The organism is Arthrobacter sp. AG1021 (assembly GCF_003633665.1).
Taxonomy (GTDB): Bacteria; Actinomycetota; Actinomycetes; order Actinomycetales; family Micrococcaceae; genus Glutamicibacter; species Glutamicibacter soli.
Map to the genome: position 1 here is coordinate 168867 of NZ_RBLB01000010.1, position 114801 is coordinate 283667.

The window sequence follows — 114801 nt, forward strand, 5'->3', positions numbered from 1 at the left end:
GGTCCATTCCCAGAGCCAGAATGAACCAACTTTTTAGGTACCAGAAACGTCCGGGGCGGGAATCGACTCGAGATAGATCCTGGGCACCCGAGTTCCGATGCGGGTCAGGATTTCGTACGGGATCGTGTCCGCGGCCTGGGCCCACTGGTCCAGGTGCGGCTCCCCGTCGGTTCCCGGCCCGAAAAGCAGGGCCTGCTGGCCCGGCACCACGGCGTCCGAACCGACCTGGACCATGAACTGGTCCATGCATACGCGCCCGATCACCCGGTACCTCCCGGCGCCGATCTGCACCGGTCCCTTGCTGCTGGCGCTGCGCATCACCCCGTCGGCGTACCCGAGGGGGATGATGGCCAGCTGGGTGGCGGCCGCCGCGCGTTCAGTTCCCCCGTAGCTCACCGCGGCGCCGGCGGGGGCGGCTTTCACATGCGCGACGGCCGCGCGCAGGGTCATGGCCGGGCGCAGGTCCATCCGGGAGGTGCGGTATTCGGGCGGCAGCGGGTTGATGCCGTAGACGGAGATCCCGGGCCGCACCAGGTCGAAGTGGGCTTCCGGGTTGCTGAGCGTGGCCGCCGAGTTGGCGATGTGGCGCAGTCTCGGGGTGATTCCGAGGTCCCGGGCCACGGCGAGCGCGGCGCGGAATGCCGCCAGCTGCATCGAGGTCGACGGGTTCTCCGGTTCGTCGGCCGCGGCCAGGTGCGACCAGATGCCGGTGGCCTCGATCAGCCCGGCGTCCAGGGCGCGCCGCGCCGCGCCGCACAGCCGGGGCCAGTCCTGGGCGCTTGCCCCGCCCCGCCACATGCCGGTGTCGATCTTCAGGTGGACGCGCGCGGGCCGCCCGGCCTGCCGGGCCGCCTGGCAGATCTCCTCGAGCTGGGCGCAGTCGTAGGCTGCCAGATCGATATCTTCCTCGATGGCCCGGAGGTAGTTGCTCCCGGGCGCATTGAGCCAAGTGAAGATCGGGGCATCGACTCCTGCGGCGCGCAAGGCGAAGGCCTCCTCCAGGACGGCGGTGCCCAGGTAGTCCGCGCCCCCGCGCAGGGCCGCGCGGGCTGCCGGGACCAGCCCGTGGCCGTAGCCGTCGGCCTTGAGCACCGCCATCAGCTTCGCGGTGCCCGCAATCCCGCGCAGCGTTTCAACATTGCCGCTGATGGCTCCGAGGTCGATCAGCGCGCTGCGCTGCGGGTTCGCGGTGTCGATCCGGGCCGCCGGGTCGAGGAAAATCGTGGGACTGGGCATTGTCGGGCCTTTCTCCTGGTAGCGATTGATTGTCCCAACTGTCACCCATTAACCGCACGGCACCCAGACCCAGTTCGCCCCGATTTTCCTAAGACCAGCGCCGCGGGCTCACGCCTGCCGGCCGAGCAGGGTCTTGATCGTGTCGGCCAGGATCCGCACCCCCGGCTCGATGGATTCCACGTCGATCGCCGCGAACCCGAGGCGGAAGTGGTTCCGGTGCAGCTCCGGGCTGTCGAAGAAGATGTCCCCGCGCTCGATCACCACTCCGCGTTCCAGGCACCGCGCGCCCAGCTCACGGCAGTCGAGGTCCGGCGGCCCCTGGATCCAGATGCTCACCCCGCCCGGGGGCGTATTCAGCTCCCAGGGCAGATGCTCGTGCAGGGCGTCGGTCAGGCTGACCCACTTGCGCTGCAGCTGGGTCCTGCGGCGGGAAATGGTGCGCTGGTATTGGCCCGAATCGATCATGAGCGCCATCGCCCGTTGCGGATGCCCTGCGATATGCCTGACCCGGTACCGGCGCTGTGTGCGCAATTCAGCGATCAGCGCCGCGTCGCCGACCAGGTAGCCCATGCGCAGGCCGGGGGCCAGGAACTTGGTGAAGGATCCCAGGTACACCACATGGCCTGAATTCTTCAGCGCCTTCAGGGCAGGCGTCGGCTTGCCCCGATAGCGGAATTCGCTGTCGTAGTCGTCTTCGATGACCAGCGTGCCGCTGCGCGCGGTGGCGTCGAGGATTGCGCGGCGGCGGGTCACGCTCAGGGTCGCGTTGGTCGGGCTGTGGTGGCTCGGGGTCAGGTACACCGTGTCGATCCGCTCGAACGAGTCGGGCAGCACCATCCCGTGGGAATCCACCTCCAGCGGCAGCAGCTGCGCGCCGGTGCGGGCGAAGGTGTGGCGGGCGTCCACGTAGCCGGGGTTCTCCACTGCCACGGTGGTGCGCGAGTCCATGGTCGTCTGCGCCAGCAGGTCCAGCCCCTGCTGCGACCCGGCGGTAATCAGGATGTTTTCCGGGTGTGCGATGATTCCGCGCGCCGGGAGCACCCGCTGGCAGAGCATGTCCACCAGATACGGGTCGTCTTCGTCCACCGAGTCGCGCAGCGAATAGTGCAGATGCGGCGGGTCCAGCGATTCGCGAAGCGCCCGAGCCCACGCCAGACGGGGAAAGTCCCGTTCATCCACCTGGCCGGCGACGAATGGGTAGGGGTAGTCCCGCCAATTGCCGATCTTGGTGATCTCGGGGCGCCCGGCCCCGACGCGGGACTTGATGTGCCGCTGCACGTCGATGGGCGAAGCGCCCGGGTTCCCCGGTCCGCGCTGCACGTTCCTCGAGGAGAGCATTTGGGTGTTCACGAAGTATCCGCGGCGCGCCCTGGACTCGATCAGCCCGGAGGCGAGAAGCTCCTGCAGCGCGGCATTCACGGTGTTGCGCGAGAGCCCGAGTTCACGGGAGAGCTCGCGGGAGCTGGGCAGGGCCAAGCCTGGCACGATGCTTCCCGTATGGATCTGGTGCTCCAGGGCCAGGCGGAGCTGCCGGTACAGCGGCTCGGCTGAATCCTCCCCGATGGAAATCGGGGCCAAGGCCTGCGTTTCGACTGTCCGGGCGCCCTCCTCCTGCACGGTCACCGCCTACAGCCTGGCTGCGGGTTCGGAGCCGGCGGCAATGTGGTACCTCGGCACCACCACCATGGGCACCGGCAGGGCGCGCAGCATCTTGTTCGCGGTGGCCCCCATGAAGATCTTGCTGCGCTCGGCCAAACGGCTTGAGCCGATCAGCACCAGCTCTTCCTCGTCCCAGTCCAGGGTGTTGATCGCGGCCTCGATGGACCGCCCCTGGGCCACCTCGGCTGTCACCACGGTCCGGTGGGCGACGGCGCTGACCGCTTCGTCGAGCACGCGGCTGGAATGCGCCTGGGTGCGCTGGCCGAGGTTGCTGATGCCCTGGGCCTGGCTGAGATCCAGCGCAACCAGAGACACCAGGCGCAGCGGGACGTGGCGCGCCGCGGCGGCTTCGACAGCCGACTGCAGCACCGCTTCGGACCCCGACCTGGTGCCCAGGGCGCAGGTGATGCGCGTCAGCAGCCGGGGCGGGCGGTACCCCGAGGGGGCCAGCGCCACGGGTACCGGGGAGGAATGCAGCAGCGCGTTGGCGACGCTGCCTACCGTGAAGCGCCGCAGCGGGCCGTGGCTCGCCGCGCCGATCACCACCAGGTCCGCGTTGAAGGCCGCGGCGGCTTCAAGCATGCCGCCGGCCATGGAATCCGCGAACCGAATGTGGATTTGCGCGTCGAGCGCCGACGGGACCAGGTCCAGGCAGCGCTGCATCCAGCCCATGGCGGTATCGTATTGAAACTGCTGGAAGGTCTTCTCGCTCTGCGTGGCCGTGTTCTCCGGCGCCTCGCCCCTGATGATGTGCACCAGTTCCAGGCTGACGGTCGACGGGTCGGCCAATGAGCGCGCCAGCGTCAGTGCAAGCGAGATCGCCTCACGGCCGCGTTCATCCGCGGTGCATCCAATCACGTACTTCACGTTTTACCGCCCTTCCGGCGTCAATGGGTTAAGCCTGTTCCTCCAGGAACTTGTAGACCTCGGTCTCGTCCACGCCGGGGAAGGCCCCGGTGGGCATGGCCGCCAGCAGGTGCGTATTCGCTCGCGTGGCCGGCCACGCATTGCCGAACCAGGTGGATGACAGATCCGCCGGAGGGCGGCGGCAGCAGTTCTCATCCGGGCACTTGGACTGGCAGCGTTCCTTGGTGTCGCGCCCGCGGAACCACTTCACGTGCTCGAAGGGCACGCCGATGGACAGCGAATACAGCCCCGACGAGTGCCGCTCGGTGCGGGCGGTGCACCAGTAGGTGCCGTTGACGGTGTCGGTGAACTGCTCGAAGGCGCGGAACTTGTCCGCCACGTCGAAGACCACCCGGCTGGTCCAGTAGCGGCAGATGGTCTGGCCCTCGATGGCTCCGGTGTGGTCGGCCGGGAAGTTCACCCCGTCGTTCTCATAAGCCTTATGCAGGATGCCCGACTCGTGCACCTTCTGGAAGTGGCAGGTGATGCCCAGGTGTTCGGTGGCCAGGTTCGTGAAGCGGTGCGCGGCCGACTCGTAGGACACCGCGAAGGCGTCGCGGATGTCCTCCACGGCCAGCGCGCGTTCCTTTTTCGCCTGATGCAGGAAGTCGGTGGTTTCCTTCTCCGGCATCATCAGCGCCGCGGCGAAATAGTTCGTTGCCACGCGCTGGGACAGGAAATCGGCGTAGTTCACCGGGGTCTGGTGCCCCAGCACATAGTGGCCCAGCGCCTGCAGCAGCACCGAACGCGGGTCGTGATCCGCGCGGGTGGACTGGGTGAGGTAGATCCGGTGGTTCTTCAGGTCGGTGACCGAGCGGGTGGAGTGCGGGAGGTTCCCGACGTAGCGCAGGCTGAAGCCCAGGTATTCGGCGATGTCGGCCGAGCGATGGTGGGACAGCGGCCCGCCGGTGTGCCCGGCGGCCTTCAGGATGCGCCCGGCTTCCTGCTCGATCTCCTGGTAGTAGTTGTTGCGCTGGCGCATTTCCTCGCGCAGCTTGGTATTGGCCCTGCGGGCTTCCTCCGGGGTGGCCGCCTGCTCGTCGAGCCGGTGCTCCAGCTCGCGCTGCAGCCCGACCAGGGATTCGAGCACGTCCATGGGCAGCCGGCTGGAGATCCTCACCTTCGGCAGGCCCAGCGAGTCGTAGAGCGGACCGCGCTGCGCGCGTTCGAGCTCGATTTCCAGCGCGGCGCGCCGCGAGGGAGGCTCGGCCCCCAGCAGGTCGTCCACGCTGACGCCGAGCGCCGCGGCCAGCGACTTGAGCAGCGAGAGCTTCGGCTCGCGCTTGCCGTTCTCCACCAGCGACAGGTGGCTTGGCGCGGTTTCAACCAGCGCACAGATGTCGTCAAGGGTCATGCCCTTTTCCTTGCGCAGGTAGCGGATGCGCCGCCCCAAGGCGATCACGTCGAGCTCTTCCTCGACTCCGGCGCCGGCGGCCGGTCCCTCGGGACGGGCATCTCGATTCCATGTGGTAGCAGTCACACGACCAGCGTAAGGGAAGAAGTTGCAAAGTTTCCAGTAGAATCCGGCATATTTCCCATGGTTACCCGCAATTCACCGGCATCGGCGCGAATTATGGTGGAAATTTTCACACTCTCCCTTAGGAGGTTCCATCCGCCGGCGAGGCCTGCAGCTCCGGAAGCGCGGCGGCGATCTGGGCCAGCACGTCCTCGGCGCGCTCGCCGGCGGCGATCAGCACCAGCTGCGGTTCCTGTGCACCGGACCAGGCCCCGCAGTCTTCGAGCTCCAGGCCGGAGCCGCTGTACTGCACCAGCGTGCGGCGCTGCGGGCTGTCCTGGAGCCGGAGGAACCCCTTGGCGCGCTGCAGGACCTGCGGGCACCCGGCCAGCGCGCGCTCCAGCCGCTCCCGGTCGACCGGCCGCGTCCCGCGCAGGGCCAGGCTGGCAAAGGGGTGGTTCCCGCCGTGCTCCGGCGTCGGCTCCGGTTCCAGTTCCCGCGCCCCGGCTTGGTCCGGCAGCGCCCCGAGCCAGCGTTCAAGACCGGCGATGCGGTCCGCGCCATGCGGCGAGGCGAGCACCGCGGCCTGCGGGGCGGCCTGGCTCACTAGTTGCGCGGCCTGTTTTGCCCGGTCTTCGGGAAGCAGATCCGTTTTGGACAGCAGCACCAGTTCGGCCGCCCGCAGCTGGGCCAGCACGGTGTCGCCGATGAACCCGTCGCGCAGCTGCCTGCCGATCGCCCCGGCGTCGGCGCAGACCACCAGTCCCCCGGGCGCGAACCCGGGAAAACCCTGCCAGGGCGCGAGCTTTGCCGGGTTGCCCACCCCTGAAACTTCCACCACGACCCGGTCGAAGTCCCCGCGGCCGGCCAGCGGCTGCAGGGTTTCGGCCACGCTGTCGCGCAGCGAACAGCACAGGCACCCGTTGGCCAGCTCGACGGAATCGGAGCGGGCGGTGCGGATGAGTTTCGCGTCGATGTTCACCGCGCCGAAGTCGTTGACCAGCACCGCGATGCGCTGCGCCGACTGTTCCAGCAGGTCGTTGACCAGCGTGGTCTTGCCCGCCCCGAGGTAGCCGCCGAGCAGCGTCAGCGGGACGGCGCTGCTCATCGCCGTCCCTGCAGCGCCGCGCCGTGTCGGGCCTGCTGGGGCACCCCGCCCAGCAGCGTGCCGTGCACCTGGATGCCGCCCAGCGCTTCGGGCTCGACCTCGAACGGGTCTTCGTCCAGGATGGCCAGGTCGGCCCGCTTTCCGGCCTCGATGGAGCCGACCTCGTGGTCCATCTTGAGCATGTAGGCTGCGCCCAGCGTCACCGCGTGCAGCGCCTGCTCGACGCTGATCCGCTCGTGGTCGCCCAGCACCCTGCCCGACGGAGTCAACCGGGTGACCGCATGCTTCATGGTCTGCAGCGGATTCAGCTCGGTGACCGGGGCATCGCAGTGCAGCGAGATCGGCACCCCGGCACGCAGCGCGGAGCGCGCGGCATTCATCCGCGAGGCCCTGTCGATCCCGAGGATCTTGTCCGCATGCTGGTCTCCCCAGAACCACAGGTGGTTGGAGAAGATGTTCGCGCAGGCGCCCAGCGCGGCGGCGCGGCGGTACTGCGCCTGGGTGGTCAGCTGCGAGTGGGTCATGGTGTGCCGGTGGTCCGGCCGCGGGTGCTTGATCAGCACCTTTTCCAGCGTGTCGAGGAACAGCTCGCTGGCCTGGTCGCCGTTGCAGTGCACGTGGATGAGCAGCCCCGCCTGGTGGAAGGCGCTGAAGGCCGCCTCGAATTCCTCGGGGGACGTGTTCCAGATGCCGTTCTCGCGCGTGCCCAGGTAGCCCGGTTCCTGCAGGCGCGCGGTGAATCCCTGGATGGACCCGTCGAGCATCAGCTTCACATGCCCGAAGCGCAGCTTCTCGTGCCCCAGCGTTCTGATCTCAGCCAGCTGCCGCGCGGTCTGCTCGGCCAGCGGCCCGGTGCCCAGCCCCATTCCGAACTGGAAGACGTTCAGCCGGACCGGGAAGTGCTCGTCCACGGTGTCCGAGTAGTCGCGCCGGCCTTCCTCGCTCAGCGGGCGCATGCTGCCCAGATCGGTGATGGTGGTGACCCCGTGGTTGACCGCGTCCTGCGCGAAGTTGCGCAGGCTTTTCTCCGAGAGCTCCAGCAGCCCGCCGCCGAACAGCTCATGCACCAGTCCCAGTGCGGCGAACTCGCGCAGTTCGCCGGTGGGGGTGCCGTCGGGGTATTTCTCCACGCCCTGAACCTGCGTGGAGCCGTCGATGCCTGCGGCGCGCAGCGTCGCGCTGTTCACTACCGCGACATGGCCATTGGCGTGGGTGATCTGCACCAGCCGGTCCTCGGCGACCGAATCAAGCTCCCGGGCCAGGATCCGGGTGTCCGGGAAGTAGATGTTATCCAGCCCCCAGGCCTTCAGCGGGGCGCCCGGCTCCAGCTGTTCCAGCGCCTCGCGCAGCCGGCGAAGGATCGCCTGCGCATCCCTGCAGCCGGGCCACACTGTCCCTTGGGGGTCAGTCCGGTCGAAGTAGCCCACGTAGACCTGTCCGTCCCACATCCCGCCGGATCCTGCATGGGCGTGCGCCTCAACGAAGCCCGGGACGATCACCTTGTGGCGGTAGCGCTCGTCCACCACGCAGTCCGGGTAGCCCAGCAGCTCGTCGAGGCTGCCCACGGCGCGGATGCGCCCCTCGCGCACCGCCACCGCTTGGGCGGCGGGACGGGACGGATCCATGGTGTGGACCGCGCGGGCGGGATAGATGATGGTCTGCGATGTCATGGGTTCTCCGGTCTTCTTGGGTACGGTAGTGCAGCGCGGCGGCGAAGCCTACCGCGCCAGGTCGGTTTCCAGCGCCTGCTTCGCGACTTGCGGGGCCTTGTCGTTGCGCATGAACAGCAGCGAAATGACGCACAGCGCCAGCGCGGCGATGCAGATGATCCACACCAGGCGGTAGGAGTCTATCGAGGCGCCCTGGGCCGGTCCCACGGTGGAGGCCAGGATGACGCCGAACACCGCACCGCCCACTGCCCCGCCCAGGGTCTTGACCGAGTTGTAGATGCCAGTGGCTATGCCGGTCTGGTCAGCCGGGGAGATCTCGGCGACCAGCGCCGGCATGGCCCCCATCAGCATGCCGAAGCCCAGTCCGGCCAGACACTGGTAGGCGATGACCATGGCGAACACGTCATGGAAGAAGACCAGCAGCAGCAGTCCGGCCGCGCCCAGGCACACCCCGAGCAGCAGCACCCCCCGCATGCCGATCACCCTAGCCACGTAGGCGAAGATCGCCGCGGCGCTGCAGCTGAGCAGCGTCAGCCCGGCGCTGAGCAGCGAAATGAGCCCGGGGGCCAGGGCGAAGCCGAAACCGACTTCCTCCGGCTTGGCCGCCAGGAACGTCGTGCCGATGGTCTGGGTGCCGAGCATGACGGTGCCGTAGAGGAACGCGGAGAGGTAGGGCGGCCACATCAGCCGCGAGCAGACCAGCTTCAGGTCGATCGCCGGGCAACTGGTTTTAGACTCCCAGAATACCCAAGCCACCGTGATGACCACGCAGGCGAAGAGCGTGAGCAGCACCTGCGGAGAGGAAATGCCGAATTTCTGGATGCCGCTCAGGCCCAGCAGCAGGGTCACCATGGAGGCGCCCAGGCCGAGGAAACCCAGGTAGTCGACGGTGGACTTCGAACGCACGGTGGATTCGGGCACCAGGAACAGCACAACAATCATGCACAGCCCGGTCACGATGGCCGGCACCAGCAGCACCGTGGTGAAGTTCCAGCCCAGCCCGGCGATGACACCGGAGGCAAGCATGCCGGCAATCACCCCGATGGTCAGGAAGGAAATGAGCAACCCGACCGAACGCCGCGCGCGGTCCCCGGAAATCCGGTCGTGCACCATCGCGATTTCCAGCGGGAGCCAGACCGAAAGGGGTCCGGTGAGGATGCGCCCGATGAGCACCAGCGCGTAGTTCTCGGAAAATGCCACGAAGCAGACGCCCACCAGCACCGCCAAGACCGCCACCCGCAGCATCCTGCGATGCCCGAAGATGTCTCCCAGCTTGGCCAGCACCGGGATGCAGACCGCGGAGGACAGGGTCCAGAGGGTGACGAACCAGGTGATGTCCGCATCGGAGATGCCAAGCCGCTGGCTCAGCGCTCCGTACAGCGGCAGGTAGTAGCCCTGCACGAATCCGCTGGTGAATTCCACGAAGATCAAGAATCCCACGACCGCGCTCAGCTTGAGCGGGATCCCGGGTGCAATACTCAGGCCCGAACCCTTGGTACTCGACACGTTTGTCTCCCTTGCATCTTTTCGACCGTGCTGCCCTTGTTCATCCGAAGGCAGGTTGAAATGCCCCAGAAATCGTCGTGGCTGGCTGTGCGCTCGTGTAGCTGCCGCGCTGTCCGCAGCGTGCAGTCCGCCCTTTCGCAACCGAAACGCCATGGCTAGAACTATATTCTTGTTTCATCTTTTCTGTGGCTCAAGTCACTATGTCAAACGCTTGCTCGACCCCAAAGGGCCAGTTGGACCACATTTTTCTAGGACCAGGCGTGCCTGCGGCGCTTCCAGAACCCCGTGTCGCGGAAATTGCGCCCGAATCCCCGGCGATCGCGAAATACAGCATTTTGAAAGAATGTCATTTCTTCGACCGGCCACACGCGGATATATCCCCTCCACTTTTCGCGCGACAGTGAGGTAGCGCACAGCATGCGGCATATGGGAAGCGCGCAATTCGCCAGCCCCCGAATCCGCATCGAGCCCTCGAAAAGTTTCCCGGATACAGCCTCGAAGCACGCCCCTCACCTGCTATGTCAACTTCATGTCGCAGTTCCCGCAACGAAGGAGGCACCCCACTCACCGACATTCAGACAAGGAATTCCGTGATTTCTTGACACCGATTTCGACCCAAAATCGCGACTTTCTGTCTCTTTGATCACAATCAGCATCAAGAAGCGCAAAACTTCCAGAGAAACGAAGAACGGCGAATCTTAATCTGAAATTCCCCTGTTGGCGGGGTTGCAGGCAGGGAATAGTTGTTGTCACGAAGAAGTTCACCGGATCGAAACCGCCAGATTCACCGGTCCGAACGAACACCGAGCTTGTGCGAAGGAGCCAGCAACATGACTACCAACGAGAATTCGATCGAGAACCGCGTCGCAGCCCTCGAGAACGACTGGGCAACCAACCCCCGCTGGGAAGGCGTCACCCGCGATTACTCCGCTGCAGACGTCGTGAAGCTCCAGGGTCGGGTCCAGGAAGAGCACACCCTGGCCAAGCGCGGTTCCCAGAAGCTCTGGAAGCAGCTCACCGAGGAAACCCCGACCGGTGGCTACACCAACGCACTGGGCGCACTGACCGGCAACCAGGCAGTCCAGCAGGTCAAGGCCGGCCTGCGAGCCATCTACCTTTCCGGCTGGCAGGTTGCAGCCGACGCAAACCTCTCGGGCCAGACCTACCCGGACCAGTCGCTGTACCCGGCTAACTCGGTTCCGCAGGTTGTCCGCCGCATCAACAACGCGCTGCAGCGTGCAGACCAGATCGAGTTCTCCGAAGGCATTCAGACCGTCGAGGACTGGATGGTCCCGATCGTCGCAGACGCCGAGGCCGGCTTCGGCGGCCCGCTGAACGCCTACGAGCTGATGAAGTCCATGATCACCGCCGGCGCTTCGGGCGTCCACTGGGAAGACCAGCTGGCTTCGGAAAAGAAGTGCGGCCACCTGGGCGGCAAGGTCCTGATCCCGACCCAGCAGCACATCCGCACCCTGAACGCAGCCCGTCTGGCAGCTGACGTCGCCGGCACCCCGTCCGTCGTCATCGCCCGCACCGACGCCGAGGCAGCAACCCTGATCACCTCCGACGTCGACGAGCGCGACCAGGAATTCATCACCGGCGAGCGCACCGCGGAAGGCTTCTACAAGGTCCGCAACGGCATCGAGCCATGCATCGCCCGTGCCAAGGCCTACGCCCCGTACTCGGACCTGATCTGGATGGAGACCGGCACCCCGGACCTGGAACTTGCCCGCAAGTTCGCCGAGGCAGTCAAGAAGGACTTCCCGGACCAGATGCTTTCGTACAACTGCTCCCCTTCCTTCAACTGGAAGAAGCACCTGGACGACGCAACCATCGCAAAGTTCCAGCGCGAACTCGGCGCCATGGGCTTCAGCTTCCAGTTCATCACCCTGGCCGGCTTCCACGCACTGAACCACTCGATGTTCGATCTGGCCAAGGGCTACGCGAAGGACGGCATGAGCGCCTACGTCGAACTGCAGGAGCGCGAATTCGCTGCCGAGGCTGACGGCTACACCGCCACGAAGCACCAGCGCGAAGTCGGCACCGGCTACTTCGATGCCATCTCCACCACGCTGAACCCGAACGCCTCCACCCTGGCGCTGGTTGGTTCCACCGAAGAAGGCCAATTCCATTAGACCCTGACGGGTCGATGGTGCCGGCTGACAATGACGTCAGCCGGCACCACCACCATTTTTAAGCTTTTAAGGACGCTGTCATGAACACCCCGATCACCCTGAACAACATCACCATCACCGCTACCGAAGTGCGCTACCAGGAACAGATCCTCACCAGCGAGGCACTGGACTTCCTCTCCGCACTGCACCAGGGTTTCGAACACCGCCGCAACGAGCTGATGCAGAGCCGCCAGCTCAACCGGGCCCGCATCGCCAACGGCCGCGACCCGAAGTTCCTGGAGGAAACCCGGAACATCCGCGAGGACGCTTCATGGCAGGTCGCCCCGATCGCACCGGGTCTGGAAGACCGCCGCGTGGAGATCACCGGCCCGATCGAGCGCAAGGCTGCAATCAACGCCCTGAACTCCGGCGCCAACGTTTGGCTGGCCGACATGGAGGACGCCTGCTCCCCGACCTGGCAGAACGTGATCAAGAACCAGGTGAACCTGATCCGCGTGCTGGACAACGAGCTGGACTTCACCGCTCCCGACGGCCGCGAGTACAAGCTGAACACCTCGGATCTGCAGCAGCTGCCGACCATCGTGGTCCGCCCCCGCGCACTGCACCAGCCGGAGAAGCACCTGCGGGTGAACGGCGCACCGATGTCGGCCTCGCTGGTTGACTTCGGACTGCACTTCTTCCACAACGCCAAGCGCCTGATGGCAGCCGGCCGCGGCCCGTACTACTACCTGCCGAAGCTGGAGAACCACCTGGAGGCACGCCTGTGGAACGACGTGTTCAACATGGCGCAGGACATGCTGGGCATCGACCGCGGAACCATCCGCGCCACCGTGCACATCGAGTGCATCACCGCGGCCTTCGAGATGGAGGAGATCCTCTACGAGCTGCGTGAGCACTCCTCGGGCCTGAACGCCGGCCGCTGGGACTACATCTTCTCGATCATCAAGAACTTCCGCTCCCGCGGACCGCGCTTCGTGTTCCCGGACCGCGATTCGGTGACCATGACCGCACCGTTCATGCGGGCCTACACCGAGCAGCTGGTGCGTGCGTGCCACCGCCGCGGCGCCACCGCCATTGGCGGCATGAGCACCTTCGTGCCAAGCCGCAAGGACGCCTCGATCAACGAGCTCAATCTGGCCAAGGTGCGCGAGGACAAGGCCCGCGAGGCAGCCGACGGCTTCGACGGCTCGTGGGTGGCCCACCCGGACCTGGTGGCAGTGGCCCGCGAGGTGTACACCGAGGTGCTGGGCGAGAACCCGAACCAGATCGGCCGCACCCGCGAAGACGTTCAGGTTTCCGCCACTGCGCTGCTGGACGTGGCCGGCCTGGAAGGCAAGATCACCGAGCAGGGCATCCGCGACAACATCGAGATCGGCATCCGCTACATCGAGTCGTGGCTGCGCGGCAACGGCGCGGTGGTGCTGCGCAACCTGATGGAGGATTCGGCCACCGCCGAGATCTCCCGCTCGCAGCTGTGGCAGTGGATCCACCAGTCGGCCATCACCGACGAGGGCGAAATCGTCACCCGCCGCTGGGTGCAGGAGCTGGCCGAGGAGACCATGGACCGCATGGAGCGCTTCGAGGGAGACCGCTTCGAATCCGCCATGGAGATCTTCGAGGCCTGCGCACTGCGCGACGACTTCCCGACCTTCATGACCCGCAACGCCTACCTGCGCTACCTGGACATGCCAGTTCCAGTACTGGAAATGGCAGGCTAGCCCCGCAGGCAGGCAGCACCTAGAGACCCGGCCGATTCGTTTCCAAGTCGTCCTCGTAGAATCGGCCACGAATTGCGGCATTCATCCGTTGGTAACCAGTCCCGCGGGTGGATGCCGTTTTTCGCGCCCTGCGACCCTGCGGTGTTGGGTAGGCTGAACACATGGCGTTCCAGTTCAAAAACCCGGCCGAGCAGCTGTGGGAGCCCGACCTGTTGGGCGAGGGCTTCTCCCGGCGCACGCTGCCGATGCTCGATGGCTCCACCGCCACGCTGGTCCGCCACCGCCGGCCGTCCCGCGTCCCGCGGCTGGCCCCGCCGCTGCGCGGGCTGTCGATCCTCTACGTGCACGGCTGGTCGGACTACTTCTTCCAAAGCGAGCTGGCGCGGTTCCTCACCGATGCCGGGGCCGACTTCTACGCCCTGGACCTGCGCCACTACGGGCGCAACCTCCCGCTGGACGCCGAGCGCGACCCGGCCGGCCAGACCCCGCCGGGATTCACCAACAACCTGGAGCAGTACTTCGAAGAGTTCGACGCGGCGCTGCGCATCATCACCAGCGCCCACCCCGGCACCCGGGTGGTGCTGCTGGGGCATTCGACCGGCGGGCTGAGCGCGTCGCTGTACGCGGCGGCGAACCCGCACAAGATCGAGGCGCTCGCGCTGAACAGCCCGTGGCTGGAATTCCAGGCCAGCGAGCTGGGGCGCACCGCGCTGTCCAGGCTGTTCCAGGCCTCCAGCGCGCGCAACCCGCACCGCTTCCTGCCCAGCATCGACCCCGGTTTCTACACCCGCACGGTCTCCAGCCAGTTCGAGGGCGAATGGGACTACGATCTGGCCTGGCGCCCGGTCAACGGCTTCAAGATCACCACCGGGTTCATCTCCGCGGTCTTCGACGCGCAGGCGAAGGTCAAGAAGGGCCTGGACCTGCAGATGCCGGTGCTGGTGATGCTCTCGGCCAAGGACTACCTGCTGCCGCGCTGGCAGGACGCGGCCTCCAAGTCTGATGTCGCGCTGAACGTGCAGCAGATCGCCGAGCGCAGCCTGGACCTGGGCCGCGAGCTGCACCTGGTGCGGCTGGCCGACGCCCTGCACGACGTCTTCCTCTCCGCGCCGCCGGTGCGCACCCGGGCCTACCTGGATCTGGGATCGTGGCTGGCCGTGATCAAGAACCGGCAGCACGACTCGCAGCTGACCGCCAGCGTGCGGCGCGTGGTTCCGGGCGCCTAACCCTGCCCTCGGGCGCTACAGCGCGGCGGGCACGTGGTCGTTGACCAGTTCCAGGCGCAGCCGGCCGCGCTCGTCCTGCCCGAGCACCGCCACCGAGCCGTTGCGGATGGTATCCAGCGTGTAGCCGGCGAAATCCGACAGCGTATACCGGATGATCGTGCCGTGGCAGATGACCGCGACGTTTTTCCCGGGGAAGTCCTCCATGATCTGCCCGATGGCGCGCAGCCCGCGGTCCACCACCGATTCCAGCGGCTCGATGCCGCCGCCGAGCTTCCCGGGCCAGCGGCGCAGCGCCTCGGCCTCGATCATGCCCTCGCCCTGCGCGTAGTCGCGCTCGACCAGCAGCTCGTAGCTCGGGCCCAGCTCAAGGCCCAGCCCGTCGGCGATGATCTGCGCGGTCTGCCGCGCGCGGTCCAGCGGGGAGGAGACGACCACGTCCCAGTTCCCGCCGGCGAGCACCTGTACCGCCGCGGCGGCCTGGGCGCGCCCGGTGTCGTTCAGCGGGATGTTGCTGCTTCCCTGCAGGCGGCCTTCGAGGTTCCATTGCGTCTGTCCATGGCGGACGAATCCCAGCTTCATGCGTACCATTCTTCCACCGCGACGGGTCCGCGCCCGGCGGGTGTGGGCAATCCCACGGGTTTGCCCAGACACATTTTTACCCCATCTGCTTGCCGACCCACGTACGATTTGGTATGTTCCGCCCGCCCAGCGCGGCGCAGGGACACGCGCACCCCATCCCCCATATGAGGATCCAAGTAGTTCATCGTGACCGAAATCAAGGCATCCCTCGCCCGCGGGCTCACCGCCCGCCACATCCGCTTCATGGCCCTGGGCTCGGCCATCGGAACCGGCCTGTTCTACGGCTCGTCCGCCGCCATCCAGGCCGCCGGCCCGGCCGTGCTGTTCGCCTACATGATCGGCGGCGCCGCCGTCTTCATCGTCATGCGCGCCATGGGCGAGATGGCGGTGAAGCATCCGGTCTCCGGGTCGTTCGCGCACTACGCCTCCCGCTACCTGGGCCGCTTCGCCGGATTCATCACCGGGTGGACCTTCACCTTCGAGATGGCGATCGTGGCGATCGCCGACGTGACAGCCTTCGGTGTCTACATGGGCTTCTGGTTCCCCGACGTCGCCACCTGGATCTGGGTGCTGGCGGTGGTGCTGCTGATCGCGGCGATCAACCTGATGAAGGTCAAGGTGTTCGGCGAGACCGAGTTCTGGCTGGCGATCGTCAAGGTCAGCGCCATCATCGCGATGATCGGCGGCGGCATCGCGCTGATCATCTTCGGCTTCAACGCCCCCGACGCGCAGACCGCGACCGGCATCGACACCCTGATGGCCGCCGGAACGCTGTTCCCCAACGGCTTCATCGGGCTGCTGCTGTCCTTCGCCGTGGTGATGTTCGCCTTCGGCGGCATCGAGACCATCGGCATCACCGCCGGCGAGGCGGACGACCCCTCGCGGTCGGTGCCTGCGGCGATCAACACCGTGCCGTGGCGCATCCTGCTGTTCTACGTGGCCTCGCTGGCAGTGATCATGATGCTCTTCGACTGGCGCCAGATCGACGGCAGCGCCAGCCCGTTCGTGCAGATCTTCGACGCGCTGGGCATCCCGGCCGCCGCCCACGTGCTCAACGCCGTGGTGATCACCGCCGCCGTGTCCGCGATCAACGCCGACACCTTCGGCGCCGGGCGCATGCTCTTCGCGATGTCGGCCGAGGGCCACGCCCCGAAGTCCTTCGCGAAGGTCTCCTCCAACGGCGTGCCGTGGATGACCGTTCTCATCATGACCATTGTGCTGCTGGTCGGCGTGGTGCTCAACGCGCTGCTGCCCGAAAAGCTGTTCACCATCATCGCCTCGATCGCCACCTTCGCGACAGTATGGGTCTGGATCATGATCCTCGCCTCCTACTTGGCCATGCGCCGGGCGGAGAAGAAGGAGGCCGCGGCGGCCTCGCAGGGCCCGCGCGAGTACGCGGTTCCCGGCGGTTCGGCCACCGCCTGGATCGCCATGGCGTTCATGGTCTTCATCGTGGTGCTGCTGGCGCTGAGCGCCGAAACCCGCGTGGCCCTGTACACCGGCGTCGCGTGGCTGGCCATCCTGGCCGTGGTCTACCGCTTCGCGGTGCGCAGCACCTCCGGCGATCCTTCGGCGGACGGCCGCGAGCGCGATTCGGAAGCTGTCTCCACCGGCCGCTAGACGGTCCGGCTCCCAGCTAATGGATCTCGCGGCGCGCCGGGGCGGGGGCTTGGACCTCCGGCCTGGTGCACCGTTCCGCCGCCAGCGCCAGCGTGGCCCACAGCAGCATGCCTCCGGCCGCGATCCACAGGCTGGACAGGCCCAGATGCAGGTAGGAGAATACCCCGGCCAGCGAGCCGAGGGTGATCATCGCCCACAGCACCGCGTAGCGGACCCAGAGCAGCCGCCCTACCCCGCGGTCCGAGCCGGTCAGCAGCCCCAGGATCGCGCCGCCCAGGTGTTGGCCGAGCTTGACCAGCGTGCCGGTCATGTAGGTCAGGCCCAGCGACACCTCCCCCGAACGCGTGTAGGAGACGTTGACCGCGCCCATCGAGGCCGCCAGCAGGCAGGCCCCGCCGAATCCCAGCTCGCCCAGCGAACCGAGCAGCGCCGCAGTGACCAGCAGCGCACCGCTGAGATACATCACGATCGGACGGCGGTAGCGCGCGGCCCGCGCGGTGAGCACGGTCGCCAGCACCACTCCGCCCACGAAACTGCCAACGAACCCCATGGCCATGGACCAGCCGCCGGCGTCGCCGGTGAGCAGGGCGGTCGAGGAACGCGTCGAGTTGCCGGACATGAAGGACAGGAAGTAGCCGCCGAGGTGGATGAAGCCCACGCCGTCGACGAATCCCGCCATCGCGGTGATCGTCCCCGCGAAGAAAATTCCGCGCCATCCCAGATTCCTGGCCACCGAACGCCGTCCCGTCCTTTTCCGTTTCCGACTGCGGTTTTCCACCTGCTGCCATGATCCAGTGCAGCAGACACAACCTGGCCAAGTGGTTTTCTTCGCTGCGTTGCAGGAGAATTTCTGGTTCTCGGGCTCGATAACAACGCACTTGATACCCAAATGATGACATACCACAGACCCCCGTCAAGGGCGCTTCGCGTCACTGCGTGATGCGGCTACGCCACACCCTGGACGGAGGTCCGTGGTGTGCAGGGCTGCATTTATCGGGGGGAGGGGGAAGAACGGTCCGAACCGTCAAGCGGTGCCCCATCGGGCACCCGCGCAGGCAGGACCCCATCAACAATCGAGGTGAACGCTGCGCGCTCCTCCTCGACACGGGCCAGCGCCCTCGACACGGACGACGACCCGACACCCAGCACCTTCGCGATGTGCGCAATGCTCTGCCCCTCGGCGCGCATCGCCACCGCCGCTTCGGTCCGCTCCACCGTCATCACCGACGGCCGACCGCCGACACGTCCCTGGGCTCGCGCGTGAGCCAAGCCGCGCCGGGTGTTCTCCCGAATCGTCGAGATGCGAAGCTGGGCCAGCACGGCCATGAGGCCCACGATGGCCTCACCCATGGGCGTGGACGTATCAACATCCAGGAACGGCTCGGTAAGGCTCTTGATGCGCACGCCGCGGCGGCCCAAGTCCCGGATGATCTCGATCGCCATCAACTCACTGCCTGCGATGCGATCCAGGGCGCGGATCACGAGGGTATCGCCCTCCATGAGATGGTCCAGGCAGGCGATCCACTGCGGCCGGGCCTCGAACCGGCTGGACTCCCCATGATCCACATAAACTCGCGCCGCCCCGGCCGCCCGCAGCTCGGCCTCCTGGGCCTCGGGGTTCTGTTCCCGGGTGCTCACCCGGGCGTATCCAATCACGTGGCTCATCGTCCTACTCCTGGTCCGTTGGTGCCATAGCCGCGACCGGGCCTAGCAGTACCACGCGCCGGGGACTGCTGCCCCGTAGCAGCACCCCGGCCAGAATCCTTCGAGGAATCTGGAGCCTTGGGATAACTGGCGCTCAAGGGTGAACGGGCCAGCGCCGCCGGGTCGACACCTGGCGTTGTCGTCGAGGTCCGCTCGACTGCGATGTGCCGGAACACCGGCACCAGCGAATCCGGCACCACCTCATACCGGCCACGATCCGGAACGCTGAATTCCGAGGACTGGTTCCACACCTGCGGACTCACCCGCGCATAATCCAACGTGAATCGGGACCGCTGGGCCACATGTTCCATGAACACATTCGAGGAGCGCCCGTTGCCTTCGCGGAATGGATGCGCCTGGTTCACATGAGCGAAAACATTGGCTGCCGCGGCACCGAACTGGTCACGGTCCAACCGGCCCCACTCGGTCTGCTGCACCAGACGCTGAGCATCAGCCAGATAACGGTCGATCTCGCCCGTAGTCACATCGGCAAAACCACGCATCGCGTTACCCTTGCTCATATTCTGGGTGCGATACTCCCCCGCCCACTCGTAGACGTCCTGGAACAAGTACCGATGGATCGCGCGCAGGTGCTCGGCATCGTACGTGTGGGCAATCAGGGAGGGGTCAGCGTTGAGCTGGCGCTGTCTTAGCGCGGTAGCGCTGTACTCGAATGAATGCAACGCGTTGGGGTCGCGGATATCCTCCACGTTCCGCATCGTTGCGTCATCCGGCGGAGGATAGAAATACGATTCCCAAGTACCGAACCGGGTCATTCGCTAGCCCGCTAGGGTAGCCGACGATGCACGACGGGCGGCCTCGCGGGCCCGGCGCAGGTACTCGGCCTCGTCGATTGCGCCGCGGGCCTCGTCGGTCAGGTTCTCGACGTCCTCGCGGTTCGGGACCCACCCCTCATGCCAGGCCGCGGCCAGCGACTGCCGAACGGCATTGCGCTGGGTGTCGTCGAGCTGCGCAAACAGTTCTGGCCAGCGTTCCTCGATATCAAACTTCTCGGCCATGGCCTGGCTCCTTCCAAGAAAATCGTCCTACTCCATTCTACCTAATCACCCGAAAACGGCCTATAGATAGTTTCGGTTGGTTTTGGTTTCGGGCATAAGTTTCGGGCCGCCTTACCGCGGCGTGTCACTGGAAATAGCGAGTGCCAGGCAAGACGGCCCGAAAACGATCGTTTTTGACCTTGCCAACTTGTGCTGAGGAAGTGAAGCAATAATATTTTGAACATCCTGATTGGGACATGCAGCTGAAGTTCTGGGAAGCATAGTCGATATTTCTCAAAATTCTCGGCAGACGATTCAGGAATAAAACGAAGCAAACGTAACACTTCTTTGACTTCGCTATTTTTTGTGCAATCGGCAACTACGATTGAAGTTCGTATATTTCATCTAGTCAAAGGAAAAATCTTGAGTCAAAATCGATTGACTTCGAAGCGATGGATTTCATCGATTGCCCTCGGTGGCCTTCTTCTTTCGGCGCTGGCTGTAGGTCCAGCTAGCGCTACGACCACGATTGCTGAAACAGGCATGGTTTCTGTCACGGAGCCAGTAAGTGATGCCGACCTCATCGCACCTGATGCCGAGCCCGGACTAGCAACCTCCGAGGAAGCCCTCGACGCCCCATTTGTCGATGAAGAGGGAAACCTCCTTCCCGTCGATGATGAACCGGAAATGAACGCACGTGCTGTGGTCTGCACACCAGTGTCTGGCGCAGATAATCCTCACATTTCTACAACTTCCAAACCAAAAATTGCCGTGCAGGGGCATGGCTGGTGGAAGAAGGGTAATTGCAGTTCAGCCACTGCCCACGTGACCTCATGCTTGTACGAGTACTACACCAATAACAAGGGCTCAGGATATTGGGAACGCAAAAACTGCTCCAAGAAGACAAAGCTAAATCCAGGCGGTGGGTCTGGCAACCGAGTAACCTCTCATAACGATTGCAACGATACAAAGCGGGTTTCGTGGAGGAACCATGTTGATGTAGATGCTGATGGTCAGATCGATACCACTGAGGTCATGCGCAGGCAGGCTGATGTGAACTGCCGTGTTCTCTAGCTAAATCGTTACATTCTATTCACATCCCCGAGGTGCAAATTTGTTCTCATCAAATTACTCAGAGCCAATGTTCATTGGCGTTTGGGAAGCCACCATGAGCACTCCGACTGATAGATCGCTCATCGACCCGGTTAGTTTCCTCAATGACTACTCAGAGCTGCTTTGGGGCCCTGAAAGTTCTTCAGCAGACCGAGCATGGGTGGTCAATGATGCAGGCCGTGGAGAAGATTTCCACTATTCAGAGAATGCACCAGATGTTTGGTTCCAGGTAGGCATCCAACCTGCTTCGGCTAACTCACCTCTCCCATGCTACGCATTGGCTGTTATGACAGATACTTTTCGATGCGAAACTTCTAAGCCTTTAGTACAAGTTGATTTTGCTGTTCCACTGCAACAGCTCAAGAACCTGGACTCTGGCGTGCTTCCATCCGAAGGGTTAAGTGGGGTCGTTGCTCTTGAGTCAAGTGATGAGAGACGGCGTGACATTTCGGTCGAGTTTCAGTCTGGGCAGAAAGATGCTTTCTCTGACGAGGTTCTTAACACTCTTGTCTCACGGATCGCTACTGTCCTGATGCTCGAAGTTACCGCCAACCGTATCGGCTCAACGAAATCTCTACCGATTTCTGATGGTCTTTGGGGTGGGCCGGGAGCTTCTTCCGCCCTAGTCTCCTTTTCATCTGGCCTACATTCATTAACTTCTGTTGGCTGGCTGACAGGTTTATTAGCTGAAATCCTTGCTTCTAACGGAGTTGATCGTCCGGTCCATATATCGTGGAAATTTTCCGATCAAACCGACGACTGACTGAGGCTTTTTCATGGGGTGTAAACGGGGTTACTACTGTTAGTACTGAGTTAGGTTCCTGACTTTTCCTAACACGCGACACTCCGAACGTTTCGAGAAGTAAAAATAGAGTGAGCGGCCTATCCCGCCGTACGTTGCGCCCGACCGGAATATTTTCCGGTCGGGCGCTTCGCTAGTTAGAATTTCGCCAAGGCAGCTCATCGCCCAGACATACGTGGAGGATTGCTGCTCCTAGAACTAATTTCATAGGTGGATCTATATACGTTTAGATCACCAACGATCATTCCTAAATAGGTACCTTAGAGGGCCACGCTAAGAAGAATCCAAACGTTCAACACGGCAACTCCCCAGGACAGCAACGCCACGCCTTCGGGCAGCGTGAGGAACTGGGCGCTCCTGCTGTGTTCAGGGATGCCGCACCGTCGTAGGCCGTAGCAAGCTCGGGCGCAGCGCCCTTCCGCGGTTCCGTTCCATGCGGTGCAGGTGCGCGTCAGCCAAACTCCCAAGCCGACGGGAAGCAACACAAGCAAGACGGCGAACAGAATTGTCCCGGTGCTGATGGCGTCGGGGTTGCCGTCCCAGACCGCGGCCAGAATGAATACTGCCAGGACGTCGAGGCCGTCGATTCCCGTTGATACCGCGGCTGTCCGATACCGCCGCTTCCGTGCCGTGGCCCCTGAGGCATGGCCAGATCTTCCGGGGGAAGGAGTGGCCGTGCGGTACGGGGTAGGCATGAGATAGTTTCGGTCGAGCCGCGTCGAACCGGCATACGGGCATACGGTTCCGGGCCGATGCTGGCCGACCTTGCATCGGTCGCTGTACTGGCACATGGTTACTCCCTACGTCGATATTGCGTACACATAGACACATGCGTAGACGTCTACGATTCGGGTGATTCTCCGAAGTGTGCCCGCACTGCTTCGGCAATCAAGGCCCCGCGGCCTTTGCCTGTAGCGATGGCCAAACGATCCAGATACTCGGCTGTTTCCGGTGGGATTGGCGTTTTGGTCCAGGGTGGGTCGATGGGGTCGCGGCCTTCGTCCTGGGCTGGAATAATCTCTACGCCTCGGTTCGCCATTAGATGGCGTCCTGCGCGCGGGCGGTGTAGGGCAGACCGGCCCGGCGCAGCGAGTCGGCCGGTGTGCCCTCGGTCCAGTCCGGGGCTTCTCCGGTCATCGGCAAGGGCGTGTTTTTTCGTGCGAGCTCGTGCAGCTCGTCGGTGAATGGCTCCCAGGTGAGGGCGTCGGCGGGCTCGTCGATGGCTTCCACCTCGATGGTGAGCCCGCGCCTGGTCAGTTCTTGGCGGATCGAAGCCAGGTAGGCCTCGCGGTAGGCTGCCTGGTCCTGTTCCCAGAGCCGGTCGATTTGCGCGGCGATGGCATCGGCGCGGGCAGCTTGTTCCTCGGTGAGGCTGTCGTCCTGCTCGTGCTTGATGGCCTGTCCGGATTCCTCGTCCCATAGTTGTTCCAGACCGAAGTCGTAGAACACGCCCTCAACATCGAGGTGCAGGCGCACCGGCTCGGTCCGCCAGGTCAACAGCTCTTCCTCGGGGGTGGTGCTGTGGACGATCTGCCGCACGTAGTCGGCTTCCCAGGAGCCGGGACGACCTGCCAGCAGCGTGTCAACGTCGCCGAGGTTTGCCGCCACGCTCGTGATGACGTGACAGGCGATCTCTCCAAAGTCGGCCGGTTCGGTGTGCTCATTGTCGGTTCCCGCACCGATGGTGCGTGTCGTGCGTGCTGCCGCCGTGAGGGCGGCGATGGCCTGGGCGATGTAGTCGGCCCTGGTATCGGGCTGCGCTGGGTCTGTGCGGGGTTGGTGGAGCTCATGGGGTTTCCGCTCGGATGGTCACGACGGTTCCGGCGTCGATGCCCGCGAGGGCACCGGCCCGGACTTCTAACAGTGCGTCGACGTCGTGAGGAGACGTCCAGCGCGGACAGCGATCTTGGTCGACCTCGACGCAGGGTTCCAGGGTTTGCACAGCGATCACGCGGTGATCCGCGATCCAGGCGACGTCGATCGGGAATTTCATTCCGTCCATCCACATTTGGCGTTCTGATTGGCTGGCGAATGAAAACAGCATGCCCTGGCCCTCCGACAGCTTGGACCGGCCAGCGAGGCCCGCGCACTGCTCAGGAATGACTGCGGGCCGCGGCGCGTTATACGGGCATGAGTGAAACCACTGCTTCCCAAAATCCAGCCGAGGCCAAGCGCCTGCGCGTGGATATCTTCTCCGACATCGCCTGCCCGTGGTGCTTCATCGGCAAGCGCCGCTTCGAATCCGGTCTGGAATCCTCCGGCCTGGCCCAGGACGTCGATGTCTACTGGCACGCCTACCAGTTGGATCCGACCCTGCCCGAGCACTACGACGGCAGCGAGCTGGACTACTTGGCCAAGGCCAAGGGCATGGATCCGGCCCAGGTCGAGGGCATGCTGGAGCACGTCACCGCCCAGGCCGCCGAGGAAGGCCTGTCCTACGATTTCGGGAAGCTGGTGGTCGCCAACTCGTTCACCGCGCTGCGTGTGCTGGAACATGCCAAGCAGCAGGGGCTGGGCGGCGAAATGAAGGAAGCGCTGCTCTCCGCGCACTTCGAGAAGGGCCTGGACACCGGCAACGTGGACACCCTGCTGCAGCTGGCCGCCGAGGTCGGGCTTGACGCCGCCGCGCTGCACACCGCGCTGGAGGCAGGCAGCTACGCCGAAGAGGTCAACGCGGACATCGCCCAAGCGCGCCAGATCGGCGTCACCGGGGTGCCGTTCTTCATCCTCGACGGCAAGTACGGCATCTCCGGCGCGCAGCCGGCCGAGGTCTTCGCCAACGCGCTGACCCAGGTCCACGCCGAAACCGTCGGCGCCAACTAGCGGCTGCCGGGCCGGTTCCCCGCTACTGCTGCGCGATGCACTCCAGCGTGCCCGGGGCAGTGTTCAGCTTGCGGTCCTTGACCAGGTTCTCGAATCCGGTGCCCAGTGCCAGGTCCACCTCGGTGCCGTACATCATCTCGTCGTAAACGAACTCGGAGCCGGGCACCTGACGCTGGATGGTCAGCGCCTGCGCGTACCCCTTGGGGCCGGCCAGCACCACGGCGACCTTGTCCTCATACCTGTCCAGCCCCGAGGTGGTGGCCGAAATCTGGAAGCCTCGCTCCTTCAGCGCCTCCGCGGTCCTGCCGGCCAGTCCCGAAATGGTGGTCGTGTTCAGCACGCGCACCTTGAAGCTTGCGGGGTCCTGGTAGCTGAAGCTGGTCGTGGGGCAGGCCGGGTTGGCAATCTGCTCCGCGGGCTGGTCGTCGGCCTGCACCGCCGTCGGCGCGCCGCCGATCTTCAGCACCCCGGTGAAGGCCAGCGTGGCGGCGATGAACGCCACGAGCACCATGATTGCCATGATCGAGAATATGACGTTCTGCCGCTTGCGCGCGTCGCGCTTTGCCTGGGCGTTGGACACGAAACTCAGCTCTCGCTCGCCAACGATGTGAGCCCCGCGCAACGTCGCAGGGTCCTCGCGTTCGTGCATCATCGCACCCACTTTCAGGCAGCTCCCCTTTGTGGCGAAAGCATACCTAATCCGCGTCGAGATCCAAGACCCTGGCGTGGATCACCGAACGGTGGTGCAGCGCCGAGCGCAGCGCCCGGTGCAGCCCGTCCTCCAGATACAGCACGTTCCGGTAGCGCACGACGTGCGGGAACAAGTCGCCGAAGAACGTCGAATCCTCGGAGAGCAGCGTTTCCAGATCAAGCGTTGACTTGGTGGTTACCAGTTGGTCGAGCTTGACCTGCGAGGGCGGAATGGCGCTCCAGTCGCGGGTGCTGGTCAACTCGTGCTCGGGGTACGGACGCGAATCGCCCACTGCTCTGAAAATCACCCTTCAAGCATAGGCACCCGCGTAACAAATTACCCGAGGAAGCGACCAGATCACCGGGCCGGGCGCTGAATCGGGCATTATGCACGTCGAACGGACCACCGCCGAATCGCGAACCTCAAACATCCGCTTCGCAGATAAATCCGGTCCCGAACCCCTGCGAGCGCAAATTATGCGCCCAGGTTCAGGGCTTGGCAAGGATTGTTACAACGGCTGAAACGTGGCGGAACGGTGCGTCATTTTAGATAGTAACAATCCATCAGTCGGGTGCACCCTAGGGTTATGAACAACGTAGTAACCGAGATCCCAGTCCTTGATATCTCCACTTCCCGGAATGCCGATGGCACGTTCAATCCCGAGTTCGTTGCCGCACTGCTCGACGCTGCCCACCGCGTCGGCTTCTTCCAGATCGTCGGGTACGCCTCGCGCGCCAACCAGGATCAGGAACTGCTGGACACGGTTGCCGAGTTCTTCGCGAAGCCCGTCGAGGAGAAGATCGGGCTCGACAACCGCAACAGCGCCCAGTTCCGCGGCTACACCCGCCTGGGCACCGAGATCACCCGAGGCCGCGCCGACTCGCGCGAACAGATCGACTACGGGCCGGACCGTGAGCCGCTGGCCGTCGTGCCGGCCGACAAGCCGTACCTGAACCTACAGGGCCGCAACCAGTTCCCCGAGGACTTCCCGCAACTGCGCGAACGCGCCATGGAATGGGCCGAGCTGATGAACCGCACCGGGCATGAACTGCTCTCGGCAATCTCCGTCGGCCTAGGCCTGGGCGAGGACTACTTCGACGAACCGTTCTCCGGAACTCCCGCATGGATGGGCAAGCTGGTGCACTACGTGGGCGGCGGCATCGTGCCGGAGGCCGGCAACCAGGGCGTCGGTCTGCATGCGGATTACGGTTTCGTCACCCTGCTGCTGCAGGACCAGGTCGGCGGGCTGCAGGTCCAGCCCTACGGCCAGGATTCGTGGATCGAGGTTCCGCCGACTCCAGGGGCACTCGTGGTGAACCTGGGAGAAATGCTCGAGGTCGCCACCGACGGCTACCTGATGGCCACCATCCACCGCGTAATCGCCCCGCCGCCCAATGTCGACCGCTATTCGGTGCCGTTCTTCTACTCCCCGCGCCTGGACGCTGTCATCGACAAGGTTGAGCTTCCGGCCGAGCTGGCCGCCGACGCGCGCGGCGTCTCAGACGACCCGCACAACCCGATGCTGGCCTCATACGGGGCCAACGTGCTCAAGGGCTGGCTGCGCGCCCATCCGCAGACCGCTGCGATCCACTACCCGCAGCTGATCCAGAATCGGGCTACCGCCTGACCCCAACAGCTCAATGAGCGACCGGGTTCCGGACAGAACAAACGTGAAGACTTCGACGGGGTATTGCGCCACCGCATCGAAGTCTTCACGTTTTTCGCGAGCTTGCTGTCTTACCCGACGCCTCCCCCAAGGCGATTTGGCCATTCCCCCAAAAACCAGCCATCGTTCAGTTTCGTAGTTCTCGCTAGACCTTTCGGCCATGGGACTCATTGTGCAAGACCACACTTAAGCTGTGTTATCAATTAGCTCAAGATTGCATCAAGCCTCCGAAAATCCAATAGTTTTCTTTAAAAAGCTTCAGGTATCACTAGTATGAACCGGGATCATTTACCAATCTGTATCCAACGCCCCTCACGGTCTCAATCCACTGCGAAGAACGCGCAGAGTCACCTAACTTGCGCCGGAGGTTTGCTATGTGAACCTCAATGCTTCGAACGTCCGAGTCGGAAACATAGCCATGCTCAAGATCGTCGCTTTCAAGGCTGACCCTCCGAGCAAGCTCTTTCTTGCTGCGCACCCTGCCCGGAACTTGCATTAGCACATGAAGGAGGGTGAATTCGGTAGCCGTCAGGACGATGGGCATGCCATCCAGATGAACTTCCCACGTTGAAGAGTCCAAGCGCAACGCGCCATGACTCAGCACCTCGACGGCGGAGCCCTGCCTGTCGCTCAACATCTGGTTGATGCGGGCTTGACGTCGCGAGAACGAATCGATCCTGGCCCGGAATTCACGTTCACGCAGCGGCTTCGGAGAATACCCGTCTGCTCCTGCATCGAAGGCCAAAACCACTTCAATCTCTTCGCTGACGTCCATCACCGCCAAGATGTACGCGTCAAGATGGGCGCTTAAGCGGCGAATCGTTTCGATGCCATCGATATCGGGCAGGCCAAAGCCCACGACAATGAGATCCGGCTTTGCCCTATGGGCCAGCGCAACTCCCCTTTGCCCGCTGGACTCCTCTTGTATGGCAAACCCGATCTGCCGAAGCAGAGTTGTCATTTTTCCACGCACGGCTTCGTCGTACTCAATGACGACAGCCTTTGCTATTTCCCCAACCACGTTTTTCCCCAATCCCCTGTTAAGGCGATCGCGGCGGCCTAACGTTACAGACCGCTGCGTGGACTAAATGCTACCGGAGAGCACGCAGAACTCGTTACCTTCCGGGTCATAAAGAACAACCCAGTCTTCGTCGTCGCGTTGCCCGACGTCCGCGTACTGCGCCCCCAGCGCCAGCACACGGTCGACTTCGTCCTGTTGCGAACTACCCTGCGGCCGAAGGTCAAGATGCATCCGGTTCTTGATGCTCTTCTCCTCTGGCACCTGCGCGAAACAGATCACTGCTTCATTTGACCCATCTCCGCGCCGCCCAATGGTCACCAAGCCTGCGGCTTCTTCTCGAACTTCATAGCCCAATACTTCGCACCAAAACTTGGCAACAAGCATTGGATTCTTGCAATCAATGGCAATCTCACTGATGACTACGGACATGGCCCACAACTTCCCGCTCCACTGGCAGCACTTGGATGACCGCCTTCGCCTCGGATGATACGCCTATCTCCCTTTAACGCGACCAAACTGGAAGTTGCCAGCGAATCAGCAAAAAAGCGCCTCGCTGAACTTCGCCCAAGACCAGATCCTAGGGGAACCGCGTATCACTTTGAGGCGTCCAATTGCTGTCTAGGGCTCGAAACTACAAGTTGTCTTTGGAGGTAACGGCGAATCAGCTGGCAATCCGACATCTTGCAAGAACACTTCAAGATCGCGCGGACGGCGGGGATCCCGTTCCAGTGAAATTAAACGAAAAAACCCCCGATTTCTCGGGGGTTTTCCATTGGCGGAGGATAGGGGATTTGAACCCCTGAGGGCGTTAACCCAACACGCGTTCCAGGCGTGCGCCATAGGCCGCTAGGCGAATCCTCCTCAGTCTGCTCCGTGGAGCAGAATCAAGCATATCTAAATTTCCACACAATCACGAATCGAAGACCACGCGCTGGCAAATCGCTTTCAGAGCGACTCCGCGATCCCCTAGATTTAGCCGATTTTCCGCGCTTTCCCCACGCTGCAACAGGCCCCACCAAACTGTCCGTAGTGCGGAGGATACTCAAAACATGAGCAAAAGAGAGGTATTTCACAGCGACGATGATGCCCATCGTCTACCGATGTATCCTCCTGGTCTTCGAAAGAATTTCGGCTCAGGAGGAGTGTGGGACGCGGAACTTGACCAGCACAAGTTCTTCAATAAATTCGCGTCCACCGCCTTGGATCTATACAACCTTCCGCCTGTGGATACACCAGCTGACGGGTTCAGGCGTCTTGAAGCCATCGGCCGGCTTCGAAGCATGCTGGACGCAGCCGAAGCGTCACTCATGGCGGACACCTTGGAAATGTGTGCCCGCGAATCTGCCAACAGGGGCGTCCAAGATTCCTTGCTCGATCAGGAGGACGATCAGGCCCGAGAGCTGTCGGCTAAGTACTATGGCGTCAATTTGGCTGACGAGATCACGGTCAGGTCGTCTTTCATCGCCGAAGCGGCAGTCGCCATGCGAGATTCGGAAACTCACATTCAAGGCAAGCTGTTCACCGCGGAAGGTCTGCGCAACTTGTGCGTAGATACCTTGTCAGCTCTGGCCAATGGCGATATCACTACGAAAGCGGCCAAAGAAATAGTCAAGCAATCTCAGGATCTGGATCCTGAAGACATCAAACAGATGGAACACGTATTGCTTCCCCTGGCCAAGACAGCTACAGACTCAGCGATCTCGCAAAGAGCCCGCCGAATGAGAGAGCGGCTTCATCCGAAGCCCCTTAACGAACGACATAAAGAGGCACGTGAAGGTCGCTCCATTACGTGGTGGGCGGATGAAAATGGCATGGCCACGATTCAGGTCTATCTTCCCGCGGAGGATATTTTCAGCATGATCAACACAGTCAACTGGTTCGCCGTGACGAATGTTGATGAGGATGATGAGCGCACCGAGCGGCAGCGCCGAGCTGACATTTTCCGCGATGCAATGATTGATGGCTGGCCTGACACGAATGGCACTCCTTTGAAAGCGCGCGTAGCCGTAACTATCCCTGCCTTGGAAATGTTGGCCGACCCCAAAAAGTCCCTCGCCGAGCTGGAAGGCTACGGTCCGATTCCTATTGGTACAGCACTGAATATTGCAAGGGATGCACCATCGTTCATCAAGGTGCTAACAGACCCGTGGACGGGTGCCGCGATTGATGTTGCCCGGGAAAAGTATCGCCCAAGCAAGGCGCTAAAGGATCTTCTGCGTTTCCGCGACGTTCAGTGCCGTTTTCCCGGTTGCAATCGGCTGGCCGAGCAGTCAGAGGCCGACCATATTGATGGCTGGGCGCAGGGAGGCCACACATCACGCACTAATACCGAACTCCTATGCAAAAGGCACCAGCTGTTCAAACACGCGTTGGGTTGGGAAGTAACCTATCGCCCTGATGGATCTGTCAACTGGCGCACACCTAATGGGATTGTTTGTCTTGAGGTTCCGGGGAGCGTGAAATCAGTACAGAACTTCGACTTCGAGAGAAACCAGACGCCGGTCCTTCCCGAGGTTGAGATGACTGATCGCGTTCGCAGGGTACTTGGCTGGTACGACCCTCCAGAAGCCGCTGCAGGATAGCCTCCGCAACAGATCACCAGTTGAAGAGATGCTGATCCATTTTTTGATCAGAAATCCAGCCCTAAAGTTCTTTCGACAGCCGCACGACATTCAAAGTATTCTTCCCGTACGTCGTGGACCCGTCCAGAAGGGCTCACATCGCCATGTCGTTCTGGTCCAAATGGCCGTATTCTCCGGTCAAGATATGCAACAGCCCTCGCTCATCATGCGTAGGGCTGCAGCCGCGAGCACAAGTTGGAGACCTCGACGAATTCTGATCAAATTTTTCGTTCAGTTCGCCGAGACCTTCAGCGCAGGCCGCCGCCTCCGGCGCTTGGCGACTTAGTTGTCTTCCTGATCAAATTTTTTGATCAGAATTCTGGGCAATGCCGTCACAACGAGTGCATCTGACGCAAGCTCACTAGCCCACGCAGTGGCACTAAAAGATCTTGACAAGATTTTTAACTCTGTAAACCGCAAGCGCAAGGGATTACAAATCTCAGCCGCCTACGCCCGATCTTCGCCTGAACAAATTTCTTGATCAAAATTTTGCGTCAACTCCGGCCTTAGTCGCCGACAAGCAATTGACTGGCCACCCAGAAACAAGCCGCGTGAGAAATCTGATCAAATTTTTGGTTAACTTTCACTTGCGGGCACCCGGTGAGAGCAAGCGCACGCCCTTCGATTTTTATCCACACCCCTTCCTCGGGTAGTATTTTTGGTGACCCCTCGTGTGGTGTCATCCTGTTGAACTCCCCCAGGACCGGAAGGTAGCAAGGGTAGATGGGCTCTGACAGGTGCATGAGGGGTCTTTACTTTTTACGCAAGCCGAATGGAGTCCACGTGGGCGCTGGCCGTTTCGCCCCTAGCCCGTCAGGGCGCCTCCACATCGGCAACCTGCGCACCGCTGTCCTGGCTTGGCTTTTCGCGCGCTCCACTGGCCGCGATTATCTTTTGCGCGTCGAAGACCTGGATCGCGTTCGTGCCGGATCCGAAGACGAGCAGCTTGCCGAGCTCAAAGCGCTGGGTCTAAGTTTCGACGGAACAATGGTGCGCCAGTCCGATCGGTTGCCTGTATACCGCGCCATTGTGGATGATCTCAAAGCGCAGGGGCTGGTCTACGAATGCTTCTGTTCCCGCAAGGACATTGCCGAGGCCGGCAGCGCTCCGCATGCCGCTCCGGGCTCCTATCCCGGAACTTGCCGGAACCTCACCGCGGAAGAGCGTGCCGAAAAGGCCCGGCACAGGCCAGCGGCGCTGCGTCTGCGCGCCGAAGTAAATGTATTTACTGTTCAGGACGAGCTCGCCGGCAGCTACACGGGGACGGTGGATGATTTCGTCCTGGTGCGTAACGACGGTGCACCGGCGTACAACTTGGCGGTCGTCGTCGACGATGCGGCCAGCGGAATCGACCAAGTAGTCCGCGGCGATGACTTGCTCTCGTCGGCACCACGCCAGGCGTATCTCGCGCAGCTGCTCGGCTATACCGTTCCGACGTACGCGCACGTACCGCTGGCGCTGAACGAGAAGGGCCAGCGGCTGGCCAAGCGCGATGGCGCTGTAACGCTCGAAGAGATCACCGAACAAGGTGTGCATCCAGCCGAAATACGTGCATTTTTGCTAGAGTCATTGGGCTTGCCGGGTCAGGATTTGCAGGCAGCCTTGGAGGCATTCGACCCAGCCGCGCTTCCGCGCGAACCGTGGATCGTGAGGCCTGAAAACATTGTCCAACAGCTGATGCCCCCGGCATCGCGCAACCGATAGGGAACCGGTGTGACTACAGCGCTTTACCGCAGATATCGTCCCGATACCTTCGCCGACGTCATCGGACAGGAGCACGTTACCGCTCCGCTGATGACCGCTCTGGAGAAGAACCGGGTCAATCACGCATACCTGTTCTCCGGACCGCGCGGTTGCGGCAAGACCACTTCGGCCCGCATCCTCGCGCGCTGCCTGAACTGCGAGCAGGGTCCCACTCCGATCCCTTGCGGCACCTGCCCGAGCTGCGTCGAGCTGGCCAACGGCGGCCCCGGTTCCCTGGACGTCATCGAAATCGACGCCGCCAGCCACGGTGGCGTGGAAGATGCCCGCGACTTGCGCGAGCGTGCGACGTTCGCCCCTGCCCGCGACCGCTACAAGATCTTCATCATCGATGAGGCCCATATGGTCACCTCGGCAGGCTTCAACGCGCTGCTGAAGATCGTCGAAGAGCCGCCGGCGCACATCAAGTTCATCTTCGCGACAACCGAGCCGGACAAGGTCATCGGCACCATCCGTTCGCGCACCCACCACTACCCGTTCCGCCTGGTGCCGCCCGAGGCGCTGCTGGAATACCTCAAGGTCCTCTGCGACCGCGAAAACGTCGCGGTGGCCGATGGCGTGCTGCCGCTGGTCATTCGCGCCGGAGCAGGCTCGGTCCGCGATACCCTGTCGGTGCTCGACCAGCTCATGGCCGGCGCCCGCGAAGGGATCCTGGACTACGAAACCGCCATCTCGCTGCTGGGCTACACCCACTCCACGCTGCTGGACGAGGTCGTCCTCTCCCTGCACGAATCAGACGGCGCCGGATTGTTCAGCGCGATCGACCGCATCATCCAGACCGGACTTGATCCGCGTCGCTTCGTCGAGGACCTGCTGGAGCGCTTCCGCGACCTGGTGATCGCCAAGGCGATGCCGGAGGGCCTGGAGAAGATCCTGCGCGGAGTTCCCGCCGACCAGCTCGAAGCCCTGCACCTGCAGGCCGGGCTGGCCGGAGCCGGCGAGCTGTCCCGCTGGGCCGATGTCACCAATCAGGCGCTGACCGACATGACCGGCGCAACCTCCCCGCGCCTGCACCTTGAGCTGCTGGCCGCGCGCCTGCTGCTTCCCGGTTCGCAGAGCTCGGACAGTTCCTTCGCCGCCCGGCTGGACCGCTTGGAGCGCCATGCCATGACCGGCGGGGCGCTGCCCGCGCTGGATGGCGAGGGATCCGAGGACGTTGCCGTCTCCATGGGCTCGGCGCCGAATCCTGGCGCAGCGCGCCAGGGCGCCGCCGCCGTACGCCAGGCTCTGGCCGCGGCCAAGGCCCGCCGCGACGGAGAGCCGATTCCCGAAGCGCCTGCAGAAGCTCCGGCCGAAACCCAGCCTGCACCGGTTCAGCAGGCTCCCCTGCGGCAAGCTCCGGCGCAGCCCGCACCGGCCCCGCAGGATCAGCACACCCAGCCAGCCCAGCGGCACCAGGAATCCCAGCTTCCGCACGCTTCCCAGGCGCCTGCCCAGCCGCAGCCAGACGCACAGCAGCAGACCGCCGCCCAGGCTCAGCCCGCGGACGATCTCAACGCTCCGCTGGATCCGGGAGCGGCAGCCTCGCTGAACACCGGCGCAGACGCCGATTGGGGCGCCACTTGGGGACCGAAGGAAGACCGCAACCCGGTCACCACCGAGATCCAGCCCGGCCCGAGCGTTCCGGCCGAGCGCCCCGACGGCGTCGCGCCGTTCAGCCTGGTGCCGGATCCAGCCAGCGGCGAAGACCTGTCCTTCGGGACCGGTGTCTCCATCGACGACGTCAAGCAGAACCCTGCCATGGCTGAATTCGCCCGCCGCGCGGCAGAAACCCGCGCCCAGCAGCAGTCGCAGCAGCAAGCCCAGGCCGCTGCCCGGCAAAACCAGGCCCCGCAACAGCAGCAGGCAGCCCCGGTCCCGCCAATCCAGCCGGACTCCGAAGCACAGCAGCGCGCCGCCTACGAACAGGCACAGCACTTGCAGAACCCGGCTCAGCAGAGCCAGGCACCGCAGCAACACCAGCAGCAGCATGTCGCCCAGGTCCCGCCAATCCAGCCGGACTCCGAAGCACAGCAGCGCGCCGCCTATGAACAAGCTCAGCGTGAGCAGGCCCAACGTGAAGCCGCCCAACGCCAGCAGGCCGAACATGAAGCAGCCCAGCGTGCAGCCCAGGAACAGGCGCAGCGTGAAGCCGCCCAGCGCCAGCAGGCCGAGCACGAAGCAGCCCAACGCGCAGCCCAGGAACAGGCCGCCCGAGAGCAGGCACAGCGCGAACAAGCCCAACGCGAAGCGGCGCAGCGCCAGCAGGCGCAGTCCGCCCAGCAGCAGAACCAGTACCAGCAGCAGCACCCTCAGCAGGGAAACCAGCCAACGGCTGCTCCAGCCGGAGCTTCTCCGGTCGCCAAGTTCCAGCAGGCCTGGCCACAGATTCTGGAACAGCTGCAGTCCAACTCGCGCGTGCTGCACTCCATGGTGTCGAACTACGGATCGGTCGCCGGATTCGACGGCCGCACGCTGACGCTTGCCTTCAGCAATTCCGGTCCGATCGTCAATCTGAGAAACCGGCCGGACATGATGCAGACGCTCACCGGAGTGTTTTCGCAGGTGGCTGGCGGGCCGATCGAGGTCGTCATCACCGAAGGCGGCTCGAACCCTGCAGGCGGTGGTTCCCCAAAAGGTGAGCGCCGGCCGATCCCGGCGCCAACCCCAGCACCAACCAAGTTCATCAAGGCTGATTCCGCTGGGGTAGCTTCGCGCCCCTCGAAGCCTGCATCGGCCCGGACCGCGGCCGCTCCGGCGATACGCAAGTCCCCGGCACCCGCTGCGCCGGCTGCCGCCGCGCCCGCGCGAGACAACGGCTACGTGTCCAGCTACGACGACGTGCCTCCGCCGTACGACGAGCCGTACATGGACGAGCCTCCGTTCCCTGACGACGGCGCCTTCGGCGACCCCTACGCGGCGACGAAACCTCAGGCTCCGTCGCCTGCTCCGGCTCAGCCAGCGGCTCCCGCCGCGCCACCGGTCCAGCAGGTCCAGCCGATCCAGCCTGAAGCACCTGCTTTCCAGGCTCCGGTGGCTCCGGCCCCGCAGCGCAGCAGCGCCCCGCGTTCCTTCGACGGCCCGCCGGTGGCTCCGCGCCCGCGCATGACCGCCGGGATGAACGCCCGCCAGGCCGAACGCCCCGGCTTCTCGATCGACCGCCCGGTGTCCGCGACGCCGCTGCGCCCGGGCAGCACCACCGGCTCCTTCGAGCCGGCGGCCAGCGCCCGCGAGCCCGAGCCGCAGGCCCCTGAACCGATCCAGACGCAGTCCCAGGCCCCCGCGCAGCAAGCTCCGTCCCAGCAGGCAGCTTCGGCACCCGTTGCCCCGGCGCCGCACGGCGCTCCGCAGCAGTTCCGGCCCGCGCAGCCGCCGCAGGCCCCTGCCCGGGAAACCGCTCCGTCTTGGGGCGCCCCGGATCCGGCCGCGCAGCCCGCGAGCACCCCGGCGGACCCGCGTCCGAGCGCAGGCTCCGGGCGCATGAGCCGCTACCAGCAGCTGATGAACCAGGCAAAGGACGCTGCTCCGGCCGCCGCGCCGGTGCAGTCCGCCAGCGGCTGGGGTGGCGCGCCGCTGCCGCCCGAACCTGCGATGGAGGATCCCTACGAGTTCGTCCCGAGCGACGACGACATCGAGGTGGAGGACTCCGCCCTGATCGGCGTTCCTGCGGTCGAGCGGCTGCTCGGCGGCATGGTCATCGAGCAGCGCGACGTGAACGGCAACATCGTGGAAATCAAGCGCAGCCTGTGACCGATCCGGCAGCCATACCAACTGTCGGAGTGAGACACTAGTGTGTACGTTGGCGGGGTGCGTTGGCCTCCCCGCAACCGGCCCGCGGGCCGCTCAAGACCTATCCCTGCAAGCGACGAAAGAAGGCGCACGTGTACGAAGGTGCTGTACAGGAACTGATCGATGAGCTCGGTCGGCTGCCTGGGATCGGCCCGAAATCGGCGCAGCGCATCGCTTTCCACATTCTCGATGCCGACGCCGAGGACATGACCCGCCTGGCCGCCTCGATCCAGCTGGTCAAGGAGAAGGTGAAGTTCTGCGAAATCTGCTTCAACATCTCCGAGCAGGACACCTGCGCGATCTGCCGCGATGAGCGCCGCGACGGCACGACGATCTGCATTGTCGAGGAGTCCAAGGACGTGCTGGCGATCGAGCGCACCCGGGCCTTCGCCGGCCGCTACCACGTGCTGGGCGGCTCCATCAATCCGCTGGCCGGGGTGGGACCCGAGCAGCTGCACATCCGCGAGCTGGTCACCCGCCTGGCCGACGACTCGATCACCGAGCTGATCCTGGCCACCGACCCGAACCTCGAGGGCGAAGCCACCGCGGTGTACCTGGTGCGCGCACTGGCCCCGCTGGGCATCAAGATCACCCGATTAGCCTCCGGCCTCCCGGTGGGCGGCGACCTGGAGTACGCCGACGAGGTCACGCTGGCGCGCGCCTTCGAGGGCCGCCGGGTTGCCGGGCGCGCCGCCGCCCCGCAGGTTGCGCCGCAGCTGCCGGATCCCGAGCCGCAGCCGCGCAAGGACACCCCTGCGCCGGACCAGCCCGCCGAGCAAAGCCCGGAGCCGGCTTCCGAGGCCGGTGCGGAAACGCAGCCGCGCTTCGTCGTTCCGGAGATGGACGACCATCGCAGCGCGACCCGCTGACCACCCGCTCTCCGCAGGATCCACCTCGCCGCCCGCGCTTAACGCGCCGTCGGCGGGGTGTTTTTATTCCCGCTGCGGCACTTTTGTGGAGCACCCCACACATGGTTGATGATTGTCAACTAATCATTTATAGTTGACGAGAATCAACCTTTCTTCTCTTCTTCTTTGGAGCGCTTATGACCGCAACCGCACCGGTCGCCCAGCCCAAGATGAGCCACCGCGAAATCATGCAGTCCCTGACGGGCCTGCTGATGGGTATGTTTGTCTCCATCCTGGCCGGCACCGTCGTTTCCAGTTCACTTCCAGTGATCGTTTCCGATCTGGACGGCGGCCAGACCGCCTTCACCTGGGTCGTCACCGCCACGCTGCTGGCGACCACCATCTCCACCCCGATCTGGGGAAAGCTCGCCGACCTCGGCAACCGCAAGCTGCTGCTGCAGCTGGCGCTGGCCATGTTCGTACTGGCTTCGGCCGCCGCGGGCTTCGCGCAGAACACCGAATTCCTGATCGCCATGCGCGTCATCCAGGGCCTGGCCGGCGGCGGCATGGGTGCCCTGAGCCAGATCGTCATGGCCGACATCCTCTCCCCGCGTGAACGCGGCAAGTACATGGGCCTGTTCGGCGCCGTCATGGCCGTGGGCACCGTGGGCGGACCGTTGATCGGCGGCTTCATCACCGACACCATCAACTGGCGCTGGAACTTCTTCGTGGCGCTGCCGTTCGCCGTGGTCGCGATCCTGCTGATCCAGCGCACCCTGCATCTTCCGGCCTTCGCCAAGCGCAAGGTCAAGATCGACTACCTGGGCATCATGCTGCTGTCCTCGGGCGTAGCCCTGCTGCTGATCTGGATGTCCATGGGCGGCTCGCAGTTCGACTGGAACTCCACCACCAGCTACCTGATGGCCGGCGGCTCCGTGGTTCTGCTGGCACTGTTCGTGCTCACGGAATTCAAGGCGGCCGAACCGCTGCTGAACCTAAATCTGTTCAAGAACCGCACCTTCACCTTTGCAGTCATCGCCTCGCTGGCCATCGGCGTCTCGATGTTCGGCACCTCGGTGTTCCTCAGCCAGTACATGATCATGGCCCGCGGCGCGACCGCCACCCAGGCCGGTCTGATGACCTTCCCGATGATGGCCGGCCTGCTGGTCATCTCCACCATCGCCGGCGCGCTGATCACCCGCTTCGGCAAGTGGAAGGCCTTCGTGGTCACCGGCTCGATCCTTCAGGTCGTCGGCCTGTTCCTGCTGGGCACCATCCACTACGACACCAACTTCGTCCTGGTGGGCGTGTACATGTTCATCCTGGGCGCCGGCGTCGGCCTGGTCATGCAGAACATGGTCCTGGTGGTGCAGAATGCCGTTCCGGTCAATGAACTCGGCGTGGCTTCCTCGGCCGTGAACTTCTTCCGCACCCTGGGCGGCACCGCCGGCACCGCAGGGCTCGGCGCCCTGCTGGCAATCAACATTCCGAACATGATCGCCGACCGCCAGTCCGATCTGGCCAAGGCGATGGCCACGCTGGGCGACAAGGCCGCCGAGGTCTCCGCGCAGCTGGCTTCCGGCAGCCTGCCGAGCATCTCCACGCTGCCCGAGCCGGTGCGAGTGATCTTCGAATCCGTGTACGGCGACGGTGTCGCGGCGCTGTTCGCAGTGGCCGCCCCGATCTCCCTGATCACCGTCGTGGCCGTGTGCCTGCTGCCGAACCAGAAGCTGCGCACGCAGACCGCGGTTGAACGCCATCAGGAAGGCGAAGGCCAGGCCCCTGCCGTTGACGGCGCTAAGGGCTTGGAGGCGCAGCGCGCCGAAGGCACCCTGCTCACCGAAGCCCCTGCCACCGCTGACGGCGACAACGAGAAGAAGCCCGGCTCCCCCGCCGGGGCGTAGGAAGGCCCATGGATACCGTGAACGGCCGCGTCGCCAGCACCAGCGCTGAGCGCGCCGAACTCTACGAGGCCGCCGAGCAGCAGTTGCTGGACTTCATCGCGGTCATCGCCCGCACCAAGCGGGAAGTCGCCGCACGCATGGAGCACCGGCTGACGACGGCGGCGCTGCCGGTGCTCGGGCTGGTCGTTCGCTCCAAGGGCATCTCACAGTCCGAGATCTGCGACCGCCTGCTGATCGACAAGGCGGCGCTCTCTCGCATGGTCACCAAGCTCGAGGAACTCGGCCTGGTCACCCGCGAAGTGGATCCGGACGACCGTCGGGTCTCGCTGCTGCTGCCCACCGAGCTGGCGGTGACCCGGCGGCGCGAATGGCTGCACAACTGGCGGCTGGACCTCAGGGCCCGCATGGAGCAATGGAGCGATGACGACCTCGGCGCGCTGACCACGCTGATCGGCCGCTTGAACCTGGACTTCGACTCCGCCTAGATTCCGGACGCCGCCGGAATAGCCGCGAACTTCGACACATATCGAAGTCCGCGGCTCCTTTCGTTTATGGATCCGGACAAGAAAATCGAAGCTGCGCCGAAATGTCCCGGAGAACGAACGCCTGGCGCTGGCGCGTTCCATCGTGTGCGCCTATTGCAGGCAATAGCACGTCCCCAACTGGAGGGTGCGGCGCATTCACGCTAGATTTCAAGCATGGCAACACGAAGCAGCAACACCGACGCAATCGCCGCGCCACCGGACGGCCGTGGAGCCAATGGTCGAAGGCCCTGCATGAGGCTTCGGCGACCGAGCTGGTCCATCAGCAGATTGCCCAGCTGGCCGCCACGCTGATGCCGAAGGACCTGAAGAACCCTGAATGGTGGGCCCAGAGTGTCGCGGTGGCCTTCGAACAGGAAATCGGCCGCCGAGTTCCCGGCCAGGCCCAGGATGGAAGCTTCCAGGGATCGACCACCGCGACGCTCCCGACGACGCTGGACGGCGCGCTGGAACGCTGGCTGCAGGCGGTTTCCGGCTTGGCCGAATTCAATGGGCAGACGCTGGCCGAGGACCCTGCGCTCAGCTCCAGCGAACGTTGGCGCTACTGGCGGGCGAGTTTCAGCGACGGCACCAAGACCCAAGTAGACATTGGGCTCAAGGGCGAAAAAGCAAGCATTGCCGTAAACGTTACTAAGGCTGGGAACCCCGAGATGGTGTCGGAGTGGAAGTCCTTTTGGCGACAAATTTTGGCTCGCACCAAGGGATAGGGAGCGATTTAAGGCACATTCCCCGGCGCTCTCTAGGCAATATGACCAACCGTTAACGTCACAAGTAGGTCATGATCGAGCGAAGCTGTCACAATATTTATCTGGTAGATGTCTCGCGCGGCATTTTCCTGCGCCCGCCACCCGCGGTGTCGGCGGTGCTTCGGACAAGCGCGCGAGCCACAGCTTTCAACAGGTGGAGTGAGTGCCCATGGGCCTAATTGTGCAAAAGTTCGGCGGTTCGTCCGTATCGGATGCCGAAGGCATCAAACGCGTCGCGCGCCGAATTATTGACACCAAGAACCAGGGCCACGAAGTGGTCGTGGTGGTTTCCGCAATGGGCGACACCACCGACGACCTGCTGGACCTTGCCGGCCAGCTGACCGACGAGGCGCCCGCCCGCGAAATGGATATGCTCCTATCCGCCGGCGAACGCATCTCCATGTCCCTGCTGGCCATGGCGATCGACCAGTTCGGCGAACGCGCGGCCTCCTTCACCGGTTCCCAGGCCGGCCTGATCACCGACTCGACCCACGGCAAGGCCCGCATCATGGAGGTCTCGCCGCAGCGCGTGCGCCGCGCCATCGACCGCGGATTCATCGCCATCGTCGCCGGGTTCCAGGGCATGAGCAAGGAATCGAAGAACATCACCACGATGGGCCGCGGCGGCTCCGACACCACCGCGGTGGCGCTGGCCGCAGCGCTCGGCGCCAACGTCTGCGAGATCTACACCGATGTGGACGGCGTCTACACCGCCGACCCCCGAGTGGTTCCTTCCGCAACCAAGATCGAGCAGATCACCAGCGAAGAAATGCTGGAGATGGCGGCCAGCGGCTCCAAAATCCTGCACCTGCGCTGCGTGGAATACGCCCGCCGCTTCGGAGTGCCGCTGCATGTGCGCTCCTCCTTCAGCACCAACGAGGGCACCTGGGTGCTCCCGGACCCCAACGACAAGATCAAGATTCAAGAGGGAGAACCCTTGGAACAGCCAATCATCTCCGGTGTTGCCCACGACCATTCCGAGGCGAAGGTCACCGTCATCGGTGTCCCCGACATCCCGGGCAAGGCCGCGCAGATCTTCGGCGTGATCGCCGCGGCCCAGGCCAACATCGACATGATAGTGCAGAACATCTCGACCCGCGGCTCGGGCAAGACCGACATCTCCTTCACCCTGCCGATGACCGAGACCAAGCATGTGCTGGACGCGCTGAACACCGCCAAGGGCGAGATCGGCTTCGAGGACATCGAGCACAACGACGAGGTCGGCAAGCTGTCGCTGATCGGCGCCGGCATGCGCTCGAACCCGGGCGTCTCCTTCACCTTCTTCGAGGCACTGCACCAGGCCGGAGTGAACGTGGACATGATCTCCACCTCCGAGATCCGCATTTCCGTGGTGACCGACGCCGACAAGCTCAACGACGCGGTGCGCGCCATCCACACCGCGTTCAACCTGGACACCGAGGTGGAAGCCACCGTGTACGGCGGCACCGGCCGCTAGGCTCGCCATCCGCTGGATCCGCAGGCGGCCAGGCACTTCGGTGCCCGGCCGCCTGCGGCGTTAACGCGCCGGCGGGCTTTGCGGGGCCGGACGCGGCGCTGTCATGCTGGGTGCATGAGCAAACCCCTTTTCCTCGCCGCCGCTCCGCCGGAGAATCTTCCCGTGCCGCCCCGCGTGCTCCAGGCTGCCAGGGGCGAGGCGGTCCACGGGGTCTGGCTCAACGCGCTGGGCGGGGTGACCTACCGCCTCGGCGAAGGACCGGCGCAGCGTTTCGCGAAGTGGTCCCCGTACACGGCCTCTGCCAACGGGGCGGGCCGCGGCGCGGCCGATGAGCTCGACCTGCGACTCGAGGCCGAGCGCCTGCGCTGGGCCGCGGACTACCTGGCCGTGCCGCGGGTGCTGTCGCTGGAGGAGTTCGACGACGGCCAGCTCATGGTCACCGCCGCGCTGCCCGGCCAGAACCTGGTGTCCGATGTCGGCAAGGCCGAACCGAAGCTGGCGGCCCGCGCACTGGGCCGCGGGCTGCGCCGGCTGCACGAGGCGCTGCCGGTCGAGCGCTGCCCGTTCCGCTGGGACGTGGCCACCCGCGCGGGCTGGCTCGCAGGCGAGCTGCGCGAGCGTTTCCTCACCGAGGCGCCCGAGGAGGACCTGGTGGTCTGCCACGGGGATGCCTGCGCGCCGAACACCTTGGTCGGCCCCGGGTACGAGGTCACCGGGCACGTGGACTTCGGCGAGCTGGGCGTGGGCGACCGCTGGGCCGATCTGGCGGTGGCCGCATGGAGCACCGAATGGAACTTCGGGGCAGGGGTCCAGTCCGAGGTGTACGCCGGCTACGGCATCGAGCCCGATGAACGGAAGATCGACTTCTACCGCCGTCTCTGGGACGCCACCTAACGCGAGATATAGCGGTGCTCGGGGCGGCCGCGCGTCCCGTAGCCCAGCTGCAGCTCCAGCGCCTCGTTGGCGACCAGCGCCGCGAGGTAGCGCTGCGCGGTGGCCCGCGCGACGCCCACCGCCTCAGCCACTTCGGCGACGCTCATCGGCTGCGCCGACTGCTTCACGCAGGCCAGCACCGCCTGCTCGGTGGGCGCGGCGCTCGCGCCCGCGGCGGCCGCGTCGTCCACCCCCTGCAGCGTCTTGTAGAGCCGGTCGATGCCCTGCTGGTCCAGCTGCCCGGCGCCTTCCAGCTGCCGGCGGTAGCGGGCCCAGCCCTTGAGCTTGGAGGACAGCGTCTTGGCGCCGAAGGGCTTGATGATGAAGGACAGCGCCCCGCGCGAGATCGCCTGGGAGATGTTCTCCGGCTCGGTCGCCGCAGAGATCATGATCGCGTCCACGCCCAGGGCTGGCAGCAGTTCCAGCCCGCTGACATGCGGCAGGTACAGGTCCAGCAGGACCAGGTCCGGCTTCTGCGCGGCGACGACCTTGGGCACCACCCGCGGATCCTGCACCGGTTCCAGCGCCTGGAATCCGGGCAGCGCGTTGACCATCTCCGCGTGCAGCGCGCCGACGCGGAAGTCGTCGTCGACGATCAGCACTCGGTAGTTTCCCGTGGTTTTGCCGCTCATGGGCGCTGTCCTTCCGTTGGGGTTTCGGTGGGGGTTCGGGGTTCGGCGAGCGCCGCGGGCAGCCGGGCAGCCAGGACCGCCCCGCCGTCGGCGCCTCCGGGGTCTGCCACCCAGACGTCCCCGCTGCGCGACTGGGCCAGCCGGCGGATCAGCGGCAGCCCCACCCCGGCGCCGTGCTCGCCGCCCAGGGCGGAGCCGGTGGAGACCTCGGGCGAGAAGATGTCCAGGCCGGTGGTGATGCCCGGCCCGGAGTCCGCCACGGCCAGGTGCAAGGTGGTTCCCTCGGAGAGCAGGTCCACCTCCACCCAGGGTTCCCCGGCGCCGCGCAGCGCGGCGGTGAAGGCGTTGTCCAGCAGGTTGCCGAGCACCGCGGTGGCGTCCTGCGCGTCATGGGCGGAGGCGATCTGCCCGAAGAGCATCGACTGCGGCGAGACGCGCAGCTCGATGCCCTGCTCGTGGGCGCGCACCGCCTTGGCGGAGATGAATGCCGACAGGTAGGCGTCCTGCACTGCCTGAAGCCCGGGGACCTGGGCGATCTTCGGCCCGGTCTCCATGACTTCCTGCAGATACTGCTCGGCCTGCTCGATCTTGCCCAGGTTGATCAGCCCCAGCACTGCATGCATGCGGTTGGCGAATTCGTGGCGCTGGGCGCGCAGCGCATCGGCCATGTCCTGCACCGCGTCAAGCTTGGTGCCCAGCGCCTCGACGGTGGTCACGTCGTGGAACAGCACCACCTGCCCGAGATCCACGCCGTCGCGGTTCACGTCCGTGACGCGGGCGATCAGCGAATTCCCGTTCGCGTTCAACCGCAGCGGCGCCTTGTCGTGCTCGCGGATGGCGCGCACCAGGGCCGCATCAAGCCCGGCCGACGCGTAGTGGCGCCCCACGACGTCCTGCAGCTCCGTGCGGTGCGGCAGGCCCAGCAGCTGTCGGGCCGCCTTGTTGCGCACCGTGATCCGGTTGTCCACGCCGATGCCCATGACGCCTTCGGTCACGCCGTAGAGCACCGCCTGCTGGTCGCGGACCAGCTGCGCGATCTCCGAGGGTTCCAGGCCCAGGGTCTGCCGCTTGAGCTTGCGCACCGTGTAGCGTCCGGCGAGCACCGCCAGCGCGGCGGCCAGCAGGGCGAACAGCGCGATCCAGCTGAAGGACTGCGCCAGCGCCCCGGTCAGCGAATCGGTGGTCACGCCAACCGATACCTCGCCTATGACCATGCCGGAAGAGGAATATATCGGGACCTTGGCGCGCACCGACTCGCCCAGGGTGCCGTGCTCGCGCGAAACGTCCTCGATACCAGCCAAGGCCACCGGCTCGGTGGAGACCTTCAGCCCCAGTTCAGCGGGGTTCGGATGGCTCAGGCGCAGGCCGCGGTCCTCGGTGATCACGACGAAGTATGCATCTCCGCGGTTCACGATCGCCTGGGCCGTCTCCTGCAGCGGGCCGGTCCTCAGCGCTTGGACATCGAGCCGGTCCTGGGCCGCGTAGCGCTCGACCTCCTGGACCACCGAGGGCATGACTGCCACCGAACGCGCGATGGTCAGCGAGCGGTCCTCGGCCCGGTTGAACACCTGGTTGTAGCTGGCGTAGAGCGTTCCCGCCGTGACCAGCACGATCAGGAAGCCGACCACGATGAACTGCAGCCGCATGATGCGCGAGGCGAAGTGCCGGGTTCCGGGTCGGGAGGAATGCATGGCACCAAGCATATCCACCGGAGTGCGCCCGAGTGAGTTTTATGAGCAAAAAGATTCCAATGACCTAAAGGGGGCAGTAATCAGCACAAGCCCCGCAACGTGAGCGCCGACACGTAGCGTGGAAGGGATTCCTCATTCCACCGGATGCCACGCCGATGTGGCACCACAGATCCAAGGAGGTCGGGGCAATGCTCGTTGCACTCGGATTCCTCATGGTCATCACCTTCATGGTCCTGATCATGACCAAACGCATGACCCCGCTGCTGGCGCTGATCATCGTCCCGACCGCGTTCGGCCTGTTCGCCGGCGCCGGCTTCGGCCTGGGCGACATGATCATGGACGCCATCAAGTCGATGTCCGGCACCGCGGCGCTGCTGATGTTCGCCATCATGTACTTCGGCCTGATGATCGACGTCGGGCTCTTCGACCGGCTGGTCGCCGGCATCCAGAAGCTGGTCGGCAACGACCCGGCCAAGGTCGTCGTGGGCACCGCCCTGCTGACCGCGGTGATCTCGCTGGACGGCGACGGCTCCACCACCTTCATCGTGGTGACCGCGGCCTTGTTGCCGATCTACCAGCGCCTGGGCCTGAGCCCTGTTGTGCTGACCTGCGTGGCTGGCCTGACCAACGGCACGCTGAACATCGTCCCGTGGGGCGGTCCGACCGCCCGCGCCGCCGCGGCGCTGGGGGTCGAGGCCTCCGACGTGTTCGTCCCGATGCTCCCGTCGCTGGGCATCGCCCTGGTGGTCATCGGCATCTTCGCCTGGCAGATGGGCATCGCCGAGCGCCGCCGCATGCAGCGCGAGCATCCCGAGCTGTGGGGCACCTCGTTCGGCGGCGGCAACCTCACCGGCGGCCAGGGCGGTTCCGGCAAGGGCGGCAAGACCCCGGGCGGCGTGTCCGGTTCCCCGATCGCCGTGCTGGAAGCCGTAGCCACCAAGGGCGACGGCACCGAAACCGCGACCATGGACGGCACCGTGCTGGATCCGAACCGCGAAACCCTGCGCCCGAAGCTGTTCTTCTTCAACCTCGCGCTGACCGTTGCCATCATGGTGCTGCTGGTCGTGGACGTGCTGCCGCTGTCCTACCTGTTCATGATCGGCACCGCCATCGCACTGGTGGTCAACTTCCCGAAGGTCTCCGACCAGGTCAAGATGATCGCCTCGCACTCCAGCGAGATTATCGCGGTAGTCTCCATGGTGCTCGGGGCCGCGGTGCTCACCGGCGTGCTGTCCGGCACCGGCATGGTCGACGCGATGAGCCAGTGGCTGGTGACGATCATCCCTGATTCGCTGGGCCAGTACATGGCGGTGATCACCGGCCTGATCTCCATCCCGGCAACCTTCTTCATGAGCAACGACGCCTTCTACTTCGGCATCCTGCCGGTGCTCACCGAGGCCGGCGCGCACTTCGGAGTTCCGGCGGTGGACATGGCCCGCGCCTCCATCACCGGCCAGCCGGTGCACATGCAGTCCCCGCTCGTCCCGGCAATCCTCCTGCTGGTCTCCCTGGCCCGCGTGGACTTGGGCGACCACCACAAGAAGGTGTTGTGGCGTGCACTGGTGGTCAGCCTGGTCATGCTCGCCTCCGGCGTGCTGTTCGGCGCGATCGCCATGGGCTAGGCGCCTGGCGGATCTGCCCCCGGCATCCGCCGCCACCTGCGGCCCGCCCCTCCACCCGATCGGTGGCGGTGCGGGCCGCAGCTTTTTGCCGTCAGCTGCGCGGATACCACGGCGGCAGGTAGTCCCAGGGCGGGTCCTCGCCGACGCGGCCGTCCAGCGCCTCGCGCAGCAGGTCCGCATGGCCGGCATGCCTGCCGTATTCCTCGATCACGTCGCACACCAGCCGACGGATGCTGGGGTGTTCGCCGCCGAAATCCAGCGCGCTGGGCTTCTCCAGCGCCCCGGGTTCCAGCAGTTCGAGCTGGATCTCCCGGCTGGCGGCCACGGCGCGGTCGTAGATCCGGTAGACCGCAGCGGGATCCTCGCCAACGACCTGGAACTGGTCGGTCCCGTCCGCGGTCAGCGCCAGCAGCGTTTCGGGCTTGCGCCGGGCGATCAGCCAGATGAACTTCTCGTCCTCCACGGCGGCCAGGTGCTGCAGCAGCCCGCCCAGGCTCAGCGCGCTGGACGCAAGCCTGAAGCGCAGCTGCTCGATGCCCAGCCCGTCGGCCTTGTAGCGGAAGGTCGCGCGCAGCCGGTCAAGCATGCCGGACAGGTGCTGCGCTTCCGTGCCGGCCAGCGGCGGCTCCCATAATGGTTCCTTCATCGTGCGGCCTCCTGGGTTTTTGGTGTTCCTGCCTTGCAGTATGCGCAGCCGCGGCGCCGTCCGCCAGCCTCCCCCGGCGTTTGGGGGAGGTGTGAACTGGCGTACCAAAGGTGGAGTTGCCGCGCGCGAGACCGGATAATTGAGCCATGCCCCAAACCCTTGACGTCCTTGCTCCCGCCGACTGGCTGTCCCGGGCGGCCGCGCACGAGCAGCGCGCCCGCGCCTTCGGCGAGCCCTTCGTGGCCCGCAGGATGAAGGGGCACAAGCACCCCATCGAGGACTTCCTGTTCACCTACTACACGCAGAAGCCCGGCCAGCTCTACCGCTGGCATCCCGGGATGGATGTGGTGCTTTCCGGGCCCGAGGCCGCGCAGCGCGAGAGCTGGAAGTTCTATCGGCCGGTGGACACCGCCGCCGGACCCGGCTGGGCTTTGGATGCCGAGGCCTTCGGCCAGGCCCGCACCGAGGCCATCCGGTTCGCCCGCATCATCCTCGCCGGTACCGCGCAGCGTCCGGGCAATTTCGCCTGCTTCGGCCTGCACGAGTGGGCCATGGCCTACAAGTCCGAGGTCAACGGCATCCGCCACGAGTACCTGCCCTTGCGGCTGGGCGCCGCCGGCACGGACGAGGTGGTCGAATCGCACCGGATCCGCTGCACGCATTTCGACGCGTTCCGCTTCTACACCCCGCAGGCCGCGCCGCTCAACGAGCTGCAGCCGACCCGTGATACCCAGCGCGACCTGGAGCAGCCCGGCTGCCTGCACGCGAACATGGACCTGTACAAGTGGGCGTACAAGCTCACGCCCGCGGTGCCCAGCGACCTGGTAATGGACTGCTTCGAGCTGGCGTGGGACATCCGCACCATGGACATGCAGGCCTCCCCCTACGACCTGGGCGACTGGGGCCATGAGCCGATCCGCATCGAAACCCCGGAGGGCAAGGCCGAGTACGTGCGCCTGCAGAAGGACTTCGCGCAGCGGGCCGAGGTGCTGCGCGCCCGGCTGCTGGAGGTGGCCAATGCCCTGGTGCTGCCCGAATAAACGGACCGATCGGCCCTGCGGCCACGACCTCTGGCAATGTGCGCAGCTGGCGTGCAGAATGAGCCCATGGATGATGCGCAGACGCTGAAACGCCAGCCTCCGCTGGCCTCCGGGTTGTTGATTGCGGCCGCGGCGCTCGCCGCCGGAATTGCGCTGGCCAGCTGTTCCGCGGCAGAACCCCAGGCTTCCCCGACGGACCTGGAGATCGTGGTCCGCAATGACGGCGCGACGGTATCCGGCGAATACCGGCTGCGGTGCCAGGGCGAGCAGGTCGGCGCGGGCAGCACCCTGCCCACCGCCGAGGCGGCCTGCGCGCTGCTCGCTTCCAACCCCGCCGTGCTCTCCCCCGCGGCCAACCAGAACCGGATCTGCACCGAGATCTACGGAGGCCCCGACACCGCGCAGATCACCGGGACGCTGGCCGGGCGCAGCGTGAGCGTCTCCTTCGACCGGCACAACGGCTGCGCCATCGACGACTGGGCTGCCGCGGCCCCGCTGCTGGGCGACGGCGCGTTAAACAGCAACTAAAATCCCTGATCCTGCGGGGCTGAGAACTAGAATAGGAAGACTATGGAGTTTTTCCTGCTGGTCATTGCACTGTTGTTCGCCACGATCCTGATCGTGGGTATTGGCGAGCGGATCAAGCTCCCCTATCCCATCCTGATGCTGATCTTCGCGACGCTGGCGGGCTTTTTGCCCTTCATGCCGGAGATGCACATCGATCCGGAGCTGATCCTGCCGATCTTCCTGCCGCCGTTGCTCTTCGCCACGGCGCAGCGCAGCAGCTGGTCGGTGTTCCGGTTCCGCTGGAAGGCGCTGATCCGCCTTGCCGTGATCCTCATCGTGGTCACCGCCGGGCTGGTCGCCGCTGCGGCCTGGGCCTTCGCCCCCATCGCCTCGATTCCGCTGGCGCTGGCGCTTGGCGCCGTGGTCGCCCCGCCCGACCCGGTGGCGGTGGACGCGATTGCCACCAAGGTGAAGATGCCGCGGCGGCTGACCTCGCTGCTGGAAACCGAGGGCCTGTTCAACGACGCGATGGCCATCGTGATCTTCCAGCTCGCGGTGCAGGCCACCGAGAACCAGTCCGAGGTCGGGCTGGAAATCATCCCGCAGTTCCTGCTCGGCGCGGCCGGCGCGGTGGTCCTGGGTCTGGCCATGGGCTGGCTGATTGGCGCGCTGAACCGCTTCGTGCCGAACCTCGCGGCCCGTTGCGCCGCGACCCTGGTGGCCCCCTACGCGGTCTACATGCTGGCCGAGGAGGTGCACGTCTCGGGTGTCATCGCCGTGGTGGTGACCGCGCTGGAAATGGTGCGCCGCGACCGCCCGCAGGATTCGCAGGAGCGGCTGACCCGCCACGCCTTCTGGGAGGTGCTGGAGATGCTGGCCACCGGCCTGGCCTTCGGCCTGATGGGCATCGAGATGAACTCGGTGATCCAGGAGGAGGGCAGCAACCTGCTGGGCTTCATCCCGGGCATTATCGCGATCTGCGTGGTCGTGATCGGCGTGCGCGCCGTGTGGATGTTCGCCACCTACTACCTGCCCAACCGCAAGAACCCCAAGATCTCCGCCGCCAAGGACACGCTGGTGCTCACCTGGTGCGGCATGCGCGGGCTGGCCACGCTTGCCCTGGCGCTGGCGCTGCCCAAGGTCACCGCCGACGGCGCGCCGATCGAGGGACGCAACTTCGTGGTGGTCGCCGCGTGCTCGGTGCTGCTGATGACCCTGGTGATCCCTGGGCTGACGCTGCCGGCGCTGATGCGTGTGCTGAAGCTGCGCGGCAATGAGCAGGACACCAAGCGGGCGCGCCGCGCGCTGGCCCGCCGGGCCGAGGCAGTGGCCATTGCGACGCTGAAGAAGAACGTGGAGCTGCAGGATTTGCCGGAGAACTACCAGCAGGCGGTGCGCCGGCGCATGAATTCGCTGCACACCATCCTGGCCACCGACCCGGACCCGCACGATGCGATCACCGACGAGAAGTACACGCAGATCCGCGCGGTGATCGCCAAGGCCGACGCCATCCAGGGCATCGCGCTGCAGGCTGCACGTGCCGAGCTGCTCAAGGCGCGGCGCGAGCCGAATGTCGATCCGCATCTGGTCGATGAGATCATGGGCCGATTGGACCGGCGCACCGCGACGCTGGACCGCTAGCGGGACTTCAGGCCGCGCTGCGCTGCAGCTTGACGATGACCTCGTAGTGCTCGGTCTGCGGGAACATGTCCATGACGCGGGCCAGCTGCGGGGTGAACTTGTCCAGGCGCTTGAGGTCGCGGGCCAGCGATTCGGCGTTGCAGCTGGAATAGACCAGGTGCTCGACGTCCGAATCGTTCAGCCAGGCGGCCAGCTCGGCGGAGATGCCGCGGCGCGGAGGATTCACGATGACCGCGTCAGGGGCCCATCCCGCGCCCAGCGCGTACTCGGTGGCGTCGCCGGCGATGAATTCCACGCCCTCCAGGCCCAGGTTGCGGGCACTGGTGGCGGCGGCTTCGACTGCCTCGGTGCTGGTCTCGATGCCGTGCACGGTGCGGCCTTCGCCGGCGCAGTGCAGGGCGAAGCCGCCCACGCCGCTGTACAGGTCCCAGATGCTTTCCGGATCCACGTCGTTGATCCACTGGCGGGCCTGGCGGTAGAGCGCCGCCGCGATGTGGGTGTTGGTCTGGAAGAAGCCCTGCGGGCGCAGGTGCATGGGGATGCCGTTGAGCTCGAATTGCAGTGTGGTGCGGCGCGTGAGGATGATCTCCTCCTGCCCTTCGAGCACCGCCTTGTGCTCGGGCAGGAAATTCACCGACACCACCGAGCCCGGGGGCATCTTCTCCACGAACTGCGGCAGCGAGTTGCGCAGGGCCACGAAGTGCTTTTTGGTGCGCAGCACCCAGCGGACCATGATCGCCCCGGTATCCGAGAGGGTCAGGATCACGTGCTTCAATTCGCCCTTGCGCTTGGGAACGTCATAGGGGATCAGCTTCAGCTCGTGGATGAAGCGTTCGATGACCGGGAACATGGCCCGCAGGGCGGGATCGATGACACCGCAGTTTCTCAGGTCAACACCGTGGCCATCGGCGTCGAGGATGCCGATGGTGGGGTTGTCCGTGGTGCCGGAGATGACCATCTTGGCCTTGTTCCTGAAACCCTGCTCGGGGCTCGCCTGGGCAGGCAGGAAGGTCAGCTGCCCGAAATCCGAGAGCAGCTCCTGGCAGCGGTCCACCTTCGACTGCAGCTGTCGGTCGTAGGGCACCGTCATCAGGGTGCAGGAGCGGCAGCGGTCGGCGGAGAAATAAAGGCATTCCATGGTGCCTACGATTTTAGCGAAGAACCCGGGGGCGGAACGCCAAGAGTTCTCGACGCGGATTGCCCGCAAATTTTCAGCTTCGAGCGCTAAGCTCAATTGCAGATCACGTAAGTTACCGAGCAGTGTTCAACGCCGCGTTGCGGCTGCGAACGAGGTTTGCGGACCGCGAAAGGAACGATGGCACCTCGTACCGGATTCACCACGACCCGTCGCGGTGTTGCGTTGCTGGCTCTTCCGCTGGCCGCCGTCATCGGCGCCTGCACCGCGTGCGGGCCAGCGGCGCCGCAGGCCGAAAGCGTCCAGTCCAGCCCGTCGCCCTCCGCTGAAAAACCTGCTTCCCCGGCGTCCTCCGCGCCCCCGGCTCCGGCCACGACGCAGGCGAAAGCCGAAGCGAAGAAGTCCGCCGCCGGCGCCGAATCGGTGGAACCCACGGCAGCCCCGAAAACCACTGCCCCGGTTGCCCCTGCTGCGCCCACGGCGAGCGTTGCGCCGCTGTCCTCCGGCGCGGTGGCGGGGGCGACGCTCAGCGCGCTGCCGACTGCGGCCGCCAGCCTCTCAAAGCAGACCTCGGCGCTGTACCGCGCGATCGAGGACGGCAAGCCGGATGCGGTGCGCAAGGCAGTCAAGGCCGGAGCGGATCTGCACGCCAAGGATTCCTCCGGGCGCACGCCGCTGATGCGCGCGGTGATCGTGGGAAATGCAGCCATTTGCAAGCACCTGCTGGATGCGGGCTCGGACCCGAACGCCAAGGACGATTACCAGGAGTCGCCATTCCTGCGGGCCAGCGCCTCGGGCATGGTCAGCACGCTGAGCGCATTCCTGGACAAGGGCGCCGACACCCGCTCGACCAACCGCGTGGGCGGCACCGCGTTGTCGGTGGCCGCCGAGAACGGTCAGGTCGGTTCCGTGCGGGCGCTGCTGAAGACCGACATTCCCGTCGACCACGTCAACGACCTGGGCTGGACGGCGCTGCACGAAACCATCGTGCTGGGCCAGGGAACCACGAATTCCATCACCATCGCCCGCTTGCTGGTGACCCACGGAGCGAATCCGACGCTGAAGGACCAGACCGGATCGGATGCCTTCACGCTGGCCAAGGAACGCCAGCAGACGCAGATGCTGAACATGCTCGTCGCGGCCAGCAGCTAGTAGAGCGCGTCGAGGTAGAACCAGGCCCCGTTCTCGCGCACGAACGTGCTCACCTCATGCTGGCTTCCGCGCTGCCCGTCCTGGGAATAGTGCGCGGTGAACTCCACGACCCCGCGGGACGCCTGGGCCCCACCGGAGCGGGTCTTCACGATGTCGAGCCCTTCCCAGTGCAGGTCCTCGTCCAGCAGCAGCTCTGCCGGCCGGGTGGTTTCATGCCAGGACTGCAGCAGGTAATCGGCCAGGCCCAGCACGAAGGCGCTGTAGCGCGAGCGCATCAGCTGCTCGGCGGTCGCCGGCAGCACCTGCCCCGAGGCCCGGTGCTCGTGGAACGGCTGGCAGCATTGCGCATAGCTGGCCTGGTCCGCGTCGCTGGCCTGGTCCGCGTCGAGCGCTCGGCAGGGGCAGGGGTTGTCGGCTGTGATTTCCATCCGTCCAGCTTACGCGCGGCACCCGGAAATCGGTTCATGAGCCTAAAATCACATGGCGAATAACTAGGAGAAACAGTTCTAGGCCTGCACTGGCCGGTTTTACCCGTCACATTCCCGCTAGACTGGGTAGGCAAGCTCGCGGAGCGCCAAATCCCCTTGGTGTGAGACGGCACGTCTCCGTGTGGCATTTAACCCCTTCGCGCACAGGAGATACGCCGGATGCCCCGCATCGTTGTAGATGTCATGCTCAAGCCAGAAATCCTTGACCCCCAGGGTAAGGCCATTGCGGGAGCACTGCCCCGCCTGGGATTCAACTCCTTCGAGGCCGTCCGTCAGGGCAAGCGCTTTGAACTCACCGTAGACGGCGAGGTGACCGACGCAATCCTGGCCCAGGCCCGCGAGGCCGCCGAGACCCTGCTGTCCAACCCGGTCATCGAAGATGTTGTCAACGTCGAGGTCGTTGCGGACTAATGAGCACCGAACTTCCCCTGATTGGCGACTACTCGACGCCAACCGCTGAACTGTCGGGCGCCCGCATCGGCGTGGTGACCTTCCCGGGCACCCTCGACGACCGCGACGCAGCACGTGCAGTGCGCGCCGCCGGCGCCCAGGCAGTGTCCCTGTGGCACGCCGACACCGACCTGCAGGACGTCGACGCCGTGGTGATCCCCGGCGGCTTCTCCTACGGCGACTACCTGCGCGCAGGCGCCATCTCCCGCTTCGCCCCGATGATGGGCAAGATCGTGGACGCCGCGAACTCGGACGCCAAGCTGCCCGTGCTGGGCATCTGCAACGGCTTCCAGATCCTCACCGAGGCGCACCTGCTGCCCGGCTCGATGATCAAGAACGACCACCTGAAGTTCATCTGCCGCGACCAGGTGCTGCGCGTGGAGAACAACCAGACCGCCTGGACCAACGGCTACGAAGCCGGCCAGGAGATCACCATCGTCCTGAAGAACCAGGACGGCCAGTACGTCGCCGACGAGAAGACCCTGGACATGCTTCAGGGCGAAGGCCGCGTCGCATTCTCCTACGTGGGCTGGAACCCGAACGGCTCGCGCCGCTCGATCGCCGGCATCACCAACGAGGCGGGCAACGTCGTGGGCCTCATGCCGCACCCGGAGCACGCCATCGAGGCAGGCTTCGGACCGGATCACCGCGGCACCGACGGCCTGACGTTCTTCACCAGTGTTTTGACCCACCTCGTTGGAGGCAAGAAGTGAGCGAGCAGACTCAAGCATTCAACATCGACACCGTCGATAACGCGGCAGTGACCCCCGAGGTCGAGCTGCCGTGGGCCGAGCTGGGCCTGAAGGACAACGAATTCGCCGAGATCGTCAAGATCCTGGGCCGCCGCCCGACCGCGGCGGAGCTGGCGATGTACTCGGTCATGTGGTCCGAGCACTGCTCCTACAAATCCACCAAGACCCACCTGAGCCAGTTCGGCAAGAAGGTCACGCCCGAGATGAAGAAGGACCTGATGGTCGGCATGGGCGAAAACGCCGGTGTCACCGACCTCGGCGACGGCTGGGCCGTGACCTTCAAGATCGAGTCGCACAACTCCCCGTCCTACGTGGAGCCGTACCAGGGTGCCGCCACCGGCATCGGCGGCATCGTGCGCGACATCATCTCGATGGGCGCCCGCCCGATCGCCGTGATGGATCCGCTGCGCTTCGGCGCGATCGACCACGAGGATTCGCAGCGCGTGGTGCACGGCGTGGTCTCCGGCATCGGCGGCTACGGCAACTCGCTGGGCCTGCCGAACATCGGCGGCGAGACCGTGTTCGACCCGATCTACCAGGGCAACCCTCTGGTCAATGCGCTGGCAGTCGGCGCGCTGCGCCATGAGGACCTGCGCCTGGCCAACGCCTCCGGCGTGGGCAACAAGGTGGTGCTCTTCGGCGCCCGCACCGGCGGCGACGGCATCGGCGGCGCCTCGGTGCTGGCCAGCGAGTCCTTCGACGACACCAAGCCGTCCAAGCGCCCTGCAGTGCAGGTCGGCGACCCGTTCGCCGAGAAGGTGCTCATCGAGTGCTGCCTGGAGCTGTTCAAGGCCTCGCTGGTCGAGGGCATCCAGGACCTGGGTGCCGCGGGCATCTCCTGCGCCACCTCGGAACTGGCGGCCAACGGCGACGGCGGCATGAACGTCGAGCTGACCAACGTGCTGCTGCGCGACTCCACCCTGACCCCGGGCGAGATCCTGATGTCCGAGTCGCAGGAACGCATGATGGCAGTGGTTTCCCCGCAGAACGTGGAAGCCTTCGAAGCCGTCATGGCCAAGTGGAACGTCGAGTACTCCTGGCTGGGCGAGGTGACCGACGACAACCGCCTGACCATCACCTGGAACGGCGAGGTCATCGTCGACGTGGACCCGAGCACCGTTGCGGTGGACGGCCCGGAATACAACCGCCCGTACGCCCGCCCGGAATGGCAGGATGCCCTGCAGGCCGACACCTTCCGTTCCTCGGAGGCCGGGAAGAACCTTCCGGCATCCGGCGAAGAACTCAAGGCCGCCGTGCTGGAGCTGATCGCCAGCCCGAACATGTGCGACAAATCCTGGATCACCCGCCAGTACGACCGCTACGTGGGCGGCAACACCGCCCTGGCCTCCCCGGATGATGCAGGCGTGGTCCGCATCGACGAGGAAACCGGCCTGGGTGTGGCCATCGCCACCGACGCCAACGGCCGCTACACCTACCTGGACCCGTACGCCGGCGCCCAGCTGGCGCTGGCCGAGTCCTACCGCAACGTCGCCACCTCCGGCGCCATCCCCGCGGCCGTCTCCGACTGCCTGAACTACGGCTCCCCCGAGGATCCGGACGTCATGTGGCAGCTGGCAGAGGGCATCCGCGGCCTGTCGGACGCCTGCATGGAGCTGGGTGTCCCGGTCACCGGCGGCAACGTCTCGCTGTACAACCAGACCGGCGACAAGGCCATCCACCCGACCCCGGTGGTTGCGACCCTGGGCAAGCTGGACGACGTCGCCCGCCGCACCCCGTCGGGCTGGCGCGAAGAGGCCGACGGCCAGGCCATCTACCTGATCGGCACCACCAAAGATGAACTGGACGGCTCCGAGTTCGCCAACCTGCGCGGACACCTCGGCGGCCTGCCGCCGAAGGTCGACCTGGCAGCCGAGAAGGCGCTGGGCGCGATCCTGATCAACGCCAGCCGCGACGGCATGATCGACTCGGCGCACGACCTCTCGGAGGGCGGCCTGGCCGCCGCGCTGTCCGAGATGGTGCTGCGCTACGGCGTCGGCGCCCGCGTGGCACTTGATGAGATCAAGTCCCGCGACGGCATCGACGCGTTCACCGCGCTGTTCTCCGAGTCGCAGGCCCGCGCCCTGGTGGCCGTGCCGCGCAGCGAAGAGGTCCGCTTCAACGACATGACCAGCGCCCGCGGCGTCACCGTGGCCCGCCTGGGTGTCGTCGACGCGCAGTCCGGCGCCCTGGAGGTCCAGGGCGAGTTCACCGTTTCGGTGGACGACCTGCGCGAAGCCCACGAAGGCACCATGGAAAAGTACTTCGGCTAGCCCCGACCGTACTGCCGCGCCACGGCGGCCGCTCCCACTTCGGGAGCGGCCGCCGTCGCGCATTTCCGGGCCGCCGCGCACCATCTCGTCTCCTATAGTTGACACGTCAACAAGTTTGATGCATGATTGGGCTATCAACCTATTTCGGAAACGGGGACTGCAGATGAACGCCATCGAGAACATCGAATTCGGCATCGACACCTTCGGCGACGTGCCCAGCGGGCCGTCGGGCGAGCTGGTATCGCATGCCCAAGCCATCCGCGCCACGGTGCAGGAAGCCGTGGTCGCAGACCAGGCCGGCGTGGACGTGATCGCCGTGGGCGAGCACCACCGCCCTGAGTACGCCATCTCCAGCCCCGAAACCGTCCTGGCAGGCATCGCGACAGCCACCGAGAACATCCGCCTCAGCTCCGGGGTCACGGTGCTCTCCTCCGACGACCCGGTGCGCGTCTTCCAGCGCTTCGCCACGGTCGACGCCCTGTCCAACGGGCGCGCCGAAGTCATGCTGGGCCGTGGATCGTTCACCGAGTCCTTCCCGCTCTTCGGCTACGACATGGCCGACTACGAAATCCTCTTCGACGAGAAGATCAACCTGTTCAACGAGCTGCTGGGCGAGAAGCCGGTGACCTGGAACGGCACCACTCGCGCCGCGCTGCAGGACGTGGAGGTCTTCCCGAAGACCGAGTCCGGGCGCCTGAAGACCTGGGTGGGCGTGGGCGGTTCGCCGCAGTCGGTAATCCGCACCGCCCACTACGGCTTCCGCATGATGCTCGCCGTGATCGGCGGCTCCCCGGAGCGCTTCGCCCCGTACGTGGACCTGTACCGCCGGGCCAACGACCAGTTCGGGCACGAGACTCTTCCGGTGGGCCTGCACTCCCCCGGCTTCGTGGCAGATACCGACGAGCTGGCCCGCGAGCTGATGTTCGACGCCTACAAGGAACAGCGTGACCGGATCGGCGCCTCGCGCGGCTGGAGCCCGATGAGCCGCAGCGAATTCGAGCATGAAGCCGCCGAAGGTTCGCTGTACATCGGCTCCCCGGAGACCGTGGCGCGCAAGATCGCCACCACCGTGCAGAGCCTGGACATCGGACGTTTCGACCTGATCTACTCGGGCGGCGCAGTGGACGCCGGCGCCCGCCTGCGGGCCGTGGAACTCTACGGCACCAAGGTCATCCCGCTGGTGCGCGAAATGCTCGCCGAGAAGCCCGCCAAGATCAACAACTAAGCAGCCTGGAGGCAGAGAACATGGAGCAGCAGACCATCGGCATCCTCGGCGCCGGCAAGATCGGCACCGTGCTCGCCCGCCGCGCGTTGGCGGCAGGCTACAAGGTACTCATCGCCGGATCCGGCGACCCGAGCGCCATCGCGCTGACCATCGAGGTGCTGACCCCGGGCGCGGTCGCCGTGGACCCTGCCACCGCCGCCGGCCAGGCCGACATCGTCATCCTCGCCCTGCCGCTGGGCAAGTACCGGAGCATCCCGGCCGCGCAGCTTCAGGGCAAGCTGGTCATCGACGCCATGAACTACTGGTGGGAGACCGACGGGATCCGCGACGACCTGAACACCCCGGGGGTTTCCACCTCCGCGCTGATCCAGGACTTCCTGCCGGGCTCGCGGCTCGTGAAGGCATTCAACCACATGGGCTACCACGACCTTGAGGACGAAGCCCGTCCAGCTGGCGCCGAACAGCGCAAGGCCATTGCGCTGGCCGGCGACCGTCCCGCGGACGTGGAGGCGACCAGCCGGATCATCGATGCCTTCGGCTTCGATCCGCTGCCGATCGGCTCGTTGGCCGAGGGCGTGCGGCTGCAGCCCGGACAGCCGGCATTCGGCGCGAACCAGAACCGCGAGCGGCTGGCCGAGCTCATCGGCCTGGCCGTCCCGGCGGCCCCGCTCCCCGGACAGTAGGCGCAGAGGGAAATGCCCGCCCCTTCAACCGAAGGGGCGGGCATTGACCTAGCAGGAAAGTTCCAGGGCCTAGATCTTCTTCACGATCGAGGACTTCAGTTCCATCTGGCCGAAGCCGTCGACCTTGGCGGCGATGTCGTGGTCTCCGGTGCCCTGCACCAGACGGATATTGCGCACCTTCGTTCCGGCCTTCAGCGCACTCTGCGCCCCCTTGACCTTCATGGTCTTGGTGATGCTGACGGTATCCCCGTCCTGCAGGACGTTTCCGACGGCGTCCTTGATGACCGCCTTGGCAGTTTCAGCCGTCTCGGCCTCGGCGTTCCATTCATGGCCGCATTCGGGGCAGACCAGCAGCGCATCCATCTGGTAGGCGTACTCGCTGGAGCAGTTCGGGCATGGCGGCAAAGTATCAGACATGGAGCTAATTTTAGTGAGCTGACCTGCTTATTGTCGACCGAATCGAATATCGGACGGAAGCGGATTCCTCTTCGCAAAGCGGGCGTTTTCCGGCTGCCGGCAGAGACCCCTGCCAGTGGGACTCGCCCTTGCCTGGCCGGTCCGATTCGCTCATACTCAGGCTAGGAGCAGTAGCCCGAACAGCGCGGGAAGGCACACCATGTCGAAGCACAAATACAACAAGTACGGCCCCCAGGTGTCCATCTCCGCCAAGGAGGGCCTGACTCTTGAGGTGCTCAAGCTTGCCGAGAAGGCCGGAGCCCAAGCCGGGCAGGCAACAGCCAAGGAACACCTGTATCAGAGCATCGCCAGGGGGTCGCTGCTGAACGAGCAGCAGACCGACGAACTGCTGGCCGCCGCCGAACGGGCCGGGGCCGCGGCGGCGCTCACCGCGGCGCGCAAGGTCCTGGACAAGACGCTGCGCACCTCATTCAGGCCGAGCCACTACGCTCCGCCGGCTCCCGGCGCGGCGTCTGACGCAGCACCCGCTGCCGCGCAGGAGACGCGGCTGTATTCCGAAACCTACGAGGAGCCGTTGGCCCGCTATTCACCGCCGGTCAGCCACGTCGGAGCCCCTCGGCACAAGATCGACCAGCATGTCCTGACCGTCACCCGGGTGCAGAAGCTCAGCGACCAGCTGGTGCGCCTCGTGGCCAGCGCACCGAAGCTCGACGGCTACCGCTCCAACGGCGCACTGGATGAATACGTCAAGGTGTATGCCGCGGATCCCGCCCTCGGGCTGGTTCCGCCCTACGACCTGAGAGAGCTTCGCCAGCGGCTGCCGCGCGAGCAGGTGCCGCGCTCGAAGTCCTACACCATCCGCTGGATCGATCCGGTGGTCGATGAGCTGGCCATCGACTTCGTGCTCCACGGCGAGCCCGGAACTGTCGGGCACTGGGCAGGCACTGTCGAACCGGGTGCGGCGCTGGTCATTTCCCCGGCGCGCAGCAAGACCTCCATCCAGCTGGGCGCCGACTACTATGTGCTGGCCGCGGATGAAGCCGGGATACCGGCGATCTCCAAGATCCTCGAAGCGCTGCCGGAGTACGCGCAGGGTGTGGCGCTGCTTGAAATTGCCGACGAAGGAGCAATGTTTGACGTGAAACATCCCCAGGGCATTGATTTACGCTGGCTTTCCCGCGACGGCGTGCCGGCAGGACGCAGCGACGTCCTGGCCGAGGCTTTCCAGACGCTGGCGGTCCCGCGCCAAGGCCTGGGTGTCGTGGCCCATGCTGAACGAAGCACCGTCAAGGCCATCAGCCGCATCTGCGAGCGCTGGAACCTGTCGAAGCGCTCCAGCCACATTTCCTCCTACTGGACGCTGCGCGAAGGACGGCTGATGCGCTGACCGCTGTGCCGGCGGCCTGCCGGCCCCGGAGAAGAATCCACGAACGCAATCCACTTCGTTTGTCTTCCCGCCAGCGCATCACGACGCAGCTCCTAATGCGGGCCGGCGAGCGCGTCCCCCGGCCACCGGCGCCGGCAGGCCCAGATTGCCGCGCAGCGTGCGGTGCTCGTAGGCGGTGCGGAAGCGTCCGCGGCGCTGCAGCTCGGGGATCACCAGCTCGACGAAATCCGCCAAGCCGTCGGGCAGGCTCGGCGGCATCAGGTTGAAGCCGTCAGCCGCCCCGGTATCCAGCCAGAGCTCGATCTCGTCGGCGATCATCTCCGGCGTTCCGACCAAGGTGCAGTGCCCTCCCCCGGCCGCCAGCAGCCCGAGCAGCTCGCGCACCGTCGGCTGGTGGATCTCGATCAACCGCAGGATCGTCGTGTAGCGTCCGGCCGGGCCGGTGAAGTCTGCGGCGGAGGGAAGTTCGGGCACCGGTGCATCCAGCTCCCAGGCGCTGGTGTCCTGCTGAACGAATAACGCCAGCTGGGCCAGTGCCTGCTCGACGGGCAGCAGGTCGTTGAGCCGGCGCTGCTTGTCCTTGGCCTCCTCCAGCGTGCGGCCCACGTAGGCGACCAGCCCCGGCATGATGGCCAGGGCCTGCGGATCGCGCCCGGCCGCGGCGGCCTGGGACCGCACGTCCTGTGCGTAGTCCAGCGCCATCTGCCGGTCGGCGGCCACCGCGTAGATCGCCTCGGCATGGGCCGCCGCGAGCTCGCGCCCCTGGGCGGAGGCCCCTGCCTGGAACAGCACCGGGGAGCCTTGCGGCCCGTCGGGGATATTCAGCGGCCCGCGCACACCGAAGTGCTCGCCCGCGTGGTCGATGGCCGACAGCTGCCGCGGGTCGGTGAACACGCCTGCGCGGTCGGCCCGCACCGCCGCTGAGGGGTAGGATCCGAACAGCCCCCGCAGCACCGTGATGAACTCGTCGGCGCGGCCGTAGCGGTAGGCATGGTCGCCCAGGGTTTCGCGCCCGTGGTTCTGCGCCTCGGTATCCCACATGCTGGTGACCACATTGGCGCCGGCCCGGCCGCCGGAGAGCCGGTCCAGGCTGGCCAGCATGCGCGCGGCGTGGAACGGGGTGTAGAAGCTGGAGGACACCGTGCAGACCAGGCCGATCCGGCTGGTGTGCTGGCTCAACGCGGACAGCAGCGTGAACGGTTCGAAGAACCAGGTCGGTCCGGCCGCCGCGGCCTCCGGGGAGACGGCCTGGCCGTCGGCCAGGAACACCGCGTCCAGCAGGCCGCGTTCGGCCAGCTGCGCCAGTTCCACGTAGTACCCGGTCTCGCCCAGCCGCTCGGCCGGGGAATCCGGCGCCCGCCAGGCCGCCTGGTGGTGCCCCGCGCCGTAGATGAACAGGTTGAACCGGGCCTGCTTCCTCGATGCGCTCATCCCTTGACCAGGCCGCCGTCGACGATCAGGTTCTGTCCGGTCACCCCGCGCGAGAGCGGCGAGGCGAAGAACAGCACCGCGTCGGCGAGCTCGGCCGGCGAGGTCACCCGGCGCAACGGGGTGCCGGAGGCGATCAGGTCGAAGACCTCTTCAGGAGTGGCGGCCGAGGCATCCGTGGTGCGCAGCAGGCCTCCGGAAACCATGTTGACGTTGATGCCTTCCGGGCCCAGGTCGTCCGCGAAGGTGCGGGTCAGCGAGAGCAGCGCCGCCTTGGTCGCGGTGTAGTCGTGGTACGGGACCACTGGGTGCTGGAACAGGTTGGTGCCGATGTTGACGATGCGTCCGAAGCCCGCCTGGCGCATGCTCGGCAGCACTGCCTGGATCGCGGCGACAGGTGCGAGCACGGAACCGGCGAACTGGGCCGTGAGCTCTTCGGCGGACAGCTCGTCTGCCTTGGAACGGGCATCTGCGTTGAAGGAGAAATCCACCAGCGCGTTGTTGACCAAGGTGGTGATCGGGCGGCCGAAGTGCTCGGCCGCGGCGGCGGCCAGGTCCTTCAGCCCGGCGGCGTCGCGCACGTCGGCCTGCAATGCCAGCGCCTGTCCGGGGAATGCGGCGGCAAGTTCCTCGGCCGCCTGCGACGAGCTGCGGTAGTTGACGACGACCTTCGCCCCGGCGTCCAGAAAAGCGGCGCTGATGGCCGCGCCCAGCCCGCGGGCGCCGCCGGTGACCAGCACCAGTTGTTCCTTGAGCGGCAGTGCGGTGGTGGTGGATGCTGCGGTGTCGGTTGCTGCGTGTGCGTTCATGGTGCTCGAACTCCTTGAAGATGTGTCAAGGCGAACGGGACCCCGGCGTAGATGCGTGGCATCGAGGTATCCAGGACATTCCCTTCGCCAGTGCTAACTGGATCAGGTTCGACGGGTTTTATCTCAGCCGCATGGCGGCACCCCGTGTCACTACGTCCCATTAGTACCACAAGCCGTCCGGGACGGCCGAACACGTGTCTTCGCCGGGTGTTTCCGGAGCTACTGGATGACCTGGACTTCAAAACCCGCCGGAGCCGAGAGCTCCGGGATCAGCTCGATGACCAGATTCGCGATATTTTTCTCGTCAAGTTCGAATTCCACGACATTCGGATCTGTCGAGCACTGGACAATTTTTTGCCGCAGCATCTTTGGCCCGTCCTTGATTCGAACGTCGGTCCGGCCCGAGCCTGAACAGGTGTACTTGATCAGATACGGGCCCGGCAAGCCATCCGTTTCCAAAGAGAACTCTTCAGGCGCAAGGGTTCCGCCCTGTTGGTATTGAAAGCGTTGGGCAGCCCATGCAACCAACCCGTGGTAGCCGCGCTGCTCGATTTCGCCCTGCCAGAATCCCATGCGTTCCGTGGCAGCAGGGTCCGCAAAAAATCCGGTCATGGCCAGATACATCAGCGGCGGGTAGTGCAGCGCAACTTCTTGACGATTGACGATCTCCTCAGAGGACATTTCCTCGACGGGCTGCTGGAATTGCGGACTGTTCGATGGCTCCCTGGGCGGTTCCCGATCGAGCGGGCCAAGCTCGGAGACCGGAGTCGTGCACGACGTGAGCGCAAGAATGACAGCACCGAGGATAGGCAGCACTTTCTTCATTCGCTCACCTGCCATCGCTTCGGTACAGGTTGAGTTCGTAGGATCCAATCGTTTCGGGATCACCGGAGACCACAATGTAATAGCTCTCGGTGGACCGATCGATCTCAAACTCGCCGTATGTGGTTGCGGCGGGGACGTTACAGGTCATTGGCATCTCGAACGTTGGCTCCATGCCAATCTCTGGAAAATCTACGTTGATGAATACCTGCACGGCTGCGCGTCCTACACCCCAGCAGCCAAATTCAACCCTCTACGCACCCGCTTCTTCTGCGGTTCCGCTCATGGACGTCGATTCGTTGGTAACCTCCTGCTCGCCATTTTCATCCGTGACGGTCGTGGATCGGAAAAATCCCGAAATGCCCATGGAAAAATCGTCCACATCCTCACGAGTATCAAGATCACCGAAGATCGGACTGGGTCTCAAAACCTGCGTTTGCAGCTCCGAGAAAATCGGCACGCCTTCCTGGTAGTACTTCGCGTAGGGGTCTTCATCGTAGCCATGCTGTTCTGTTTCCCAAGCCGAGTCGTATCCTCCAGGTCCTTGCTGTTCCACGGTTTCGAGCTTGGATACGGGTGTGGTGCAGGCGCTGAGCAGCAGCACCCCGGTCAACAACGGGAACAAGAACTTCTTCACAGGTACATCCAAAAGGTCACAGAAACAGCATTACGCCGACCATATTTCGTCCACCGGAAGAAAACAATACTTGTCACAGCGGACTACAGTGACAAATTGATAACTTTTCCGATTCAGCATGCGAACCGCCGAGAAGAGAATCACAGAATGACACCAGACCGGTACCGGAGTTTCGTAGGTGCCGGCGCATAGAGTCGAATGCTAGGACCGCGGATTGCAGTCCCCTGCATATCCAAGGAGAGATACCACCGCATGCGACTGCCGCGCCGCACCCTGTCCCTAGTTCTCGTCATGTCCACCCTTGGGCTGGCTTCATGCTCCTCGCTGACTTCCACGGATTTCACCGGGACAAATGGCGCTCAGGCCGCGGCCCCGTCGGCCGACCAGCAAGCGGCATATGCCAAGTCTCTGGATCAGCTGGAAGACATCACCATCAAGGGCCGTGCTCCGAAGACCGGCTACACCCGCGAGCAGTTCAGCAACGGCTGGAAGGATACGGACAACAACGGCTGCGATGCGCGCAACGATATCCTTGCCCGCGATCTGGTGAATGTTGAATTCAAACCGGCCCGGGTCGATTGCGTGGTGCTGAGCGGAACGTTCCAAGATCCCTATACCGGCAAGACAATCAATTTCGAGCGCGGCCAGTCCACGAGTTCTGCCGTACAGATCGACCACGTTGTTGCGCTGTCGGACGCCTGGCAGAAGGGCGCCCAGAAATGGAGTAAGGACAAGCGTCTCCAGTTCGCCAACGACCCGCTGAACCTCCTGGCATCGGACGGCCCCACCAATGCCGCCAAGGGCGACAAGGATGCTGCAACCTGGCTGCCGCCAAACAAGGACTTCCGCTGCGAATACGTGTCGCTACAGACTCAGGTGAAGGCCAAGTACGGCGCTTGGATGACTCAGGCAGAGCATGATTCCATCAAGAAGATCCTGACGTCCTGCGTTTAGCAGAAGATCTTCGGAAGCCGTTCTCAACCCAAGGATTGAGCGTTTCCCAGTAAATTACCACTTTGGGCGTATGTTCAACCGGCTGGAGTTATGGCATCATTGATGTTATTCCAGCCGATAGCGAATTTTTTTCGCGATTATTTGGCGAAAATCGACAGTTCAAGGGTGCACGATGAAGTCACGGTTGCTCGGCGTAGTACTGCTGCTGGCCAGCGTCTGCATTTTCGTGCTCGCGCTGGACAACTCCCAGCGCTCTCTGGCAACCACCTGCTGGGTCGCTTCAACCCTGATGTTCATTGCGGCAGCCATGCTGCTCCTCAGCGGTATCGTCGGATCTTCCTCTGTGACCACCGGAGATCCACGACGCAAGCGCCAGCGCTAAAGCCTCCGACTCTTTTTCACCGCATGCCCTGCCGCATCGGCGGGGCATGCGGCATTTCCAGTGATGCAAAACGTCGAATAAGCCCCTTGCAACGCCAAAAACATCTGTTTTATACGTGAAATCTACGTTCAAGCATCGACAGGTACACCTTCATGGGATAAAGATGAGATAAGTCACACGCTTAACTCTGAGGAGGATCTATGCCTGCGTTCAGGCAGATCAAGAACTTAACGCTGACTTCCATGGCTACTGCAGCTTTGGTCGCCTCCGGATGCGTTGCCGCGCAGGCCGCCCCGGCAGCAGAGCCAGCAGCCCCGGGGACATTCACCCTGGACATTTTGGACATCAACGACTTCCACGGCCGCATTGCCGATGATCGGGACTCCGCGGGCGCCGCTGTGCTCGCAGGTGCCGTCGACATGCTGCGGGCGGCGAACCCGAACACGCTCTTCGTGTCGGCCGGCGACAACATCGGCGCCTCGACCTTCGCTTCGGCCTCGCAGGAGGACGCGCCAACCATCGAAGCATTAGGTGCCGGAGGTCTCGACGTGTCAACCGTGGGCAACCACGAATTCGACCGCGGCTTCGAGGACCTGAAGGGCCGAGTCATCGACAGCTATGCCAAGGCCTCCGGCCAGGACGGCGCAGACTTCGCCCTAGGTGCCAACGTCTACGACAAGGCCACCGGCAAGCCGGCCTTGAAGGAATACGCCATTCGCGAGGTCAACGGCGTCAAAGTCGGCTTCATCGGAACTGTCACCGAGGACGTCCCCTCGCTGGTGACCCCCACGGGGATCAAGGACCTGGCATTCGGCAACGAGCTCGAAGCGGTCAACCGCGTCGCCAAGCAGCTTTCCGACGGCGATACGACTAACGGCGAAGCATCAGTCATCGTCGTGCTGACCCACAACGGCTCGGAAAGCACCACTTGCGGCACCATCGCCGCAGAGAAAACCACCTACGGCGAACTGATCCGTGGTGCCAGCGAGCAGGTGGACGCCATTGTTTCAGGCCATACCCACCAGCCGTACAACTGCGAAATCGCGGGCCCCACAGGCACCGAGCGCCCGGTCATCCAAGCGCACCAGTACGGCACCACCCTGGGCAAGATCTCCCTCGAGGTCGACGAGGCCAAGGGTGATGTCACCGATTCCTCGACCGAGCTCTTGCCCCTTGCCATCAAGGACGACGCCGGAGACTGGGTCTACACCCCGAACAAAACCGTCGCTCAGATCGTAGAAACCGCAATCACGGAATCGGACAAGGTCGGCAACCAGAAGATCGGGCAGATCTCAGCCGATATCCTGCGCGGCGGCAAGCAACCGGGATCGGACCGCGGCGTGGAATCCACGCTGGGCAACACCGTGGCGGACATCCACCTGTGGGCCACCTCGAATGAGGACTTCGCCGGCACCAAGGCGCAGATCGCGTTCATGAACGCCGGCGGCCTGCGCGCCGACCTGCGGTACGGCAAGGACGGCAGCGTCAGCTACAAGGCGGCCGCCGAGGTGCAACCTTTCGCCAACACGCTGAAGACCTTCGACCTCACGGGCGCCCAGATCCGCGAGGCGCTGGAACAGCAGTGGCAGCCTAAGGGCTCCGAGCGCACGAAGCTGCAGCTGGGCATCTCAGAAGGCCTGTCCTACACCTACGTCGAGGACGCACCTCGTGGGGAGCATATCAAGGACATCACCTTCAACGGCGAGCCGCTGGATGAGAAGGCCATCTTCCACGTGGTTGCCAACGCGTTTTTGGCCGCTGGCGGCGACAACTTCGCGGCCTTCGCCGAAGGCACGAACCATGCCGACTCCGGGCAGATCGACCTGGACGCCACCGTGAACTACTTCAAGTCCCACGATGTCGTCGATCCAGCCCCGCTGGGACGCGCGATGATCGCCGGCACCGACTGGGCCCAGGTCGAGCTTTCCGCCACCGAGGCGGAAGCTGGCCAGGACATCGAGGTCACCGTCTCCGGTCTGGAGGAAGGCGCGCAGATCACCGCCTCGGCCTTCAACGGGGAGCTGGAAATCACCGACATCCCGGCGGCGGATGCGCAGGGAACCACCAGCTTCACACTGCCGATTGCCGAGGGCACCGAGGCCGGCGACTACGAGCTGCTGATCTCGCAGGTGCAGCGCGAAAGCATCTCCACCACGTTCACCGTGGTGGCCGCCGAGCCGCCAGCCAGCCCGACGCCTTCGGAAAGCGCATCGTCAACTGCAAGCCCGTCCCCGACACAGACTCCTGACGAGTCGAGCGAGCCGACCAGCTCGGCCACGCCGACAGCTTCGGCCACCCCGACGGACAACGGCAACCAGAATGACCGTGATGACCTGGCGCAGACCGGTTTCAGCGCATCCTGGATCGGCATTGCAGCTGGTGCCATTGTCCTGCTGGGCATCCTCCTGCTGCTGGTACGCCGCTTCGGAAACAAGAACAGCCACTAGGCTGACCGCCGCACCAGCTGCGTAGAGCGAAGGCGCGGACCCCGTTCGGGGTCCGCGCCTTCAACGCTTAATGAGTGAATTAGTCGATGACAAGTTCGCCCATGGTGTCCCAGTCCTCGCCGTCGACCTTGCGGGAGACGATTTTCGGAGTGGACACCAGCAGCGGGCGCATGGATTCCAGGCCGGCTGCGAAGTGTGCGGAGTTGACGTGGGCGCCAGCGGCTTCGTCATCGCGGAATGCCTCGACGAGCACGAACTCGTTGGGATCCTCGACGCTGATCGACCAGTCAAACCACAGGTTGCCTTCTTCGGCGCGGGTGGCCTTGGTGAACTCGGCAACGTGGTCCATGAAGCTGTCGGTGAATTCTGGCTTTACCTGATATTTAACAACGATGAAGTACATGCTTCCAGTCTATTGATCCACCGGCGTTTTGGGCCCCTCAGCACATGTATTCTTGGTCCCTTTGGCGAAACCGTGGTCCACAGGTCCCGGCCAGAACCTTCTCCGGAGGCTGGCAAGAAGGCATGAGGCAGATAGGGGCTCAAGTGGTTGGGCCGGCCTCGTCCTTCATCCAGAACGGAGAATAGTGGTATCCGTCCGGGTCGTCGAACTGCCGCTGGTACATGAACGGATAGTCATCGGTGTCGCCGATTTTTCCTCCTGCGGCTCCAGCTCGCTCGACCAGCTCGTCGACCGCTTCGCGGCTGCCCAGGTCGAATGACACCGTGACCTTCGAGGGCGTATCGGGCCCGCCGATAAGTTCTTCCACGCCTCCGACACTCGCATACATTTCACGGCTGCCGAGCATGACATACTGATCAGCCGAGATCGCAAAACAGGCGACCTCGTCGCTGGACATCTCGGAGTTCAGCGTCCAACCGAGGGCTGTGTAGAACGCAGTGGCCCGCTCGACGCTCTGGACGGGGCACGTAATGAACAGGCTCATGAATCCATGGTTCTCATTCGACGATGCGCTGTCAATGCCCCGCGTCGGCTCGCCTCAAGCATCCGCGAAGGCTCCGGTCCCCGACCTGGACTCAGGCCCCAGATTCCCGGAAGCAGGACCATGCGCCGCAGGCCCGGTGCCTTGGATAGAGGCGTCCGGCCCGGGCGATGCCGAAAGCAGGAGCCGCTTGTTTCTATTTGCAGGTAGCAGCCTGGGCAAATATAGGTAGTGAATGATTGAGCCGTATATTGAATTCCAAATTCATCCTGACAAGACTGAATTTAGGATGGCGCTTGCAACCATCCATTGTTGCCGGGGCGGCGCAAATAATCCCCCAAGTTATTTGTGCGGCAGCGAGGCTCTCCACTTACCCCCAATACGGTGGAGAGCCGCCCCTCCCGATACTTTTTGCCTTGCCGGCTTGGCCGGCATTCACCAGGAACGGCGGATGACTTCCTTGTCCCGGTTCGGCATTCCGTCGACGACCAGATCATAGGAGTCCTCGATGAGCTCGCGCATGGTTTGCTCGTCCAGCCCCATTCGCACCGAATTCCAGTGCTTCTTGTTCATGTGATATCCCGGGGTGATCTCCGGGTGCTCGCTTCGCTGCTGGTCAGCCAGCGCGGGTTCGCATTTCAGGTTCAGCAGCAGCTCGCCGTGCAGGTGCATGATCAAGGCAAACAGCTTGCCGTTGTCCCGGTCCCTGCCGGCGACCTTGAAGACTGTCGTTTCCGGCCCGAACGGATGGTCTTCATAGGCGCGGGGCATCTGCAGGCACAAGGCCCGCCAGGCATTTTCCGTGCGTTCCTTGTCGCTATGCGACGATCCATTGCCCGACATTGTGAGCTCCCCGGTTCCCTCAACGATCCACGTTTCGGAGCCAACGGTATCAGCCTGAATCGGCTTCGTGCTGGGCTATCGGCGCCCCGACGATACCGGGTCGCTAAATACGCGGAAATTCGATCATGGGGCAGGTGTCCATGACGACGTCCAAGCCGGCAGCGGCTGCCCTCCGTGCCGCGCTCTGGTCTATCACCCCTAGTTGAAGCCAGATTGCCCGCGCGCCGACGGCAATTGCCTGGTCGACGACGTCGCCGACTTTCTGCGAATTGACGAAGCAGTTCACCACGTCGATCGTGCCCGGGATATCCGCCAGCTTCTCGTAACCGCTCCGGCCGAATACCGACTCCCCGGTGAGCGACACCGGAATGATTTCCATGCCCAGCGAGTCCTGGAGGAAGCGTGCGACCGAAGGCGCGACGCGCCGCGGATTGTTGGTCAGGCCGACAACTGCCCAGCGGCCTCGATTTGTCAGCAGTCGCCGGATGACTGCGGGATCGTTTACGTGGTTGGTGCCCATGTGCGCAACGATACCGCCGTTGCCGATGAAAGTCTGCGGATCAGGAAATGGCAGGCAGATCCCCTCCCAGTTGGATCTGCCTGCCAAGCTTTGTTGCTAGCCCTGGTACTGCATGCTGGCCTCGGAATTTGCGGCCGAGTATTCGGTGAAGGCGCCGCGGTACTGGGCTGCCGGATGGTTTGCCGGGAGCTTGTCCCCGCGTCCGAAGACCTTTTGCCGCAGGCTTCCCGGCGCATACTCGCTCTGCGCCAGGCCGCGGCGGCGCAGCTCCGGAAGGACGCCTTCGATGAAGTTGTCGTACGAGCCGGGCAGCACGTGGTTCATGATGTTCAGCCCGTCGATCCCGGCATCCTGCCAGCGCTCCAGCTCGTCGACGATCTGTTCCGGGGTGCCCACGATCTGCTGGGCCTTGGCCCGGTAGTTCGCCAGGTCGCGCAGGGTTGGATTGCGTCCCGGGGTCGAGGCCAGTACCGCTTCCAGCACGCCCTGGGCGCCTTCGGTCTTCACCGCGCCCAGTGGAGTGTCCAAGTCCAGCCCGCCGAGGTCGACGCCGATGCCTCCCCCAATATGGGCAACGATGGCCTCCAGGTCTAGATACTGGTCGTATTCCGCTTCCAGGGCCTTGGCCTCTGCTTCGGTGGAACCGACCACGAAGGAGAGCCCTGCGAAGACCTTGATATCCGTGCGGGTGCGGCCGGCGGCTTCGAGGTTGCCGATCAGCTGGGCGTTTTTCTTGGCCACGTATTCCGGGTGCGGCGCAAACAGGAACGTCGCCTCCGCATGGGTGGCGGCGAACTGCGAGCCGCGCGGCGAGGACCCCGCCTGGAACAGGAACGGGGTGCGCTGGACGCTGGGCAGGGCCAGGTGCGGCCCGTCGATCGAGTACAGCTGGCCGCGGTGGTTGATCTTGTTGACCCGGGCCGGGTCGGCGTAGATGCCCGACTCCTTGTCTGCCTTGAGCGCATCGTCCTCCCAAGAGCCCTCCCAGAGCTTGTAGGCGGCTTCCACGTACTCCTCGGCCCAGGCATAGCGGTCGTCGTGCGCGACCAGGTTGTCGCCGCCGAAGTTTCGGTGCGCGTTCTCCAGCACGCTGGTCACGATGTTCCAGGCCACGCGGCCGTTGGACAGGTGGTCGAGCGTGGAGGCCTGGCGGGCGAACTGGAACGGGTGCGCCTGCACCACCGAGCTGGTCATGGCCAGCCCGATGTCGCTGGTGGTGGCGGACAGCGCGGAGAGCAGCACCAGCGGGTCCTGGCTCGGAACCTGCAGCCCCTTGCGCACCAGCGAGGCCCAGCCGCCCTCGTGGTCGCCGTACAAGCCCACCACGTCGGCGAAGAACAGGCTGTCGAACTTGGCGTCTTCCAGCTTCTTGGCCAGCTCCACCCAGAGCGCCAGCTCGTCGAACTTGTGCTGCTCGGCCTGAGGGTGGCGCCACATGCCGCCGAGGATGTGGCTGGAGGTGTTCATCAGGAAGGCCGAGAGCAGGAAGCGCGGCCGCGAGTCGAAGGTTCCCATGGCTACTTGGCTCCCTTGGCTTCGCCGATCGAGTGCAGGCCCGTCGGGATGGTTCCGTTGATGAAGTAGTCGCCCACCGAGCGGGCCTTGAAGGCGACCGGGTTGTGGGTGGCGACGGTGCGGGCATTGCGCCAGAAGCGGTCAAGCGACTTGGAGGTGGAGACCGCCGAGGCGCCGGTGACGTCGAAGAGCTCGCTGGTGGCGTCGAGGACCAGCTTCGGGGCCGCCACGTGCGCCTGCTGCACCGCGAGCTCGGCGCGCAGGAAGGCGGACTCCGCATCCAGGCCGAGGCCCGGGTCCAGTGCGGCGTCCAGGTCTCGGGCCGCCGAGACCACGATCGATTCCGCGGCGAAGACGTTGGAGGCCAGGCGTCCCACGAGCTCCTGGATCTGCGGGTCGTCCTTGAATAGCGCGCCGGAGCCGGTGTTGAAGGTACGGGTGCGGGTGGCCACAATGCGGGCGGCTTCGTTGCGGGCGGCCTTGCCGATGCCGACCAGCACCGAGAGCAGGCACAGCTGGAAGAACGCGGGCTCCAGGGTGGAGGCCACCTTGCGCTGGATGATGTTCTGCTCGTCCACCGCGACGTCGGCGAAGATCGCGGTGCCGGTGCCGGTCAGCGGCTGGCCGAAGCCGTCCCAGTCGTCGAGGATCTCAACGCCCTGGGCATGGCGGTCGACCACCGCGTACTGGCGCCCCTCGACGCCGTCCGTGGTCGCCATGACAACTACCCAGTCGGCGAAGATCGAGCCGGTGGTGTAGTACTTCTCGCCGCGCAGCACCCACCCGGCATCGGTCTTGACGAGCTTGGTGTTGGTGCTGCCCAGCGCGTTGCCGCCGCGCTCGGTGGCGGCATTGCCGAAAATCTCCCCGGCGAGCACACGCGGGAACCAGCGATCCTGGAATTCCTGCGGCTGCAGCGCAATGGTTTCCACGAAGGAGAAGTGGCTGCGCAGCAGGTGCGACACATTGGAGTCGGCGGCCGACAGTTCAATGAGCAGGCGGAAAAGATGCTCGTGGCTGACCGGATCCCCGCCGTGGCTTGCCGGCACGCGCAACGTGGTGAATCCGGCGTCCTTCAGCCACTGGACCTGCTCGAAAGGCAGGATGCGCTGCTGTTCGCGTTCCCGGGTGCCTTCGGCGATACGCGCGAATACCTCGCTGAAGCGGGCCGAGAGCTGCTGGTAGGCGGCTTCGCTGCCGTACGGTGCGGTAATGGTCAGGGTCGATTCCAGGGCGTCGGTGCTCATAGTATCTCTTTCGGAATTCAGTGAAATAAGTGGTTCGTGGATGTTCAGCGGCTGCGCGTCTCGGCGAGCTCGCGCAGTACGCGGCCGGGGTTCGCTGCCAGCAGTGTTCGGGTGTACTCGTGCTGCGGGTCGGAGAAGACCTGTGCGACGGATCCGACCTCGACCAGTTCGCCGCCGCGCATCACGCCGACCTGGTGGCTGATGCGTTCAACCACGTGCAGGTCGTGGGAGATGAACAGGTAGGTGAGGTTTTCCTCGCGCTGCAGCGTATCGAGCAGTTCCAGGATTTGTTCCTGCGTCAGGACGTCCAGTGCGCTCAGCGCCTCGTCGAGCACCAGGATCTTAGCGCCGTTTGCCAGTGCCCGGGCGATGGCCACCCGCTGCCGCTGGCCGCCCGACAGTTCGCCGGGCCGCTTGGAGGCAAGCTCCGCACCCAGATTGACCTGTTCCATGAGCTGGGCCACGCGAGCGCGACGCCAGGCCGCGTCGCCCAGGCGGTAGTTGACCATTGGCTCGGCGATGATCGCTTCGACCCGCTGCCGGGGATCCAGCGCGGAGTCCGGGTTCTGGTAGACCAGCTGGGCTTCGCGCCACAGCGCGTAGCGCTGCTTTCCTCCGATGCCGGTCACCTCGTTGCCGTTGACTCGCGCGCTGCCGTTGCTGGCTTCGAGCAGGCCCATGATGATTTTCGCGGTGGTGGATTTTCCCGAGCCGGATTCGCCGACCAGAGAGAACGTGGTCCCCCGGGCGACGTCGAAGGACACGGAAGACACCGCAGTATGGGCCGCAGTCCCCTTGCCGAAAACCTTGCCGAGGTTCGCGACCGAGATCGCCAGGTCATCGGTGCTCCGCGTGTCCTGCTGGTTCGCGGTGGCGTAGGCCTGGTCAAGCAGCGCCTTGGTATACGGGTCGATGCTCTGGGAGACCAATTCCGCCACGCTCCGGTCTTCGAGGATGCGCCCGGAGTTCATGACCAGGACGCGGTCGGCGATATCCGTGGCGACGGCCAGGTCGTGGGTCACGAACAGCACGGTGGTTCCGTTTTTGCGTGCCAGCGACACGAAGATCTCCAGCACGGTCCGCTGCACGGTGACATCCAGCGCGCTCGTAGGCTCATCGGCGATGAGCAGCTTCGGGTTCAGTGCGAACGCAATGGCGATCAGTACACGCTGCTTCAACCCGCCTGACAGCTCATGCGGGTACTGCGACATCCTGCTTTCGGCGCGGTCAATGCCCACGCTTTCCAGCAGCTCGATCGCCTTGGAACGCCATTGGGCTTTGGGGACCGAACGGCTGGGGTGCAGCCTGAACACCTCGATCACCTGGGAGCCGATGGTCTTCACCGGGTCCAGGGAGGCGCCCGGGTCCTGCGGCACCAGCCCGATGCCTGCCCCGCGGATCTTGCGCCATTCGTGCACGTTCAACGTGGTCACTTCGGTGCCGCCAAAGCGCACGCTGCCGGTGCTTTTGGTGCCCTGGGGCAGCAAACCGATCAGGGACTTGGTCAGCGTCGACTTGCCGGAGCCGGATTCGCCGACGATGGCAACGATCTGCCCGCCGGGAATCTGGAGGTTGATGTTGTCCGCGGCGATGGTTCCCTGCGCGTACTGAACCGTGAGGTCTTCAATCCGGATCACCGGATTGGCGGTATTCTGTGGGGCATTCATGGATCTCTCCTTTCAACCGGGTACGGCGCTAGAAGCGGAAGGCTTTGTTGACGGCTCGCCCCAAGGTGGCCATCAGCATCACTGCGGCAACGATGACCAGGCCGGGAAGGGTGGTGAGCCACCAGGCGACAGAAAGGTACTGCCGTCCCTCGGAGATCAGCAGACCCCACTCCGGGGTCGGCGGCGGGGAACCGAAGCCGAGGAAACCGAGCCCCGAGATCGCCAGGATTGCCGCGCCGAGGTCAACGGCCAGCAGCGAGAGCACTGGCCCGATCACGTGTGGAATGATATGTCGGCGCAGAACGGTGAAGTATCCGCCCCCGCTCATCAGCGCGGCCTGCACGAAGTCCCGGGAACGGACCCGGAGCACCTCGGTGCGCACCAGCCGTGCGAAGGCCGCAATGGAAGCGATCCCGACACCGAGTCCCAGCGACAGCGGGCCGGGTTCGGTCGCGGTCACCAGGATCAGGGCGATCAGGAACGCCGGGACTGCCAGGATGACATCCACCAGGCGCATGGCTGCGCTATCGGCAAACCTGCCGGCGGTTCCGGCAAGCAGCCCGAGGATCGAACCGACAATGCTGCCGATCAGGCAGGCAAGCCCCGCGGTGAGCAGCGTCTGCCGGGTTCCGTACACAACTCGGGAGAAGACATCGCGTCCCAGGTGATCGGTGCCGAACAGGTGCTCGGAGCTTGGAGCCAGGAGCTTGTCCGCCGGCACTCCGGTGATCGGGTCGTGGCCGGTGAACAGCGAGGGAACCAAGGCCCACAACAGCACGATGGCCAGCGGAACCAGGACCCACCACCGCGCCAGCCGGCGCCGCGCCGCGGAGGATCCCGAGGTCCGCGCAACCGGCTGTTCGGAAGCGGCCAGGGGTGCGGCGGTCGTATCGACGTTGTCTGCCAGAAGGCTCATGGACTTTTCCTTCCCTAGGCCGCAAGCGCGCGGGGCGAACCGGAGCGGGCGGTGATGATACGCGGATCGAGCTTCGGATGGATGAGGTCAACCAGCAGGTTGACTGTTGTGAACACGACGGCGGTCAGCAGGACCAGCCCCTGGACCAGCGGGATGTCCTGGACGGTGACCGACTGGAGAATCAGCTGGCCCAACCCTGCACGGGCGAAAACGGTTTCGGTGATCACCGACCCGGCAAGCAGCGTTCCGATGGTGATGCCGGCAATGGACAGCGCGGCGGGCGCGGCGTTCTTCAGCGTATGGCGGTAGAAAATCCACGATTCGCTGGCGCCCTTGGCCCGCAGCACGTCCACGAATGGCTGGGTGTTGACTTCCTGCACGCTCTTGATGAGCACCTGGGCGATGGGTGCGCTCAAATGCACCGCCAGCACGAAAATCGGCACCGCCAGAGAGAGGAACGAATCGTCCGGGAACAGCGACATCACGCCGAGCTGGACCGCCAGCAGCTGCAGCAGCACCAGCCCAAGCCAGAAGACCGGGATGGAAACCATGAGCGGCGGAAGATTCAGCAGCAGGTTGCGCAGCTTGGCGCCGCGGGCCAGGCTGGCCGCGGCCGTGAGCGCCACAGCGAAAACGACCGCGACAACGAAGGCCGAGCCTGCCAGCACCAGCGTTGAACCGGCGACTTCGCCGATGCGGGCGGATACTTCAGAGCCGCTGGACAGGGAGTATCCCAGATCTCCGCGCAGCAGACCGAGCAGCTGGGAGAAGTACTGGACAATGACCGGTTGGTCGTACCCGTAGTACTCCTTCATCTGCGCGATAGTCGCCGGATCAGCTGCCGAGTCCGAGTTCAGGAAAATCGTCACCGGGTCGTTGGGAAGCGACTGAACTGCGATGAATACCGCGGTGTAGGCAAGCCAGATCACCAGCAGGGCCTGGCCTACGCGCTTGGCAATGTATCCGCCCATGGCTTCGACTCCTAGCCTTCGCTCTTCCAAGCGCCCTGGAAGATCGGGGCGGTACCGGAGGTGAACTCGACGTGGGCTGACTTGTTCGCGCCGTAAACCTGGACTTCGTCCCACAGTACGAGCGTCAGGGCCTTGTCCAGCACCAGTGCACGCTGTTCTTCCTCGACCAGCTTCAGATGCTCTTCTTCGCTGGTTGCCGCCTGTTCCTTGGCGAAGAGCTTGTTCAGTTCCTCGTCGGAGTTCAGGGTCTGGGTATTGTTGGCCGGCGCGTACACCGGGCCGAGGCCGCCGAGGGCGAACTGGCGGGTGCCGAAGAATTCGACCTTGTCGTCGACCAGTGCGTTGACCAGGAAGGTGTTGTCGGCCGCGCGGTTGACCAGCTTCACGCCAAGGTCGCGCCACTGCTGCTCGATCAATTCGAAGGCCGGCTTGATGACAACCGAGTTGTTCGAGGTGGCCACCGTGATTTCCAGCTTTTCGCCGTCCTTCTCACGGATGCCGTCGGCGCCGACCTTCCAGCCTGCTTCGTCCAGGAGCTGCTTTGATTTCTCCGGGTTGTAGGCGATTTCAGAGGACAGGTCGACGAAACCCGGGGCCTTGTGGTTCAAGATCGATCCCGCCACGACGTAGCTGTCGGACAGCACGGTGTCCTTGATGGCTTGGCGGTCGATTCCGACCTGTAGCGCCTGGCGGACCTTGGCGTCCGCCAGCTTGCCGGAGCCGATGCGCACTGCTGCCTGGTTCGTGGTCAGGTCCACTCCCTGCGCGGCGAAGACCTGGCCGCCGTTGGCTGCCAGTACCTGCTCGTCCACCGGCTGCAGACCTCGGACCAGGTCGACCTGGCCCGACTGGGCGGCGCCGGCGCGGCTTGCGACTTCAGGCAGGTACTTGACCACGAGGGAGTCAAGGTATGCGTCGCCCTGGTTCGGGGCGGTTTCCGGGGCCCAGGCGTAGTCATCGCGGCTGGTGAACACCACTTCTTCGTCCGGCTTTTCCGATTCGAAGACAAACGGGCCGGAACCGACGATCTTGGCGATGGCTGACTGGCCTGCATTGTCCAGCTTCAAGGTCTTCGGGGAGACCAGGCCTGCGGCGACCGAAGAAGTAGCGCGCAGGAAGTTGGCGTCGGGACGCTTCAGCGTCACCTTCACCTGGTTCTCCCCCACGACCTCGGCCGACTTGTAGGCGCCGAAGTCCACGTTTGGAGCGATCTGTGCATCCTTGATGCCCAGACCCAGCGCGTCAAGATTCAGCTTAACCGCTTCGGCATCAAGCGCGGATCCATCCGAAAAAGTCACTCCGTCGCGAATGGTGAAGGTGAATTCCGTCTGCTCCTTGTTCGCCTTGAAATCCTTGGCAATCCAGCCCACCAGCTTGCCGGATTCAACGTCGAAGTAGGTCAGGCGGTCAAGGACCGAGTTCAGCACGTTGGCCTTCTCGTAGAAGCGCGCTGCCTGGGTCTGCCAGTTGTTGATCGGGGTGACCTCGGCGAAGGTGAAGGTGCCGCCTTCAACCGGTTCGCCGGAGGCGGTCGGGGCGCCTTCCGCTGGGGCGGCAGTTGTCGAGTTTCCGCCGCAGGCAGTCAGCGTCAGGCCTAGGACGGTGACAAGGGCCGCTGCTTTCAAGCTCAGGTGCGAAGTACGCATCTTCGTGTGTTCCTCTCGGTGTTGGACCCGAGGATTACGCCTGATGTTCAACGATCCGCTTGTAGCGAGTTCGAGGGAAGGCAGAGATCTCCCCTTGAAGGACCGTTGCGAAATCTAGCAATCTCCATCGGTCCTGGCCTTAGCACCGCTCCCGATGTCGGGTGGTTGCTGCGACGTCAACGAGCCAGGTCTCTCAGTCGCTCTGGATGGTGTGGTGTCCAATTTCTTGAACAATTTCAGTGTCGAACACGGAGTTGAATATGACCAAGCGTGACGTAAGTAAAACGTCATGAAACCCAGCAACGGTTATCAACGCTCTTGAAACGAGTCATTTTGCACGTCACAAAGCGTCTTGTGACGATTCTTGTCGACAGCTCTGACAAATTCTTGACTCGGCACCAGGAAGCAAGATCTGTTGCGGCTCCATGGATGAAGGAGCTGGTTGGACAAAATCGCGATATCAGCGACCACGGCCCGCCCTTCCCAAGCCGATGCGTCCGCCGTCCGGTGAACACGGAAATCACCGTCTCCTGCAGAATGGAACAACCCTCGATTGAAACCGGAAATTAGGTTAGCCTTAATAAAAAATTTCGCCATTCCAATCGCGCTAAGAAAGACGGGCAACATGAGCGCCACCGACGCAACACAGTTTTCCGCCCGGCTTCGCAGCGTCACCCAGGAAGATCACCACGCCGCAGAATCCAGCGACTTCATCACCACGCTGATGGGCGGGGAACGCTCGGCACGCGACTACATGTTGCTGATTGCCCAGTACCACTACATCTACGGTGCGTTGGAAGAAGAAGTCCGGGTGCTTGCCGCGGATCCGGAACTTGGCGAAATCTTGGACGCGGCACTTGAACGCAGTAGGCAGATTGCAAAAGACCTGGATGTCCTGCTGCCGGCCCACGGGTTGAAGGAGATCCCAGCGGCGTTGCCGGCCACCGAGGCCTACGTTGCGGCAATCCGCGCCTCGGCGGCGGAACCGGCGCGCCTCGTCGCCCACCACTACCTGCGCTATCTGGGAGACCTGTCCGGCGGCCTAGCCATCGGAAAGCTCGTATCCCGCCACTATTCCATTCCCGATGAAGCATTGAACATGTGGAAGTTCGAGGCCATCGACAAGCCAAAAATCTACAAGGATTCCTACCGCGACAAACTCGATGTTTTCGGGGCGAACACCTCGCATGCCGAAGCGGTGCTGGACGAGGCGAAGCGCGGGTTCCAGTGGAACAAGTCGATCTTTGAGGACCTGCTGAAGGCAAGCGCCAGCGAGCTGAGCGCCGCATCCTAGGTTTTCGGAAGTTCTGCACTGACCTGCCACCGGCCGCGGGAATGCCTTCGGCCGGCACGTCGTTGGCAACGGTAACCGTCAACGGAGGAAACTCATGAAGATCGCAGTCGCCGGAGCTACCGGAAAACTCGGCACCCTTGTTATCGATGCGCTGTTATCCCGGGGCGCCCCAGCGGGCAGCCTGGTCGCGCTCGGCAGGTCCCCGCAGAAACTCGCCGCCTTGGCAGCCGCGGGCGTGGAGACCCGCGTCGCCGACTACAACGCAGCGCACACGCTCGTCGCGGCCCTCGAAGGCGTCGACAGGCTGCTGCTGATTTCCGGCAGCGACGTGGGACACCGGATCCCGCAGCACGAGAACATCATCAATGCCGCCCGTCGTGTTAACGTCTCGATGATCGCCTACACATCCATCGCCAATGCGCGCACCGGAGCGCTGAAGCTGGCCGCCGAACACGTGGCCACCGAGGACCTGCTGGCGGCCTCCGGGATCCCCTATGTCCTGCTGCGCAACGGCTGGTACATCGAGAACTACACGGACCAGCTCATGGGCTACCTCAATAGCGGGGTCATCCTCGGCACGGCGGGCGAGGGAAAAATCAGCGCCGCCACCCGCGCGGACTTCGCCGAGGCTGCAGCGGCCGTCCTGCTGGATGAGCAGGTTGCCGGGGGAACCATCTACGAGCTCGGCGGAGACAAGCCCTTCACGCTCGGCCAGCTGGCCGGAGCGTTCGGCGCCGCCACCGGGCAAGAGGTCACCTACCGGGATCTGGACCCGCAGACCCTGGCCGGCATCTACGAAGAGTCCGGAATTCCCAAGGTTTACGCCGAGATCCTGGTGGACACCGACGTGCGTATCCGCGACGGCGCCCTTGAGGTGCACGGCTCGGACCTCGCCCGGCTGATCGGCCGCGCACCCACCCCGCTGGGCAGGGCCATCAAGCAGGCCCTGAACAGATAGGCACGGCGCCTTCGGCCCCGGCGAGCGCACGCCGGCTGATTGCGGATATCCTTGGCCTGGATTGAACGAAATGCCCGATTCGCTCGTGTATCAGGCATGAGCGAGAATCAACTCGGAAAATCCCGGCCGCGAAAGGGGCGCGTGACAACCAGCGATGACGCCACCCTGCGGCTGCTGCATGAAAGATACGCGCAGCCGCTCTGGCGTTATGTCTTCTCGCTGACCAGAGACTCGTACCAGGCGGAGGACATCGTCCAGGAGACCCTGCTCAAAGCCTGGAATTCCCCGCGGATTCTCGACGAGCCGGTGGAAGAGGTCCGCGGGTGGATGTTCACGGTGGCCCGCAACCTGGTGATCGACCAGTCCCGCAGCGCACGCTCACGGCATGAACGCAGCATCGAACGGCTGCCTGATCAGCCCGCCGCGGATCACGCCGACCAGATTTTCGACGAGATCCTCATTCATGACGCGCTCGCTGCGCTCAGCGAACCGCACCGGCAGGTGGTGGTGCTGGCCTACTACGGCGCCTACAGCACGCAGCAGATCGCAACGGAATTGGGCATCGCGGACGGAACCGTGAAGTCCCGGCTGCATTATGGGATGAGGGCCTTGAAGCTGGCCCTCCAGGAACGGGGAGTAACACGATGAGCGAGCATGAGAAGTTCGCCCAATGGGATGCCGCCTATGTGCTGGGCGCGCTGGAGCCGGCCGACCGCCGGCTGTTCGAAGAGCACTTGGAGAACTGCGAACGCTGCCAGGGCGCCGTATCCGAGCTCAGCGCGCTGCCGGGCTTGCTCTCGCGCGCGCACGACCCGGAAGAGGTGACGGCCCTGGTGCCGCAGCCCCCGGCGGACCTGTTCGAGAAGACCGCCCGGCGCGCGGTCTCCGCGCGCCGGCGCCGCGGCACCCGCTTGGTCCTGCTGGCCGCGGCCGCCGTCGCCGTGATCCTGGGCATCGGCCTGCCGTTCCTGCTGCGCCCTGCCGCTCCCGGACCGGTGCTTGCCCTGCAGCAGGTTGCCGAGCAGTCGCTGAGCGCCGACGTCGGCTTCGAGTCGGTGGCGTGGGGCACCCGGCTGAACATCGACTGCGACTATCCCGCAGGCTACGAATTCGGCGACGCCAACGGCCCGTGGTCCTACGCGCTGCTGGTGACCGACACCAAGGGAAGCACCATGCAGGTCGCCACGTGGAAGGCAGTGCCCGGCAAGAAGATCACCCTCCAAGCCGCCACCTCGCTGCCGGTCGACCAGATCGCCGAGGTGACGGTGAAGACCCTGGCCGGACTGACGGTCCTGCAGTCGCCGATGGACAAGAATTTGCTGGATCAGTGAACCGGGACGGGCTGCGCCTCGTGTAGCAGGCAAGCCGCTCACGCGGACACCACGAGAAAGGCACAGCTCATGAAATCGTCACTGAAGTCCTGGTGCGCAGCAACCTCAGCCGTCGTGGCCCTGGCATTGGCCCTGACCGGATGCGCGAACGACTCGGGATCCACCGATACCGCTTCCCCCTCCGCCGACGCCCAGTCCAGCGCCGTGTCCTCCGCCCCGGCGGAAAGCAGCCCGAGCGGCGACATGGGTGCCGCGTCCCTGGCGCTCGCCGACTCCTCGCTGGGCAAGATCGTGGTCGATGGCAAGGGCATGACGGTGTACCAGTTCGACAAAGACACCCAGGGCGCCGATTCCTCGGCCTGCACCGGACCCTGCGAAGACCAGTGGCCAGCGGTCCCGGGCGGAACCGATGTCACGGTTGACGGGGTCACCGGCAAGACCGGCACCATTACCGGGGTGAACGGCGAAAGCCAGCTGACGCTGGACGGGTGGCCGCTGTACTACTTCGCCGGCGACAAGAAGGCCGGCGACACCGCAGGCCAGGGCGTGAAAGACGTCTGGTGGGTGCTGGATGCCGCCGGCACCCCGATCAAGTAGCCGAAGCACAGGCCGGCAGGACGCCCGGGGGCACGCAGCGTTGCGTGCGCCCGGGCGTTTCCATGCCCGCGGCCGGTTTAATAATCGGCCGAAATCAGCATGTGGCGCGTGTCACGCGGCGCTGGAATGATGTTTGTCCCGTACATTGGCGCATACTTCATCCCCATCTTCTGAGGAGATTCAGGTATGTCACGACCACGTATCCGGGCCCTTGCCTGCGCCGCAGCGCTGGCCCTAGGACTGGGAGCAGCATCCGCAGTACCGGCGAGCGCCGATCCCAGACAGACCGAGAAGGACCCCATCGCCCAGGGCAGCGGAGGCGCCGTCGCCTCCGTGGACCCCCAGGCCTCCGCAGCGGGAATCGAGATCCTGCGCAAGGGCGGCAACGCCGTGGACGCGGCGGTCGCCACTGCGGCGGCCCTGGGCGTTACCGAACCCTATAGCGCCGGCATCGGCGGCGGCGGATATTTCATGTACTACAACGCCAAAACCGGCAAGGTCAGCACCATCGACGGGCGCGAGACCGCCCCGGCGGCCATGCCGCACGATGCGTTCATCGACCCGGCCACCGGCAAACCCTACAACTTCACCCCCGAGCTGGTCACCAGCGGCGCCGCGGTCGGCGTTCCGGGAACCCTTGCCACCTGGCAGCGGGCGCTGGACAACTGGGGCACCCAGGACCTGAAGAAGGTGCTGCACCCCGCCATCCAGACCGCGTCGCGCGGGTTCGTGGTGGATACGACCTTCCGTGAACAGACGCTGGACAACAAGAAGCGCTTCGAGGCGTTCCCCGACACCAGCGAGCTCTACCTGCCCGGCGGGGACGCCCCGAAGGTCGGCAGCATCTTCAAGAACCACGACCTGGCGGCCACCTACCGGCTGCTGGCCAAGAGCGGGCCGAAGGCCTTCTACCAAGGAGAGCTTGCGCAGGAGATCGCTGACACCGTCACCGCGCCGCCCAAGAACGCGGACACCGACCTGCCGGTGCCGGCCGGCTTCATCACCGCAAAGGACCTGGCCGACTACGCCGTGGTGGAGCAGGCGCCGACCAAGGTCGAGTACCGCGGGCTCGAGGTCTTCGGCATGGCCCCGTCCTCCAGCGGCGGCACCACCATCGGCGAATCGCTGAACATCCTGGAGCAGTTCGACCTGTCCTCCATGCAGACCCCGTCCGCGCTGCACCACTACCTGGAAGCCACCGCACTGGCCTATGCCGACCGCGGCAAGTTCGTCGGCGACCCGGCATTCGTGGATGTGCCGACCAGGACCTTGACCAGCCAGCTCTTCGGCGCCGAACGAGCCTGCGCGCTGGATCCGGCGCGTGCCGCCGTCAAGCCGGTGGCTCCCGGGGACGTCGAGAACTTCGACGGGTTGTGCCCGGCGGAAACCGGCGCACCGGTGGACGAGCAGGACACCGAGAACGTGTCCACCACGCACCTGTCGGTGGTGGACCGCTGGGGCAACATGGTTTCCTACACGCTGACCATCGAGCAGACCGGCGGGTCCGGCATGATGGTTCCGGGGCGCGGCTTCCTGCTGAACAACGAGCTGACGGACTTCTCCACGGTGTACAACCCCGAGGATCCGAACCGCATCGACCCGGGCAAGCGCCCGCGTTCCTCGATGTCCCCGACCATCGTGCTGCGCGACGGGCAGCCGGCGCTGGCCATCGGCTCGCCGGGCGGCTCGACCATCATCACCACGGTGCTGCAGACCCTGGTCAACCGCATCGACCTGGGTATGGACATCGGCCAGGCCATCGCCGCCCCGCGCGCCTCGCAGCGCAATACCGCGGCGGTCACGGCCGAACCGGAGTTCATCACCGCCTACGGTTCCGCGCTGGAGGCCTTCGGCCACAAGCTGACCCCTGCCGGGGACTCGTTCACCCCGCAGGCTGAAATCGGCGCGGTGGCGGCCGTGGAGGTCGACTCCCACGGCAAGCTCACCGCGGCCGCCGAACCAGTGCGCCGCGGCGGCGGCTCCGCGATGGTGGTGAAGCCGGCCAAGTAGCCCGGCGGGCGCCGCCCGCTGCGCCGCTCCTGCGCCCCGTCCGGCCTGCGGACGGGGCACAGCGTGCTAAGCCACTGGCTGCCCGCGCAAAAAAGCTTGCGGGATGCTGAACCGGAGCGGGCTCTGTCTCGTTCTCACCTTGTACGGTTTTCCACGCTCCCGCCCTCGGCTCTGCGGGAGGAACCAGGACGAACAAGGAGCACGATCATGGGCAAGGCATTTTCGAAAGCCGCGGTCCTCACCGCAGCCTTGACGTTGGTTCTGGCCGGGTGCTCCGGCCAGAACGGTTCAGCCCAGGACAATCCAGGCCAGGGCAATTCCGGAACCTCGAACTACGGGGTGCCGAATACCGGCAGCAGCCCGGTGCCGAATCTCAAGCAGAACGGAGCGATCCTTGAAATGCGGCAGACCGAGCTGGGCAGCATCGCCACCGACCAGCGGGGCATGAGCATCTACCAGTTCGACGAGGACACGCAGAACTCCGGGGCTTCCTCCTGCACCGGCGGATGCCTCGACTTGTGGCCTCCGGTCCCCTCGGGCCCGGCCTCGCTGAGCGATGCCAAGGGCATCACCGGGAAGCTGGGCACCATCACCGGCGCCGATGGCAAGCCGCAGCTGACGCTGAACGGCTGGCCCATGTACTACTACGTTTCGGACAGCAAACCCGGAGACACCAAGGGCCAGGCGGTCAGCGACGTGTGGTGGGTCGTGGACAGCGCCGGCGTGCCGATCCACTGACCTGTGGCGCAGCACAACCGCTGGTTAACTGCCGACCGGCCCCGCCGCCCTTGACTGGGCTGCGGGGCCGGTAGGCCGTGCGGTAGTTCCGGGATCAGACCTGGGCGGCCAAGCGGTTGGAGACCTTGAAGGACGCCGCGCGGTGGGTGTCCTTGACGTGGTCGCCTGCGCCGAACAGCTTGTTGCGCAGCGAGCCGTCGGCGTACTCGGTCTTGTACGCGCCGCGGGCCTGCAGCTCGGGAACCACGTACTCGACGATGTCCTCGAAGGTGCCCGGGGTGATGGCGTAGGCCAGGTTGAAGCCGTCGACGTCGGTGTAGTTGACCCAGTCGATGAGCTTTTCGGCGACCTCGGCGCCGGAGCCCACGGTGATCGGGCCGAAGCCGCCCACGCCAACCCATTCGGCCAGCTGGCGCACGGTCCACGGGTTGCCCTCGTCGCCGCTGGCCTTCTGGAAGGTGGCCACGGAAGACTGGATGGCGTTGGACTTCACGTCGGCGCCGATGACCTCGTCCGGGTTGAAGGTGGACAAATCGATGCCCATCCAGCCGGAGATCAGCACCATGGCGCCCTCGATGTCCGCATAGGACTTGTAGTCCTCATACTTGGCCTGGGCTGCTGCCGAATCCTCGGCGGTGATGATGGTCTGCATCGCGAAGATCTTGATGTCGTAGCGGCCGCGGCCCGCGGCCTCGGCATGGTCGCGGATCTTGGTGACGGTGTCCTTGAGCATTTCGCGGGTCGGGCTGGTCACGAAAACCGCCTCCGCGTTCTGCGCGGCGAACTTCAGGCCGCGCGGCGAGGTGCCTGCCTGGTAGATGACCGGGGTGCGCTGGGTGCTCGGCTCGGTAATGGCGATGCCCGGAACCTTGAAGTACTTGCCATCGTGGTTGATCGGGTGCACCTTGGCCGGGTCGGTGTAGACGCCGGTTTCCTTGTCGGCCTGCACCGCGTCGTCTTCCCAGGAGCCTTCGAGCAGCTTGTAGACCACCTCGAGGTATTCGTCCGCATGGTCGTAGCGCTCATCGTGCTCCATCTGGTCTTCCTGGCCCATGTTGCGGGCGGCCGAAGGCAGGTAGCCGGTGACCACGTTCCAGCCCACGCGGCCGTTGGTCAGGTGGTCGAGGGTGGCCAGGCGGCGGGCGAAGGGATACGGGTGCTCGTAGGCGGTGCCGGCGGTGACGCCGAAGCCGAGGTTCTCGGTCACCGCGGCCATGGCGGAGACCAGCAGGAACGGGTCGTTGACCGGGGCCTGGGCGCCGGTGCGCAGCGGGGACTCGTTGGTGCCGTTGTACACGTCGTAGGTGCCCAGCACGTCGGCGATGAACAGGCCGTCGAACTTGCCCTTTTCCAGCACCTTGGCCAGGTGGGTCCAGTAGCCGATGGTCTTGTAGTCGGCGGCCTTGTCCTTCGGGTGGCGCCACAGGCCCGGGGACTGGTGGGCGACGCAGTTCATGTCGAAGGCGTTGAAGAGGATTTCCCGCTTCGCGTTGTGTGGCTGGTTCTCGCTCATGGATGTGCCCCTTGTTCGTGGTTGAGAAGTGGAAGTCTGGTGGGTGCGCGGCGCGGCGGCCGCTAGCTGGCGTGGTGCCCGGTGGGTGCGGCGAGGTCGCCGGTGACCGAGAGGCGCTGGGGTTGGACCCCGTTGATCTCGTAGTCCCCCACGATGCGCGCCTTGTAGATCGCTGGGTTGTGGGTGGCGATGGTGCGTGCGTTGCGCCAGTGCCGGTCCATGTTGCAGCTGCTGCGGGTGGACGAGGCGCCCAGTCCGTCGAAGAGCTTGCTGGTGGCGCTGATGACTAGCGGCTGCACGATGGTCTGCGCCCGGTTGGCGGCCAGCTCGCAGACCGCGAAGCGCTCCTCCGCGTTCAGCTGCGCGTCCTGCAGCGCGGCTTCGACCTCCAGCACCGCGCCGATGACCACCGAGTCCGCGGCGAAGACCTCCGCGGAGACCTCCCCCACCAGCTGCAGCACCTGCGGTTCGCGGTGCACCGGGACGCCGGTGCCGGTGGTGAAGCTGCGGGTGCGCGCCTGCACCGAGCTGCGCATGTCGTTCAGCGCCGCGCGGCCGATGCCTGCCTGCACCGCCATGAGCACCAGCTGGAAGATCGAGGCCTCGGGGTCGTTGGGATCCTCCGGCATGAAGCTGTCCACCGGCACCTGGTGGAACTCGGTGGTTCCGGTGCCGGTCAGCCCCTGGCCGAAGCCGTCCCAGTCGTCCAGGATCTTCACGCCGCTGTGCTGGGTAGAGACCACGGCGATCTGGCGTCCCGGGCGCTCCGGATGGGCCACCGCGACGGTGGTCCAGTCCGCGAAGATGGTGCCGGTGCAGTAGTACTTCTCGCCGTTGACCACCCAGCGGCCGTCGACCTGGCTGGCCTTGGTGTTCAGCGTGCCCAGCGCGTTGCCGCCGCTTTCGGTGTAGGCGTTGCCAACGATCTGCCCGGCCGCGATGCGGGCGAACCACTTAGCCTTCAGCTGCTCGTCCTGCAGGCGCAGCGCGTCCTCGACAAAGGCAATGTGCGCGCGCCAGAGCTGGCCGATATGGGAATCGGCCTCGGAAAGCTCGATGAGCAGGCGGAAGACGTCGCTGAGCCGGGCCCCGTGGCCGCCGTCGGCGACCGGCAGGCGCAGCGCCCCGAAGCGGTCGCGGTTCAGCAGGCCCACCTGCTCGAAGGGCAGGATGCGGTTGCGGTCGCGCTCCTTGGCGCCGGCGGCGATCTGGGCGAACACCGGACGGAAAATCGCTGCAAGGCGCTCGTAGTCTTCGTCGGCCCCCGGCCCCGGAGTCACCTTGAGCAGCTGGCGGGTCGGACGGTCTTCGGTGAACTCGTCAAGCTCCAGCGCATTGCCGGCGCCCGGGGTGCTCAGCGTGTTAAAGTCCACCTCAAAATCGTTTTGGGGTGCGCCAAAAGACATAAAAAGTCCTCGATTCTTTCCATCGATCCTGGCGGTAGCACCGTCCCTGTCATGGGTGGTTGCTGCGGCGTCGTGGAGCCAGATCTCTCAGCCGCTCTGGATGGGTCGTAATCATTTGTAGCCGTAACAATCGGGCGGCTCCAAGCCCCGAAGTCATATTTCGTCGCTGAAAACGCACGGGTTGCAGGGACTCGCGAGTGCCGATTGCCGCGAACCGCCGAAGATGACCCAAGGAGGAGGGGCAAAGATCGATCAAACCAACGCTCAATGAAATAAATAACGAAATATCCCACAGATTACGCGCTTACATCGAATATTTTTCATGTTACGCAGGATTTGCAATGGAATCGTTCGAATGCGTGTAATGGATGCGTAACCATCCCGAGCGGCCGAGAGATCTGGCTCTACGACGCCGCAGCAACCACCGTTGAATTCCCGGAATTCACGGCCGGTGCTACCGCCAGGACCGATGGAGATGATCATGGCTACTGCCTTTGCCCTGCCTCAGACCGAGGTTGCAACCAGCGCATCCAGCGCGCTGTCCGTGGACTTCCACAATGTCTCGCGCACCTTCACCACCAAGAAGGAGCAGCGCACCGTCCTCGCAGACGTCAACCTCCACATCGAAGCAGGACAGGTTGTGGCGATCCTCGGAGCCAGCGGCTGCGGCAAGTCGACGCTGCTTCGCTCGGTGTCCGGCTTGGACCACCCCACGGGCGGCGCAGTCTTCACCGGCACCCGGGAAGTCAACGACATCAACGAGCTGTGCGCGGTGGCCTTCCAGGAGCCACGGCTGCTGCCATGGCGTTCGGTGCGCGAGAACATCGCACTCGGACTGGCTCCGGGGACCAGCAAGCCGGCCGGCATTGAACTCATCAACCAGCTGCTGGAGCTGACCGGGTTGACCCACGCGGCCGATCTGCGGCCACGCGAAATTTCCGGCGGCATGGCACAGCGCGTATCGCTCGCCCGAGCACTGGCCCGCCGCCCCGGCGTGCTGCTGCTCGATGAACCATTCGGCGCACTGGATGCACTGACCCGCCTGAAAATGCAGGACCTGCTCCTGTCCATCCATGCGTCGTTCCCGACCACCGTCCTGGTGGTGACCCACGACGTCGACGAGGCGCTGACCCTGGCAGATCGGGTGATCGTCCTGGGGCGTGCCAATGGCCAGCAATCAGCGACGGTCATCGAGGACCTCCGGCTGTCCGCGGCGCACCCGCGCAGCCACAGCGACGCACTGTTCGTCACCAACCGCGCCCACCTGCTGGGACTGCTGGGCGTCGACACCGCAAACCACTAATACCGGCTTCGCCACCGGCATCTCGACTTTCTTCTACGGCTGCATCCACGCAGCCGCTGCACTCGCACGCACAAATCAAGGAATTTCCATGCTCGCAAACCGTGTCACCCGTCGTACCGCACTGTCCATCACCGCCCTGACCGTCGGTGCCGTGGCCCTCTCCGGCTGTGCCGGAGAGAACGCCTCGGCAGCCGGCGACGGCAAAACCCTGTCCATCGACTACGCCACCTACAACCCGCTGAGCCTGGTGCTCAAGGAAAAGGGTTGGCTGGATGCGGCAGCCAAGGAACAGGGTGTCACCGTCGAGTGGATCCAATCCGCCGGATCGAACAAGGCAAATGAAGCGCTGCGCGCCGACGCTGTGCAGGTCGGTTCCACCGCTGGCTCCGCCGCACTGCTGGCCCGCTCCAACGGCTCGCCGATCAAGACCATTTCGCTCTACTCGCAGCCTGAATGGGCGGCGCTGGTGGTCAACAAGGACTCGAAGATCACCATCCCGGCAGACCTGAAGGGCAAGTCGGTCGCCGCCACCAAGGGCACTGATCCGTACTTCTTCCTGCTGCAGACCCTTGAGGAGGCCGGTCTGAGCGAAAAGGACATCACCCTGCAGAACGTCCAGCACGCCGATGGGCGCACCGCGTTGGCCAACGGCTCGGTCGACGCATGGTCCGGTCTCGACCCGATCATGGCCGCCGCCGAACAGGACGGCGCCAAGCTGTTCCACCGCAACCTGGACTACAACACCTACGGCGCACTGAATGCCCGCGCGGACTTCATCGAGGAAAGCCCGGAGCTGGCCCAGCTGGTGGTCGACTCGTACGAGAAGGCCCGCGAATGGGCCGTTGCGAATCCGGACGAAACCGCGGACATTCTGGCCGAGGTCGCAGGACTGGAGTCCGAAGTCGCCCAGACGGTGATCAACGAACGCTCGAACCTGGACGTGGACACCGTTCCCGGCGAATCCTTCACCAAGGTGCTCGGCAACATCGCCCCTACCTTGGTTGCCAGCGGCGACGTATCCAAGCAGGAAACCGTTGACGAAGCGCTGGCCACCCTGGTGGATGATCAGTTCGCCACCAAGGCCGACGCCAAGAACATTTCCGGAGAGTAATCATCATGTCCACGCCAACTCAGATTTCCCAGGCAGCCGACGGCAGCTCTGCCGCTGCCGACCGGCACAAACCTGGCTTCGCCGCTCGGATCCTGCAGGCGCCCAAGTGGCTGTTGTCCTTGATCCTGCCGGTGGTCATTGTAGCGGTATGGCAGTACGTCACGGTCAGCGGCATCGTCGCCCCCTGGTCGCTGCCGACCCCGGGTGCGGTGCTCGCCGCGGCCGGTGAGCTGTTCCAAGACGGAGATCTGAGCAAGCATGTCGGAATCTCCACCCAGCGAGTCCTACTGGGCTTCGCGATCGGCTCGCTGCTCGGATTGCTCTTTGGCGCGCTGGTGGGCCTGTCCAAGCTCGCCGACGCCCTGCTGAGCCTGAGCATCGGGGCTCTGCGCGCGGTCCCTTCACTTGCCTGGGTACCGCTGCTGGTGCTGTGGATGAAGATGGGCGAGGATTCCAAGGTCACGCTGATCATCATCGGCGCGTTCTTCCCGGTCTTCACCACCGTCTCGCTGGCCCTGCGCCACGTCGATGCGCAGCTGGTGGAAGCCGCACGCTCCTTCGGGTTCAAGGGCCTGAACCTGCTGCGTACGGTACAGCTGCCGGCAGTGGTCCCGTCCATTTTCTCCGGACTCCGGCTTGCACTGGCCCAGGCCTGGCTGTTCCTCGTGGCAGCAGAATTGCTCGGCGCCTCGATGGGGCTCGGATTCCTCCTGACGGATTCGCAGAACAACGGCCGTCTGGACCGCTTGATCTTGACCATCATCCTGCTCGCGATCTTCGGCAAGATCACCGACGCCCTGCTGTCGGTGGCCGAACGCTGGGCCATCCGGCGCTGGACGTAAACCGGGCACCGACACAGCCCATGTCCTAGTCCGCCACCACCCGATTTCGCATTTCAACCCAAGGAAAACCGCAATGACCACCGAATTGGCATCCAGCACAGCAGCCGCGACCACGGAGAACCGCCACGAATTCTGGGACGAGGCGGCAAACCTTCTGGATTGGGAAACCCCCTGGCACACTACCAGTCAGATCATTCCGGCGGATCCCCAGGCCCAGCGCGGCCCGCAGATCTCCTGGTATCTGGGCGGCACGCTGAACGCCTCAGTGAACTGCGCGGACCGCCACGTGGCCGCCGGCAACGGGGACAAGGTGGCCCTGTACTTCGAGGGCGAGCCGGGCGACCGCATCGCGGTCACCTACAAGAACCTGCAAGAACGCGTCTCGCAGGCCGCCAACGCGCTGCTGGAGCTGGGCATCACCAAGGGCGACCGCGTGGTCATCTACCTGCCGGTGCTCATCGAAACCGTGGTGATCACCTTGGCCTGCGCCCGCATCGGCGCCATCCACTCGCTGGTCTTCGGCGGGTTCTCCGCAGAGGCCCTGAAATTCCGCGTGGAAGACACCAAGGCGAAGCTGCTGGTCACCACCGACGGGCAGTTCCGCCGCGGCACCTCGGTGCCGGTGAAGGACAACGCTGACCAAGCAGTCTCCGGGGAGAACAGCATCGAGAAGGTGCTGGTCATCCGCCGCACCGGCGATGAGATCGCGTGGACCGAAGGCCGCGACGTGTGGTGGCACGAGGTCGTCGAGACCCAGTCCACCGAGCACACCCCACAGTTCTTCGACTCCGAGACGCCGCTGTTCATCATGTACACCTCCGGAACCACCGGCCAGCCCAAGGGCCTGGTGCACACCACCGGCGGCTACCTCACCCAGGCGGCCTACAGCTACAACCTGCTGTTCGCCAACCCCGACCGGACCCAGCGCGCCGACGACGTGCACTGGTGCACTGCGGACCTGGCCTGGGTCACCGCGCACACCTACGAGATCTACGGTCCACTGGCCAACGGAGTCACCCAGGTCATCTATGAGGGCGTGCCGAATGCCCCGCACCCGGGACGCCACTTCGAGATCATCGAACGCTACCGCGTGACCAGCTACTACACCGCGCCGACCCTGGTCCGTTCGCTGATGGGCTGGTTCCCGGACGGCATCCCAGCCAGCTATGACCTGTCCTCGATCAAGATCGGCGGCACCGTAGGCGAATCGGTTAACCCCGAGGCCTGGCGCTGGCTGCGAAACAAGGTAGGCCGCGACACCGCCGACGGCATCGCCATGGTGGATACCTGGTGGCAGTCGGAGTCCGGTGCGACCATCCTCTCCCCGCTGCCCACCGACACCCACTTCAAGCCGGGTTGCGCCGCGCGCGCCCTGCCCGGGGTGAGCGTGGACATCGTGGACGCAGCGGGGAACACCGTGGGGCCGAACCAGCAGGGAAACATCGTCATCACCGAGACCGGGCCGTCCATGGCCCGCACCGTGTGGGGCAACCCGCAGCGCTACTACACCAGCTACTGGCAGCAATACGTCGAGCAGGGCTGGTTCCTCGCCGGGGACGGCGCGCGCTTCGATGAGGACGGGGACATCTACATCCTCGGCCGCACGGACGACGTGATCAACATTTCCGGGCACCGGCTGTCAACCATCGAGATCGAGTCGGCACTGGTCACCAACGCCGGCGTGGTGGAGGCCGGGGTCTGCCCAACCCAGGATGCCAAGACCGGGCATGCGGCCACCGCGTTCGTGGTCCCGCTGGACAAGTCGCTGATCGCGCTGGATCCCGATGAGGCCACCGCCGCACGCCAGGCCGAGTTCATCGCCCAGTTGCGCGGCACCGTGGCCGCTCAGATCGGCCCGATCGCCAAGCCGCGCGATGTGGTGCTGGTTCCGGACGTCCCGAAGACCCGCTCGGGGAAGATCATGCGGCGCCTGCTCACCCAGCTCTTCGAGGGCACCACGCTGGGCGACACGACAAGCCTGCAAAATGAGCCGTGCATCCCGGAAATCAACGAGATCTGCCGCGCCCGGGGCTGACCGCAGCCGCTGTCCGCACTGATTAGAAGCTGGCCGGGCCCGTGCACCATGCACGGGCCCGGCCAGCTTGTTCAGTTCCGGTTGCCTTGCCGGGGCAACCCATCAGTCGATGTCAGGATTTCTTCGGATCGCCGGGCTTCGGCCCGGCCGTGTCGGTTGGCTCGGTTGGGTCAGCTGGTTCGGTGGCCAGCAGCACTTCGCGCTCTTCCACCACCGTCCCGTCCTCGGTGCCCAGCTTCGCCGCCTCGACCACCGGAATCTCGGTGGTCATCAGACTGAATCCGCCGCCCTCATGGCGGTCCACGCCGCGCGAGACCGAATTCTCCAGGACCTGGCGCGCCACGGTGCTGCGCAGCACCAGCGGATCCTTGCTCAGGTCCTTCCAGATGGCCACGCACAACAGAAGCATCACGACGACAAACGGCAGCGCCGACACAATGGTGATGTTCTTCAGGCCGTTCAGCGCTTCGGCTGGATTGTCGCCGCCCGCCAGCAGCATCACGGCAGCCACCGCTCCGGTGGCCACACCCCAGAAGACGACCGATTTCCGCGTGGGGTTCTCGGCGCCCTTCTCGCTCAGGGCGCCCATCACGATGGACGCGGAGTCCGCTCCGGTGACGAAGAAGATCGCGATGAGCAGCACTGCCAGCACCATCAGCACCACCGACACCCATCCGGCAACCGGAAGCTGTCCCAGCATGTCGAAGAGAATCAGGTCGAAGTTGATGTCCGGAGCGCCGTCCACGATCTGCGCCAACTGCGCCGAGGTATCCCCGGCACGCTCCGCGCGCTCCTGGATGCCGATGGCTCCGCCGCCGAAGATCGCGAACCACAGCAGAGTCACCGTGGAAGGCACCAGCAGCACGCCGGTCACGAACTGGCGGATGGTGCGGCCGCGGGAAATACGCGCGATGAACAGGCCCACGAACGGGGTCCAGGAGACCCACCAGGCCCAGTAGAACACGGTCCACGAGGACAGCCAGGAGGAAACCGCTTCATCGCCCGAGGCCGCGGTGCGCGAGGCCATCTGCGGCAGGTCGCCGATGAACGAACCGATGGCGTTCGGGATGACGTTGAGGATGAACAGGGTCGGCCCGCCGATGAACACGATCAGGGCGAGGATCACTGCCAGCACCATATTGGTGTTCGACAGCCATTGGATGCCGCGCTCGATGCCGGAGACCGCCGAGGCCACGAACAGCGCCGTAAGGATCGCGATGATCACGACCAGGACTCCGGATCCGACCTTTTCCATCATGCCGGTGGCCTGGATGCCGCCGCCGATCTGCAACGCGCCCAACCCCAGGGAACAGGCCGAGCCGAACAGCGTGGCGATGATGGCCAGGATGTTGATGACGCGGCCGCCCCATCCATGGATGGCCCGGTCGCCGAAGATCGGGGTGAACATCGAGGAGAACAGCTGCGGGCGCCCCAGGCGGAAACTGCCGTAGGCCATGCCCAGGCCCACGATTGCATACATGGCCCACGGGAACAGGGTCCAATGGAACAGCGTGGTGCCCATGGCGGTGCTCAGCGCCGCATCCGTCTGCCCCTCGACGGTTCCCGGTGGAGGGGACATGTAGAAGAACAGGGGTTCGCCGACACCGTAGAACACCAGTCCGATGCCCATGCCGGTTGCGAACATCATGGAAATCCACGACACCGTGCTGAATTGAGGTTTCTCGTCGTCCTTGCCCAGCGGGATGCGGCCGAAGTTCTTGGCCGCCACGACGATGGCGAAGACGGCGAAGACCGAGGCGGCGATGATGAACAGCCAGCCCGTATTGGTAATGACCCAGTCAAGGGCTGCGTCCGCTACTGTGCCCAGTCCATCGGGCGTGATGAAACCCCAGATGATGAAGGCCAGTGCGAGTGCTCCGGCAATGCCGAACACCCAGTAGTCGGTGCCTTCGAGCTTGTACTTCTTCGGCTTACGCTGCCGAGCTGAGTGCAGCTCGCCAACGATCTCTTCTATTGATTGGTCACTCTGCTTCATTGCGTTCTTTCCCCACCAGCCAGGCAGGGGCCGAGCATATCGGCCACCTGACTATCGGGGGCGCCAGCTCCCTTGCGGGGGAACGCCATCCGGCTAGTGCATTCGGTTGAGGATTGCTTTGACTGCTTCGGTTCACTGAATCCAAGATCGACCCGCGGCACACGATGAAAGCTTGCGTGCTTGTGCCCATACTCTACGTACAAACCAGGCAATTTGGCGGAAATTATTTGTCGAACCTTGGCTCAAACGGGCCCAATTAGGGCTTTTCCATCATTAGCGAGATCGACAGCAAGGTCAAACTTCACAAATCAGTCAGCGCTTCTATTCCACGGAATTACAATCGATGTTTCCCGTGACTAGAGGGATGCAGGCATCGAATGTGAGCTTCGTCGCCGGTTGAATTTGTCTAATTTATACCGCAATAAAGTTGGATATATTCGGATATTTTCGACAAGGGATTTTTGAAAGATTGCAGAAAACTTTTTCTCATGATCGTGAATTCAAGAAATTCACACCGCTCAAAGATGCCCCGCTACGCCCGAGAGCGGCGCGCGCCACCTCGAAGCGCGCAGTTCCGTGGCCACCACATGGATCAGGGAGAGTTGGGATCCCTGAAACCAATTACATCCATGGAGACGCATATATACATGTCAAGCGATATTCGAGGACATTCATCCCTTGTTCGGAAAAAAGTAACCCGCAACACACCAATTCTTATCTTGACTCATTCAAAATAAGTAGGCATGCTTGAGACATGACATCAAAGGCAGGGATCGAGCAGGTGCTGAAAGAGGCATCCATGCGGGTGACGCAACCTCGTGTTGCGGTACTCGCCGCGGTGACTGCGAACCCCCATGCCGACACCGAAACCATTATTTCGGCTGTGCATGAGGAGCATCCGCATGTGTCCCACCAGGCGGTATACGACTCGCTCAAGCTCTTCACGAGTCTGGGTGTTGTGCGGCAGATCCAGCCTCAGGGGCACATCGCCCGCTATGAGACCCGCGTTGGCGACAATCACCACCATGTGGTGTGCCGCTCCTGCGGGCATCTGGCGGATGTCGATTGTTCGGTCGGGGCAGCTCCGTGTTTGCACGCCTCAGACGATCACGGCTTCCAGATAGATGAAGCCGAAGTGATCTACTGGGGCAAATGCCCGGATTGCCAAGCCTTGAACAGCTGAAAAGCACCCCTTAGTTCCCAAGCCCCGCCGGATGGGCTGAAAGCCTCCCGGCGGACGCTGCCCCAAAAACCCCTTAAACCGGAAGGAAGAGCATATGTCTGAGACGACAGCAGGTCAGTGCCCAGTAGTCGGCGCTGGCCGAGTGCACCCAACCCAGGGCAACGCCAACACCGAGTGGTGGCCGAGCAAGCTGAACCTGAAGATCCTGGCCAAGAACCAGCAGGTTTCGAACCCGCTGGACGAGGACTTCGACTACACCGAGGCCTTCAGCGCCCTCGACCTCGCGGCCGTCAAGGCCGATCTGGCTGAAATCATGACCCAGTCCCACGACTGGTGGCCAGCAGACTTCGGACACTACGGTCCGTTCTTCATCCGCATGGCATGGCACTCCGCCGGCACCTACCGCTCCCACGACGGCCGTGGCGGCGGCGGCGCAGGCCAGCAGCGCTTCGCGCCACTGAACTCGTGGCCGGACAACGTGTCGCTGGATAAGGCTCGCCGTCTGCTGTGGCCAGTGAAGAAGAAATACGGCCAGGCCATCTCCTGGGCCGACCTGATCCTGCTTGCCGGCAACGTGGCTCTCGAAGACATGGGCTTCGAGACCTTCGGTTTCGGCGGCGGACGCAAGGACGTCTGGGAAGCTGACGACGACGTCTACTGGGGCCCGGAGAAGGTGTGGCTGGACAACGAGCGCTACACCGGCAAGCGCGACCTGGAAGCCCCCCTGGCTGCAGTCCAGATGGGTCTGATCTACGTCAACCCTGAGGGCCCGGACGGCAACCCGGATCCGCTGGCTTCGGCTATCGACATCCGCGAAACCTTCCGCCGCATGGGCATGAACGACGAAGAGACCGTAGCCCTGATCGCCGGCGGCCACACCTTCGGCAAGACCCACGGCGCCCACGCCGATGACAAGATCGGCCCGGATCCGGAAGCAGCCCCGCTGGAAATGCAGGGTCTGGGCTGGAAGAACGGCCACGGCACCGGCAAGGGCGCGGACACCGTGACTTCCGGCCTCGAGGTCACCTGGACCTACCACCCAACCCGTTGGGACAACGAGTTCTTCCACATCCTCTTCGCCTACGAGTGGGAGCTCTTCGAGTCCCCGGCAGGTGCCAAGCAATGGCGCCCGGTCAACGGCGGCGGCGCAGGCCTGGTCCAGCCGGCATTCGATACCCTGGAGCACCGCGAACCGCGCATGCTGACCAGCGACCTTGCTCTGCGCTTCGACCCGATCTACGGCCCGATCTCCAAGAACTTCAAGGAGAACCCGGACCAGTTCGCCGATGCCTTCGCCCGTGCCTGGTTCAAGCTGACCCACCGCGACATGGGCCCGAAGTCCCGCTACTTCGGCCCGGAGGTTCCGGCCGAGGATCTGCTCTGGCAGGATCCGCTGCCGGCAGCTCCTGAGGTCACCCTGGGTGCCAAGGAAATCGCCGAGCTGAAGTCCCTGATCAACGGCGCCGAACTGTCGGTGCAGCAGCTGGTCTCCACCGCGTGGAAGGCCGCAGCGACCTTCCGTTCCTCGGACAAGCGCGGCGGCGTCAACGGCGGCCGCATCCGCCTGGAGCCGCAGGTTTCGTGGTCGGTCAACCAGCCAGCGCAGCTGAAGCCGGTGATCGCCAAGCTCGAGGAAATCGTTGACCAGTTCAACGCCACCTCCGAGATCAAGGCTTCCTTCGCCGATGTCGTGGTCCTGGCCGGCAACGTGGGTGTCGAGCAGGCTGCCCTGGCCGCAGGCCAGCAGGTAGAAGTTCCGTTCACCCCGGGTCGCGTAGACGCCACCCAGGAGCAGACCGACGTAGAGCAGTTCGCCTGGCTGGAGCCGGTCGCCGACGGCTTCCGCAATTACGACTCGGGCTTCCTGAACCTGCCAAGTGAGTACCTGCTGATCGACCGTGCGAATCTGCTGGGCCTGTCGGCTCCGGAGATGACCGTGCTGCTCGGCGGCCTGCGCGTCATCGGCAACAACTGGGACGGCTCCAACCAGGGCGTCTTCACCGACACCCCGGGCGCGTTGACCAACGACTTCTTCGCGAACCTGCTGGAACTCGGACTGGAGTGGACCCCGTCGGCAGACGAGCAGACCTACACCACCACCGACGGCCGCTGGACCGGCAGCCGCGTGGATCTGGTCTTCGGTTCCAACTCCGAGCTGCGCGCCCTCGCCGAGGTATACGCTTCGGACGATGCCAAGGAGAAGTTCGTCAAGGACTTCGCAGCGGCTTGGGCCAAGCTCATGGACGCAGACCGCTTCGAGCTGGCCCGCAAGAACTAGTTCCCTTGCGCTAGCTTCTAGCTGAGAAGCCGGTGGCCGCCGCCTTCCTTCGGGAAGGCGGCGGCCACCGGTCTCTTCATTTGCAGTTGCTGCCGGCACAGTGTTGGCGGCATGCTCAGAACAGGGTGGCTTCGCCGCCGTCGAATTCCGGGTTCTCCAGCTTCAGCAGCTGCGTTTTCACGCCCAGTCCCCCGAGGTAGCCGCCCAGCGAACCGTCCGTGCGCAGCACGCGGTGGCACGGAAGCACAATGGGCAGCGGGTTCGTGGCGCACGCCGAGCCGACGGCCCGCACCGCCTTCGGCTTGCCGATGTGCTCGGCCACTTGGGCGTAGCTCTGGGTCTGCCCGTAGGCGATGCGGCCCAGCTCCAGTTGCACCTGCCGGCGGAACTCGGTGGAAAGCCGCAGGTCCAGCGGCAGGCTGAACTCCTGCAGCGCGCCGGAGAAGTATTGGTCGAGCTCCCTGGCCGCGTCGTCGAGCGATCTGTCGTCCTTCAGGATCCGCGGGCCCACCTTGTGCGCCAGGACATCGAGGATGCGCTCATGCCCCTCGGTTTCAAAGGCCACCCGGACCAGCCCGGCCTCCGTGGAGGCCAGCAGCAGCCCTCCGATCGGGCTGTCGACAATGCGGTAGGAGATCTCGATCAACTGCTGGCGGCGGGCATCATGAACAAATTTTTTGTTCAATTCGGCCAGGATCCGTTCTTCGTCCCGCGTTGCAGGGACGGCGGCAGTCCGTTCGCTCATGACAACTCCTCCAGCATCTGGGCGTGTTTCCAATGGGCACGCAGGTTCTTGATTCCGTCACTGCCCGCGCGGCGGGCGGCCGCCTCGGTTCCGGAGAGGACCTGCGCGATCTGCGCGTAGCTCAATCCGCCCAGATACCGGTAGGCGATCACGAAACGCTGCTTCTGAGGCAGCGCCTTGACCGCCCGCCACAGTTCTCCATCCATGATCCTGGCTTCGGGCCGTCCCGCCTGCCCGGCTTCTGTCTCGGGCAGCACCTCGGCCAACACCTCGGACGGGTTCTTGCGCAGTTCGTCGATGGCCTTGCGATGAGCGATGGTGACCAGCCAGGCCTGCACGTTGGCATCATCCGGCAGATCCGGATAGGCCTTGAGCGCGGCCAGGAACGTTTCCGACCACGCATCCTGGGCGCGATGCTCATCCAGCAGGGCACGGCACACACGCAGCACGGCCAGCCCATGGTCCTGGACAATCCGTTCGAACGGTATCTGCATGGCTCTCCCGGCAGCTGCTTCCCCTTGCGGGCTCTCACCTTGTAAACGTACCGCAGGCGCGGTTTGTGAGGTCGGCAGCGAAAATTTTTTGCTCCGCGGCGCCGAGGCGCAGTCGGGGAAACCTGTTACAGTCGCACCGTAGCCAAGTCAGCGGCGATTTCTTCCAGCCGCTTCAGGTCGATGTCGATCACTTCGCCGTTCTCCACGCCCTGGGGCTGCCGGCTTCCGGCGAGCGCGTCGCGGATGGTGCGCATGGTCGCGCCGTGGCTGACGACCATGATCCTGCGCCCCGCGTGCTCCTGCACCAGCTGGAGCAGCGCAGGCAGCGCCCGGTCAAGGATCTGCTGGTGGGTTTCCAGTTCGTGCTGCACCTCGGCGGCTTCCAGATCGCTGACCTCGGCCATGATGCGCCCCTCCAGCGGGCCGAAACTGCGCTCGGTCAGGGTGGGCACCGCCGGTCCGGTCTCGGCCCCGAGCTGCTCGGCGATCAGCGCGGCGGTCTGTTGGGCGCGGGCCAGCGGGGAGGCCAGCAGCAGGTCCCAGCCTTTGCCCTTCAGGAAGCGCCCCAGGCTGCGCGCTTGGTGGCGTCCGGTGTCGTTCAGCTCGATGTCGGTGCGGCCCTGCAAGCGGCCGGCCAGATTCCAGTCGGTCTGTCCATGTCGTACCAATGCCAACGCGGTGTCCATGACTCGAGCATAGGCGCAGCGCAAAGATATCGAAGAATCTGTGGCGAAGGAAGCAATACGCAACGTTACGACTCATAGTTGGGTCATTTTCGGTCATGTTGCGAAGATTGTTACAACCATCCCGAGCGGCCGAGAGATCTGGTTCGATGACGCCGCAGCAACCTGCCACAGCCGGTGGATACGGTGCTACCGCCAGAAACGATGGAGCTGCTTTCCGCCTACCCGGCGTTCAAGCGACATTGACCGGGATTCCTGCCTCGATGGCTTCCGTGTTCGGCACGGAGGCCAAGAACGTATCGACAAGGAGTCAAAAGCCACCATGGCAGACCACAAGTTTGGATTCCGCACCCGCGCGCTGCATGCCGGAGGCACCCCCGATGCCGAGCACGGCGCCCGCGCGGTGCCGATCTACCAGAGCACCTCGTTCGTCTTCAAGGACGCCGACGATGCCGCGAACCTGTTCGCCCTGCAGAAGTACGGGAACATCTATTCGCGCATCGGCAACCCGACCGTTGCCGCGTTCGAGGAACGCATGGCCTCGCTGGAAGGCGGCCTCGGCGCGGTAGCCACCGGCTCCGGCATGGCCGCGGAGTTCGTCACCTTCGCCGCGCTGGCCCAGGCCGGCGACCACATCGTGGCCTCGGCCAAGCTCTACGGCGGCACCATTACGCAGCTGGACGTCTCGCTGCGCCGCTTCGGCATCGACACCACCTTCGTCGACTCCAACGACCCGGCCGATTTCGAGGCGGCGATCGGCGAGAACACCAAGGCCGTCTACACCGAGGTCGTGGCCAACCCTTCCGGAGACATCGCGGACCTGGCCGGACTGGCCGAGGTGGCGCATCGCCACGACATCCCGCTGGTGGTCGACTCCACGCTGACTCCGCCGTACATCCTGCGCCCGATCGAGCACGGCGCGGACATCGTGATCCACTCGGCCACCAAGTTCATCGGCGGCCACGGCACGACCCTGGGCGGCGTGGTCATCGAGTCAGGCACCTTCAACTGGGGCAACGGCAAGTTCCCGACCATGACCGAGCCGGTGGCCAGCTACGGCAACGTCTCCTGGTGGGCCAACTTCGGCGAATACGGTTTCCTGACCAAGCTGCGCAGCGAGCAGCTGCGCGACTTCGGCCCGGCGCTGCCGGCGCAGTCGGCCTTCCAGCTGCTGCAGGGCCTGGAGACCCTGCCCCAGCGCATGGACAACCACCTTTCCAACGCCAAGCAGGTCGCCGCCTGGCTGGAAGCCGACGAGCGAGTCACCTACGTGAACTACGCGGGGCTGGAATCCCACCCGCAGCACGAGCAGGCAGCCAAGCTGCTGCCGATGGGCGTCGGCTCGGTCTTCAGCTTCGGTGTCAAGGGCGGCCGCGAGGCCGGCGCCAAGTTCATCGACGCGCTGCAGCTGGCAAGCCACCTGGCGAACATCGGCGACGCCCGCACCCTGGTGCTGCACCCCGCCTCAACCACCCACCAGCAGCTCAGCGCCGAACAGCTGGTCGCCGCCGGCGTTCCGGAAGACCTGATCCGCCTGTCGGTCGGCCTGGAGGACGTCGAGGACATCCTCTGGGACCTCGACCAGGCGCTGGCCGCCTCGCAGGAAGGCACGCTGGAGTCCGACTTCGCGGCACCGGCCTACGACGGAGCATCCTGCGCCGTTCCCGCCGCTTCGAAGGGAGCGAACTAATGAGCACCGCTGAACGCACCTGGCAGGGCCCGGGCGCCGCGCAGCGCCTGAACATCCTGCGCGACACCAAGACCATCGCGATTGTCGGCGCCTCGAACAAGCCCTCGCGGGCCAGCTACTTCGTGGCCACCTACCTGCTGTCCTCCTCGAAGTACAAGGTGTACTTCATCAACCCGGTGCTGGACGAGATCCTGGGCCAGCCGGTGTACAAGTCGCTGGCCGACCTGCCGGAGTCCCCGGACCTGGTCGAGGTGTTCCGCAAGCACGAGGACATCCCGGGCGTGCTGGACGAGGCGCTGGCGGTCGGGGCGAAGACCCTGTGGCTGCAGCTGGGCACCTGGCATGAAGAAGTGGCCCACCGTGCCGAGGCCGCGGGCCTGAACGTGGTCATGGACCGCTGCGTGAAGATCGAGCATGCCCGCTTCCACGGCGGGCTGCGTCTGGCCGGATTCAACACCGGCGTGATTTCCTCCAAGCGCCAGCTGCTGGCCTAGGGAATCTCCGGGACGAACACGGCGGTGCCGCCCTTCTGAATGAAGGGCGGCACCGCTGTGTTGTCTTTTTCGGCGCTACTTGACCAAGTAGCCGCGCAGGTCGTCCAGGATCTGGTTGGCGCCGGTCGGGCCCAGGCCCAGGAACCAGACGTCGTCGTTCACGCGGATGGCCTGGCCGTCCTTGACCGCCTGCATCTGGCCCCAGAGCGGACCTTCCACCGCGGCCTTCTCGCCGGTGGCTTCCGGGGTTCCGTAGGAGGTGTAGAACAGCCAGTCGGAGTCGGCATCCGCCAGGTTCTCCGCGGAGATTTCTGCGGCCAGGTCGTCGATGTCCTGGTTGTCCGGACGAGAGAATCCGGCGTCGGCTAGGATCACGCCGATCAGAGACTTGTTGGCATACAGGCGGATCTTCTCCGGCATGAAGCGCAGCAGCGAGATCTTCGGATCGCCCTCGACGTCTTCGTTCAGCGCGGTGGCCTTGGCCTGGTAGTCGTTCAGCACGGAAACCGCCTTGGTTTCCTCGCCCAGCGCCTCGCCGGCCAGCAGGAAGTTCTCCTTCCACGGGAAGCCCGGGCGGATGGAGAAGACGGTCGGGGCGATCTGGTTGAGCTGGCTGTACAGCTTGTCTGCGCGCAGCTGGGAGCCGATGATCAGATCCGGGTTCAGCGCGGCGATGGCCTCCAGGTTCAGCTCCTGGATGGTGCCCACGGTCTTGGCATCCTTGACCTCGTCGGCCAGGTAGCTCGGCACGGAGTTCGCGCCCTCGGTGGACGGGATGCCTACCGGGGTGACGCCCAGGGAGAGCACCGCGTCCAGCTCACCGGTATCCAGCACGACCACGCGCTGCGGTTTGGCCTGGATTTCGGTGGTGCCGTTGGCGTGGGTCACGGTGCGGGGGAACTGGCCGGCTTCGGCATCCGAGCCGAACTTGGCGGTTTCCTCATCCGCGGTCGTGAAGCTCTGGCCGCCTACGGCAACGTCCTTGTTACCGGCGTTGGAGTCCGAGGTGCTGGTGGCTGCGCCGCAGCCGGCGGTGACTGCAACCATGAGTGCAGCGGTGGCGCCGAGGATGGTGCGGCCCCACGAAGTACGAGTGTTCAAGAAATTCACAACGCCAATATACCGTATTCAGTTGCGCACCTTGATAGGTAAGCATCATCTACTGCAACATTCACGATAAGGTGTTCCAGTCACCATTCTCAGCGTGAAAGTGCGACCCCCACACCGTGAAGACCTTATCTCCACCCGATGATTTGCAACGTAGCAAGTCACCGAGCAAACATTTGTTGATTCTCGGGATGCTGGCGGTCCTGCTAGTCGCTCTGGCCACCGTGTCGCTGACCATCGGCTCAAAATCCCTGAGCCTGCAACAAATTTTTTCCGCGCTGGCAGATCCCGTGGAGTCCGTTGAGCGCAGCCTCATCCTGTCCTCGCGGCTGCCGCGCGCGCTGCTGGCAGTCTTCGCCGGCGCCGGGCTGGGTGTGGCAGGGTTGCTGGCCCAGTCGCTGACACGCAACCCGCTGGCCGAACCGGGCATCCTGGGTGTCAACGCCGGCGCCTCGCTGGCCATCGTGACCGCGGTCGGGTTCCTGGGCGTCTCGGGGTTCGCCGGCTATGTCCCCTTCGCCTTCCTCGGCGCCCTGCTCACCGCAGCGCTGGTCTACCTGATCGGCCGTCCCCGCGCGGGTTCCTCGGACCCGGTGCGCCTGGTGCTCTCGGGTGTAGCCATCGGCGCGATCTTCACCGGACTTGGCACCGCCCTGTCGCTAGTGCGCCCGCAGGCCTTCGACCAGCTGCGCGCCTGGACCATCGGTTCGCTGCAGGGCCGGGACGCCTCCATCATCGTTCCGCTGGCGCTGCTGACCGCCGTCGGAATCCTGCTCGCTGCGCTCTGCGCGCGGTCGCTGGACGGGCTGGCGCTCGGAGACGACGCGGCCACCGCGCTGGGCGTGAACGTGCGCAACACCCGCATCCTGGTGCTGATCGCCATCACCATCCTGGCTGCTTCGGCCACCGCCGCGGTGGGCGCCATCGGCTTCATCGGCCTGATGGCGCCGCATGCCGCGCGCCGGCTGGCAGGTTCCGGCACCGGCTGGGTCATGGCCTACACCTGCCTGCTGGCACCCATGCTCCTGCTCGTCGCGGACGTGCTGGGCCGCGTCATGCTTCCCGGCGAGCTGCAGGCCGGCGTGGTCTGCGCGTTCATCGGCGCGCCGATGCTGATCATGCTGGCCCGCAGCCCCAAGGCGGCGGCCCTGTGAGCATCGTATCGACCAACAAGACCCGGAGCCTCAAGCGTTCCACCCGCTCCCGCTCGGTCGGGCTCGCCCTGGCGGCCGCCGTCCTGCTGGCCACCGTCTTCGCGGTATCCGGCGGCGAGTACTCTCTCAGCCCGTGGCGGGTCCTGACGATCCTCTTCGGCGGCGGCGAGGGGCTGGAGACCACCGTCGTCTGGCAATGGCGCATGCCCCGGGCGACCGCCGCACTGGTCTTCGGCGCCGGCCTGGCCGTGTCCGGCGCGGTCTTCCAGACGCTGACCCGCAACCCGCTGGGCTCCCCCGACATCATCGGCTTCTCCACCGGCGCCTACACCGGGGCGCTGGTGGTGCTGACGGTGGTCGGCGGCGGATTCCTCGCCACCAGCCTCGGCGCGCTGGCCGGCGGCCTGCTGACCGCCTTCGTGGTGTATCTGCTGGCCTGGCGCAACGGCACCCACGGATTCCGGCTGATCCTGGTGGGCATCGGCGTCTCCGCGGTGCTTGCCTCGTTCAACCACTACCTGGTACTGCGCGCGGAACTGGACGTGGCCATGGCCGCCGCAGTGTGGGGCGCCGGCACCCTGAACGGCGTGACCTGGGCCGGGGTGATTCCCGTGTCGATTGTCGTGCTGGCCTCCCTGGCCGCGGTGCTTGTCGGCTCGAAGTCCCTGCAGATGCTGCAGATGGGCGACGACCTGGCCAGCGCCCTGGGCATGAAGGTCGAGCGCACCAAGCTGGTGCTGGTGACGCTGGCGGTCCTGCTGGTTTCCGCGGTGACCGCCCTGGCCGGCCCGATCGCTTTCGTTGCGCTGGTCGCCCCGCAGCTGGCGCGGCGCCTGGTGGGCGGGGGCTCGTTGAACCTGATCCCGACGGCGCTGACCGGGGCCTTCCTGCTGGCGCTGGGAGACCTGCTGGCCCAGCGGCTTTTCGCCCCGATCCAACTGCCGGTAGGTGTGGTCACCGTCTGCATCGGCGGCATCTACCTGGTGTACCTGCTCAATCGCGGAACCCAGAAGGTCCGCGGGTAGCGCCCCGCACGCCCGACTGAGACCTAAGGCACATTTATCCCCGGAATTCCGGTGGTTTTCAGCGGTTTTGATAACAATTCGGTGGAGTTTGCGGACGACGCGCTCCGCCAGTTTGAAAACCGCCGCGGCGGCGCGGGAAGGTTGATTAATGCCTCCCCTTTCCCGCCGCCTTGCGGTGCTCCCTGTCGTCGCGTCCGCACTGCTTTTGGCCTCCTGCACCTCGCAGGTCCAAGCCGAGGACGGCTTCGCCAAGCAGGCGGTGGCGAAGCTGCTTCCCGGCCAGGAAAGCCCTCGGCTTTCGGGGTCCACCGGCGTTCTCGCGCAAGCCGCCCCACAGATCCCCGCCGTAGTGGCGCCGGCCGGGCCGATGCGGCTGCATCCGCGCCCCGAGGTCGACTGCGACCAGTCCAAGTGCGTGGCGCTGACCTTCGACGACGGGCCGGGGCGCCACACCGAGCGGCTGCTGGACCACCTGGCCGCCGCGGATGTCCCGGCCACGTTCTACCTGCTGGGGCAGAACGCGCAGAAGTACCCGGAAACCCTGCACCGCATGGTCATCGAAGGGCACCAGCTGGGCAGCCACACCCACGACCACAAGGCGCTCACCGCGCTGAGCAGCTCGCAGATCACCCACGAGATCGACACGGCGGCTGCCATCATCAAGGATTTGACCGGCGTCCATCCCGGCACCGTGCGTCCTCCCTACGGTGCGCACAACGCCCAGGTCGATGCGCTCATCGACGCCCCGCTGGTGCTGTGGGACGTGGACACGCTGGATTGGCAGCACCGCGACCCGGCGAAGGTCGCGAGCATCGCCATGGAGGAAGTGCGCGACGGATCGATCATCCTGATGCACGACATCCATGAGAGCACGGTCAAGGCCGTGCCCGAGCTCATCAAGCGGCTGAAGCAGCAGGGCTACACCCCAGTCACCATCGACGAGCTGTTCGACGGGCAGGAGTTCAACAGCTCGACCGCCTACGCCAGCCGCAACCAGATCCGCTAGTCCGGCGCACCCGCGGCCCGCAAAACCCACTCAAACACAGATAAAGCCAAAAGTTTCTCCGCATTTCACTTGACCCAGCCACGCAATCGGGCATAAAGTCATCTAAACACAGATCCATGTGTTGCAGGTCATGAATCCCAGCGGAGGCAGAAATGTTCGCCGAAGAACGACACCGGCTGATCGTAGAGCAGCTCGCGGTCGACGGAAAAGTCACCGTGGCGCAGCTCGCCGACCGCTTCGGCATCACCCGTGAAACCGTGCGCCGGGACCTGGCGCAGCTCGAATCCGAGAACCACCTGCGCCGCGTGCACGGCGGCGCCGTAGCCACCAGCGAAGCAAGCACCCGCGAGGAAAGCTACGTGGTGCGCACCGCCATCCATGCCGAGGCCAAGGCCCGCATCGCCCAGCGCGCGCTGAGCCTGATCCCGGTCTCCGAGGCCTCGGTCATCCTGGACGCCGGGACCAGCACCGAAATCCTGGCCGAGCGCATGCTCAAGACGAACACCGGAAACAGCCTGGTGGTCATCACCCACGCGCTGCCCATTGCCTCGGTGCTCGTGCAGAGCCAGCACATCGCCCTGGAGCTGATCGGCGGACGCGTCCGCGGCATCACCGGCGCGGCCAGCGGCGCCCGCACCGCCCAGGAATACGCCAACTACCGCGCGGACATCGCCTTCATCGGAACCAACGGGCTCGCCGCGGACTTCGGGCTGAGCACCCCCGATCCGCTGGAGGCGGCGGTCAAGCGCTCGCTGGTGGCCAGCGCCCGCCGTGTGGTGCTGCTGGCCGACGGCTCGAAATTCGACCAGGAAACCCTGGTCCGCTTCGCGTCGCTGCACGCCATCGACACCCTGGTCACCGACCGGCAGCCGGGCGCCGAGCTGGCCGCGGCGCTGGAAGCAGCCGACGTCGAGGTGATCGTGGCATGATCGTCACCCTGACCTGCAACCCGGCGCTGGACAAGACCATCGAGCTGGGCGCCGCGCTGGTGCCGGGGGCCGTGCAGCGCGCCGACTCCAGCCGCGTGCAGGCGGCCGGCAAGGGAGTGAATGTCACCCGAGCCATCACCGCCGCGGGATCAGGATCCCTGGCCCTGCTGCCCGGGGACGCCAGCGACCCGCTGGTCATGGCGCTGGCCGCCGACAAGCTCCCGCACCGCGCGCTGCCCATCGCGGCCCCGCTGCGCACCAACATCACGCTGGTGGACCGCCAAGGCGTCACCACCAAGATCAATGAACCGGGCCCGGTGCTCGGCGCCGCCACCCTGGCCCAGCTGGAACAGCTGATCACCGAGCAGCTGGCCGCCACCTCGGCGTCCTGGCTGGTCATGGCAGGCTCGCTGCCCCCAGGGGTCCCGGACGACTACTACGCCAAGCTGACCGCGCGGCTGCGCCAGAGGCTGGGCACCGGCTGCCCGAAGATCGCGGTGGACACCTCCGGAGCCCCGCTGCGCCAGCTGTTCGCCCACGGCCCGCAGCACGTCCCGGACCTGCTCAAGCCCAATGGCGAGGAACTGGCCGAACTGGCCGGATCCACGCTCACCGAGGACGAGCTGGAAGCCTCCCCCGAACTCACTGCCCGCACCAGCGCCACGCTGCTGGAACGCGGAGCCGGCGCCGTGCTCGCCACGCTGGGCGCCGCCGGGGCGGTGCTGTCCACCGCGGACGGCTCCTGGCATGGAATCCATGACCCGATCACCGTGCGCAGCACCGTGGGCGCCGGGGATTCATCGTTGGCCGGCTATCTGCTGGCAGATACGGCGGGAGCGGACCCGGCGCAGAAACTGCGCCTGGCCATCGCCTACGGAACAGCCGCGGCCTCGCTGCCCGGTTCGACCATTCCCACCCGCCACGACCTCCGCACTGACGCTGTCGCCGTCACCGCTCTCACGCCAAGACAAGGATCCTAACCATGAGCGATCTGATCACCCCCGGGCTCGTCACCCTGGACGCCTCCCTGGGCACCACCACCCATGACGTCATTACGCATCTGGCCAACCAGATCACCGCGCAGGGCCGGGCCACCGATGCCGCGGAACTGGCCGAGCACGCGCTGGCCCGCGAAGCGAAAACCGCCACCGGCGTGCCCGGAGGCATCGCGATCCCGCATTGCCGTTCGGCCGCGGTGACCGCCCCGACCCTGGCCATGGCCCGGCTGGCCGATCCGGTGGACTTCGGCGCCAAGGACGGCCCGGCCGACCTGATCTTCTTCATCGCCGCCCCGGAAGGCGCGGACAAGGACCACCTGAAGCTGCTCTCCAAGCTGGCCCGCGCGCTGGTGAAGAAGAGCTTCACCGTCGCGCTGCGCGAGGCCAAGAGCCCCCGGGAAGTCGTGGACCTGGTCGCCGAGGTCATCTCCGACGCCCCGGCCGCGCCAGCAGCAGCCCCGGCCGCGGCTGAACCGGCAGCGGCCGAACCGGCCGTCACCAAGCGCGCGAAGGTCGTTGCAGTCACCGCCTGCCCGACCGGCATCGCGCACACTTACATGGCTGCCGACGCGCTGGCCCAGGCCGCCGCTGAGCTGGGCATCGACTTCGCCGTGGAAACCCAGGGCTCCTCCGGCTCCACCCCGCTGGATGCGGCGCTGATCAATGACGCGGACGCGGTGATCTTCGCCGTGGACGTGGACGTGCGCGACCGCGGCCGCTTCGCCGGCAAGCCTGTCATCCAGGTGCCGGTCAAGCGCGGCGTGGACGAGCCGGCCAAGCTGCTCACCGACGCGGTGGCGGCCTCCACCGACCCGCACGCCCGTCGGGTCCCTGCAGCTTCGGCAGAGGAGCCCGCCCAGGGTCCGGACGCTACGAAGGAAAGCTTCGGCGGAGGGCTGAAGCGCGCGCTGTTGACCGGCGTGTCCTACATGATCCCGTTCGTCGCCGGCGGCGGCCTGCTGATCGCGCTGGGCTTCCTGCTCGGCGGCTACGCCATTACCGACGTGGCCGACACCTACCTGGGCGAGAACACGCTCTGGAACCTGCCCGAGGCAGGGCTGCTCGCCTACCTGGGCGCCGCCGCCTTCAAGATCGGTTCGCTGTCCATGGGCTTTTTGGTCCCGGCGCTGGCCGGCTATATCGCCTACGCCTACGCCGACCGTCCGGGCATCGCCCCTGGCTTCACCGCCGGCGCGGTGGCGGGATTCATGGGCGCAGGCTTCATCGGCGGCATCGTCGGCGGCGTGATCGCCGGCCTGGCCTGCCGCTGGATCAACTCCTGGTCCGTGCCGCGCTGGCTGCGCGGGCTGATGCCGGTGGTCATCGTGCCGCTGCTGGGCTCCATCATCGCCTCCGGGCTGATGTTCCTGGTGCTCGGCGGGCCGATCGCGCGCCTGACCGAAGCGCTGAACGACTGGCTCTCGGGCATGTCGGGTGTGGCCGCCGCCGGCCTGGGCCTGATCCTGGGCCTGATGATGGCAGTGGACCTGGGCGGTCCGGTCAACAAGGTCGCCTACTCCTTCGCCGTGGCTGGCCTGGGCGCCGGCTCGCTGGTGGAGAACCCCGCCCCGCTGATGATCATGGCCGCAGTGATGGCCGCCGGCATGGTGCCGCCGCTGGCCATGGCCCTGGCCACCGTGATCGCCCCGAAGCTGTTCAGCGGGGCCGAGCGCGAAAACGGCAAGGCCGCCTGGCTGCTGGGCGCCGCCTTCATCTCCGAGGGAGCCATCCCGTTCGCCGCGGCCGACCCGCTGCGCGTCATCCCCGCCTCCATGGTGGGCGCCGGCGTCACCGGCTCGCTGGTCATGGTCTTCAACGTGGTCAGCCAGGCCCCGCACGGCGGCATCTTCGTTTTCTTCGCGATGAACAACACCTGGCCGCTCTTCCTGCTTGCCACCGTGATTGGTACGGTGATCTCGGCGCTGCTGGTCATCATCCTGAAGAAGTTCGTCCGCAAGTCCCCGGCCGTCCAGGCCCAGCCGGCAGCCGCCGAATCGGCAGGAGTCGCAGCATGAGCACGCAGCAGGTTTCCTACCACGGCGTCGGCGTCAGCGCCGGGCGCGTGATCGGGCCGGTGCTGCGCATGCCCGATCCGATCACCGCCCCGGCCGACGGCGCCCCGCTGCCTGAAGGCTCCACCGCCGACGCTGAAATCGAGCGCCTGGCCGCGGCCACGCAGTCCGTCGCCGCAGCCCTCAAGGCCCGCGCGGCCACCGCCACCGGAGACGCGCAGGCCGTGCTGAAGGCCACCGCGCTGATGGCCAGCGACCGCACCCTGCTCAAGTCCGCCAGCAAGCTGGTCTCCGGCGGCACCTGCGCCGAATCGGCGATTTGGGAAGCCGCCGACGCGGTGGCGACCCAGCTCGCGGCGCTGGGCGGCTACATGGCCGAACGCGCCGGCGACGTGCTGGACGTGCGCGCCCGCATCGTGGCCGAGCTGCGCGGGGTGCCCGCCCCGGGCATCCCGGACTCGGACGTGCCGTTCGTGCTGGCCGCGGTGGATCTGGCCCCGGCCGACACCGCCACCCTGGATCCGGCCAAGGTACTGGCCCTGGTCACCTCCGACGGCGGGCCGCAGTCGCACACCGCGATCATCGCCCGCTCGCTGGGCCTGCCCGCCATCGTCGCCGCCGCCGGCACCACCGCGCTGGACGACGGCATGCTGGTCTTCGCCGACGGCATCAGCGGCACCGTAACCACGAACCCCGGCGCCGAGCAGGAGCACCTGGCAGCCACCTACGCAAACCGCGAACCGCTGCCGGACTTCGACGGCAACGGCATGCTGGCCGACGGGCATCTGGTTCCGCTGCTGGCCAATGTGGGCAGCGGGACTGATGCCCAGGCGGCCGCGGCCGCCGGTGCCCAGGGCGTGGGACTGCTGCGCACCGAGTTCTGCTTCCTGGGCCGCGACGCCGAGCCGACGCACCAGGAGCAGGTAGCCGCCTACGGCGCGGTCTTCGAGGCCTTCGCCGGCAAGAAGGTCGTGGTGCGCACGCTGGATGCCGGCGCGGACAAGCCGCTGCCCTTCCTGACCGACACCACCGAGCCGAACCCCGCCCTGGGTGTGCGCGGCTACCGCACTGACGCGGCCAGCCCCGGCGTGCTGTCCCGCCAGCTGGCGGCCATCGCGCAGGCGGCCGGGGAGCACCAGGCCGAGGTCTGGACCATGGCCCCGATGATCTCCACCCCGGCCGAGGCCGGCGCGTTCGCGGCCATGGTCGCCGAGGCGGGCCTGCCCACCGGCGGCACCATGATCGAGGTTCCCTCCGCGGCGGTGCTGGCCGGCGGCATCCTGTCCCGCTGCGACTTCGTCTCGCTGGGAACCAACGACCTGACCCAGTACACGATGGCCGCCGACCGCCAGCTGGGCGCCATGGCCGAGCTGAACGACCCGTGGCAGCCGGCGGTGCTGCACCTGATCAAGGCCACCTCCGAGGGTGCCCGGAGCGCCGGAGGCAAGCCGGTGGGCGTGTGCGGCGAGGCCGCGGCCGACCCGGCGCTAGCCGTGGTGCTGGTCGGCCTGGGCGTGAACACACTGTCCATGAACAAGCGGGCGCTGTCCCCGGTCGCGGCGGTGCTGCGCACGGTGGACCTGCCCGCCGCCCGACGTCTGGCAGCGCTCGCCCTGGACGCCGACTCGGCCTCCGAGGCCCGGCGGCTCGTGCGCGCCGAACTGCCGGAGCTGGACCGCTTCGGCCTGTAGAACCAAGAAAACAAACCACCAGATCAAAGGAGCCTGTCATGGCAGAACGTCAAGCAATCATCGGCAGCCGCGTGGGACTGCACGCCCGCCCGGCAGCCATCTTCGCCGAAGCCGCGGCCGAAGCCCCCGTAGAGGTCACCATCGCCTTGGAAGGCGAACCGGCCGAAGACGCGCTGGACGCCTCCAGCATCCTCTCCCTCATGGGGCTTGGCGCCGAATACGGCACCACCGTCATCCTGCGCGCCGAGGGCGAGGGCGCCGAGGAAGCCCTGGACAAACTGGTCAAGGTTCTGGAAACCGACCACGACTCCGAGTAGTTCCAGCAGCTGGCCACGGCGCCGGCGGCCCCCGATTTTCCCGGGGCCGCCGGCGCCGCTGTTTTGCCCGAAAGATCGCAAAATAGTGATTGACAAAATTCAATCAGTGGCCTGATGATTGATTTCTACACATGCGGGACAGGAGCACGTCATGAGCACCTTGACGACTTCCATGCAGCGTCTGGTCAGGCCATTTTCACAACGGGACTATGCGCTGCTGGCCAGCGCCATGGTGGCCTCCACCTTTGCCTCGGGCATGTGGGCCGTGGCAATGGTCTACCAAGTGCGCGCGTTGGGCGGCGGGCCGATGGAGCTGTCGGTGGTCGCCACCGTGAACAGCGTCGGGCTGCTGGCGCTGGTGCTGGTCGGCGGGATCGCGGCCGACCGCTATTCAAGCCGCAGGATCGTGATCGGCATCCAGGGGCTGTACTTGCTGGTCATGTCCGGCACCGCGGTGCTGTCGCTGACCGGCGCGGTGCAGCTGTGGCACCTGAGCGTTACCGGCTTCTTCGCAGGGGCCGGGGCGGCCTTCTTCTACCCGGCGTATTCCGCGCTGCTGCCCAGGATGCTTCCCGGGGAACAGCTGCTGGCCGCGAACGGGCTGGAGGGAACTGTCCGCCCGGTCGTGCAGACCGCGCTGGGGCCCATGGCCGCGGGCTTCCTGGTCGCGCTGATTTCCCCCGCCCATGCGATCCTCGGGGTGGCGTTGTGCCATCTTACGGCCCTGGCGGTGCTGCAGTTCATCCGGCGGCGTCCGGAATACGACACCGCGGCCCCGGAAGACGAACACGGCCAGCCCGGCATCCTGACACAGCTGCGCGAAGGCGTGGGCTACACAATGCGCACCAGCTGGCTGCGCTGGACGCTGCTTTTCTCGGCAGTCTCGGTGTTCTCCTTCATCGGGCCCTTCGAGGTGCTGCTGCCGTTCATCGTCAGCGACCAGCTGCACGGGGACGCCACGCTGTTCGGCTACGCGCTGGCGTTCTTCGGAATCGGCTCGGCGGCGGGATCACTGCTGATCGCCTCCTCCCGGTTCCCGCGGCGCTACCTCAGCCTGATGACCGCCTGCTGGTGCCTGGGCACGCTGCCGCTGGCCCTCGTCGGCTATGTCGACGCCGCCTGGATGCTCTTCGCCATCCTGGTGGTCTTCGGGCTGACCGACGCGGCGGGCATGGTCATCTGGGGCACGCTGCTGCAGCGGCGGGTGCCGAAGCACCTGCTGGGACGGATTTCCAGCCTGGACTTCTTCGTCTCGCTGGCGCTGATGCCGGTGTCCATGGCGGTGGCCGGGCCGTTGAGCCAGCTGCTGAGCCTGCAGGCGATCTTCATCTGCGCCGGGGTCATCTCCCCGGTCTTCGGGATCATCGCCTGGAAAGCCGGGAAATTCGCCAAGGACGAGCTGGCCAATCCGTTGGATACCCCGGATCCCGTGGCTGAGCTGGAGAACGGCTAGTTGTTCACCGAAAATCCAGCACCGGATGCGTGGCATTGATGCGGCGCGGAGCGAAAAGCGAGATGGTGGACGCATGAGGTCTTCGTCCACCATCTTGCCGCGCGCCGCCGCAGTGCTGCTGAGCCTCGGCCTGCTCACCGGGTGCGCTTCCGGCCCCGCCCCCTCCGAGACGGCGAGCGCCCCGCCGGAGGAAAGCGCCGCGCCGGTCGACTGCACCGTTGCCAAGTGCGTGGCGCTCACCTTCGACGACGGGCCGGGCGAATTCACCGACCGGCTGCTGGATGAGTTGAAGGAAGCCGACGCCCCGGCCACCTTCTTCATGGTGGGCAAGAACGTGGGCAGATATCCTGACACCGTCAAGCGCATGGTCGCCGAGGGGCACGAGCTGGGCAGCCACACCTGGGACCATGCGGACATCACGACGCTGACCAAGGAGAAGATCGAGCACGAGGTCCAGTGGACCGACGAGGCCATTGAGAAGGCCTCCGGGCGCAAGCCCGATGTGCTGCGCCCGCCCTATGGCAGCCACGGCGTGGTCTACGACCGGCTGGTCCCCTACCCGCTAGTGCTGTGGGACGTGGACACGCTGGACTGGAAGCACCACGATCCGGTGAAGACCGTGAAGATCGCCATGGAAGAGGTCAAGCCCGGCTCGATCATCCTGATGCACGACATCCATGAGAGCTCGGTCCAGGCGGTCCCGGAC

General features: G+C 65.1%; 101 protein-coding genes, 1 tRNA gene, 1 other RNA gene, 1 pseudogene and 5 riboswitches (1 of these 109 cut by a window edge). Of the genes and pseudogenes, 57 read left to right on the top strand and 47 right to left on the bottom strand.

Annotated elements, in window-relative coordinates:
- Positions 1–33: 33 nt before the first annotated feature.
- The 7 genes from alr to DFO58_RS14380 form a co-directional block, all read right to left on the bottom strand.
- Positions 34–1236 carry an alanine racemase gene (gene alr, locus DFO58_RS14350; RefSeq protein ID WP_120991502.1) on the bottom strand — a complete coding sequence of 401 codons (1203 nt, stop codon included), beginning with the start codon at positions 1234–1236 and terminating at the stop codon, positions 34–36.
- 108 nt (positions 1237–1344) lie between these two features.
- On the bottom strand, positions 1345–2859 hold the full coding sequence (locus DFO58_RS14355) for a PLP-dependent aminotransferase family protein (RefSeq protein WP_082344614.1): 1515 nt from the start codon (positions 2857–2859) through the stop codon (positions 1345–1347).
- Positions 2860–2862: 3 nt separating this feature from the next.
- Positions 2863–3762, bottom strand: coding sequence for a universal stress protein (locus DFO58_RS14360; RefSeq protein ID WP_053797273.1), 900 nt, complete (start codon positions 3760–3762; stop codon positions 2863–2865).
- 28 nt (positions 3763–3790) lie between these two features.
- Entirely contained in the window at positions 3791–5281 is a 1491-nt protein-coding gene (locus DFO58_RS14365) for a helix-turn-helix transcriptional regulator (protein ID WP_183043213.1), read from the bottom strand.
- Between the two features lie 118 nt (positions 5282–5399).
- Positions 5400–6365 carry a GTP-binding protein gene (locus DFO58_RS14370; protein WP_120991504.1) on the bottom strand — a complete coding sequence of 322 codons (966 nt, stop codon included), beginning with the start codon at positions 6363–6365 and terminating at the stop codon, positions 5400–5402.
- Complete coding sequence (locus tag DFO58_RS14375) at positions 6362–8035, bottom strand: amidohydrolase (protein WP_053797270.1); 1674 nt, start codon at positions 8033–8035, stop codon at positions 6362–6364. The genes DFO58_RS14370 and DFO58_RS14375 overlap by 4 nt, the downstream gene beginning before the upstream one ends.
- Before the next feature lie 48 nt (positions 8036–8083).
- On the bottom strand, positions 8084–9541 hold the full coding sequence (locus tag DFO58_RS14380) for an MFS transporter (protein WP_183043214.1): 1458 nt from the start codon (positions 9539–9541) through the stop codon (positions 8084–8086).
- Between the two features lie 830 nt (positions 9542–10371).
- On the opposite strand from DFO58_RS14380, the gene aceA reads away from it, so the two are divergent.
- The 3 genes from aceA (at position 10372) to DFO58_RS14395 (ending at position 14620) form a co-directional block, all read left to right on the top strand.
- A complete protein-coding gene (gene aceA, locus DFO58_RS14385; RefSeq protein ID WP_120991506.1) occupies positions 10372–11676 on the top strand; it encodes an isocitrate lyase in 1305 nt (434 codons plus the stop codon).
- 80 nt (positions 11677–11756) lie between these two features.
- On the top strand, positions 11757–13394 hold the full coding sequence (gene aceB / locus DFO58_RS14390) for a malate synthase A (protein WP_120991507.1): 1638 nt from the start codon (positions 11757–11759) through the stop codon (positions 13392–13394).
- Positions 13395–13555: 161 nt separating this feature from the next.
- Complete coding sequence (locus tag DFO58_RS14395; RefSeq protein ID WP_113607618.1) at positions 13556–14620, top strand: alpha/beta hydrolase; 1065 nt, start codon at positions 13556–13558, stop codon at positions 14618–14620.
- A 15-nt stretch (positions 14621–14635) separates the two neighbouring features.
- Here the strand turns inward: DFO58_RS14395 and DFO58_RS14400 are convergent, their stop codons facing one another.
- Positions 14636–15199 (bottom strand): histidine phosphatase family protein, encoded by a 564-nt coding sequence (locus tag DFO58_RS14400; protein ID WP_120991508.1) that lies wholly within the window; start codon positions 15197–15199, stop codon positions 14636–14638.
- A 243-nt stretch (positions 15200–15442) separates the two neighbouring features.
- Between DFO58_RS14400 and DFO58_RS14405 the strand changes: the two genes are divergently transcribed.
- The gene (locus DFO58_RS14405; protein ID WP_120991590.1) at positions 15443–16819 is read left to right on the top strand and encodes an amino acid permease; all 1377 of its coding nucleotides are present in this window, start codon (positions 15443–15445) and stop codon (positions 16817–16819) included.
- Between the two features lie 16 nt (positions 16820–16835).
- On the opposite strand, the gene DFO58_RS14410 is transcribed toward DFO58_RS14405, so the two are convergent.
- The 4 genes from DFO58_RS14410 to DFO58_RS14425 form a co-directional block, all read right to left on the bottom strand.
- Positions 16836–17552, bottom strand: coding sequence for a YoaK family protein (locus DFO58_RS14410; protein WP_120991509.1), 717 nt, complete (start codon positions 17550–17552; stop codon positions 16836–16838).
- A gap of 257 nt (positions 17553–17809) precedes the next feature.
- Positions 17810–18484, bottom strand: a complete 675-nt coding sequence (locus DFO58_RS14415) for a recombinase family protein (RefSeq protein ID WP_120991510.1) — start codon at positions 18482–18484, stop codon at positions 17810–17812.
- Positions 18481–19242, bottom strand: a complete 762-nt coding sequence (locus tag DFO58_RS14420; protein WP_237562279.1) for a Fic family protein — start codon at positions 19240–19242, stop codon at positions 18481–18483. Before DFO58_RS14420 ends, DFO58_RS14415 begins: the two co-directional genes overlap by 4 nt.
- Before the next feature lie 60 nt (positions 19243–19302).
- Entirely contained in the window at positions 19303–19542 is a 240-nt protein-coding gene (locus DFO58_RS14425; RefSeq protein WP_120991512.1) for an antitoxin VbhA family protein, read from the bottom strand.
- 402 nt (positions 19543–19944) lie between these two features.
- Here DFO58_RS14425 and DFO58_RS18690 point away from each other — a divergent pair, with 402 nt between their 5' ends.
- Both DFO58_RS18690 and DFO58_RS18300 read left to right on the top strand, forming a co-directional pair.
- Positions 19945–20595, top strand: coding sequence for a hypothetical protein (locus tag DFO58_RS18690; RefSeq protein WP_220668560.1), 651 nt, complete (start codon positions 19945–19947; stop codon positions 20593–20595).
- Between the two features lie 94 nt (positions 20596–20689).
- Positions 20690–21397 (top strand): hypothetical protein, encoded by a 708-nt coding sequence (locus DFO58_RS18300; RefSeq protein WP_147407296.1) that lies wholly within the window; start codon positions 20690–20692, stop codon positions 21395–21397.
- A 1077-nt stretch (positions 21398–22474) separates the two neighbouring features.
- Here DFO58_RS18300 and DFO58_RS14445 read toward each other — a convergent pair.
- Positions 22475–23044 carry a hypothetical protein gene (locus DFO58_RS14445; RefSeq protein WP_202605510.1) on the bottom strand — a complete coding sequence of 190 codons (570 nt, stop codon included), beginning with the start codon at positions 23042–23044 and terminating at the stop codon, positions 22475–22477.
- A 178-nt stretch (positions 23045–23222) separates the two neighbouring features.
- Entirely contained in the window at positions 23223–23597 is a 375-nt protein-coding gene (locus DFO58_RS14450; protein WP_120991516.1) for a DUF192 domain-containing protein, read from the bottom strand.
- On the opposite strand from DFO58_RS14450, the gene DFO58_RS14455 reads away from it, so the two are divergent.
- Complete coding sequence (locus tag DFO58_RS14455; RefSeq protein ID WP_120991517.1) at positions 23567–24259, top strand: DsbA family oxidoreductase; 693 nt, start codon at positions 23567–23569, stop codon at positions 24257–24259. The two genes, DFO58_RS14450 and DFO58_RS14455, sit on opposite strands and share 31 nt — an antisense overlap.
- A gap of 22 nt (positions 24260–24281) precedes the next feature.
- Here the strand turns inward: DFO58_RS14455 and DFO58_RS14460 are convergent, their stop codons facing one another.
- Together DFO58_RS14460 and DFO58_RS14465 are read right to left on the bottom strand one after the other, a co-directional pair.
- Entirely contained in the window at positions 24282–24911 is a 630-nt protein-coding gene (locus tag DFO58_RS14460; RefSeq protein WP_120991518.1) for a LytR C-terminal domain-containing protein, read from the bottom strand.
- 43 nt (positions 24912–24954) lie between these two features.
- Complete coding sequence (locus DFO58_RS14465; RefSeq protein WP_047118068.1) at positions 24955–25257, bottom strand: type II toxin-antitoxin system VapB family antitoxin; 303 nt, start codon at positions 25255–25257, stop codon at positions 24955–24957.
- Between the two features lie 279 nt (positions 25258–25536).
- Here DFO58_RS14465 and DFO58_RS14470 point away from each other — a divergent pair, with 279 nt between their 5' ends.
- On the top strand, positions 25537–26577 hold the full coding sequence (locus DFO58_RS14470) for a 2OG-Fe(II) oxygenase family protein (protein WP_120991519.1): 1041 nt from the start codon (positions 25537–25539) through the stop codon (positions 26575–26577).
- Positions 26578–26884: 307 nt separating this feature from the next.
- On the opposite strand, the gene DFO58_RS14475 is transcribed toward DFO58_RS14470, so the two are convergent.
- The 3 genes from DFO58_RS14475 to DFO58_RS14485 all read right to left on the bottom strand — a co-directional run bounded on the left by DFO58_RS14475 (position 26885) and on the right by DFO58_RS14485 (position 28498).
- Positions 26885–27637: a response regulator transcription factor gene (locus tag DFO58_RS14475; protein WP_120991520.1), complete on the bottom strand. Its 753-nt coding sequence runs from the start codon at positions 27635–27637 to the stop codon at positions 26885–26887.
- A 63-nt stretch (positions 27638–27700) separates the two neighbouring features.
- Positions 27701–28066, bottom strand: coding sequence for a VOC family protein (locus DFO58_RS14480; RefSeq protein ID WP_047118070.1), 366 nt, complete (start codon positions 28064–28066; stop codon positions 27701–27703).
- A gap of 344 nt (positions 28067–28410) precedes the next feature.
- Positions 28411–28498, bottom strand: a tRNA-Ser gene (locus tag DFO58_RS14485).
- 188 nt (positions 28499–28686) lie between these two features.
- On the opposite strand from DFO58_RS14485, the gene DFO58_RS14490 reads away from it, so the two are divergent.
- From DFO58_RS14490 to DFO58_RS14535, 10 genes and pseudogenes are all read left to right on the top strand, one after another.
- The gene (locus tag DFO58_RS14490; RefSeq protein ID WP_120991521.1) at positions 28687–30219 is read left to right on the top strand and encodes an HNH endonuclease signature motif containing protein; all 1533 of its coding nucleotides are present in this window, start codon (positions 28687–28689) and stop codon (positions 30217–30219) included.
- A 699-nt stretch (positions 30220–30918) separates the two neighbouring features.
- An RNA gene (gene ffs, locus DFO58_RS14495) (signal recognition particle sRNA small type) lies at positions 30919–31015 on the top strand.
- A 26-nt stretch (positions 31016–31041) separates the two neighbouring features.
- Entirely contained in the window at positions 31042–31962 is a 921-nt protein-coding gene (gluQRS, locus tag DFO58_RS14500; protein WP_120991522.1) for a tRNA glutamyl-Q(34) synthetase GluQRS, read from the top strand.
- Positions 31963–31971: 9 nt separating this feature from the next.
- Positions 31972–35748 carry a DNA polymerase III subunit gamma and tau gene (locus tag DFO58_RS14505; protein ID WP_120991523.1) on the top strand — a complete coding sequence of 1259 codons (3777 nt, stop codon included), beginning with the start codon at positions 31972–31974 and terminating at the stop codon, positions 35746–35748.
- Between the two features lie 131 nt (positions 35749–35879).
- A pseudogene (gene recR, locus DFO58_RS14510) lies at positions 35880–36470 on the top strand (recombination mediator RecR); the annotation flags it as partial.
- Positions 36471–36832: 362 nt separating this feature from the next.
- A complete protein-coding gene (locus tag DFO58_RS14515) occupies positions 36833–38539 on the top strand; it encodes a DHA2 family efflux MFS transporter permease subunit (protein ID WP_120991525.1) in 1707 nt (568 codons plus the stop codon).
- A gap of 8 nt (positions 38540–38547) precedes the next feature.
- Complete coding sequence (locus DFO58_RS14520; protein ID WP_120991526.1) at positions 38548–39024, top strand: helix-turn-helix domain-containing protein; 477 nt, start codon at positions 38548–38550, stop codon at positions 39022–39024.
- Positions 39025–39125: 101 nt separating this feature from the next.
- Positions 39126–39788, top strand: a complete 663-nt coding sequence (locus tag DFO58_RS14525; protein ID WP_120991527.1) for a hypothetical protein — start codon at positions 39126–39128, stop codon at positions 39786–39788.
- 208 nt (positions 39789–39996) lie between these two features.
- Positions 39997–41283, top strand: coding sequence for an aspartate kinase (locus DFO58_RS14530; protein ID WP_120991528.1), 1287 nt, complete (start codon positions 39997–39999; stop codon positions 41281–41283).
- A 114-nt stretch (positions 41284–41397) separates the two neighbouring features.
- On the top strand, positions 41398–42177 hold the full coding sequence (locus DFO58_RS14535) for an aminoglycoside 3'-phosphotransferase (RefSeq protein WP_120991529.1): 780 nt from the start codon (positions 41398–41400) through the stop codon (positions 42175–42177).
- Here the strand turns inward: DFO58_RS14535 and DFO58_RS14540 are convergent.
- Together DFO58_RS14540 and DFO58_RS14545 are read right to left on the bottom strand one after the other, a co-directional pair.
- On the bottom strand, positions 42174–42848 hold the full coding sequence (locus DFO58_RS14540; protein ID WP_047118077.1) for a response regulator: 675 nt from the start codon (positions 42846–42848) through the stop codon (positions 42174–42176). The two genes, DFO58_RS14535 and DFO58_RS14540, sit on opposite strands and share 4 nt — an antisense overlap.
- On the bottom strand, positions 42845–44539 hold the full coding sequence (locus tag DFO58_RS14545; protein ID WP_120991530.1) for a sensor histidine kinase: 1695 nt from the start codon (positions 44537–44539) through the stop codon (positions 42845–42847). Before DFO58_RS14545 ends, DFO58_RS14540 begins: the two co-directional genes overlap by 4 nt.
- A gap of 188 nt (positions 44540–44727) precedes the next feature.
- Here DFO58_RS14545 and DFO58_RS14550 point away from each other — a divergent pair, with 188 nt between their 5' ends.
- The gene (locus tag DFO58_RS14550; RefSeq protein ID WP_120991531.1) at positions 44728–46161 is read left to right on the top strand and encodes an SLC13 family permease; all 1434 of its coding nucleotides are present in this window, start codon (positions 44728–44730) and stop codon (positions 46159–46161) included.
- Positions 46162–46252: 91 nt separating this feature from the next.
- Here the strand turns inward: DFO58_RS14550 and DFO58_RS14555 are convergent, their stop codons facing one another.
- The gene (locus tag DFO58_RS14555; RefSeq protein ID WP_120991532.1) at positions 46253–46807 is read right to left on the bottom strand and encodes a DUF664 domain-containing protein; all 555 of its coding nucleotides are present in this window, start codon (positions 46805–46807) and stop codon (positions 46253–46255) included.
- Between the two features lie 146 nt (positions 46808–46953).
- Here DFO58_RS14555 and DFO58_RS14560 point away from each other — a divergent pair, with 146 nt between their 5' ends.
- The 3 genes from DFO58_RS14560 to DFO58_RS14570 all read left to right on the top strand — a co-directional run bounded on the left by DFO58_RS14560 (position 46954) and on the right by DFO58_RS14570 (position 49995).
- The gene (locus DFO58_RS14560; protein WP_120991533.1) at positions 46954–47847 is read left to right on the top strand and encodes a 3-methyladenine DNA glycosylase; all 894 of its coding nucleotides are present in this window, start codon (positions 46954–46956) and stop codon (positions 47845–47847) included.
- Positions 47848–47913: 66 nt separating this feature from the next.
- Positions 47914–48375: a hypothetical protein gene (locus DFO58_RS14565; protein WP_120991534.1), complete on the top strand. Its 462-nt coding sequence runs from the start codon at positions 47914–47916 to the stop codon at positions 48373–48375.
- A 42-nt stretch (positions 48376–48417) separates the two neighbouring features.
- Complete coding sequence (locus DFO58_RS14570; RefSeq protein WP_047118082.1) at positions 48418–49995, top strand: sodium:proton antiporter; 1578 nt, start codon at positions 48418–48420, stop codon at positions 49993–49995.
- Between the two features lie 7 nt (positions 49996–50002).
- Here DFO58_RS14570 and DFO58_RS14575 read toward each other — a convergent pair whose 3' ends face one another.
- Entirely contained in the window at positions 50003–51133 is a 1131-nt protein-coding gene (locus tag DFO58_RS14575) for a methyltransferase domain-containing protein (protein ID WP_120991535.1), read from the bottom strand.
- A gap of 177 nt (positions 51134–51310) precedes the next feature.
- Here DFO58_RS14575 and DFO58_RS14580 point away from each other — a divergent pair, with 177 nt between their 5' ends.
- The gene (locus DFO58_RS14580) at positions 51311–52282 is read left to right on the top strand and encodes an ankyrin repeat domain-containing protein (protein ID WP_120991536.1); all 972 of its coding nucleotides are present in this window, start codon (positions 51311–51313) and stop codon (positions 52280–52282) included.
- On the opposite strand, the gene DFO58_RS14585 is transcribed toward DFO58_RS14580, so the two are convergent.
- Positions 52279–52710 (bottom strand): YchJ family metal-binding protein, encoded by a 432-nt coding sequence (locus DFO58_RS14585; RefSeq protein ID WP_183043215.1) that lies wholly within the window; start codon positions 52708–52710, stop codon positions 52279–52281. The genes DFO58_RS14580 and DFO58_RS14585 overlap by 4 nt on opposite strands.
- Before the next feature lie 219 nt (positions 52711–52929).
- Here DFO58_RS14585 and purS point away from each other — a divergent pair, with 219 nt between their 5' ends.
- The 5 genes from purS to DFO58_RS14610 all read left to right on the top strand — a co-directional run bounded on the left by purS (position 52930) and on the right by DFO58_RS14610 (position 58150).
- Positions 52930–53181 (top strand): phosphoribosylformylglycinamidine synthase subunit PurS, encoded by a 252-nt coding sequence (gene purS, locus DFO58_RS14590; RefSeq protein WP_047118085.1) that lies wholly within the window; start codon positions 52930–52932, stop codon positions 53179–53181.
- Positions 53181–53933 (top strand): phosphoribosylformylglycinamidine synthase subunit PurQ, encoded by a 753-nt coding sequence (gene purQ, locus DFO58_RS14595; RefSeq protein WP_047118086.1) that lies wholly within the window; start codon positions 53181–53183, stop codon positions 53931–53933. The genes purS and purQ overlap by 1 nt, the downstream gene beginning before the upstream one ends.
- Positions 53930–56242, top strand: a complete 2313-nt coding sequence (gene purL, locus DFO58_RS14600; RefSeq protein ID WP_120991537.1) for a phosphoribosylformylglycinamidine synthase subunit PurL — start codon at positions 53930–53932, stop codon at positions 56240–56242. The genes purQ and purL overlap by 4 nt, the downstream gene beginning before the upstream one ends.
- A gap of 163 nt (positions 56243–56405) precedes the next feature.
- Positions 56406–57467: an LLM class flavin-dependent oxidoreductase gene (locus DFO58_RS14605; protein WP_181728135.1), complete on the top strand. Its 1062-nt coding sequence runs from the start codon at positions 56406–56408 to the stop codon at positions 57465–57467.
- A 20-nt stretch (positions 57468–57487) separates the two neighbouring features.
- Positions 57488–58150, top strand: coding sequence for an NAD(P)-binding domain-containing protein (locus DFO58_RS14610; RefSeq protein ID WP_286163620.1), 663 nt, complete (start codon positions 57488–57490; stop codon positions 58148–58150).
- A 69-nt stretch (positions 58151–58219) separates the two neighbouring features.
- Here the strand turns inward: DFO58_RS14610 and DFO58_RS14615 are convergent, their stop codons facing one another.
- Complete coding sequence (locus tag DFO58_RS14615; protein ID WP_120991539.1) at positions 58220–58567, bottom strand: zinc ribbon domain-containing protein YjdM; 348 nt, start codon at positions 58565–58567, stop codon at positions 58220–58222.
- Positions 58568–58766: 199 nt separating this feature from the next.
- On the opposite strand from DFO58_RS14615, the gene DFO58_RS14620 reads away from it, so the two are divergent.
- Positions 58767–59954, top strand: a complete 1188-nt coding sequence (locus DFO58_RS14620; protein ID WP_120991540.1) for a siderophore-interacting protein — start codon at positions 58767–58769, stop codon at positions 59952–59954.
- Between the two features lie 78 nt (positions 59955–60032).
- On the opposite strand, the gene DFO58_RS14625 is transcribed toward DFO58_RS14620, so the two are convergent.
- The 5 genes from DFO58_RS14625 to DFO58_RS14645 form a co-directional block, all read right to left on the bottom strand.
- Positions 60033–61385 (bottom strand): NtaA/DmoA family FMN-dependent monooxygenase, encoded by a 1353-nt coding sequence (locus DFO58_RS14625; protein WP_120991541.1) that lies wholly within the window; start codon positions 61383–61385, stop codon positions 60033–60035.
- Positions 61382–62191 carry a 3-oxoacyl-ACP reductase gene (locus DFO58_RS14630; protein WP_120991542.1) on the bottom strand — a complete coding sequence of 270 codons (810 nt, stop codon included), beginning with the start codon at positions 62189–62191 and terminating at the stop codon, positions 61382–61384. Before DFO58_RS14630 ends, DFO58_RS14625 begins: the two co-directional genes overlap by 4 nt.
- A gap of 61 nt (positions 62192–62252) precedes the next feature.
- A riboswitch (TPP riboswitch) is annotated at positions 62253–62346 on the bottom strand.
- A 64-nt stretch (positions 62347–62410) separates the two neighbouring features.
- Positions 62411–63016, bottom strand: a complete 606-nt coding sequence (locus DFO58_RS14635) for a hypothetical protein (protein ID WP_147407298.1) — start codon at positions 63014–63016, stop codon at positions 62411–62413.
- 4 nt (positions 63017–63020) lie between these two features.
- Positions 63021–63227: a hypothetical protein gene (locus DFO58_RS14640; RefSeq protein ID WP_120991544.1), complete on the bottom strand. Its 207-nt coding sequence runs from the start codon at positions 63225–63227 to the stop codon at positions 63021–63023.
- A gap of 39 nt (positions 63228–63266) precedes the next feature.
- Positions 63267–63650 (bottom strand): hypothetical protein, encoded by a 384-nt coding sequence (locus DFO58_RS14645; RefSeq protein WP_120991545.1) that lies wholly within the window; start codon positions 63648–63650, stop codon positions 63267–63269.
- A 252-nt stretch (positions 63651–63902) separates the two neighbouring features.
- Between DFO58_RS14645 and DFO58_RS14650 the strand changes: the two genes are divergently transcribed.
- The 3 genes from DFO58_RS14650 (at position 63903) to DFO58_RS14660 (ending at position 67433) form a co-directional block, all read left to right on the top strand.
- Positions 63903–64604, top strand: a complete 702-nt coding sequence (locus DFO58_RS14650; protein ID WP_047118095.1) for an HNH endonuclease family protein — start codon at positions 63903–63905, stop codon at positions 64602–64604.
- A 172-nt stretch (positions 64605–64776) separates the two neighbouring features.
- Positions 64777–64986, top strand: coding sequence for a hypothetical protein (locus DFO58_RS14655; protein WP_147407299.1), 210 nt, complete (start codon positions 64777–64779; stop codon positions 64984–64986).
- Between the two features lie 242 nt (positions 64987–65228).
- A complete protein-coding gene (locus DFO58_RS14660; protein ID WP_286163621.1) occupies positions 65229–67433 on the top strand; it encodes a bifunctional UDP-sugar hydrolase/5'-nucleotidase in 2205 nt (734 codons plus the stop codon).
- Between the two features lie 79 nt (positions 67434–67512).
- On the opposite strand, the gene DFO58_RS14665 is transcribed toward DFO58_RS14660, so the two are convergent.
- The 10 genes from DFO58_RS14665 to DFO58_RS14710 all read right to left on the bottom strand — a co-directional run bounded on the left by DFO58_RS14665 (position 67513) and on the right by DFO58_RS14710 (position 77702).
- Positions 67513–67836 (bottom strand): putative quinol monooxygenase, encoded by a 324-nt coding sequence (locus DFO58_RS14665; RefSeq protein WP_047118098.1) that lies wholly within the window; start codon positions 67834–67836, stop codon positions 67513–67515.
- 139 nt (positions 67837–67975) lie between these two features.
- Positions 67976–68380: a VOC family protein gene (locus tag DFO58_RS14670; RefSeq protein ID WP_053797240.1), complete on the bottom strand. Its 405-nt coding sequence runs from the start codon at positions 68378–68380 to the stop codon at positions 67976–67978.
- 432 nt (positions 68381–68812) lie between these two features.
- On the bottom strand, positions 68813–69220 hold the full coding sequence (locus DFO58_RS14675) for an MmcQ/YjbR family DNA-binding protein (RefSeq protein WP_120991548.1): 408 nt from the start codon (positions 69218–69220) through the stop codon (positions 68813–68815).
- A gap of 103 nt (positions 69221–69323) precedes the next feature.
- Positions 69324–69740 carry a CoA-binding protein gene (locus DFO58_RS14680; protein WP_120991592.1) on the bottom strand — a complete coding sequence of 139 codons (417 nt, stop codon included), beginning with the start codon at positions 69738–69740 and terminating at the stop codon, positions 69324–69326.
- Between the two features lie 96 nt (positions 69741–69836).
- The gene (locus DFO58_RS14685) at positions 69837–71255 is read right to left on the bottom strand and encodes an NtaA/DmoA family FMN-dependent monooxygenase (protein ID WP_120991549.1); all 1419 of its coding nucleotides are present in this window, start codon (positions 71253–71255) and stop codon (positions 69837–69839) included.
- Positions 71256–71257: 2 nt separating this feature from the next.
- The gene (locus tag DFO58_RS14690) at positions 71258–72502 is read right to left on the bottom strand and encodes an acyl-CoA dehydrogenase family protein (RefSeq protein ID WP_120991550.1); all 1245 of its coding nucleotides are present in this window, start codon (positions 72500–72502) and stop codon (positions 71258–71260) included.
- A gap of 44 nt (positions 72503–72546) precedes the next feature.
- Complete coding sequence (locus DFO58_RS14695; protein ID WP_113607593.1) at positions 72547–74169, bottom strand: ABC transporter ATP-binding protein; 1623 nt, start codon at positions 74167–74169, stop codon at positions 72547–72549.
- A 28-nt stretch (positions 74170–74197) separates the two neighbouring features.
- A complete protein-coding gene (locus DFO58_RS14700) occupies positions 74198–75085 on the bottom strand; it encodes an ABC transporter permease (protein ID WP_113607592.1) in 888 nt (295 codons plus the stop codon).
- Positions 75086–75099: 14 nt separating this feature from the next.
- A complete protein-coding gene (locus DFO58_RS14705; RefSeq protein ID WP_113607591.1) occupies positions 75100–76056 on the bottom strand; it encodes an ABC transporter permease in 957 nt (318 codons plus the stop codon).
- Positions 76057–76067: 11 nt separating this feature from the next.
- Positions 76068–77702 carry an ABC transporter substrate-binding protein gene (locus DFO58_RS14710; protein WP_113607590.1) on the bottom strand — a complete coding sequence of 545 codons (1635 nt, stop codon included), beginning with the start codon at positions 77700–77702 and terminating at the stop codon, positions 76068–76070.
- A 121-nt stretch (positions 77703–77823) separates the two neighbouring features.
- A riboswitch (SAM riboswitch) is annotated at positions 77824–77915 on the bottom strand.
- Positions 77916–78327: 412 nt separating this feature from the next.
- Between DFO58_RS14710 and DFO58_RS14715 the strand changes: the two genes are divergently transcribed.
- The 7 genes from DFO58_RS14715 to DFO58_RS14745 all read left to right on the top strand — a co-directional run bounded on the left by DFO58_RS14715 (position 78328) and on the right by DFO58_RS14745 (position 84630).
- Complete coding sequence (locus DFO58_RS14715; RefSeq protein ID WP_120991551.1) at positions 78328–78996, top strand: biliverdin-producing heme oxygenase; 669 nt, start codon at positions 78328–78330, stop codon at positions 78994–78996.
- A 94-nt stretch (positions 78997–79090) separates the two neighbouring features.
- The gene (locus DFO58_RS14720; protein ID WP_120991552.1) at positions 79091–79954 is read left to right on the top strand and encodes an SDR family oxidoreductase; all 864 of its coding nucleotides are present in this window, start codon (positions 79091–79093) and stop codon (positions 79952–79954) included.
- A gap of 141 nt (positions 79955–80095) precedes the next feature.
- Positions 80096–80602 (top strand): sigma-70 family RNA polymerase sigma factor, encoded by a 507-nt coding sequence (locus DFO58_RS14725; protein WP_286163622.1) that lies wholly within the window; start codon positions 80096–80098, stop codon positions 80600–80602.
- Positions 80599–81285: a zf-HC2 domain-containing protein gene (locus DFO58_RS14730; RefSeq protein ID WP_113607586.1), complete on the top strand. Its 687-nt coding sequence runs from the start codon at positions 80599–80601 to the stop codon at positions 81283–81285. The genes DFO58_RS14725 and DFO58_RS14730 overlap by 4 nt, the downstream gene beginning before the upstream one ends.
- 69 nt (positions 81286–81354) lie before the next feature.
- On the top strand, positions 81355–81882 hold the full coding sequence (locus DFO58_RS14735) for a hypothetical protein (protein WP_113607585.1): 528 nt from the start codon (positions 81355–81357) through the stop codon (positions 81880–81882).
- Between the two features lie 186 nt (positions 81883–82068).
- The gene (gene ggt / locus DFO58_RS14740) at positions 82069–83892 is read left to right on the top strand and encodes a gamma-glutamyltransferase (RefSeq protein ID WP_113607584.1); all 1824 of its coding nucleotides are present in this window, start codon (positions 82069–82071) and stop codon (positions 83890–83892) included.
- A 207-nt stretch (positions 83893–84099) separates the two neighbouring features.
- The gene (locus DFO58_RS14745) at positions 84100–84630 is read left to right on the top strand and encodes a hypothetical protein (RefSeq protein ID WP_047118112.1); all 531 of its coding nucleotides are present in this window, start codon (positions 84100–84102) and stop codon (positions 84628–84630) included.
- 94 nt (positions 84631–84724) lie between these two features.
- Here the strand turns inward: DFO58_RS14745 and DFO58_RS14750 are convergent, their stop codons facing one another.
- Positions 84725–86143 (bottom strand): LLM class flavin-dependent oxidoreductase, encoded by a 1419-nt coding sequence (locus tag DFO58_RS14750; RefSeq protein WP_047118113.1) that lies wholly within the window; start codon positions 86141–86143, stop codon positions 84725–84727.
- Positions 86144–86205: 62 nt separating this feature from the next.
- Positions 86206–87516: an acyl-CoA dehydrogenase family protein gene (locus DFO58_RS14755; RefSeq protein WP_244910903.1), complete on the bottom strand. Its 1311-nt coding sequence runs from the start codon at positions 87514–87516 to the stop codon at positions 86206–86208.
- 49 nt (positions 87517–87565) lie between these two features.
- A riboswitch (SAM riboswitch) is annotated at positions 87566–87656 on the bottom strand.
- A gap of 266 nt (positions 87657–87922) precedes the next feature.
- Positions 87923–88025, top strand: a riboswitch (SAM riboswitch).
- A 5-nt stretch (positions 88026–88030) separates the two neighbouring features.
- Between DFO58_RS14755 and DFO58_RS14760 the strand changes: the two genes are divergently transcribed.
- The 4 genes from DFO58_RS14760 to acs all read left to right on the top strand — a co-directional run bounded on the left by DFO58_RS14760 (position 88031) and on the right by acs (position 92840).
- On the top strand, positions 88031–88852 hold the full coding sequence (locus DFO58_RS14760; RefSeq protein ID WP_120991593.1) for an ABC transporter ATP-binding protein: 822 nt from the start codon (positions 88031–88033) through the stop codon (positions 88850–88852).
- A gap of 88 nt (positions 88853–88940) precedes the next feature.
- Positions 88941–89963, top strand: coding sequence for an aliphatic sulfonate ABC transporter substrate-binding protein (locus DFO58_RS14765; protein WP_120991554.1), 1023 nt, complete (start codon positions 88941–88943; stop codon positions 89961–89963).
- 5 nt (positions 89964–89968) lie between these two features.
- Positions 89969–90805, top strand: coding sequence for an ABC transporter permease (locus tag DFO58_RS14770; RefSeq protein WP_120991555.1), 837 nt, complete (start codon positions 89969–89971; stop codon positions 90803–90805).
- A gap of 73 nt (positions 90806–90878) precedes the next feature.
- Entirely contained in the window at positions 90879–92840 is a 1962-nt protein-coding gene (gene acs, locus DFO58_RS14775; protein ID WP_120991556.1) for an acetate--CoA ligase, read from the top strand.
- 112 nt (positions 92841–92952) lie between these two features.
- Here acs and DFO58_RS14780 read toward each other — a convergent pair whose 3' ends face one another.
- A complete protein-coding gene (locus tag DFO58_RS14780) occupies positions 92953–94836 on the bottom strand; it encodes a BCCT family transporter (protein ID WP_047118117.1) in 1884 nt (627 codons plus the stop codon).
- Between the two features lie 754 nt (positions 94837–95590).
- Between DFO58_RS14780 and DFO58_RS14785 the strand changes: the two genes are divergently transcribed.
- On the top strand, positions 95591–96019 hold the full coding sequence (locus tag DFO58_RS14785; RefSeq protein WP_181728134.1) for a Fur family transcriptional regulator: 429 nt from the start codon (positions 95591–95593) through the stop codon (positions 96017–96019).
- Between the two features lie 94 nt (positions 96020–96113).
- The gene (gene katG / locus DFO58_RS14790) at positions 96114–98297 is read left to right on the top strand and encodes a catalase/peroxidase HPI (RefSeq protein ID WP_120991557.1); all 2184 of its coding nucleotides are present in this window, start codon (positions 96114–96116) and stop codon (positions 98295–98297) included.
- A 115-nt stretch (positions 98298–98412) separates the two neighbouring features.
- On the opposite strand, the gene DFO58_RS14795 is transcribed toward katG, so the two are convergent.
- The 3 genes from DFO58_RS14795 to DFO58_RS14805 form a co-directional block, all read right to left on the bottom strand.
- Positions 98413–99042, bottom strand: coding sequence for a methylated-DNA--[protein]-cysteine S-methyltransferase (locus DFO58_RS14795; RefSeq protein WP_120991558.1), 630 nt, complete (start codon positions 99040–99042; stop codon positions 98413–98415).
- On the bottom strand, positions 99039–99536 hold the full coding sequence (locus DFO58_RS14800) for a sigma-70 family RNA polymerase sigma factor (protein ID WP_120991559.1): 498 nt from the start codon (positions 99534–99536) through the stop codon (positions 99039–99041). Before DFO58_RS14800 ends, DFO58_RS14795 begins: the two co-directional genes overlap by 4 nt.
- 125 nt (positions 99537–99661) lie before the next feature.
- Complete coding sequence (locus DFO58_RS14805) at positions 99662–100222, bottom strand: histidine phosphatase family protein (protein ID WP_120991560.1); 561 nt, start codon at positions 100220–100222, stop codon at positions 99662–99664.
- Positions 100223–100335: 113 nt separating this feature from the next.
- A riboswitch (SAM riboswitch) is annotated at positions 100336–100430 on the top strand.
- Positions 100431–100541: 111 nt separating this feature from the next.
- On the opposite strand from DFO58_RS14805, the gene DFO58_RS14810 reads away from it, so the two are divergent.
- Both DFO58_RS14810 and DFO58_RS14815 read left to right on the top strand, forming a co-directional pair.
- On the top strand, positions 100542–101909 hold the full coding sequence (locus DFO58_RS14810) for an O-acetylhomoserine aminocarboxypropyltransferase/cysteine synthase family protein (protein WP_047118122.1): 1368 nt from the start codon (positions 100542–100544) through the stop codon (positions 101907–101909).
- Positions 101909–102403 (top strand): CoA-binding protein, encoded by a 495-nt coding sequence (locus tag DFO58_RS14815; RefSeq protein WP_047118123.1) that lies wholly within the window; start codon positions 101909–101911, stop codon positions 102401–102403. The genes DFO58_RS14810 and DFO58_RS14815 overlap by 1 nt, the downstream gene beginning before the upstream one ends.
- Before the next feature lie 75 nt (positions 102404–102478).
- Here the strand turns inward: DFO58_RS14815 and DFO58_RS14820 are convergent, their stop codons facing one another.
- Entirely contained in the window at positions 102479–103450 is a 972-nt protein-coding gene (locus tag DFO58_RS14820; RefSeq protein ID WP_082123782.1) for an iron-siderophore ABC transporter substrate-binding protein, read from the bottom strand.
- Between the two features lie 251 nt (positions 103451–103701).
- Here DFO58_RS14820 and DFO58_RS14825 point away from each other — a divergent pair, with 251 nt between their 5' ends.
- From DFO58_RS14825 to DFO58_RS14870, 10 genes are all read left to right on the top strand, one after another.
- A complete protein-coding gene (locus DFO58_RS14825) occupies positions 103702–104664 on the top strand; it encodes an iron chelate uptake ABC transporter family permease subunit (RefSeq protein WP_052772215.1) in 963 nt (320 codons plus the stop codon).
- Positions 104661–105689 (top strand): iron chelate uptake ABC transporter family permease subunit, encoded by a 1029-nt coding sequence (locus DFO58_RS14830; protein WP_181728133.1) that lies wholly within the window; start codon positions 104661–104663, stop codon positions 105687–105689. The genes DFO58_RS14825 and DFO58_RS14830 overlap by 4 nt, the downstream gene beginning before the upstream one ends.
- 148 nt (positions 105690–105837) lie before the next feature.
- On the top strand, positions 105838–106695 hold the full coding sequence (locus DFO58_RS14835; protein ID WP_082344604.1) for a polysaccharide deacetylase family protein: 858 nt from the start codon (positions 105838–105840) through the stop codon (positions 106693–106695).
- Positions 106696–106847: 152 nt separating this feature from the next.
- On the top strand, positions 106848–107624 hold the full coding sequence (locus DFO58_RS14840; RefSeq protein ID WP_053797218.1) for a DeoR/GlpR family DNA-binding transcription regulator: 777 nt from the start codon (positions 106848–106850) through the stop codon (positions 107622–107624).
- The gene (locus DFO58_RS14845; RefSeq protein WP_047118128.1) at positions 107621–108604 is read left to right on the top strand and encodes a 1-phosphofructokinase family hexose kinase; all 984 of its coding nucleotides are present in this window, start codon (positions 107621–107623) and stop codon (positions 108602–108604) included. The genes DFO58_RS14840 and DFO58_RS14845 overlap by 4 nt, the downstream gene beginning before the upstream one ends.
- Before the next feature lie 2 nt (positions 108605–108606).
- Entirely contained in the window at positions 108607–110637 is a 2031-nt protein-coding gene (locus tag DFO58_RS14850; RefSeq protein WP_120991561.1) for a fructose-specific PTS transporter subunit EIIC, read from the top strand.
- Entirely contained in the window at positions 110634–112325 is a 1692-nt protein-coding gene (gene ptsP, locus DFO58_RS14855) for a phosphoenolpyruvate--protein phosphotransferase (protein WP_120991562.1), read from the top strand. Before DFO58_RS14850 ends, ptsP begins: the two co-directional genes overlap by 4 nt.
- Before the next feature lie 38 nt (positions 112326–112363).
- Positions 112364–112642 carry an HPr family phosphocarrier protein gene (locus DFO58_RS14860; RefSeq protein ID WP_047118131.1) on the top strand — a complete coding sequence of 93 codons (279 nt, stop codon included), beginning with the start codon at positions 112364–112366 and terminating at the stop codon, positions 112640–112642.
- Positions 112643–112793: 151 nt separating this feature from the next.
- Positions 112794–114095: an MFS transporter gene (locus tag DFO58_RS14865; protein WP_120991563.1), complete on the top strand. Its 1302-nt coding sequence runs from the start codon at positions 112794–112796 to the stop codon at positions 114093–114095.
- A 73-nt stretch (positions 114096–114168) separates the two neighbouring features.
- Positions 114169–114801, top strand: partial view of a polysaccharide deacetylase family protein gene (locus DFO58_RS14870; RefSeq protein WP_047118132.1) — the 5' portion only. 126 nt of this gene lie beyond the right edge of the window; the window shows 633 of its 759 coding nt (coding positions 1–633); it begins with the start codon at positions 114169–114171; the stop codon falls past the right edge of the window.

Bases quoted from the DNA above. Each gene is read 5' to 3' on its own strand.
- alr (WP_120991502.1), bottom strand. From the start codon at position 1,236: ATGCCCAGTCCCACGATTTTCCTCGACCCGGCGGCCCGGATCGACACC.
- DFO58_RS14370 (WP_120991504.1), bottom strand. From the start codon at position 6,365: ATGAGCAGCGCCGTCCCGCTGACGCTGCTCGGCGGCTACCTCGGGGCG.
- DFO58_RS14375 (WP_053797270.1), bottom strand. From the start codon at position 8,035: ATGACATCGCAGACCATCATCTATCCCGCCCGCGCGGTCCACACCATG.
- aceA (WP_120991506.1), top strand. From the start codon at position 10,372: ATGACTACCAACGAGAATTCGATCGAGAACCGCGTCGCAGCCCTCGAG.
- aceB (WP_120991507.1), top strand. From the start codon at position 11,757: ATGAACACCCCGATCACCCTGAACAACATCACCATCACCGCTACCGAA.
- DFO58_RS14395 (WP_113607618.1), top strand. From the start codon at position 13,556: ATGGCGTTCCAGTTCAAAAACCCGGCCGAGCAGCTGTGGGAGCCCGAC.
- DFO58_RS14400 (WP_120991508.1), bottom strand. From the start codon at position 15,199: ATGAAGCTGGGATTCGTCCGCCATGGACAGACGCAATGGAACCTCGAA.
- DFO58_RS14405 (WP_120991590.1), top strand. From the start codon at position 15,443: ATGGCCCTGGGCTCGGCCATCGGAACCGGCCTGTTCTACGGCTCGTCC.
- DFO58_RS14415 (WP_120991510.1), bottom strand. From the start codon at position 18,484: ATGAGCCACGTGATTGGATACGCCCGGGTGAGCACCCGGGAACAGAAC.
- DFO58_RS14420 (WP_237562279.1), bottom strand. From the start codon at position 19,242: ATGCGGAACGTGGAGGATATCCGCGACCCCAACGCGTTGCATTCATTC.
- DFO58_RS14425 (WP_120991512.1), bottom strand. From the start codon at position 19,542: ATGGCCGAGAAGTTTGATATCGAGGAACGCTGGCCAGAACTGTTTGCG.
- DFO58_RS18300 (WP_147407296.1), top strand. From the start codon at position 20,690: ATGAGCACTCCGACTGATAGATCGCTCATCGACCCGGTTAGTTTCCTC.
- DFO58_RS14455 (WP_120991517.1), top strand. From the start codon at position 23,567: ATGAGTGAAACCACTGCTTCCCAAAATCCAGCCGAGGCCAAGCGCCTG.
- DFO58_RS14460 (WP_120991518.1), bottom strand. From the start codon at position 24,911: ATGATGCACGAACGCGAGGACCCTGCGACGTTGCGCGGGGCTCACATC.
- DFO58_RS14470 (WP_120991519.1), top strand. From the start codon at position 25,537: ATGAACAACGTAGTAACCGAGATCCCAGTCCTTGATATCTCCACTTCC.
- DFO58_RS14480 (WP_047118070.1), bottom strand. From the start codon at position 28,066: ATGTCCGTAGTCATCAGTGAGATTGCCATTGATTGCAAGAATCCAATG.
- DFO58_RS14490 (WP_120991521.1), top strand. From the start codon at position 28,687: ATGAGCAAAAGAGAGGTATTTCACAGCGACGATGATGCCCATCGTCTA.
- DFO58_RS14515 (WP_120991525.1), top strand. From the start codon at position 36,833: ATGACCGCAACCGCACCGGTCGCCCAGCCCAAGATGAGCCACCGCGAA.
- DFO58_RS14520 (WP_120991526.1), top strand. From the start codon at position 38,548: ATGGATACCGTGAACGGCCGCGTCGCCAGCACCAGCGCTGAGCGCGCC.
- DFO58_RS14525 (WP_120991527.1), top strand. From the start codon at position 39,126: ATGTCCCGGAGAACGAACGCCTGGCGCTGGCGCGTTCCATCGTGTGCG.
- DFO58_RS14530 (WP_120991528.1), top strand. From the start codon at position 39,997: ATGGGCCTAATTGTGCAAAAGTTCGGCGGTTCGTCCGTATCGGATGCC.
- DFO58_RS14535 (WP_120991529.1), top strand. From the start codon at position 41,398: ATGAGCAAACCCCTTTTCCTCGCCGCCGCTCCGCCGGAGAATCTTCCC.
- DFO58_RS14540 (WP_047118077.1), bottom strand. From the start codon at position 42,848: ATGAGCGGCAAAACCACGGGAAACTACCGAGTGCTGATCGTCGACGAC.
- DFO58_RS14545 (WP_120991530.1), bottom strand. From the start codon at position 44,539: ATGCATTCCTCCCGACCCGGAACCCGGCACTTCGCCTCGCGCATCATG.
- DFO58_RS14550 (WP_120991531.1), top strand. From the start codon at position 44,728: ATGCTCGTTGCACTCGGATTCCTCATGGTCATCACCTTCATGGTCCTG.
- DFO58_RS14555 (WP_120991532.1), bottom strand. From the start codon at position 46,807: ATGAAGGAACCATTATGGGAGCCGCCGCTGGCCGGCACGGAAGCGCAG.
- DFO58_RS14560 (WP_120991533.1), top strand. From the start codon at position 46,954: ATGCCCCAAACCCTTGACGTCCTTGCTCCCGCCGACTGGCTGTCCCGG.
- DFO58_RS14565 (WP_120991534.1), top strand. From the start codon at position 47,914: ATGGATGATGCGCAGACGCTGAAACGCCAGCCTCCGCTGGCCTCCGGG.
- DFO58_RS14570 (WP_047118082.1), top strand. From the start codon at position 48,418: ATGGAGTTTTTCCTGCTGGTCATTGCACTGTTGTTCGCCACGATCCTG.
- DFO58_RS14575 (WP_120991535.1), bottom strand. From the start codon at position 51,133: ATGGAATGCCTTTATTTCTCCGCCGACCGCTGCCGCTCCTGCACCCTG.
- DFO58_RS14580 (WP_120991536.1), top strand. From the start codon at position 51,311: ATGGCACCTCGTACCGGATTCACCACGACCCGTCGCGGTGTTGCGTTG.
- DFO58_RS14585 (WP_183043215.1), bottom strand. From the start codon at position 52,710: ATGGAAATCACAGCCGACAACCCCTGCCCCTGCCGAGCGCTCGACGCG.
- purS (WP_047118085.1), top strand. From the start codon at position 52,930: ATGCCCCGCATCGTTGTAGATGTCATGCTCAAGCCAGAAATCCTTGAC.
- purQ (WP_047118086.1), top strand. From the start codon at position 53,181: ATGAGCACCGAACTTCCCCTGATTGGCGACTACTCGACGCCAACCGCT.
- DFO58_RS14605 (WP_181728135.1), top strand. From the start codon at position 56,406: ATGAACGCCATCGAGAACATCGAATTCGGCATCGACACCTTCGGCGAC.
- DFO58_RS14610 (WP_286163620.1), top strand. From the start codon at position 57,488: ATGGAGCAGCAGACCATCGGCATCCTCGGCGCCGGCAAGATCGGCACC.
- DFO58_RS14615 (WP_120991539.1), bottom strand. From the start codon at position 58,567: ATGTCTGATACTTTGCCGCCATGCCCGAACTGCTCCAGCGAGTACGCC.
- DFO58_RS14620 (WP_120991540.1), top strand. From the start codon at position 58,767: ATGTCGAAGCACAAATACAACAAGTACGGCCCCCAGGTGTCCATCTCC.
- DFO58_RS14625 (WP_120991541.1), bottom strand. From the start codon at position 61,385: ATGAGCGCATCGAGGAAGCAGGCCCGGTTCAACCTGTTCATCTACGGC.
- DFO58_RS14630 (WP_120991542.1), bottom strand. From the start codon at position 62,191: ATGAACGCACACGCAGCAACCGACACCGCAGCATCCACCACCACCGCA.
- DFO58_RS14635 (WP_147407298.1), bottom strand. From the start codon at position 63,016: ATGAAGAAAGTGCTGCCTATCCTCGGTGCTGTCATTCTTGCGCTCACG.
- DFO58_RS14650 (WP_047118095.1), top strand. From the start codon at position 63,903: ATGCGACTGCCGCGCCGCACCCTGTCCCTAGTTCTCGTCATGTCCACC.
- DFO58_RS14655 (WP_147407299.1), top strand. From the start codon at position 64,777: ATGAAGTCACGGTTGCTCGGCGTAGTACTGCTGCTGGCCAGCGTCTGC.
- DFO58_RS14660 (WP_286163621.1), top strand. From the start codon at position 65,229: ATGGCTACTGCAGCTTTGGTCGCCTCCGGATGCGTTGCCGCGCAGGCC.
- DFO58_RS14665 (WP_047118098.1), bottom strand. From the start codon at position 67,836: ATGTACTTCATCGTTGTTAAATATCAGGTAAAGCCAGAATTCACCGAC.
- DFO58_RS14670 (WP_053797240.1), bottom strand. From the start codon at position 68,380: ATGAGCCTGTTCATTACGTGCCCCGTCCAGAGCGTCGAGCGGGCCACT.
- DFO58_RS14675 (WP_120991548.1), bottom strand. From the start codon at position 69,220: ATGTCGGGCAATGGATCGTCGCATAGCGACAAGGAACGCACGGAAAAT.
- DFO58_RS14680 (WP_120991592.1), bottom strand. From the start codon at position 69,740: ATGGGCACCAACCACGTAAACGATCCCGCAGTCATCCGGCGACTGCTG.
- DFO58_RS14685 (WP_120991549.1), bottom strand. From the start codon at position 71,255: ATGGGAACCTTCGACTCGCGGCCGCGCTTCCTGCTCTCGGCCTTCCTG.
- DFO58_RS14690 (WP_120991550.1), bottom strand. From the start codon at position 72,502: ATGAGCACCGACGCCCTGGAATCGACCCTGACCATTACCGCACCGTAC.
- DFO58_RS14695 (WP_113607593.1), bottom strand. From the start codon at position 74,169: ATGAATGCCCCACAGAATACCGCCAATCCGGTGATCCGGATTGAAGAC.
- DFO58_RS14700 (WP_113607592.1), bottom strand. From the start codon at position 75,085: ATGAGCCTTCTGGCAGACAACGTCGATACGACCGCCGCACCCCTGGCC.
- DFO58_RS14705 (WP_113607591.1), bottom strand. From the start codon at position 76,056: ATGGGCGGATACATTGCCAAGCGCGTAGGCCAGGCCCTGCTGGTGATC.
- DFO58_RS14710 (WP_113607590.1), bottom strand. From the start codon at position 77,702: ATGCGTACTTCGCACCTGAGCTTGAAAGCAGCGGCCCTTGTCACCGTC.
- DFO58_RS14715 (WP_120991551.1), top strand. From the start codon at position 78,328: ATGAGCGCCACCGACGCAACACAGTTTTCCGCCCGGCTTCGCAGCGTC.
- DFO58_RS14720 (WP_120991552.1), top strand. From the start codon at position 79,091: ATGAAGATCGCAGTCGCCGGAGCTACCGGAAAACTCGGCACCCTTGTT.
- DFO58_RS14730 (WP_113607586.1), top strand. From the start codon at position 80,599: ATGAGCGAGCATGAGAAGTTCGCCCAATGGGATGCCGCCTATGTGCTG.
- DFO58_RS14735 (WP_113607585.1), top strand. From the start codon at position 81,355: ATGAAATCGTCACTGAAGTCCTGGTGCGCAGCAACCTCAGCCGTCGTG.
- ggt (WP_113607584.1), top strand. From the start codon at position 82,069: ATGTCACGACCACGTATCCGGGCCCTTGCCTGCGCCGCAGCGCTGGCC.
- DFO58_RS14745 (WP_047118112.1), top strand. From the start codon at position 84,100: ATGGGCAAGGCATTTTCGAAAGCCGCGGTCCTCACCGCAGCCTTGACG.
- DFO58_RS14750 (WP_047118113.1), bottom strand. From the start codon at position 86,143: ATGAGCGAGAACCAGCCACACAACGCGAAGCGGGAAATCCTCTTCAAC.
- DFO58_RS14760 (WP_120991593.1), top strand. From the start codon at position 88,031: ATGGCTACTGCCTTTGCCCTGCCTCAGACCGAGGTTGCAACCAGCGCA.
- DFO58_RS14765 (WP_120991554.1), top strand. From the start codon at position 88,941: ATGCTCGCAAACCGTGTCACCCGTCGTACCGCACTGTCCATCACCGCC.
- DFO58_RS14770 (WP_120991555.1), top strand. From the start codon at position 89,969: ATGTCCACGCCAACTCAGATTTCCCAGGCAGCCGACGGCAGCTCTGCC.
- acs (WP_120991556.1), top strand. From the start codon at position 90,879: ATGACCACCGAATTGGCATCCAGCACAGCAGCCGCGACCACGGAGAAC.
- DFO58_RS14780 (WP_047118117.1), bottom strand. From the start codon at position 94,836: ATGAAGCAGAGTGACCAATCAATAGAAGAGATCGTTGGCGAGCTGCAC.
- DFO58_RS14785 (WP_181728134.1), top strand. From the start codon at position 95,591: ATGACATCAAAGGCAGGGATCGAGCAGGTGCTGAAAGAGGCATCCATG.
- katG (WP_120991557.1), top strand. From the start codon at position 96,114: ATGTCTGAGACGACAGCAGGTCAGTGCCCAGTAGTCGGCGCTGGCCGA.
- DFO58_RS14795 (WP_120991558.1), bottom strand. From the start codon at position 99,042: ATGAGCGAACGGACTGCCGCCGTCCCTGCAACGCGGGACGAAGAACGG.
- DFO58_RS14800 (WP_120991559.1), bottom strand. From the start codon at position 99,536: ATGCAGATACCGTTCGAACGGATTGTCCAGGACCATGGGCTGGCCGTG.
- DFO58_RS14805 (WP_120991560.1), bottom strand. From the start codon at position 100,222: ATGGACACCGCGTTGGCATTGGTACGACATGGACAGACCGACTGGAAT.
- DFO58_RS14810 (WP_047118122.1), top strand. From the start codon at position 100,542: ATGGCAGACCACAAGTTTGGATTCCGCACCCGCGCGCTGCATGCCGGA.
- DFO58_RS14815 (WP_047118123.1), top strand. From the start codon at position 101,909: ATGAGCACCGCTGAACGCACCTGGCAGGGCCCGGGCGCCGCGCAGCGC.
- DFO58_RS14820 (WP_082123782.1), bottom strand. From the start codon at position 103,450: ATGGTTGCAGTCACCGCCGGCTGCGGCGCAGCCACCAGCACCTCGGAC.
- DFO58_RS14825 (WP_052772215.1), top strand. From the start codon at position 103,702: ATGCTGGCGGTCCTGCTAGTCGCTCTGGCCACCGTGTCGCTGACCATC.
- DFO58_RS14835 (WP_082344604.1), top strand. From the start codon at position 105,838: ATGCCTCCCCTTTCCCGCCGCCTTGCGGTGCTCCCTGTCGTCGCGTCC.
- DFO58_RS14840 (WP_053797218.1), top strand. From the start codon at position 106,848: ATGTTCGCCGAAGAACGACACCGGCTGATCGTAGAGCAGCTCGCGGTC.
- DFO58_RS14845 (WP_047118128.1), top strand. From the start codon at position 107,621: ATGATCGTCACCCTGACCTGCAACCCGGCGCTGGACAAGACCATCGAG.
- DFO58_RS14850 (WP_120991561.1), top strand. From the start codon at position 108,607: ATGAGCGATCTGATCACCCCCGGGCTCGTCACCCTGGACGCCTCCCTG.
- ptsP (WP_120991562.1), top strand. From the start codon at position 110,634: ATGAGCACGCAGCAGGTTTCCTACCACGGCGTCGGCGTCAGCGCCGGG.
- DFO58_RS14860 (WP_047118131.1), top strand. From the start codon at position 112,364: ATGGCAGAACGTCAAGCAATCATCGGCAGCCGCGTGGGACTGCACGCC.
- DFO58_RS14865 (WP_120991563.1), top strand. From the start codon at position 112,794: ATGAGCACCTTGACGACTTCCATGCAGCGTCTGGTCAGGCCATTTTCA.